This window comes from Rhodococcus sp. NyZ502, from assembly GCF_041464245.1.
Lineage (GTDB): Bacteria > Actinomycetota > Actinomycetes > Mycobacteriales > Mycobacteriaceae > Rhodococcus_F > Rhodococcus_F qingshengii.
Genome location: NZ_CP167155.1, coordinates 2,363,203 through 2,478,545 on the forward strand (window position 1 = coordinate 2,363,203; position 115,343 = coordinate 2,478,545).

A 115,343-nucleotide genomic window follows, 5' to 3' on the forward strand; every position below is an offset into this window, starting at 1 on the left:
TTCTCCGTCAAGCCCAATGCGGCGCAGAAGGAGAGCACGTACATCGAACGAAACATCGAAGCGACCCGTCAGGCGTACGGGATCACGGAAGAAAACGTCGACTACGTCGACTATCCGGGAATTGGCACCAAGCAGCCCCAGGACGTTCCGGCAGACCGGACCACGATCGCGAACACACGCCTGTTGGATCCGACCATTCTGTCGCCGACGTTCACCGCTCAGCGTCAGCTCAAGAACTTCTACGGGTTCCCGCAGACGCTCAACGTCGATCGTTACGAACAAGACGGCCAGTTGCGCGACTTCGTTGTCGCCGCGCGTGAGCTGTCGCCGAACAACCTTTCCGGCAACCAGACGGACTGGATCAACAAGCACACGGTCTACACGCACGGCAACGGTTTCGTCGCCGCCCAGGCCAACGAAGTCACGGCCGTGCAGGGCGACAGTCAGAACAACACCGGTGGCTACCCGATCTACTCGGTGAGCGACCTGACGACCACGCCCGAGAACGAGAATCTCAAGGTGGACAATCCTCGTTCGTACTACGGCGAGGTGATCAGTCAGTCGGACGCCGATTACTCGATCGTCGGTTCTGTCGACGGCGAGGGACCTCGTGAGTACGACACCGACACCTCGAAGTACACCTACACAGGTTCGGGTGGCGTTTCGATCGGCAACTGGTTCAACCGTCTTGCATTCGCGGCGAAGTACACCGAGCGCAACATCCTGTTCTCGAGTGCAATCGGCTCGAACTCCAAGATCATCTTCAAGCGTGATCCGAAGGAAAGAGTCGAGGAGGTCGCGCCTTGGCTGACGACCGACGGCGCTGCTTACCCCGCAGTGGTCGACGGCAAGATGCAGTGGATCATCGACGGCTACACCACCGCCCAGGACTACCCGTACGCGCAGCGCAGTTCGCTCGACGGGTTGGTCGAGGACAGTATCGACCAGACGACCGGGCGCCTCATTCCGCGCCAGGAGTTCTCGTACATCCGTAACTCAGTGAAGGCCACGGTCGATGCCTACGACGGCACTGTCACGCTGTACCAGGTCGACGAGCAGGATCCGGTTCTGAAGGCGTGGATGGGGGTCTTCCCGAACACGGTGAAGCCGAAGAGCGAAATCTCGGACGACTTGCAGGCACACTTCCGCTACCCGGAAGACATGTTCAAGGTTCAGCGAGAGATGCTGGCGAAGTACCACGTCGACGATCCGAGTGAGTTCTTCACCAACAACGCGTTCTGGTCGGTTCCGAGCGATCCGACGATCGACACGTCGGCCAACCAGCCGCCGTACTACGTGCTGGTGGGCGACAAGGACACCGCGAAGGCGGATTTCCGTCTGACCAGTCCGATGGTCGGGTTCAGTCGTGAGTTGCTGTCGGCCTACATCTCGGTGGCGAACGACAAGGAGAACTACGGCAAGTTCACGGTGCTGCAGTTGCCGACCGATACGCAGACTCAGGGTCCACAGCAGGCTCAGTCTGCGATGACGTCGGATTCGCGTGTTGCTTCGGAAGTGTCACTGCTCAAGCAGTCGAACAAGATTCAGTACGGAAACTTGCTGACTCTGCCGATTGCCGAGGGCGGAATCCTCTATGTCGAGCCTTTGTACTCGCAGCGAAACTCGCAGAACGCGTTCCCTCAGTTGGCGCGTGTATTGGTGAGCTTCAGCGACACCAACGGCATTCGGATCGGTTATGCACCGACCGTCTCCGAGGCGATCAGTCAGATTTGGCCGGGCGCAGGTTCGGCAGCGACGGTCACCCAGCCGGCACCCGATCCGGATACCGGAGCGCAACCGGAAACGCCGACAACTCCGACGGCACCGGCCCCGCCGGCTTCTTCGGATGACGTCACGAAGGCGCTGGCCGAGGTCAATTCGGCAATGGCGGCATTGAAGTCGGCGCAACAGAGCGGTGACTTCACCAGCTACGGTGCTGCGCTCGACCGCCTGCAGAAGGCTGTTGACGCGTACCAGGCGCTGCCGAGGTAAGCGGCGTCAGTTCATGAATAGCAGAAGGCCCACCATCCGATCGGATGGTGGGCCTTCTTGTGTGCTCAGGTGAAGCTGTACGAGCTGAATCAGCGCAGTGCTGCAACGATCGGTGCGTTGGCATCGGAGAGCTGCTGGAACTGTGCGGCGAAGCCGTACTGGCCGGCGAGGTCACGAGCGGTGTCGTAAGCCTGCTGTGCGGCGGGCTTGAGCTCGGCCGGGATCTCGATGGCGGGAGCAACTGCGGGTGCCTCGGCGACGGGAGCCGGCGCTGCGGCGGGAGCTTCTTCGACTGCAGGCTCGCTCGCGACGGTCAGACGCTGGCCGCAGACGGGCCATGCGCCGGGGCCCTGGCTCTGCAGGGTGTTCTCGGCGACGCGGATCTGCTCTTCCTTGGAAGCGTTGGCGGGCGAGCCGGTGCCACCGTTGGCGGTCCAGGTGCTCTGCGAGAACTGCAGGCCGCCGTAGTAGCCGTTTCCGGTGTTAATGTTCCAGTCGCCACCGCTCTCGCACTGTGCGACGCCGTCCCAGTTGTGGGTGGCTGCGGAAGCGGTGCCGGTGCTCATGGTGAGGGGCACTGCGACAAGTGCGCCGGCTACTGCCAATGTGCCGAATGCACGCTTGCTGATGCTGGTGTACGTCATGTCGGGGTAAATCCTCTCCGCGCTTGCTGACATCGGCGGGCCTGCGGGTCGGCGATGATGCTGACTTTCCCGGGCGCTTGTCTCTCCGTGTCTCTGCCCCTCGAAGGTTTCGGGGGTTCCGATCCCGCGGGGCAGAGTGGAGCAGCGGCGGGTCGGCGTTCGCCCGGTTGATTCGGGCCGGGACCGACCGTACGGGAGCGTCGAACGAGGGTCGATTCGCAATTTTCCGGACTGTCTGGTCTGCTCTCGACCCAAAATTTTAGCGTTTGTGCTGGTAGAGCCTTTCCGATGCCGTTTCGACGTACGTTCGTTACATGCTTGTTATGTGTTGATGCTCACGGGCATTTTGTGAACCCAGTCACCCGATTCTTCGACTTTCAGGCGTGTATTTCGCTCCAGCGCAGGCGATTTGCGTTCCGTTCACCTGCTCGTGTAACTTTGTCCATGCATCGCGGGGTGGAGCAGCTCGGTAGCTCGCTGGGCTCATAACCCAGAGGTCGCAGGTTCAAATCCTGTCCCCGCTACTAGAAAAGGACCGCCGCACTGGATTCCAGTGCGGCGGTCCTTTTTTGTGCGCAGCCGTCGTAGGGTGGCGACGTGCGACTCTCGAAGATTCTCTTGGCGATGGCTGTGACTACTTCGCTGGTGACCACCGCTCTGGCGTTCTCGGCAGGAAGCGCTGCCGCCGGTAGGCGGATCACCGATGCGAAGCGCGTGGTCTTCATCGTTCCGGGGCAGCAGCTCTACAACTCGGGAGAAACGCACCAGGCGACCTACCGCGCCCTCGACAAGGCACTGAGCGCTGCGGGCTACGAGACACACTTCGTCGACGCACCCGGCAAGATGATTGCGGCCGACGCCGAGCTGATTGCCGATTCGATTCGCTCCTACGCTGCCGGCGCTGACTCCGTCGGGATGATCGCGCACAGTGCGGGTGGACTGAGCTCCCGGTACTACGCGAAGTTCCTCGGTGGCTCCGAAGTAGTGGATTCATTCGTCGCCATCGGTGCGCCGCAGTACGGTAGCCCCGGTGGCTGCGTACAAGGCCCTGCCGACGGCTACGACACCTGCATGTTCTCCGAAGTTCTCACCAAGCTCAATGTCGGTGAGGACACTCCTGGATCTGCCTACTATTCGGTGGTGCAGAGTTCGGGCGAGTGGGCGGACGGTCGGTTGGACGGGGGCCAGTGCCGGGTGTACGTCGATGGCGTTCCCGGGGCCGGAACCGGAGGAGACCATCTCACCGAGCTCGAGCATCCAGAGGTCATCTCGGGAGCGATCAGCGCTTTGGAGCGAGACTGTGTCGGTACGTTCGTGGACGAGAACGACGGCGACATCACCTGGCCTGACACGCTGTTTCCGTCATTTCGGTAAAGCTTCAGGTCCGGGTTGTTCGGACGAGTAGCCCGGCTACGTGTGCGCTCGCGGCAGTCCTCGCCCCCAAGGCGTCACCCGATTCGATGGCCGCGACTATACGTGCGTGCTCGGTGACAGCGATCCGCCGATTGAGCTCGAGGCTCCACATGTCCGAACGGTAGAGATGTGACTGTCCGTCCAGACGATGTAGGGCTTCGCTGAGCGGGTGATTGCATGCAGTCTCACGAATCAAGGTGTGGAACTCGAGGTCGAGCTTCGAATCCCGACGCTGATCCGGCGGGCTCTCGAGAAGTTCGCGTTGCACCTGCACCATCTTGTTCAGCTGTGACACGGTTTCGTGCGTGGCATTGGCCGTCGCGTTGAACGCCGCGAGACCGTCGAGTACCTCACGCACCTCGAAGACCGCGCGCAGAGACTCCGCGTCCAGCGAATCGACTTTTGCACCCGCATTCCGTGTGTGGACGGCGATGCCCTCGTAGATCAACTGCTGCACGGCCTCGCGGACCGGCGTTCGACTGACATTGAGCTTGCTCGCCAGCGCGGGAACACTCAGTGGTGTCCCCGGCGCCAGCTCGCCCGAAAAGATCAGTTCGCGAAGCGTCTCGTGCACGGACTCGGTGAGTAAAGCTCGTTCGGTGGTGGTCATCTTGTCCTCACTTCGATCCTGCACGATGTCGACGGTACCCGGGAGCGCTATCCAGCGGCGCGCACCCGGTCAGCGCTGCGACTGTCGACCTCGGGCGCCGTCGCGCCTTTCAGTCCGGCCACTTTGGCCGCGATGTTCTCAGCGATCGTGATCGGCGGGTATCCCACTTCGCCCGGTGTGAGAGTCCCTGGCAGTGCTTCGATGACGGCGTCGTAGTTCCCGTCGAAAAAGAATGCGGCAGAGCGACGTCGGATGATCTGACCATCGACGATAGGTGGGTCGACTCGGTGCACTGTCGAGCGCCATCGGTCGTTCGTCCAGCGTGCCATCGCGTCGCCGAGGTTGATCAAGAGTGCGCCGTCGGCAGGTTGGACGTCGTGCCATACGCCGTCGGCACTCAGAACTTGAAGGCCCGGAACTTGATCTGCCCACAGGATGGTCAAGATTCCGAAGTCGGTGTGAGCGCCCATTCCCGTCATGTCGCCGGAGATGCGGATCTCGCCCTCGGGCAGTGCGTAGTTGTTCATCTTCATCGCGTCGATCGAATGGTCGAGCATCGAATCGAAGTACCCGGGCTGCAATCCGAGAGCGTCGGTAAAGGCGCACATCAGGATTCGTGCCAAGCCCTGGGCATGACGGAAATACTCTTCGATTGCCGGTCGGAATCCGGGCGCGGCCACGGGCCAGGTGTTGGCGGCGTAGCTGGACTCGGGTAGGTCGACGCCCGGATAGTCGCTCACCTCTGTGCCCACGACTATTGCTTCGTAGAAATCGTTCATCTGGTTCGCAGCGGCGACGCCCAGGCTCATGCTGAGTGATTCCGATTTCGGTGGTGAGTAGCCGCGGTTCTCGGACGAGGGACGGCGATAGTTGTTCTTCACCGTCAGTGGGAGAGCAAAGAACTCGTCGAGAGCGTCGGCCAGTCTTTCGGTCGCCGATCGTGGAATGCTGTGTCCGACAATCTGTATGAATCCGACCTCCCGGCACGCGCGATCGAGTTGAGCTGCCACTTCCGCACAGGCAGTGCTGTTGGTGGCGTTTGCAACCGCTGCCTCGCCGCGGAGGTACGGGCTGATATCGATCGTAGGGATCTCGAAGACAGGAGTTTCGTGGGTCATTTAAAGTCCTTGCGGCCGGACGTGTGCCACTTACCGACGAGCACACGTGAGAGGAATCCAAAGGCAGAGAAGACGAGGACACCGAACACCGACGCGATCACGATCGCGGCGATCAGATCCTCGGACTGAAGGCGGCTTCGGTAGACGTCGAGCAGCGTTCCGATCCCGGGTTGTCCTTTGGCGAAGAACATGTCGCCGATGATGGCACCGACGACAACAAGGCCGGAGGCGGTGCGGATGCCGGTGAGAATAGCCGGCATTGCCGCTCGCAGTTCGAGTTTCACCAATCGATCCCAACGGGACGCGCGGCCGAGGGTGAACAGTTCGTGCAGTCCGCGATCGACCGATTGCAATCCGAAGTGTGTGTTGGTGATGATCGGGAAGGCTGCGATGAGAACACACACCAGGGTACGCGCGGTCATACCGTAGCCGAACCAGAGCCCGATGAGGGGGACGATGGCGAGGATGGGAATGACCTGCAGCACAACGGCATAGGGATAGACGATCCGCTCGATCCACTTGGCCTGGCTCATCAGCACGCCGGTTCCGACGCCGACTGCCACCGCGACCACGAAGCCGACCAGTGCTACCTGTGCCGTCACTGCGAGGGCTTCGAGCATGGGAGAGAGGTGTTTCCAGTCGAGTAGCGACTTTGTCAGTACTTGACTCGGCGGCGGAAGGAGAAATCGACGTTCCGGGGAGAGAACGAGGTAGCTGACGATCGACCACGCTGCGACCGCGCCGGCAAGTGAGAGCAGCGGATAGAGAAGGAAGGTGCCGAGCGCTCTCATTCGCGAGGGCCGTCCGGGCTGTGACTGTGCTCGCGCGGCGGTCGCAGAATCAGTGCGAACGGCGGAATTGCGTGCGGTGGTGCCCTGTTGCACTGCAAGGACTTCGGTCATCGTGAGCTCCCATGGAGACTGGCCGAGATCTCGGCGACGTGTTCGGTGTATCGGGCGTCGTAGCGCAGTTCCGGGCTACGCGGGTACGGGAAATCGATGTCCACGACCGAATGGATTCGTCCGGGCCGGGCGGTCATGACGACCACCTTGTTTGCGAGGTACACGGCCTCGGATACCGAGTGCGTGATGAACATCGAGGTGAACCCCTTGTCGGTGTAGAGCCTTTGCAGCTCTACCTGCATCTCCAGTCGTGTCATCTCGTCGAGAGCACCGAAAGGTTCGTCGAGCAGCATCACAGCAGGTGCGAGGGTGAGCGCACGCGCCAACGAGACGCGCATCTTCATTCCGCCCGACAACGCGTTGGGCAGTTGTTTCGCGAAGTCCGCCAGTCCCACTGCGCGAATTGCCTCGTCGGCGCGCAATTTTCGGGCTGCTTTGTCGCCGCCACCGAGTTCGGCGGACAATTCGACGTTGGCCTGCACGGTTCGCCAGGGGAGGAGAGTCGGCTCCTGGAAGATGAAGCCAACTGATTCGGTGTCGAGGGCAACCGCGCCGCTGGTCGGTCGCTCGAGGCCGGCCGCCATGCGCAACAAAGTCGACTTGCCGCAGCCGGAGGGTCCGACCACGGCGACGAAGTCTCCTCGCTCCACGTTCAGATCGATGCCGTCCAGCGCGACAGTGCCGGTATCGAACTTCTTGACGACATCGGAAAAGACCATCTGCATCGGTGCGGTGAGCTTGCGAGCGTCGGCATCCTGCATCGTGTTCGCGAGTTCCATCTGAGCCTCCGGTTCGATAATGCATGCAAAAGTTCTTCAAGATGTATGAACCATCTTGAATTGCATGTATGTCGCCTAGATTGCTGAATGTAAATGTGAGGTGACATTGCAGGTGAAGCGAGAATCCGGGCGCGCGTTACCTGATGGAAACAACTAGTCGATTGCATGTAATCCATGTGCTGCAGAGTGTGCACATCGGATCATCCTTCCTGGTTCGCCCACATCCCAATTGTTTTCACGAAGGAGACGCTGTGTATTCAAATCGCAAGGTGCATTCCAATCGCAGAAGTGTGGGAGCGGCCGGCGCGGCACTGGCCATGTGTGCAGCCATCGGATTGACTGCGTGCAGCTCCAGTGAGGCTGAGACGGCCAAGGCTGAATCTCTCGAACCAGCTGCCGAGGCTCAGAACCTAGCGGGTCTCTGTCCGGAAAACGTTGTGGTTCAACTCCAATGGCAGCCGCAGTCGGATATGGGAGCGCTCTTCGAGATGCTTGGTCCCGGCTATTCGGTCGACACCGACGACAAGTCCGTCAGCGGGACTCTTGTCGCCGGAGGGAAGGACACCGGAGTCGACTTGACCTTGCGGGCCGGGGGACCGGCAATCGGGTTCCAATCCGTCAGCTCCCAGATGTACGTCGACGATTCGATCACTCTCGGCTTGGTGCACGGCGATCAGGTGATCGCGGCAGCGGCAAGTCAGCCCGTTGTGGCCGTCACGCCATTGCTCAAGTACAGCCCGGCAATCCTCATGTGGGACAAAGAGTCTCATCCGGAATGGGCGAGTGTTGCCGATATCGGCAAGTCCGACGCGAGTGTCGTCGTTTCCAAGGAGCAACTGTTTCCGCAGTGGCTCGTGGCGAAAGGCCTACTGAAGCAGTCTCAGCTCGACACGAGCTACGACGGAGCTCCCTCGCGATTTGTCGGTGACCCGACCATCGCTCAGCAAGGATTCGCGAATTCGGAACCGTACACGTACGAGAAGGAGACGCCGGCGTGGGACAAGCCGGTTTCCTATGACCTGCTGAAAGATTCGGGTTTCGACATCTACGCGTCCAATGTTTCCGTTCGTGCCGACAAGGTCGAGACACTCTCCCCGTGTTTGAGCAAGCTGGTTCCGATCATTCAGCAGGCCACCGCGGACTACATCACTGCGCCGGATACGGCGAATGCTGCCATTGTCGACGTCGTCTCGCAGGACGTGTCGTTCTCTCCCTACACCGAGGGTGAAGCAGCGTTCAGTGCCCAACTCTTGAAAGAGAAGGGCCTGATCGCGAACGAGGCGGACGGATCCGTCGGCACGTTCGACATGACGCGAGTCGCTCACACCGTCGAAGAACTGAAGCCCATCCTGAACGCCGGGGGTGCGGCGATACCGCAGTCATTGACTGCAGAAGAGATCTACACCGACAAGTTCACCGATCGGTCCATCGGAATCCGCTGAAGGAGCTGACAGCAAATGACGTACGACATGACAGAACTCAACCGCGAGACCCGCATGGGTGGCCTGGGCACGGAGACCACCGACCGCGAGGTCCGAAGAATCGATCTCTCGGATTTCGAGAACCGGCGCAGCGAGATCGCCGAGGAGTTGTGGTCGGCAGCGACCGACATCGGATTCTTCCAAATCGTCAATCACGGGATCGATCTGGACCAGGTCCGCGAGGCTTTCGCGGCGGCCGAGCGATTCTTTGCACTGCCCACCGAGGTCAAAGCGCAGTATCCGCTCAAGAAGGGTTTCAACTCCGGCTGGGAGAGCATGACGCAGGTGCGTCCGTCCATCGGAACACCTGATCAGAAAGAGTCCTATCAGGTGACCCGCCCGCATATGGGTGATCTGTGGCCCACTGCAGACGAATTGGGCGGATTCCGCGAAACGATCCTGGACTTCGAAGCCAAGTGCTGGGGCATTGCGATGGACCTGTTGTCGTGCTTCGCCGAGAAGCTGGGATTCGAACGAGACTTCTTCACCAGGGCACATGACCCGTCGGTGGACACCTACCAGAGCACGCTGCGACTACTCCACTACTTCCCCCTTGCCGCCGACGCAGATGTCGAAGGGATGTGGCGTGCCGGAGCACACACCGATTTCGATTGCCTGACATTGCTTTTCCAGCGTGACGGTCAGGGCGGCTTGCAACTGTGCCCGGGCAAGGAGATGGACACCCAGGAATGGACGTCGGTGGTGCCGGCTGAGGAAGCAATCACCTGCAACATCGGCGACATGCTGATGAGATGGAGTGATGACGTCCTGCCGTCGAATTTTCATCGAGTCAAGAGTCCCGGAGTCACCGACTATCGGGGAGCCCGCTACAGCCTCGCGTTCTTCGCTCAGGCGAACCGCGACGTGACCATCGAGGGGCCGGCGGGCAAGTACCCGCCGATCACTGCCGAGGACTACATCGACCAGCGAGTACGCGCGAACTTCGCGCGTTGATCCGTATCCGTTCCGTCACACACTTTCAGGAGAACTGGCGATGACTACCGCGCCCAAGAACATGACCGACGCGATCATCCGGGACGTGACGTTGTACAGCGGCGGGCAATGGCTGACCGGCCACGACGTCGTCGTCTCGAATGGGGTGGTCGAATCGATCGAGAAGTCGACCGGCACCGCCACACCTGGAAGTGTGGACGGATCGGGGGCGTATCTGATCCCTGGGTTCGTCAACACCCATACGCACCTTCAGCAGTCACTGATGCGTGGGATCGCCGAAGGGACACCGCTTCTCGAATGGCTACTCGCGGTCGCAGAAGAGTCGGTTCAGATCACGCCGGAGCGCGCATACACGGCCACTGTCGCAGCCTCGCTGGAGGCATTGCGCAGCGGTACGACCACCCTGGTCGAACACATGTGGCCGCACCCGTCCAGCGAGGTTCACGACGCTGTGATCCGGGCGTTGCACGACACCGGGATTCGTGCCGTACTGGGACGCGGAACCGCAGACCGGGCGGACAAGACGAGGAAGTGGGGCTTCGATCCGCGGCTCATGCAACCACTCGGAGACGTTCTCGCACATACGGATCAGATGATGCGCGACGTCGCAGGTTCCCGCGTCGACGTGGCAGTCGCGGTACCGAACCCGCGTTCGCTGACCCCGGAGGGGATGTCGGAAGTGCGTGAGTTCGCGCAGGCTCGCGACCTGACGGTCTCGATTCACCTGCTCGAGACGCAGACCGACAACACGATGTGTACCGAACACGCGGGCATGAACGCGGTCGACTACCTGGATTCCCATGGGTTCTTGTGGGACCGGGTGCTGGCGGTCCACTGCGTCGAACTCGACGACCGTGGTCAGAAGGTGCTGGCGGAGCGCGGCGTCGGAGTGTCGTACAACCCCGTCAGCAACATGCGGCTCGGTAGCGGAATCGCGCCCGTCCCGAGTTTCCTCGACGCGGGGATCGCGGTGGGGTTGGGTGTGGACGGCGCAGCCAGCAACGATACTCAGGACATGCTCGAGACGCTGCGCACCGGCGCCTACGTGCAGCGAGCCGCGCGCGGCCGCGCCGACCTGCTCGGCTTCGAAGCCATGATCGACATCGCATCCGGCGGTGCAAACGCAGCACTCGGTCTGCCGGCCAGGTCCGGCGGGATCTCCGTGGGTGATCCCGCCGACCTCACCATGATTCGGTTCGAACGCGACTTCGGTTGCCTCCCGGTACGAGATCCGGGCGCGTCCATTCTCACGACGGGCAGTCGTCAGATAGTGGACACGGTGTTGGTTGCGGGCGAGGTCGTACTCCGCGACGGGCACTCCACTCGCGTCGACGAGGCGGAATTGATCCGCACGCTCAGCGCTTTGTGACTGTGCTCAGTCTTCGCTGATCTCCATCTCGATCAGGACGCGGCGCAACAGCTTTCCGGTGGCGTTGCGGGGAAGTTCGTCGATGAAGACGATCTCGCGGGGAACCTTGTAGCGCGCGAGATTCGACCGGACGTGATCCTTCAGCTCGTCGGAGTTCTGGTCGGCGCCGTGGGCGACGACGACAAACGCTCGCAGGCGGTGCCCGAAGTCGGCGTCCTCGACTCCGATGACTGCCGCTTCCAAGACGTCCTCGCGATCGGCGAGCAGGTTCTCGACTTCGAGCGGGTAGACGTTCTCGCCACCGGAGACGATCATGTCGTCGTCGCGGCCGTCGACGAAGAGGAGGCCGTTGGCGTCGAAGTGTCCGACGTCGCCGGTCGAGAGAAGTCCGTCGATACGTTCCTTGTCGCGCCCGTCGGTGTATCCCTCGAAGCTCAGCCCGCTGGCGACGAAGATCCTGCCGATCGTGTGTGGGGTGGTGATCTTCCTGTTGTTCTCGTCGAACAGTTCGACGTGACAGGTCACCGGAGCGCGGCCCGCGGTTCCCGGCGCAATGGTCAGATCCTCGGGAGTCGCGACCGTGGCCACTGCGACCTCGGTGGATCCGTACAGGTTGTAGAGGACGTACCCGAACGAGGCCGTGACTCGCTTGCACAGGTCGGGTGAGAGTGACGAACCTGCCGAGAAGATGATCTTCAGGTTCGACGTGTCGTACTTGGACAGCACGTCGGGACCGAGGTCGATGATGCGAGTGAGCATCGTCGGGACCACGACCAGACTGTCGCACTTGTACTGGGCGACAAGCTTGATCGTGTTCTCCGGATCGAACTTTCGATGCATGACGACGGTCTGGCCGAGCGCCAACGCGAGAGCGAACTGCGAGACGCCGGTTCCGTGGAAGGCGGGGGCCGCCATCATCATGGTCTGTCCGCGGCGCAACGGCACGCGGTCGAGGAACTGCGCCGACGCGAGAGGGGAGGTGTGGCCACGCGGCGCACCCTTGGGAGTTCCCGTTGTGCCGCTGGTGAGGAGGACGAAGCCACCGTTCTTCTCGGGTGCCGGCACCGACGACGTGGTGCGTCCGGCGATGGCCTCGTCGAGAGTAGCTGCCGTGGAACCGTCAGCGGCCGTGCCCTCTGGCCAGGAACGATAGACGACGACGTCGTCCGGCAAGGCATCGGCGATGTCCGCGAACTCGTCGTCGTAGACGAAGGCGACCACCTTCTCCCGCGCGGCGACGTCCACGAGTTGGGGCCGAGCGAAGCCCGTGTTCATGAGAACGAGCTTCGTTCCGTTTTTCGCTGCCGCCAGCATGGTCAGGACCAAGCCTCGATGGTTACGGCACATCGCACCCATGACGGAGTCGGAGGTGATGCCGTCGGCCTGCCACGCCCGGACCAACGCGTTGCTCTGACGCTCGAGCTCGGCATAGGTGATGGGTCCGCGCTCGTCGATGACCGCCACCGCATCGTAGCCGTTCTCGGCGTGTGCATGGACCGGCCCGGCAAAGGGTCCGTACTTGTCCACGGCTGCAATGGATTTGAGCCCGCGATCGAGGCGAGGGAACGGGACGAGTCCGGCTCGGAACATGACCCCCGCCGCGCCGATGGTGTCAGTGACCTTGGTGACCAATCCGGGCATACGTGAACCTCTTCCGAGCGTCGTTGTAGGACTGATTACACACTAATGCGCAATCAGGTTTCGGTGGTGAAGTTTCACGATGGCGACCGAGCACTCCGCCCCGCCACCTCGAAAGGTGGCGGGGCGGAGTGTTTCGGGATCTGGTCCGTGCGACCGTCACTTCAGTTCGGCGGACGACTTTCCGAGCAGGCGGCGTGCGACGATCAGCTGCTGGATCTGCTGGGTGCCCTCGAAGATGTCGAGAATCTTCGAGTCGCGGCCCCACTTCTCGAGCAACGGGCGCTGCGAGTAGCCGTAAGTGCCGGCCAACTCGACTGCCTTGAGCGTCACGTCGGTGCCGGTGCGGCCGGCCTTCGCCTTGGACATGGACGCTTCGAGCGAGTTCGGCTTCTTGTTGTCGGCCATCCACGCCGCGCGCAGAGACAGCAGGTACGCGGCCTCCCAGTCGGCTTCCAAACGGATGAACTCGGCTGCAGCTGCATGCTGGTTGTAGACCGGTGTGTCGTAGGAGATCTCGACACCGGCTTCGGTCAGGATGCCGCGCAGTTCTTCGAGAGCTGCGCGTCCGACGCCGACGGCCATGGCTGCAACGAGGGGCCGGGTGTTGTCGAACGTCTGCATGACGCCGGCAAAGCCCTGCTCCACGTTGACCTCCGGGCTGCCGAGGATGTTGTCCGCGGGAATGCGGCAATCCTGGAGCAGGAGTACTGCGGTGTCGGAGGCCTTGATGCCCAGCTTGTGCTCGAGGCGGGCAACGCTCAGGCCCGGTGCGTCACGCGGAACGACGAACGATTTAATGGCCGCTCGGCCCTTCGACTTGTCGACCGACGCCCACACGACGATGTGCGTCGAACGCTCACCGGCGGTGACGAAGATCTTCTCGCCGTTGAGAACCCACTCGTCGCCGTCGAGAACGGCGGTGGTGGTCACTGCGGCGGAGTCGGAACCGAAACTCGGTTCGGTGATGGCCATCGAGGCCCACACCTTACCGAAACGTTCGAGCTGTTCGTCGGTTGACACTGCGGCGATCGCGGCGTTGCCGAGCCCCTGGTAGGGGATCGAGAGCATGAGTCCGACGTCGCCCCAAGACGTTTCGAGCGAGTTGAGGAGCGCAGACATGTTGCCGCCGTTGGCGTTGCCACCCTTGGCGCTCGCGTCGGACCGTCCGCCGCTGGCACCGCCGATGTCTCCACCGGAATCGGAGAGGCCTTCGACCATGGCGGCCATGGTGTCGAGCTCGACGGGATACTCGTGCTCAGCGAGATCGTACTTACGTGAAATGGGTCGGAAGATCTGCGCCGCGACCTGATGTGCCTGGTTCGCTGATGCTTTGAGCTTCTTGGGAAGTTCGAGGTTGATCATCGTGGTTCTCCTGGAAGTTCAGCGGCGTCAGATGAGGACGATGCCCTCGGCAACGCCGATGGCACGGAGGTCGCGGTACCAGCGCTCGACCGGGTGTTCCTTGGTGAACCCGTGTCCACCGAGGAGTTGCACACCGTCGAGGCCGATCTGCATGCCCTTCTCGGAAGCCAGCTTCCGGGCCAGAGCGGATTCGCGAGCGAAGGACAAGCCCTGCTCGGCGCGTGAAGCGCCCCGAAGCGTGACCAGGCGCAGTCCGTCGAGTTCGATGCCGATGTTGGCGACCATGAAGGCAACCGCCTGGCGGTGGCTGATCGGCTCGCCGAACGCTTCGCGCTCGTTGACGTACGGAATCACGTAGTCGAGAACTGCCTGGCTGGTGCCGACGGCCATGGACGCCCAACCGAGTCGAGCCAGGCGAATCGCGTCGGCGTATTCGGCCTTACGCTGCTCGGCGTCACCGTCGCCGAGCAGTGCGGACTCTGACACAGCGACGTCGGTGAGGATCAGGCGACCCAGACCGGCGGCGCGCAGACCCATGCTGGGATCTGCTTCGACGACGAGTCCCTTGGTGTCGGATTCGACGATGAAGAAGGACGGCTTGCCGTCGAGTTCTGCGGCGATGACGAAGAGTTCGGACGTAGCGGCGGCGGGCACCAAGCTCTTGACGCCGTTGAGCTTGTAGCCGCTGGGGGAGCGAACTGCCTTGGTCTGCAGGGCAAACGGATCGAACAGTGCGCGTGGTTCGTTGACCACCACTGCTGCGCCGGGGACCTGCTCGCCGGTGAAGGCCGGAAGGTAGGTCTTCTGCTGCGCGTCGGTGCCCCACTGCGTCAGTGCGACTGCAACGCCGCTGGGTGCGAGGATCGGAAGTGCAAGCCCCATGTCTCCGTGCGCAAGTGCCTCGGCAACAAGAGAATTGGTGACTGCGCCGCGATCGGCAGCTGCTCCGTCGAGTTCTTCGGGAACATTGATCAGCGTGATGCCGAGCTCGGCTGCGCGCTTGGAGAGATCGGCGGGTGCCTGCGCTGCGCCGTCGGCGTCGTGCGCTGCGGGACGCAGGATCTCGGCCGCGAACTCGCGCACGGTCTCGACGATCATCTTCTGGTCGTCGTCGGGGGTCAGATCGAAGTAGTCGGCGTTCTTGCTCGGGTTGTCGGGCAGGCGCTTGGGTGCGCCGTTGCCCGAGACCTTCTGGAATCCTCGAGTGGCGGCACCCAGGGTTTTGAAGCCCGTCTTGGTGCCCTCGTAGGTCACGCGATCGATGGTCTGACGCAGATTGAACTTCTCGGCCAGTTCCGAACCGGTGATCTTGGTAAGCACACGCATGGCTGCGCCCATGGCGTCGCGTTTGATCGGGTTCAGGCCGACGGCGGACGTGTCGCGGGGCGCACCCTTGGCGCCGCCGCGCTGCGCGCCCGATTCGCTGCGCTGAGCGCTCTTGTCGGGGGCAACACTGTCTTGCTTGGTCATGATCACCAGCTGTTTCTCGGTGTTGGGGCGTTGGACGATCCTTATCTTACTCATCAGTAAGGTCTGTTGTCGAGAAACCGCGAAATGATGCGCGTCATAGGCTCGAGGGGTGAACCGGACAGAGGTGCCAGATCGGATACAGCGGTACGTGCGCTACACGCCGTTGGTGGTGGTCCCGTGCCTGCTGATCGCCAGCACGTATCCGGGGGAGTATCGAGTTCCCCTCACCTACTGGATTCTGTCGATGCTGTCGGCGCTCGCCTTCGCCGTCGGCCGTCGATGGCCGGTCTTCGCGTCCCTGGTCATCTCGGCGCTCGCCGTTCCGATGTTCGTCGCCGACGCCTGGGGGCTGTCCGAGCTTGTTCCGTATCTCGGGGCGGTCGCCGTCGTCGACGTCACGATGCGGGCCGAGCGTAGAGAAATGGTTGCCGTATCGGCAGCAGGATGGTGCGGTTCGGTGCTCGCGGGTATCTGGTTCGAATCTCACGAAGCGTTCTGGTCTGTCACGACGGCTGTGAAAGTGCTTGCGTACGTGGGGTTGCCACTGCTGCTCGGGCTGTATCTACGCTCGCAGCGTGAATTGGCCGCGAACAATCTTGCGCAGACCCGCGCTGCGGAGCGCAGTGCGCTCGCCCGCGAACTGCACGACCTGGTTGCGCACCACATGGCATCGATCGTCCTGAGAATCGGCGTGGCTCAACATGTCTTGGCGCCCCAGGACGAGGCCGTGCGTGAGGTCCTCGCGGATGTGCGTGGGACTGCGTCCGATGCGCTGGCCGATATCCGTCGTCTCCTGGTCGCACTTCGTGATCCTTCGCTCGGTGAGGTCGCTTTGGTCGAGCCGGATGCCGTCGAGGCGGAAATCGAGGCGGCGATAGATCGTGTGCGTGCGGCGGGTTTCGAGGTGCAGGCAGTCTTCGATGCCCAGGAGAATGTCGAGTCAGGCGCAGCCGATCTCGACGCGATCGGGAGGCTGACGTTGTTGCGGGTGATTCAGGAATCACTGACCAACGTCATGAAGCACGGCGACAAGAAGGGGCTGGTATCGGTCTCGGTCGGTCGCGAAGACAACCGGGTGCATGTCAGGGTTGTCAACCACGTCGAGGGATCGCCTCGGAGTGCAGGTCATGGCCTGGTGGGAATGCAGGAGCGTGCGGAGTTGGTCGGCGGCGAGATGACCGCCGGCACCAACAGTGACGGGAAATGGGAAGTGCACGTGAGTATTCCACTCGTTGTCTCGGGCGATGTCTCGTGATCAGCGTGCTGATCGTCGACGACCAGCGACTTGTGCGCGCCGGTTTGCGGATGCTGTGCGCGGCAGCCGAGGACATGACCGTGGCCGGTGAGGCGTCGAACGGCGTCGAGGCGGTAGCGCTCGCTGCAGAATTGGATCCCGACGTGATTCTGATGGACTTGAGAATGCCCGGACTGGACGGGATCGGCGCCACGCAGCAGATCGTCAAGGCCGGTCGTCGAGCGCGCATCCTCGTGCTGACCACCTTCGACGACGACGATCATCTGTATCCCGCACTCGCCGCGGGGGCTTCGGGATTCTTCGTCAAGGACACCGAACCCGCCGAGTTGCTCGGTGCCATTCGGCGGATCGCCGAGGGCGAGATGGTGTTCACTACGGAACTTCTCCGCCGCGTTGTGGATCGAGCGGTGATCGGTGGTATCGCAGACACTGCTGTGACGGGCAAGGTTCCGTTGACCGATCGCGAATCGCAGGTCCTCGCACTGGTGGCAGAAGGGAAGAGCAATCAGGAGATCGCGGACACGCTGCATCTCGGTGTGACCACGGTGAAGACGCACGTGGCGAACCTGATGTCGAAGACCGGTTGCGACAATCGGGTTCGCCTCGCCGTGTACCACTTGCAGAACTTTCAGTGACCGGAGTGCGAACCAGGCATCGGCATGTCCATCGGCATGTCCATCTGCATCGGAGCCGCCTTCTGCCCCGGTTCGAGGACGAGGAATTGGCCCATCATCCCTTGGTCCTCGTGCATCAGCAGGTGGCAGTGGAACATATACGGGAACGTGGGATCGGTGTACTCGGACCACTGCAGCGCGACGCGAATCCTACTGCCCGGTGGTGTGTAAACAGTGTCCTTGAGTCCTCGTAAGTGAGGCGGAGGAGTGCGACCGTCGACGTCGAGGATCTGGAACTGTACGTCGTGGACATGGAAATTGTGTGGCCAGTTGTCCTTGTTGGTGATCGTCCACACCTCGGTCGCGCCGACCTCGGCCTCGAAGTCGATGCGGTTCATGTCCATTCGTTGCCCGTTGATCATGTACCACTGCAGATCGAAGGTTCGGGAAACGCTTGCCTTCGACGGATCCAGACGCGGCAGTACGGCCAACTGCGCCGGGAGAGTCGACCGTGACGCGCGGCTGGCAACGCCCCGCAGTTCGAGGATGTCGAAGCGGTCGTTCATGCCGAAGTTCTCGGCGTCGGAGGAACTCACGCCACCGCCGTCCTCGATCGGGAACGACACCAGTGTGGTCGTCGCACCGGGGTCGACGCGAACCACGATCTCGGCTCGTTCGCCGGGGCTGAGCTGAATCCGCTCGATCGCAATAGGTGATTCGAGCAGTCCGCCGTCGGTGGCAATCAGATCGAACGTGCGGTCGTCGGGGAACCCCAGGTTGTAGAGACGGCCGGAAGAGCCGTTCAGAATGCGTAACCGGACGACCCCGGTGGTGACGTCGAGGTAGGCGTCGGAGATGCCGTTGGTGACGATCGTGTCGCCGAGCAGGCCTATGTCGGTCGGATCCGATTCGTCGAAGCTGCCGTCGGCGAGGAATCGACGATCCTGGATGATCAGCGGAACATCGTCGACACCATAGGTTTTGGGGATGTCCAACGCCCGCGTGTCGGCGTCGTCGATCAGGAACAGTCCGGCGAGACCGCGCTGCACGTGCCGTTCGGTGGATCCGTGCGGGTGTGGGTGATACCAGAGCGTCGACGCCGACTGGCCGATCGTCCACGCCGGTTCCCAGCGTCCGCCGGCTTCGATGGTCTGGTGCGGGCCGCCGTCGTATCGGGCGGGCAGATGCATGCCGTGCCAATGGACGGTCGTGGGCTCTGCCAGTGTGTTGTCGATCGTGAATGCGACAGATTCTCCGCGTTCGGCGCGGACGGTCGGCCCCAGAATGGATCCGTTGAAACCCCAAGTGTCGGTGAGTTTTCCCGCGACGATCTCGGTGGTCCCGGCACCGGCACGAAGTGTGAAGTGGCGAACACCGGCGTCGTCGACGGTGGATTCGGCAAGCGGCGGAATCGGTAGCGGACGCGAAGTTCCGGCCACCGCCAACGTGGCGCTCTTCGCTGCCGGGTCGGCGCCGCAGCCCACCGCGAGCCCGAGGGGCGCTGCGGCCAGACCGAACAGAATCGTGCGCCTGGAAATCCGGTTCATCGTTCTCCTGGAAGTAGTGCGTGATCAACTACTTCCAGTCAACGGGCCGAGATGTCGTGCCGAATCCTGCCGGCGGGCCTGTCGGAACTCCTCCCTCGGACCCTTGCGGCGGGTGGGATGTTCTGGTACTCGGGTGTTACCGCAGGCGGGCCAGAACGTCTTCGTGCAGCAGTCCGTTGGTGGCGACCGCGCTGCCGCCGTGCGGACCTGCGCCGCCGTCCAGATCGGTGAACGCGCCGCCGGCCTCACGGACCAATACGTCGAGCGCTGCCAGATCCCACAGGGAAACCTCGGGTTCGGCAGCAATGTCGACGGCGCCTTCGGCCACGAGGCAGTAGGAGAAGAAGTCCCCGTAACCGCGCACGCGCCAGACGTGGTCGGTGAGTTCGACGAACTGATCGCGAATTCCGCGGTCCTTCCACCCCGAGAGGCTCGAGAAGCTCAGGCTCGCTGACTCGCTGCGATCGACGGCGGATACCTGGATCGCCCGCGCATCACTGTCCCCGAAGGAAGTATGTGCACCCAAACCTGTTGCAGCCCACCATCGCCGATTCAGTGCAGGTGCGCTCACGACGCCGATGACCGGGACGCCGTCCTCGAGCAAGCTGATCAGCGTGGCCCACACCGGTACGTTGCGGACGAAGTTCTTGGTCCCGTCGATGGGGTCGACCACCCACTGTCTGCCCTCGAAGACTGCGTCGCCGCCGAATTCCTCGCCGAGTACGGAATCCGCAGGACGATGCTCACCGAGCGTCGCGCGCACTGCTCGCTCGACAGCCAGATCGGCGTCGGAGACGGGGGTGAGGTCCGGCTTGTCGTCCACTCGAAGGTCGAGGGCGCCGAAGCGGGCGCGAGTGATCGCGTCAGCCTCGTCGGCGATACGGAGGGCGAGTGCGAGGTCGGATGCGCGATCGGTCACGGGTACACAACCTACCGGCTCAATCGGGGAGGACCTCGTTCAGCTTTCCGGTTGCGACGTCGAAGACGAATCCGCGTAGGGAGGTCGTCGCGGTGACGAACGGACTGTTCTCGATGCGCTTCAACGACTGACGGACGTCCTCGTCGATGTCGGGAAACGATTCGGCAGCCCAATTTGGTTTGATGCCGATCTCGTCCTGGATGGATCGCTTGAAGTCGTCGTCGGTGAACGTCAGCATTCCGCAGTCGGTGTGGTGGATGAGGATGATCTCGGTAGTTCCCAGCAGACGCTGGCTGATGGCCAGGGATCGGATCTCGTCGTCGGTGACGACTCCACCCGCATTGCGGATGACGTGCGATTCACCTTCCTTGATTCCGAGCACCCGATAGACGTCGATGCGGGCGTCCATGCAGGCGAGTACGGCGACGTGTTTGCTGGGTGGGAGGGGGAGCGGTCCGGTGAACTGCTCGGCGTAGGCGGCGTTGTTCTGCAGGTATTCGTCGGTGACAGTCATCGTTCCAGTAGGTTCCCTCGGAGCGACGTTGGCAAGGCTTCCAGTCCCGGTGATCCCAATACGTGACGGGCGGCAGGGCCGAGGTCGGCACCCGGTAGCCTTGAGAACCGTGCATCCCGACGTAATTGCAGACCTGAACGCCCTCGACACCACCCTTCGCACCTGCGAATCGGTTGTGGACGTCGAGGAGCTGCGCCGACGCATCGACGAGCTCGAGCACCAGGCAGCCGACCCGGGTCTGTGGAACGACCAGGAACACGCCCAGCAGGTCACGAGCCAGCTCTCCCACGCGCAGGCCGAGCTGCGCCGGATCGTGGCACTACGCGAGCGACTCGACGAGATGCCGATCCTCTACGAACTGGCAGAAGACGAAGGCCCCGACGCGGTGGCCGACGCCGACGCCGAGCGCGCGAGCCTGCGAGACGACATCGCGGCGATGGAAGTCAAGACCATGCTCTCGGGCGAGTACGACGAGCGCGACGCGCTCATCAACATCCGCTCCGGTGCCGGCGGTATCGACGCTGCAGACTGGGCCGAGATGCTCATGCGTATGTACATCCGCTGGGCGGAGAAGCACGACTACGGCGTCGAGGTCTACGACACGTCGTACGCCGAAGAAGCCGGACTCAAGAGCGCGACGTTCGCGATCAAAGGCCCGTACACGTACGGCACGTTGTCCGTCGAGATGGGCACTCACCGGCTCGTTCGCATCAGCCCCTTCGACAACCAGGGTCGTCGTCAGACGTCGTTCGCCGAGGTCGAGGTACTGCCGGTCGTCGAGACGACCGACCACATCGAGATCAACGAGAACGACATCCGCGTCGACGTCTACCGCTCGTCCGGTCCCGGCGGCCAGTCGGTCAACACGACGGACTCCGCCGTTCGACTCACGCACATCCCGACGGGAATCGTCGTCACCTGTCAGAACGAAAAGTCGCAGCTCCAGAACAAGGTGTCGGCGATGCGCGTCCTGCAGGCAAAGCTGCTCGCGGTCAAGCGTCAGGAAGAGCGCGCCGAGATGGATGCGCTCAAGGGCGACAGCGGCAGCTCGTGGGGCAACCAGATGCGCTCCTATGTTCTGCATCCGTACCAGATGGTCAAGGACCTGCGTACCGAGTACGAGGTCAACAACCCGTCGGCAGTGCTCGACGGCGACATCGACGGGTTCCTCGAGGCCGGCATCCGCTGGCGCATGAGCGAGAACCAGTCCGCATAGCGTTCGGATACCGAAAGGCACGATGACTTTACTTCGACCTGGGCAGAACCTGCTCGATTGGCTTCAAACCACCGGTTTGTCCGTCCTCATGACCGTGCTCGGGGCGATGATTCTCGCCCGGTTGGTCAGTTGGGGAGGCAACAAGGTCACCGACCAGATCGACTCCAACTATCAGTTGGGCGATGCGCTGGTTCGTTCCGAGGCGACCAAGCATCGTCACTCGGTCGCGCAGGTCATCACCTGGGTGGTCATCACGTTCATCTACGTGATCGCGACGCTGAAGGTTCTCGACCAACTGAACCTGCCGATCGGAAGTCTCGTCGCGCCGGCGACCGTTCTCGGTGCGGCGCTCGGTTTCGGTGCACAGCGCGTCGTGCAGGACATTCTTGCCGGTTTCTTCATCATCACCGAACGTCAGTACGGCTTCGGTGACACCGTGCGACTTGCGATCACCGGCTCCTCCGACGACGCCGAGGGTGTCATCGAGGACGTGACCCTGCGCGTGACGCGAATGCGGAACTCCGACGGCGAGGTCATCACCGTTCCCAACGGGCAGATCGTGAAAGCGACCAACCTGTCCAAGGATTGGGCACGCGCCGTCATCGACGTTCCGGTTCCGGCGACCGCCGATCTCACCCGGGTCAACGAGGTGCTTCGCCAGGTCGGAGTCGACGCGATGGCCGACCGCGGACTCAAGAAACTGCTGCTCGACGAGCCCACGGTCATGGGCGTCGAAAGCCTGGAGGTCGATCAGGTCAACGTGCGGATGGTCGCGCGCACACTCCCTGGCAAACAGTTCCAGGTCGGACGCGCTCTTCGCGTCCGCGTCGCCGCAGCACTGCGACGTCAGGGGATCACGGTGTCACCGGATCTGCACACCGTACGGACCGAGGAGGCGAGCGAATGACCGATCAGGAACCGCGCCGCGGACTCGACCGACTGTTTCACCTGGACTGGCTCCCGTCCCGGATTTTCGGCGGCCGGATGCGAACCTCTACCTTCATTCTCATCGTGGCGTGGATATTGACGTATCTGTTGCATACGTATCTCAATCCTGAGGACCCGACCGCAGTGACACCACCGCCCAGCGTGGACACGTCGCAGACCGAGCCTTACGTCGCGCCCTCGGTCAAACCGTCGACGACGACCCCCGTGCCGTCCTCGACCGAGCCGACGACTACGTCCGAGACCCAGTCTCCGGAATCGAGCACGGGCAGCTCAGGTTCTCCGACTCCGACTTCGGGTCCCGCGCCTGCGCCGGGCAACGCCGAACAGTCCGCGACCACGGTGCCGACGACTCCGGCGACGACGACCGTTCCCCAACCTGGCGCGGCGATGCAGGCACCGACGTCTGTGCCGCAGTCACCCGCGACCACCGGTACCGGATAAGGACGAGGGTGCTCGCGCGTGGCGCCAAGGTCACCGTTAGATAACGGCTAGACTGGCTAGTTGTGATCAGCATGAAGAATGTGTCGAAGTCCTACAAGGCCTCCACCAGGCCGGCGCTCGACAAGGTCAGTGTGGAGGTGGAGAAGGGGGAGTTCGTCTTCCTCATCGGCCCCTCCGGCTCCGGCAAGTCGACGTTCATGCGGTTGCTGCTCAAGATGGAGTCGCCCACGTCCGGCGACATCGAGGTCGCGGATTTCCACGTCAACAAGTTGGCGGCCCGCCGCGTGCCGAAGCTTCGCCAGAGCATGGGCTGTGTGTTCCAGGACTTCCGCTTGCTTCAGCAGAAGACGGTCTCCGAGAACGTGGCCTTTGCGTTGGAAGTCATCGGCAAGCCCCGCAACGTCATCGCGCGCACTGTGCCCGAGGTTCTCGACATGGTCGGTCTGGCCGGCAAAGCCGATCGACTGCCCACCGAACTTTCCGGCGGTGAGCAGCAGCGCGTCGCCATCGCCCGCGCATTCGTGAACCGCCCTCTCGTGCTGCTCGCCGACGAGCCCACCGGCAACCTGGACCCCGAAACGAGCCAGGACATCATGCTGCTGCTCGAGCGGATCAACCGCACCGGCACCACCGTCGTGATGGCGACCCACGATCACCACATCGTCGACTCCATGCGTCGACGCGTCATCGAACTCGATCTCGGCAAGGTGACCAGAGACGAAGCGCGGGGTGTGTACGGCGTCGGCAGGTAGCGCCGACTACGACCACACGTCCCGTACGCCCACCGGTTGTCGTGAAACAACCGGCCTCTCGAAAAGGAATCGGATTCCCCGATGCGCGCCAGCTTTATTTTCAGCGAAGTCCTGACCGGCCTACGCCGCAACATCACGATGACCATCGCCATGATCTTGACGACGGCGATCTCCCTCGGACTCTTCGGCGGTGGTCTGCTGGTCGTGCAGATGGCAGGCAAGACCCAGCAGATCTTCCTCGAACGAGTCGAGGTGCAGATCTTCCTGACCGACGACATCTCTTCGGCCGATCCCGGTTGCGAGCAGGAGATCTGCAGTTCGTTGCGCAAGGAACTCGAGCAGACTCCGTCCGTCGTCGCGGTTCAGTACCTCAACCGCGAAGACGCCGTGAAGGACGCCACCGAGCGCGTGTTCAAGGACCAGCCCGAACTGGCAGCCCTGGTGAGCCCGGACAGCTTCCCGGCGTCGTTCAAGGTCAAGCTCAGTGACCCGGAGCGGTTCGGCGTCATCAACGACACCTTCGGTTCGAGGCCCGGCGTCGAGAGTGTGCTCAATCAGCGCGAGTTGGTGGACCGACTGTTCAGCGTGCTCGGTGGAGTGCGCAACGCAGCGTTCGCGATCGCGATCGTCCAGGCGATAGCGGCCATCCTGCTCATCGCCAACATGGTCCAGATCGCCGCGTTCACGCGTCGTACCGAGGTCAACATCATGCGGTTGGTCGGCGCGACGCGTTGGTACACCCAGCTTCCGTTCCTCCTCGAAGCCGTCGTGGCGGCCTTGATCGGTGCGGTGCTCGCCATTGCCGGACTGTTCACGGCGAAGAACGTCTTCATCGACGGGGTCCTGTCCGACGTCTACGAAGCGAACATCGTGGCGCGGATATCCAACAGTGACGTGCTGTTCGTCTCGCCGATCCTCGTACTTGCCGGTGTCGGAATGGCCGCGGTGACGGCGTACGTGACGCTGCGTCTGTACGTCCGCGAATAATCGGTTTGCACGAGCTTCTATGCTGGAACAGCAAGAACCATTCGACGGCAAGACAGCGGACTGAGAGGCCCGGACAGTGAAGGAAAAGGGCCGCAAGGTCATTGCGACCAATCGCAAAGCACGCCACAACTACACGATCATCGACACCTACGAGGCCGGCATCGCTCTCGTCGGGACCGAGGTCAAGAGTCTGCGTGAAGGCAAGGCGTCGCTCGTCGACGCGTTCGCCACGGTGGACAACGGCGAAGTGTGGTTGCGCTCGTTGCACATTCCGGAGTACACGCAAGGCACGTGGAACAACCATTCGCCACGGCGTACCCGAAAGCTCCTGCTGCACAAGCGTGAGATCGAGCACCTCGTCGGTAAGACCCGCGAGGGAAACCAGACGCTGGTCCCGCTGTCGATGTACTTCAACGACGGCAAGGTCAAGGTCGAACTCGCACTGGCAAAGGGTAAGCAGGACTACGACAAGCGCCAGGACATGGCCAAGCGCACCGCCGAGCGCGAGGTGACCCGCGAGCTCGGTCGTCGTATCAAGGGCATGCGCTGACCTCCATCCTGCTTGCCCTCGTGGCGGCAGTTGCCTACGGAGTCAGCGACTTCGTCGGGGGAGTTGCGTCACGACGAGTTGCCGCACTGCGTGTGGTGATCGTCTCGTATCCACTCTCGCTCGTCATCGTTCTGATCGCAGCACCTTTCGTATCCGGGACGCTGACGCCGAACGGTCTGATCTGGGGTGCGATCGCGGGCGTCACGAGTGGTCTGGCGGTCTGGTGGTTCTATCTCGCGCTGGCAACCGGCCCCATGTCGGTGGTCTCGCCGCTGACAGCTGTTCTGGTGGCGGGCATTCCGGTGCTCGTCGGCTTCGCTTTCGGTGAGCGGCCGGGGTTGATCGCGTACCTGGGTATTGCCGTCGCGCTGGTCGCCGTCGTCCTGGTCAGCCGCGAGTCGCCTGACGACACCGCGGGTGAGGTTGCCGGCGGAATCGCCCTCCGCTTCACCAGACAAGTGGCTCTTCTGACCGTCGGAAGCGGTGGCGCATTTGCACTCTCGTTCATCGCACTTCACCAGATCGGCGAGGGCAGCGGGCTGTGGGCGTTGGCCGTATCTCGAGGTGCCGCGACCGTCGTGGTGTGGTTGGTCGCGCTGGCGGCCGGTCACTTCGTTCTCCCACGAGGCGAGCCACTCAAGCTCGCGGTGTACGTCAGCGTCCTCGACGTCGTCGCGAACGGGACGATGATCTACGCGTTCCAAGGCGGAATGCTCTCACTGGTCAGCGTGATCGGTTCGCTGTATCCGGCTGCGACGGTTCTGCTCGCCATGGTGATGCTGGGCGAGCGGGTAAGCCGCGTGCAACAAGCGGGAATGCTGTTGGCGCTGGCGGCAGTCGGCATGATTGCCGTCGCGGGCGCCTAGATTTTTTCGAGTTCCAGCGTTTTCAGTCCTAGCGTTTCAGCCGCGTCTGTCGGCCGGCGCTGCGCGTAGGTGAACCCGTTCGCCTTGTTTTCCGAAGAGGCTGATCGCCTCGGCCGGCCGTCCGTCGGCAGCACTGATGCGGTGCGGGATGTGCGTGTCGAACTCGGCGGCCTCGCCTGCCCCCATGATGAAATCCCGGTCGCCGAGTTGGAGTCGGATGCGCCCGGACAGAACGTAGACCCACTCGTAGCCCTCGTGGGATCCCGGTTCGCGATCGTCGTCGGTGGGCGAGATGATCATCTTGTAGGCCTGCAGATTGCCGGGTTGACTGGTCAGCGGAATGACCGTCATACATCCGACCGTTCGAGGTTCTTCTCGAACGCGGGGGTCCTTGATCTTGCTGTTCACCAGGTCGTCCAACGGGACGCCGTGTGCCTTGGCAATCGGCAGCAGAAGCTCCAAGTTGGCTCGGCGAGTACCGGATTCGAGTCTCGACAGTGTGCTGACGCTGATGTCGGTGGCCTCCGACAAATCGGCCAGGGTCATCCCGGGCTGTTGGCGCAACGCACGTAGGCGAGGGCCGATGCCGGCTAGTACGGCTTCGAACGATGGTTCGGTCATGCACTCATTTTGCCAAAGTGGCAACAGTGTTTGTCAAGACTGCGTTCTCTTGTCATTCTGGATTCATGACGCAGAACTCATTCGACGTAGCAGTAATCGGAGCCGGTGCGGCAGGCCTCAACGCCGCACTCATTCTCGGTCAGGCACGCAGGTCCGTGATCGTCTTCGACAACGGATCGCCACGGAACGCGGCCGCCGACCACATGAACGGATTCCTCTCCCGTGACGGCATGAACCCGGCAGAATTGTTGACCATCGGCCGAGGTGAGGTCCGCAAATTCGGCGGCGAGTTCCATGACGGCACCGTTGTCTCCGTGACACGGGACGGCGAGAAATTCTCGGTAGAACTGGCTGGCGGCAGCAAGATTCAGGTGCGCAAGGTGCTTGTTTCGACGGGTCTGACGGACCGCCTACCGGTAGAACTCGATGTCTTCGGCGAGCGTTGGGGCCGCGATGTGTTGCACTGCCCGTACTGCCACGGGTACGGCGTGCGTGATCAGCCGCTCGGCGTGATCGCCAAGAGCGCGGAATTTGCGATGCACCAGGCGCTCATGGTTCGCCAGTGGTCCGATGACGTGGTTCTCTTCCTTCATCGCATCACCGAACTGAGTTCCGAAGATCGGGAAAAGCTTGCGGCTCGCGGTATTTCGATCGTCGAGGGTGAGGTTGCCGGTCCCGTCGTCGAGGATGATCGGTTGGTGGGCGTGCGGTTGGCCGACGGCAGTGTGGTCGCGCGTTCGGCGGTCTTTGTCGGTGGCGCCCTCACGATGGACCCCAACGATGCGATCTTGCGCGCATTCGGTGCGCAGCGCGCCGAGACGATGATGGGCGATTTTGTCACAGTCGACATGATGGGGGCCACAAGCGTGCCCGGCGTGTTCGCCGCGGGCAATGTCGTGGACCCGGGTGCCCAGGTCATCATGGCCGCAGCCGCCGGGGCGAAGGCCGGAGCGGGGATCAACATGATGTTGACCAACGACGACCTCGAGGTTGCACTCGCGCTTCGCAGTTGAATTGTGCGTAGCGTGGGGTGATGGACGCAGTGAGAGTGTTGATCACGGGTGCGACCGGATACATCGGCGGACGTCTTGCCCCTCGCCTGGTCGAAGAGGGTCATCGAGTTCGAGTGGTGGTGCGCAGCCCGGAGAAACTACGCGATGTTCCCTGGCACGATTCGGTGGAGATCAAGCGCGGGGATCTGACCGACAGTGCCACCCTCTCAGGTGTTTTCGACGATATCGACGTGGTCTACTACCTCGTTCACGCCATGGGTGGGGGAGGGTCGTTCTCGGATATCGACAAGCGAAGCGCGGAGAACGTCGCCGCCGCTGCCCGCGATGCGGGGGTGCGACGGATCGTCTACCTGGGCGGGCTTCATCCCTCCGACCGAGAGTTGTCGACTCACTTGCAGTCCCGGCTCGAAGTCGGTCGGATCCTGCTCGACTCCGAGGTTCCGGCGGTTGTGTTCCAAGCTGGAGTGGTGATCGGATCGGGTTCGGCGTCCTTCGAAATGGTGCGCCACTTGACCAATCGGCTTCCGGTGATGACCACACCCAAGTGGGTGCACAACAACATTCAGCCGATCGCGGTGCGTGACGTACTCCACTATTTGATTGCAGCCGCGGCGACGACGCCGGAGGTCAACCGCGCCTTCGACATCGGTGGGCCGGATGTCATGCAGTACGGCGAAATGATGAACACCTACGCCGACGTCGCTGGATTGGTACGCCGACGCATCCTCGTCCTGCCCGTCCTCACCCCGCGTCTGGCAGGTCACTGGGTGGGATTGGTCACGCCGATCCCACGAGGTTTGGCGATGCCCCTGATCGAATCCCTGCAGAACGACGCGGTGATGCACAATCACGACATCGACGGCTTCATCCCGCCTCCCGCCGAGGGCCTCACGCCGTATCGAGAAGCGGTGCGACTGGCACTTCGAAAGATCGACACCGGTGAGGTGGAGACGGCGTGGTCCGGTGCAACGATCGCGGGCGCTCCATCCGATCCTCTTCCATCCGACCCGGATTGGGCCGGCGAAGCGGTCTACGTCGATCATCGCGAACGTGACTGCGCGGCGGATCCGAAAACCCTCTGGTCGGTGGTCGAGTCGATCGGCGGCGAGAACGGTTGGTATTCATTCCCTTTGGCGTGGGCCATTCGGGGGTGGATGGACCGCGCGGTCGGTGGTGTCGGACTGCGCCGGGGCAGGCGGGATCCACGCCGGCTCAACACGGGCGAAGCCCTGGACTTTTGGAGGGTCGAAGAAATCGATCGAGGCAAGTTGCTCCGATTGCGCGCCGAGATGAAGGTCCCGGGCGGAGCATGGTTGGAGTTGCGAGTATCAGAAGGCCCAGCCGGTGCCGACGGACGGCCGGTGGGTTCCCACCTCGATCAACGCGCGGTCTTCTTCCCTCGCGGGCTCGCGGGTCGGGCGTACTGGTATTCGATCCTGCCTTTCCACGGAGTCGTCTTCCAGGGGATGATCACCAACATCACCGGTGCCGCCGAGCGTGAGATGGCTGCAGTGCAGGAAACGGGTGCAGTGCAGGAAGCGGGTGCAGTGCAGGAAGCGGGTGCAGTGCAGGAAACGGCTGGGGCGAAGGACACGGAAAGTGCCGCCGATTAATTGGTATGACTTCCGAACTTCGGCGCGTTATAGTGAATAGCCCCACGAAAGACGCGGGGCACACACGGGGCTGAACGGTTTCGACTGCGTGTGTTGAGTTAGGGGAAGCGTGTCGGTGCAGGCAAGAGACCACCGTAAGCGTCGCTGCAAACCTATAAGCGCCGATTCCAATCAGCGCGACTACGCTCTCGCTGCCTAAGTAGCGAAGCGTGTCTGTCAGCCCGGGGTTGCCCTCGACCCGGTTCCTGGCATCAGCTAGAGGGCTTTACTGTTCGGCTCGGTCACGGAGTCGGATGGGACATCAAACAGTGACTGGGATCGTCATCCTGGCTTGTTCGCGAGACTGGGAGATCCAAGTAGAGACTTAGCGAACTGCACACGGAGAAGCCCTAGCGATTCAACGTAGGACCCGGGTTCAATTCCCGGCAGCTCCACAACAGGTCGGGCCGGAGAGCACACGCTCTCCGGCCCGACCTTTTTGCTGCCTTTTTGCTGCTGTCTTGCTGCGGCACTCTGCTGTGTGGCCCGGGCCTTCTTGCGATCAGGAGCCGAAGAATCCCAGGTCGACCGAGCCGACGAAGCCGGGAGCTTCCTTGGCCAGCGGCTTGCCGTCCAGATCGGCAGGCAATGCAACGCCCAGGCTCTTGAGGATTGTCGGGGTGATGTCGGCGATCGTGTACGAGTCTGTGTTCTTACCGGCCGCGTATCCCGCGCCGCGTGCTATGACGAATGTCGTTGCTTCAGCGGGTGTCTGACCGCCGTGCCCACCGGCGGGCTTGTGCCCGTGATCCGCAGTGACCAGTACAGTCCACTTCTCGCCGGTCTTTGCTGCGCGCTGATCGACGGCATCGACAATCTTGCCCACCTGAGCATCGACCGAGGCGATGGACTCTTCGTACGCAGCGCCGTTGGTGCCGCCGCTATGTCCCGCGCCGTCCACCTGATCGAGTTGGGTGAAGATCAGGTCAGGTCCCTTGTCTGTGATGTCGCGGGCGACGGCGTCTGCCGTCGCAGCGTCGGTGGCCGCTCCGGAACCTGCATCGGCCGTGGTGACGACAACGTCGGCTTTCGGTGTCCCACTGGAGGCGATGTTGTCGATGCCGCCCCAGGTGGAGATCGATTCGGTGAGGAGGGAGGGCTTTGCTGTTTCCAGCCGGGTGAAGACGCTCGGGTAGAGGTCGAAGCGGGCGCCCGCGTACGTGTTGTCCTTGACTCCGTGCTTGGTATCCCAGACTCCGGTCAGGATGGTCGACCACGACGGTCCGGAGATGGTGGTGTGGCCGAGGATGGAAGATTCTCCGCTGGTTCCTTCGGCGATCAGCTTCTGGAGGCGGGGAGCGTCGGCGGTCTTGATGTGGCTGAGCATGGTGCCGTCGAGGCCGATGACAACTGTCTTCTCGGCGGCCGACGGATTGAGGTCGGATGATCCGGGAATTGCTGCAGCGGTTGCAGTTCCGGCTGCTACCGCGCCGGCGAGGAGGAGTGTGATGGCGGCTGAGGTGCGTGCGATTTTCTTGGTCACGCTAAGCATCTTGCGATAGGACTAGACCAATTGCACTACCTGGATGTGAGGGTTGTCCTGTTGTTCACGGCAGATTCAGATTGGACTAGACCAATGTTTCCTCAGGCGGCCCAACCGTCGAGGATGACGCTGACCGCGTGATCGAGGTGAAGGGGCTCGCCGTCCCATCTTGGGATGATCGCGTCGTCGGGTATGTCTCCGCGCAGTAGGCCATCAGCGAATCCCTCGGTCGGTGGTGCTGGGTCGATGACGTCACCATTGGCGTAAAGGAACTCGAACTTCTGCTCGCCGAGAGCAGTGATCGTGAACTGGCCGTCATGCAGCGCGCGGTGGCAGGTGCCGCACAGCATGATCAGATTGTCCAAGTCCGTATTTCCGCCGCGTCCCCAGAATTTCACGTGATGTGCGTGTAAGAAGCGAGTCCGCCCGCAACCCGGTGTGCGGCAACATTCGTCGCGGTAATTCAATGCCAGCATTTGTTTGGCGCTGACGACGCGGGTCCTTCGGCCCAGATTCAAAACGCATCCCTCCTTTGTCGTTCCCAGGCGAAGTTTCGCGTTGCAGAGCACTTCCTCGGCGGCACTTTGGGGGAGCGCGGGTCCACTTGGTACGCGGACGGTGTTCGCTTCGTGGAAGAACACAACTTCGTTCGCGGCGGCCTTGGACGTGCGGTCTGTGACTGCGGCGGTGGCGAGCTCTGCCATCGCGACGAGTCCTGGTCCGATATTTCCGGCCGGGTTCTTTGTAGCCTTCTCGTCGACAGGGCGGATGGCAGCGGTTCGGGTGCGTTCACGTTCCGCCACCGCCAATGCTGCGAGGATTCGGGCGCCGTCCTGTGCGGGCAGGCGTCCTTTGATGACAAACTCGCCCGTATCCGAGTCCCAATGCCAGCGGACCTGAAGATGTTCGGGCGCTTTGCTTTTGCCGGATTCATTGTCGGTTGCTTTACGCAGACCTGCGGCGAGACGATCGATCTGGGCTGCGGGCGCCTCGCATCCGAACCGAACCATCTGCTTTTCGTTTGACGGCGTCGTGACCCGGGTGAGTGCGCGAACCTTCGAGTAGGACAGCCGGCCTTGCTCGAAGGCCTTCCGCATCTCGGGCAAAGGTCGGAGCGCTTTGGCGACGCGAACATATTCCCTGCCGGTGTGCAGGCTCATTCCACATTTCCACGACAGCCAGTGGGCGCATGAATGCAGTCCAGGGCCGGTCCAGCCGCGATCTTCGTCGAATTTTGACAGGAGGGTAAGGAATCGAGCCGTGGCCGCCGCGATCTGGCCGGCGAGAGCGCAGATTTCGGAGCCGAGTTGCTCTACGTCGCTTCGGGTGGAATCCGGCGTTTCTTCATTGATCGGTGCCGCGGTATCGGTCAGTTCTGCGGTATCGGTCAGTGCTGCGTTCATCGTTGCCCCCGGCGCGTGTCCGACAATGTTTCGAATGTACGTTCGATAATAGATGCCAGTACCGACACACATCCGTGGATGAGGACGGAAAGCGTCCCCGCGGGGACGTCTAACCGCTGCCGATCGAGTACTCGGCGTAGGTACCGACATCCTCGAAGCCGACGTTTCGATAGAGCTGTGCGCCGTCGCTGGACGCTTGAAGTACAGCGGTTCGGGCACCTCGCTCGCGGGCGATGTCGAGTGCGGCAAGGGTGACCGCCGAGCCGAATCCGCGTCGGCGCGCCGTTTCGAGTGTGACGACCCCATACAGTCCGGCGACGTCGGCGGCAAAATGGACCTCGGCTCCGGCGACAGGCTGGGAGTTCGCGTATCCCACGACAAACGAACTCCGCGAGCGCTCATCGAGGATGTCATCGGCGGTGTCTTCGAAGAAACCTATTACTGCGGTTGAGGGCGGCGACCAATTGGCGGCCATCACGGCGGCGTAGTCGGCGAGCTGCGAACGAGTCGTCACTCGCTGAACGCACAGTTCTGCGACAGGCGTTGGGCGTGGGACGACGTCCAAGTCTGCCGTCATTGCTCTTTCTTCCTCGGAGCGCACGCAGCCGAGGGCTGACAAGCGAGCGCCGAGGTCAGAGGGCTTGTCGCGCGGACCCGTCCACCAGGAGAACGGACGACCGGTTGCTCGAAGCCACGCGAGTACGTCGAGTAGTCGTCGGTCTTCTTCCGGGCCTTCAGCAGCAGGTACAGCGAAGCGCGCACCAGCGATGATGTTGAAAGTGTCGTCGGTGAGGCCGCTGTCTGCGACGACAACATCTGCAGAGACCGTGACCGATCCCGTCGGCAAGTGTTCATGCAGGTGGCAGGCATGGGATACCAAGTTGGCGTCCATGGCGTCGAGGACATCGCCGACGAGTGCTTCACGATTCACAAAAGAAATTCTACGAACCCCATCCAAATGGTTTTCGGCTCCGAATGCCGTGTATGACGCCCAACCGACGGCAACAGCAGGACGGTGACCAGCACCTGGTGGTGCTAGTGCTGCCTGGAGGAAAGGTATCGAGCCATCGCCCGGCTCGCGCCTGGCATCTGTCCAACCTTCGGATGTGCCCGTTCACCGCTCAGCTTCGCCTCTCCGGTGTGAAAGCGGTGCAGGCTCGCTATCGAGTTCGAGGTTGGAACGGTGCCGAGCGCAGTCCGGTCGCCGACGCCCGCGCCGCACTCGACGCGATAACGAAACGTAATTCACAAGCTCAGGTGATCCTGCTGGGGCACTCGATGGGCGGACGGGTCGCCGCCGAACTGTGTGGCGATCCGGCGGTGGTCGGTGTGGTCGCGCTGGCGCCGTGGTGGCCCGATGGAACGTCGGTGAATCTGCGTTCGGACACACCACTGTCAGTCCTTCACGGCACGGCTGACTCCTGGACCGATCCGGAGGTGTCGCGGCGAAAGGTCGACGAACTGCAGGCGTCGGGTAAGAGCGCTGAATGGATCGGCATCGACGGCGCAGGCCACTTCATGCTCCGTCGGGCGGCGACTTGGCATCGCCTCGTCGCGGATGCAATCGCAGGAATGAGTCGCGGGGTAGCCGCAACAAAGATGGGAGAACGACGATGAGTTCCGACAAGCGCAAGGTGGCCGTCGTCGGTAGTGGTGTCGCAGGTCTGACAGCGGCGTGGGTGCTCAGTAAGGACAGTGACGTCACCCTCTACGAAGCGGATTCACGGCTCGGCGGGCACGCGGACACCCATTCGGTCACCGACCCGGAAGGGCGAAGCCTCGCCATCGACACGGGGTTCATCGTCCACAACGATCGCACCTATCCGACATTGTTGCGATTGTTCGCAGAACTCGATGTGCCTACGCAGGAATCCGACATGAGCATGTCGGTCAGGTGTGGGGGGTGCGGGCTCGAGTACTCGGGAGGCCAAGGTTTGCGCGGCGTTCTCCCGACGCCGGGGCTGCTGGTGAACGGCAGTTTTCTGTCGATGCTGATGGAGGTCAAGCGCTTCCATCGCCGTGCCCGCGCATTGCTCGACAACACGGATCCGTCGGCACCTGACCAGACGCTGGGAGTGTTTCTGCGCAGCGGCCGGTTCTCCGACTACTTCACCGCTCACTTCATGACTCCGCTCGTGTCGGCAGTCTGGTCGTGTGATCCCGGCTCGGCCCTGAAATATCCCGCGCGGTACCTGTTCTCGTTCCTCGATCACCACGGAATGCTGAGCGTCACTGGATCGCCCACCTGGCGAACAGTCACCGGTGGATCGGGCGAATACGTTCGTCTCGTCGCCAAAAGTATCGGGGATATCCGCCTGAACACGCCGGTTCGCGCCGTCCACCGGTTCGACGATCGCGTCGACATTCGTGACGGCGACGACCAGATCCAGACCTTCGACGCAGCCGTGGTCGCAACGCATCCGCAGCAAGCGCTGAAGATTTTGGCGGATCCGACGCCTGTCGAATCCCAGGTCCTCGGTGCAATGCCGTACTCCGTCAACCACACCCAACTTCACACGGACGAAAATGTGCTGCCCGGCAACACCAATGCGCGCGCGTCGTGGAACTACTACATCCCTGAATGCAACGCGAAGCCGGATCACGTTCTGGTCAGCTACGACATGACGAGGTTGCAGCGGCTGCCGGAGACCGGCCGGCGCTACCTGGTGACGTTGGGGGGAGACGAAATGGTGGCCCCGGACTCGGTGATCGATCAGATGACCTACGAGCATCCGCAGTACACACCCACCTCCGTCGCCGCTCAAGCGCGGCTTCCCGAGTTGGACTCGGACGTGCTCGCGTTTGCCGGTGCGTACCACGGATGGGGCTTCCACGAGGACGGTGCACTCTCTGGCCTGCGCGCCGCCGAACGCGTCGGAGGTCGGTGGCCGTGACCGCACCCATCACGCCGTCCATCGTTCATACGAGCATTCGGCACGTACGAACGGAGCCGTTGCACAACGAGTTCGAGTACCGAAGCTACAGTTGGCTCGTCGACGTCGACGATTTGCCCGAGCTCCCGAAGGCTTTGCGGCCCTTGGCGAAGTTCGACGCCGGGGATCACCTCGGCGACCCCACTCGATCGATTCGTGCCAACGTCGAGACTTTTCTGGCAACCAACGGATTGGAGTTCGCCGGCGGTCGCATCCTCATGCTTGCGAACGCGCGTGTGTTCGGCCATGTGTTCAACCCGCTGAGTGTGTTCTGGTGTCTGAACGACGACGGCAGTCAGCGGTGCGTCGTTGCCGAGGTTCACAACACCTACGGCGAGCGGCACTGCTACCTGCTCGAAACCGACGAACGTGGCGCGGTTCGCACGTCCAAAGAGTTCTACGTATCTCCGTTCAACGATCTGGACGGCGAGTACCGGATGCGACTTCCGCTACCCGACACCGCGCTCGCGCTCTCGATAGTTCTGGCCCGTGACGGCAAGGCGCCCTTCGTGGCCACGGTGTCCGGTCGTTGTGTGCCGGCGACGACGCGCGAGATCGTGCGCAGTGCGCTCGCCATCCCGCTGGCTCCGCTCCGAGTCGCCGCGCAGATCAGATTTCAAGGAATCCGGCTGTGGGCCAGGCACTTACCCATCGTTCCCCGACCGCAACATCACCCGCAGGAGGCAGTGCAATGACCACAACCACTCTCGGCACCGAACCTTCCGCTCACACGATCGAAACCGAGCGGTGGCCGGGCGTCGCCACCGTGCCGAGCGGGCTCAAAGTGCGGGTTGCATCACCGGTTGCCCGCGCCCTGTTCCACAAGGCGGTCGCACGTTTGCCGCTGCGTGTCCAGATGCCCAACGGTGAGTTCTCCGGTGGCGGTAGCCCCGATTCGCCGTTGATGGTCATTCACCGCCCAGACGACTTCGCTGCTCGTGTGGGTGACAGTGGTTTGATCGGATTCGGCGAGTCGTACATGGCGGGCGATTGGGAAGCGTCCGACCTCACTGCGGTCCTGGAAGTCTTCGCCTCCCGCGTGGCGACGCTCATTCCCGACTTCCTGCAGCGGCTACGAGGCCTCTACATTCCGAAGCAGCCTCGCAGTGAACGGAATTCGACGCAGAACACGCGCTCGAACATCTCCCGGCACTACGACCTCTCGAACGAGATGTTCGAACTGTTCCTCGACGACACCATGACGTATTCCAGTGCACTCTTCGAGGATCTGTCGGTAGGGGCGACCCCGTCGTGGGACGTGCTCGCAGCGGCGCAGCATCGGAAGATCGATCGACTGCTGGATGGCGCAGGTGTCGGACCCGGTTCGCGAGTGCTCGAAATCGGCACAGGCTGGGGAGAATTGGCGATCCGAGCTGCCCAACGGGGAGCGACGGTGCGCTCGGTGACACTTTCGGTCGAACAGCAGGAATTGGCAGCGAAGCGGATAAGCGCTGCGGGATTGGCAGATCGCGTTCAGGTCGACCTTCTCGACTATCGGCAGGTACAGGGGGAGTACGACGCCGTTGTGTCGGTCGAGATGATCGAGGCCGTCGGCCACCAGTACTGGGGAAGCTACTTCCAGACGATCGACGCCCTGCTGGCGCCGGGTGGGCGCGCGGCGATCCAAGCCATCACGATGCCGCACGATCGAATGCTCGCGACCCGCAACACCTACACCTGGGTGCACAAGTACATCTTCCCCGGCGGATTTCTCCCGTCGGTGCGGGCGATCGAGGACGTCACCGAGCGCATGACAACCCTGCGGGTGCGTGAGCGGATGTCGATGGGCGATCACTACGCGCAGACGTTGCGACTGTGGGACGAGCGATTCAGCGCTCGCACCGACGAGGCGTCCGCGCTCGGGTTCGACGCAGTGTTCGCGCGCATGTGGCATTTCTATCTCTGCTACTCCGAGGCGGGGTTTCGGTCGGGGTATCTCGACGTCCAGCAAATTGTTCTCGATCGGAGGAACCAGCGATGACCGCCACGATGGATCGAACGGCACAAGGTACCGGCGTTGCGGGTCGTCTCTCGGACATCCTCAGTCCACTTGTCGGCGGCGAACTTCCGGTGCGGTTGACTGCATGGGACGGCAGCACAGCAGGTCCGGAAGATGCTCCGAAGGTGACGCTTTACAGCCCGAACGTTTTGCGACGCTTGCTCTGGAATCCCGGCGAGTTGGGGGCTGCGCAGGCGTATGTTCTCGGTGAACTCGACGTCGAGGGCGATCTAGGCGATGCACTCACACACGTGTGGAAGGTGTCTGCCGAGCGGGGGCTCGGGTCGATTACCCCGACACCGTCGCTCGTCTTGGCCGCGGTCAAGGCTGCGCGATCCTTCGGTGCTTTCGGGAGACCTTTGGCTCCGCCGGCGTCGCAGGCTCAGGTGAAGGGGCGCCTGCACAGCCTCGCCCGCGACCGCGAGGCGATCGGGCACCACTACGATTTGTCGAACGATTTCTACCAATTGATCCTCGATGAGAACATGGCGTACTCCTCGGGCTATTGGACTTCCGATGCACCGGACTACACGCTCGAAGACTCACAGACAGACAAGCTGGACCTGGTGTGCCGCAAGGTCGGTCTCGATCGAGCGCGAGGCTTGCGGTTTCTCGATGTCGGCTGTGGTTGGGGCTCGCTCAGCCTGCATGCAGCGCGGGAGTACGGCGCCAGGGTTGTCGGAATCACGATCTCGGCGGAGCAGAAGGCTTTTGTCGACGCGAAGGTCCGCGCGCTCGGTTTGGAAGACTGGGTCGAGATTCGCCTCCAAGATTATCGAGAGATTCCAGACGGTCCCTTCGATGCGGTCGCTTCCATCGAGATGGGTGAGCATGTCGGTGAGGACAACTATCCGACCTACGTGAAAGCGCTCCACGACAATGTTATTGCCGGTGGCCGTGTGCTGATTCAGCAGATGTCCCGCACTGGCCCGCACCCCGGGGGAGGTCCGTTCATCGAGTCGTTCATCGCGCCGGACATGTACATGCGGCCCGTCGGTCGCACTGTTGCGATGATCGAGGAAGGTGGACTCGAAGTGCGGGACGTCCACGCCCTGCGTGAGCACTACGTGCGGACCGTCGACGCGTGGATCGAGACCTTCGAATCGAACTGGGATCGCGTCGTGGAACTCGTAGGTGTCGAAGTCGCCCGGGTGTGGCGTCTCTACCTCGTCGGCGGAGGAATGGCATTTCGGGACGGCAGGATGGGCGTTGATCAGATTCTGTCGGTCCGGCCGCACGGTGATGGTCGATCGGGTATGGAACCGGTACGGCCGCAGTGGGTGTCGCGGCGATGAACGGATTCGACTGGGGCGCGTTCGGAGTGGTCACACTCACGAGTCTGCTGGCGATCGCCGTCGGAATGGCGGTGACAGCCACGATCGGTGTACGGATCGGGCGCCACAACGTTGTCGACGTGTCGTGGGGCGCCGGCTTCGTTCTGATCGCGCTCGTGTCCGCGATAGTGGGAACCGGCGACCTCTGGCGCCGGTTGCTGATGCTTGCGCTCGTGGCGATCTGGGGTCTGCGGTTGGCGACGCACATGGCGATTCGATCGCGTGGCAAAGGTGAAGACCCGCGGTACGAAGAAATGCTCGGACGAGCGACGGGTAATCGAACGCTGTATGCGATCCGCAAGATCTATCTCACGCAGGGGATTTCGTTGTGGTTCGTCTCCCTGCCGATCCAGGTCGCAGCAGTGTCGAACGGCAGCTTCGGACTTCTTGTCGTACTCGGAATCGCGCTGTGGATTGTCGGCGTCACGTTCGAGACGGTCGGCGACCGACAGATGGAGGAGTTCAAATCCGATCCGGGCAGCCGTGGCCACATCATGGATCAAGGTTTGTGGGCATGGACGCGGCATCCCAACTATTTCGGCGACGCGTGTGTCTGGTGGGGGATCTTCCTCGTCTCGGCGTCCGTGTGGCCGGGGGTGTTGACCGTCCTCTCACCGATCGCCATGACGTACTTCCTGGTCTTCGCCACCGGAGCGCGGTTGCTCGAGCGACACATGGAACAGCGTCCGGGCTATCGCGAGTATCAGCAGCGGACAAGTTACTTCATTCCTCGCCCGCCGAAAGCCCGCTCCGGGACGTAGGCTCTTTCGGGTGAGGCCAGAGCATGGGTGATCTGAAACTGCCGGCTGCGGTATGCGCGGTTGCCGTCGGCGGAGGGTTGGGCGCGCTCAGCCGCTACGGTCTGGGGGAGCTCTTTCCCCACATCTGGACGACTCTGGTCATCAACGTCGTTGGCTCGTTCGTTCTCGGTGTTCTCGCGGCCCTGCTCGTGCACAACAAGGTTGGGTACCTCTTTCTCGGCACGGGCTTCTGCGGCGGCTTCACCACCTTCTCGTCCTTCGCGGTTCACGCCGTGACGGAGAGTCCGTGGCGATCGATTCTCTATGTTCTCGGGACGTTGATTCCCGCGATCCTCGCTGCAGCACTGGGCAAAGGGCTCGGTGAACGCTGGATCCGCGCGCGGGACGGAGCGTCGGCATGACAGTTCTCCTGGTGGCGCTCGGCGGCGGCGCTGGTGCGAGTGGCCGGTACCTGTTGGCGCGGTATGTGCCCGCGTACAAGGGATTTCCGGCTGCGACGTTCGCCGCGAACGTGATCGGCTGCTTCCTCCTTGGATTGTTCACCGGGGCAGCTCTTTCCACCGAGATGGCCGCACTTCTGGCGACCGGCTTCTGCGGCGGCTTGTCCACCTATTCGACCTTCGCGACCGAGAACGTCGGGATGATCGAGAGGCGCCAGACGGCGCTTTCTCTGATCTATATCGTCCTCAGTCTGATCGTGGGACTGTCCGCTGCGTGGTTGGGAATCCAGATCACGGATTGACGGATCCGGCGCCGAGCGTGCACGCCACGCGGCCAGGGTAGACAATTGTCCACAGTCGCGTCGACACAGTGGTCGACCACCGGGCCGAGGGGGATTCGTGGCGCACGAACGAGCAGGACAAGTGGCTCTGCCAGAGGATCTGATCAATGTTCCTCATCTGGTCACCGCGTATTACACGCGCACTCCGGATCCCGAGAACCCGATGCAGCAGGTACTTTTCGGCACTTCAGGACATCGCGGTTCCAGTCTCGACTCGGCGTTCAACGAAGCTCATATCCTGGCGACAACCCAGGCGATCGTCGAGTACCGCGCTTCGCAGGGAATCGACGGCCCGCTGTTCATCGGCCGGGACACACATGCGCTCTCGGAGCCTGCCTGGCTGTCGGCCTTGGAGGTCCTGGTCGCCAACGACGTCGTCGTCCTCGTCGATTCACGCGACGCCTACACTCCCACCCCGGCTGTCAGTCACGCGATCTTGCGATACAACTCGACGGGTCCGGAGGCCAAAGCCGACGGCATCGTCGTGACACCGTCACACAATCCGCCTCGTGACGGTGGCTTCAAATACAACCCGCCGCACGGCGGGCCCGCGGACACGGATGCGACGTCGGTTATCGCCGATCGAGCGAACGAGCTACTGCGCAAGGGGCTTTCCGGGGTACGGCGTGTGACGGCGGCACAAGCGCTGGACCGCGTCGAACGCTACGACTTCCTCCGCTACTACGTCGAAGACCTCCCCAGTGTCCTCGACCTCGACGCGATCCGCGATGCCGGAATCACGATCGGTGCAGACCCCCTCGGCGGGGCAAGCGTCGACTACTGGGGCGCGATTGCCGAAACTCACCGACTCGACCTCGAAGTGGTGAATCCTCTCGTCGATCCGACCTGGCGGTTCATGACGCTCGATACGGACGGCAAGATCCGCATGGACTGCTCGTCGCCCGACGCGATGGCGTCGCTGATCGGGATTCGGGATCGCTACGACATCGCGACCGGAAACGATGCGGACTCCGACCGCCACGGCATCGTCACTCCCGACGGCGGTTTGATGAACCCGAATCACTATCTGGCCGTTGCCATCGAGTACCTGTTTGCGAACCGGCCAGGTTGGGGCGCAGATACCAAGGTCGGCAAGACCCTCGTGAGTTCCTCGATGATCGACCGTGTCGTGAGCAGCCTGGGCCGCGAATTGCTCGAGGTTCCGGTCGGGTTCAAGTGGTTCGTTCCCGGATTGCTCGACGGGTCTGTGGGATTCGGCGGCGAGGAAAGCGCCGGCGCGTCCTTCCTCCGACACGACGGTTCCGTCTGGACGACGGACAAGGACGGCATCATCCTTGCGTTGCTCGCGTCGGAAATCACCGCGGTGACGGGAAAGTCTCCGTCAGCGCACTACGCCGCGTTGGCCGAAAAGTTCGGGAGCCCGGTGTACGCACGGATCGATGCGCCCGCGACACGCGCACAGAAGGCAGTCTTGGCAAAATTGTCTCCCGACCAGGTGAGTGCGACCGAGCTGGCGGGTGAACCGATCACCGCGACACTGACTGCCGCGCCCGGAAACGGCGCGGCGATCGGTGGTCTCAAGGTGGCGACGGAGAACGCGTGGTTTGCAGCGAGGCCGTCCGGCACGGAGGACGTGTACAAGATCTATGCCGAGTCGATGAAGGGCGCCGATCATCTGGCTCAGGTTCAGGCAGCGGCCAAGGACTTGGTGTCCGGCGTCTTGAAGGCGAACTAGCCCGCGGACCGCTCAGGTCGCCCGGCTAGAATTCCGGGCGACATGAAAACTCGTGCAGCCAAGCTGCCACAGGAAATTTGGGTACTGGTCGCCGCCAGCTTCGTCATCGCCCTCGGATTCGGGTTGGTCGCCCCGGCACTACCTCAGTTCGCGCGCAGCTTCGACGTATCGGTCACCGCCGCCACGATCGTGATCTCGTCTTTCGCTTTCATGCGGTTGGTGTTCGCGCCGATGAGCGGCACTTTGGTACAGAAACTCGGTGAGCGGCCGGTCTACATCGTCGGCCTTCTCATCGTCGCGGTCTCGACCGGTGCGTGCGCTTTCGCGGGGGAGTACTGGCAACTTCTGCTGTTCCGGTCGTTGGGCGGCATCGGGTCGACCATGTTCACGGTGTCGGCCCTCGGGCTGATCATTCGCATGTCACCGTCGGACAGTCGCGGCCGCGTGTCGGGTCTGTACGCGACAAGCTTTCTCATGGGATCGATCGGCGGCCCGCTGGTCGGCGGAGCGCTGTTGCAGTTCGGTCTGCGGATGCCGTTCATCATCTACGCAATTGCGTTGGTGATCGCCGCGCTCGTTGTCTTCGTGAGCCTGCGTGGATCTCATTTGGCGTCACCGGACAAGGCTGTCGATGTGAAGTCGATGACTCTCACAGAAGGCCTCCAGTCTCCGGTGTACCGGGCAGCGCTCGGATCGAACCTCGCCTTCGGTGGCGTGATCTTCGGAGTTCGCGTTGCCATGGTTCCCCTGTTCGTCGTCGAGTTCCTCGGCCGAGACCCCTCGATTGCGGCCTACGCCCTGACGATCTTCGCCGTCGGCAATGCGTTGGTGTTGATCGTCTCCGGACGACTCTCGGACCGCTTCGGACGCAAGCCCTTTGTCGTGAGCGGCCTACTCATATGCGGTCTGGGAACCATCGCAATGGGATTCACCGACAACCTCGTGGTGTTCTTCGCCATTGCCGCAGTGACTGGTGTCGGCTCCGGCCTCATGAGTCCGGCCCAGCAGGCCGCGGTTGCCGATGTTGTCGGATCGACGGCCCGAGGCGGACCCGTTCTGGCGGTATTCCAGATGATGTCCGACATCGGTGGGGTAGTGGCGCCGATTTGTGCCGGACTGATCGCCCAGCATGTGTCGTACTCGGCGGCCTTCGCGGTGATGGGAGCCGTAGTAGTCGTGTCGGCGACGGGGTGGTTGTTCGTTCCGTCGCGAACGAAGCCCGTCGAATCCGTCGTCGAAGATCTGACTGATGTGACGGTGCTAACGGATACTCCTGCGCGGACAAACCTGGACTGACCGGGCATTCTGTACTCTCGATCGGGTGGCAATTCGCATCGTGAGTCTTGTGGCCCGATTGGGTTTGGCGGCCGTCTGGCTGATTTCCGGGGGACTCAAGTTCTTTGATCCCGTTCAGACGAAGATCGCGGTGCGCGCCTATCAACTATTGCCCGAGTCACTGGTGGGTCCGGTGGCGACGGCTCTTCCCCTGGTCGAAATAGTCCTGGGCCTGCTGATCCTCGTCGGGTTGGCGGTGCGAGCATCCGCTGCAGTCTCGGTGGTCATCCTCACGGTTCTCATTGCGGTGATCATTTCGGTGTGGGCCAGGGGATTGTCCATCGACTGCGGATGTTTCGGCGGCGGAGGTGCAGCCGACGTCGGCGCTTGGGACTATTCGAAGGAGATTCTCCGCGACCTGGGCTTCTTGGCACTTGCCGTCTGGCTGCTCGTGTTCCCGCGTTCGCCACTCGCATTGGGGCCCGGATCACGCGCGGCGTTCTCAGTGGATACTCAGTCTTCAGTGGCAAGGTAAGCAATCGGTAAATCGTATCGACGCACGAAGGACTGCATCAGCGTGAGCACCAAGAGCAGCAAGAACAAATACTCGCCGGAACCGGTCTCGAGCCGCTCCACCTACATCATCGGTGGCCTCGCGGTGCTCGTGATCGCGGCCCTCGTCATCGGCGGTGTCTTGTGGACGAACAGCAAGAACAAGCCCCAGAACGACGGCTACGGCTCCGTGCAGAGTTCCGAAGTTGCCGTCACGGTGCAGGACAACGGAGTGGTGCTGCTCGGCAAGCCCTCCGCCGCGACAACCATTGATCTCTTCGAGGATCCGCTGTGCCCGGCCTGTGCTGCTCTCGAACACCTCAGTGGCCAGGCTCTCGCGGCCGCCGTCGACAACGGTGACGTCGCCGTGCGGTACCACATGCTGAACTTCCTCAACCGGGCGTCGGGCAGCGGTGACTACTCCACACGGGCCGGCGCCGCTCTGCTCTGCGTCGCTCAGGGTGGTGACGCGATTGCGTACTCCGCATTCCACAACAAGCTTTTCGCGACCGACACGCAGCCGGCCGAGGGCGGCAGCAGCGACCACACCAACGACGACCTCGCCCAGATCGCTCGTGATGCGGGCGCATCCGAGGACGTGGCAACCTGCATCTCTTCCGGTACCAACGTCGAAGCCGCCGCGGCCAATGCCGCAGCCGCCAGCCAGGCGCTCAAGGATGTCGGGTCGAACGGGACGCCCACGGTTGTGGCGAACGGCAAGATCGTTGACACAGGCAGCAGCGACTGGGTTTCCAAGCTCTCCTCTTGAGCTGGAGCGGCCGCTTCGCTCTGACCAGGCGATTTGTTGCCCACGAGTCAAGTGGTGTAACTTTCTTCCAGCAAGCGGAAAGCAGAACAGCCGCTGCGAGTTCGACTGTTAGAGCGAACTGAATACGGGGCTATGGCGCAGCTGGTAGCGCACCACACTGGCAGTGTGGGGGTCAGGGGTTCGAGTCCCCTTAGCTCCACCCGAACAAATGCTCTGCACCAATCGGTGCAGAGCATTTGTTGTTTTCGAGCCAGTGTTGTGTTGTCGACCCTGTGTTTTTCGAGTCTCTATTGCATGCAGCACAGTTCTGCCTAGATGTGTCGACCGCCATAACGCCAGGGCGTCAATGTTCAATAACGTCCGCGATGAGGCCTGATCATCCCGTGCATTCTCAGCATGGGGACCGTTGGCGGAACGGAGAACCATGAGTGCACACGTGGTGATAATCGGGGCAGGATATGCGGGCGTCATGGCAGCGAAGCGACTGCAGAGAACTCGGTCGGACATCACGGTGACCGTCGTGAATCCGCGCCCACACTTCGTGCAAAGAATCAGGCTCCATCAGATGATCGCGGCTGGCTACGACGCGACGGTCTCGTTCGACAGGGCCCTACCGCGTGCGGCACACCGAGTCTTCGGAGAGGTGACGACGATCGAGGCGGCGCTCGGCAGGCTCACCCTCGACGACGGCAGCGTGCTCGACTACGACTACTTGGTCTACGCAGTCGGAAGTGGGCAGTTACCCAGCACTATCGGCGGGGCGGCGGAGCACGGGTTCAGCGTCTCCGAATTCGAGGACGCGGTTCGCCTCGAATCCAGAATGGCGACACTCGACGGGAAGGCTACGGTCTGCGTTGTTGGCGGCGGTCTCACCGGAATCGAGACTGCCGCAGAATTGGCTGAGCAGCGAAGCAGCCGAATCACTTTGGTGACCGGAGGAATCGTGGCCCCGGATCTGTCAGAGCGTGCGCGATCTGCAATTCTCAGAACATTGACCGATCTTGGGGTCGACATCGTCACCGAATCCCGGGTTACACGGATTGACGGTTCGTCCTGCGAGCTTGCGGGAGGCGCACGGGTGGAGGCAGATTGCACGATTCTCGCGACAGAATTCGGGGTCCCCGAGCTGGCGCGCCGAAGTGGCCTTCCCGTCGACGGTCTCGGTCGTCTGAAGGTCGACGACCGTCTCGAATGCTCGTCCCACCCCAACATCGTCGGTGCGGGTGATGCGGTCGCAGTCGGTGATCTTTTACTGAGGATGAGTTGTCAGGCCGCGATTCCCTTGGGAGTCCATGCGGCCGAGACGATCCTGCATCGACTCGAAGGTTCCGCGCCGCGCCCGGTGGCTCCGAAGTTCGCAGGCCGGTGCATCAGTCTCGGGAGGCGGCGAGGTGTGTTCCAGCGGACCACTCGTGTCGACGACGCAGCGGGCATGTTCATCGCAGGCAGGGCGGGTGCGTTCGTCAAGGAACGAGTGTGTTCGTCGACGACCGACTGGGCACTCACTCCCCGCCGCTCTTTCTTCTACAGCTGGACATGAGCAGCGCTGGTCACGCTCGATCACAGACTCGATCGATGATCGCCGCAGTCTTGCGGACGTACGGTTGGCGGACGACGTCTTCGTGGCACGCGTCGACGTCGTCGAAATCCAGTGAGCCTGTGGCAATGAGTGACCAGATCTCGCGTCCACGGTTGTTGGTGGCTCCACGGATCACGGTGACGGGCGCGGCGCATGCTCGTATCCGATGCTTCCGGAGCGCCTGGCCTCCGATGTAGAGGAACACGGTCCACTGGGTGGCCGGCGGGTACTGCAGAATGCCGGCGAACAGCGTGCGGATCCACATGGCCGCGACGGTGCGTCTGGTCGGCTTCCAGCGGGCATTGGAGGATGGTTGTGGTGCAAGGTCGACGATCGACGGATCCAAAGTGATGCCCGCTCGACCAGCCAGTCGTGCGGCAGCCTCGGTGGAGATTCTGGTGTCGAGAACGGTGACGTGTTCGACAGTGTCACCTGACTCGGACAGCTGTGTCGCCATTTCCAGCGCCACGTAGCCGCCGTACGAGTATCCGGCGAGGAGGTATGGCCCGGTGGGCTGAATCTTCTTGATTTCGAAAATGAAACGGCGGGCGCTTGCTTTCACCGACCGGTCGGGTAGTCCGCGAGATTCGAAGCCGTGTGGCTGAAGTGCGTAAACCGGCCGATCGGTGTGAAGCGCTTTCGACAAGGTGGACAGCGTCGTCGATGGGCACCCCGCTCCGTTCATGATGAACAGCGGTCGCCCGGAGCCTTCGAGCTTCAGTGGCACCATCGTGTTGTGACAGACGCGATCATCGGGATCGATTCTGCGCCGATCCACCAGCGCTGCAAGGTCTTTGACGGTACTGGCGGCCGCGAACTCCGCCGCCGTGATCCGGATCCGGAACATGTCGTGAATCTTTGCCACCACTTCGGTTGAAGCAAGCGAATCGCCGCCGAGTTCGAAGAAGTCGTCCTCACGGTCGATGGAGTCGATACCGAGAATCGACTCCCAGATAGAGGACAACCACAATTCGGCGGGCCCGGCGAGAGTCGGTGGAGTGGACCGCACCTCGACGGAGGGCAGCGCTGTTCGATCGACCTTTCCTCTTTCGTTGCGGGGCAACGCCGGCATCAGAACAAAATGTCGGGGGAGCATCCAGGCCGGCAGATATGTCGCCAATTCGCGCCGCATCTCGGCGCCCGACCGTGCCATCACGGCTTTGGTCAGGACCACGTAGGCGACGATCTCCGGTCGATCGTTCTCGAGGACGACGGCCACGAAAACATCGGCGACGCCGGGAATTCGACGAATATGCGCCTCGACTTCCATCGGTTCCACCAGATAGCCCCGAATCTTGACGGCGTCGTCGACGCGTCCCCGCAGTTGCAGTTCTCCGCGTTCGTCGATGCGGCCCCGGTCACCGGTCCGGTAGATGCTCACTCCGTCGCCCAGGCGCGTGAATCGTGTTGCAGTTCGATCCGGGTCGCCGTGGTATCCGTCGGCAAGATCACTGGAGACAACCTGAATCTCTCCGATCTCTCCGTCGGGGAGAGGCACGCCGTTCACATCGACGATCTGTACGTCCTTGCCGTCGCGAGCACGTCCGGCCGGTACCACTCCGACGGGTAGTTCGGAATGTGGTGGGAACACGTTGTACGCGACGACACCGGTCTCGGTGGTGGCCAGCCAGTTGACGTACGTGACGCGAGCGAAGCCGTGACTGCGATGGCGCGCGTAGTCCTCGCCGTGAACTGCTTCCCCGTACGTTACGACGACGCGTAGGGAACCGATCGAATCATCATTTGCTGCACCGCAATCGAGATCTGACCACGCCCGCAGAAAAGACGGCGCACAGTGCGTGGTCGTGATCGAATTCTCGATCAGCCAGTCGTCGATTCCCGAGACGCCGTCGATACGTGGATCCCAGCAGTAGACCGTGACTCCGTTCATAAGCCCCATGATCAGGGCCGTGATTCCGGCTCCGAAACTGACGGGCAACAGGTTCCCGATGTGATCGTCGGGTCGCAGGTCGATTGCTGCGGCGAGTTCGTCGGCCTTGTTCAGGCACATGGAGTGGCTCAACACGACTCCCTTGGGCGCCCCGCTGGTGCCTGACGTGAACGCGATCATTGCAGGGTCGGAACTCGATGGTTCCAACGCGCTGTCGAATCTGAAGCCCGTCGCAGCAGACTCGTCGAGTATCGACTGCAGCGGGACTGCACCCGAGGTGCTCATGATGTGCGCTCGGCGGGCCTCGGGGAGTTGTGGGTCGATCATGACCAAGGGCCGACCGGAAATCAGAGTGGCGAGGATGGCGGGCACCGACTCGGCCGTTGGTTCGAGATCGACCGCAACCGGGCGTGCCCCGTGTGACCCACGTAGGCGAAGTTCGCGGACCAATGCGTCGGTCCGGAGTTCGAGTTCGGCGAAAGTGATCCGGTCGCGCGGAGTCACGACGGCAACGGCGTCGTGCTGCATAGAGGTGACTCGGCGCCACCTCGACTCGATCGTCTCGTCGATGACTGCATAGCGAGTGCGTTCTAGACCTAAGTCGACAACCTTCATCACAGTAGCTCCGTCCGACTTTCAGCTATCTTTTAGCAAAGACTACATAAGGTTTGTGAAGTAGGTCCATAACAAACCAAAAGTAGTTTTACATACCGCCCCATCCTCCAGTCAGTCAGCTCCGAATGCCTTGAGGAACCAATGCCGATCGAGCGTTGTACAGACGAGGAGCAGTGACATGAAGTGGTCGGGGCGAAGTGCGATTGCGATTGCGGGAGTGTGCGCCGCAGCGACGATGTTTTCGGGAACCGCGCAGGCGAGCCCACTCTGGGAACCCTTGCAGCCGGTGGCGAACCTGGACGTCGCGCGCTACGTAGGGGAATGGAACCAGGTGGCGGCGATTCCTCAGCCCTTCAGCCTCGCGTGCGCGAAGGACACCCGGGCGAGTTACGGGATCGTCGATTCGTCGAACGTGAGCGTGAAGAACACGTGTACGACGTGGACCGGTCAAGTCAACGAGATCGTCGGGAATGCCCGAGTTACCGATCCAGCAACGGGTGCCCAGTTGCACGTGAGCTTCCCCGGGGTGCCCTCACAGGAAAGCTTGGACGGCCCACCCAACTACATCGTCACCTACATTGCCGACGACTATTCGTGGGCACTGGTGGGCGATCCGCTCAGGCTTTCCGGGTTCGTGCTCTCACGGTCGGCGGTCGTCGACGCGGCAGGCTGGAGTGAGATCCGCCGGGTCGCCGAATCCCGTGGATACAACGCATGCACGATCCTGACGTCACCGACCACCGAGGGCACGTCGGACATCCGTCCGCTCTGCACGGTGTGAGTCTGCTGTCAGCGTGAACCTTCCGGAGCCACACTCCACTACGATCACTGATCGGTACGTGTGGTTTCGGAAGGTTGTGTGGTGGCGAAGAAGCAGATTCCCGTAATAGTCGTCGCAGGCTTTCTCGGTTCGGGCAAGACGACGCTGCTCAACCATCTTCTGCGTAACAGCGACGGTGTACGCATCGGCGTGATCGTCAACGACTTCGGCTCCGTCAACATCGACTCGATGATGGTCGCCGGTCAGGTCGATTCGATGGTCTCCCTCAGCAACGGCTGTTTGTGCTGCGCTGTCGACGTCTCGGACATGGACGAGATGCTGAACAAGTTGGCGCACCGGCAGTCCGGGATCGACGTGATCGTCATCGAGGCCAGCGGGCTTGCCGAGCCGCGGAACATGATTCGACTCGTCCTCGGAAGCGAGAACCCGTCTGTCGTCTACGGCGGCCTGGTGGTCCTGGTCGACGGAGCCAATTTCTCCACCGTTCGCCGCGAACATCCCGAGCTCGATCAACATGTCCGCCTGGCAGACCTGGTGGTAGTCAACAAGATCGACAGCGTTCCGGTCGCCGAACGCGAGCGATTCACGGCCGAAATTCGTAAGTTGAATCCGCGAGCGCCGATGGTGGAAACCTCGCACTCGCGGATAGACCCCGCTCTGTTGTTCGATACCGGCGAGGTGACCCCTCCGGCTCCGGGCGATCAACTGAGCCTCGACGAACTCCTGCGCGACGGGCACGACGACGATCACGAGGACGGCTCGTGTCACCACGATCACCTGCACCACCGCTACGAATCGGTTGATTTCGCATCGGAGACGCCTCTCGATGCCAGGGCTCTGACGCACTTTCTCGAGAATCAGCCGTCGGGTGTTTACCGCATCAAGGGCTTCGTGAACTTCGAGATTCCGGGCTACACAGGAAAATTCGAGATCCAATCGGTGGGTGATCATGTCCGGATCACGCCGCTGCGATGGAAGTCGGGCGAACCTCGAACCACGCAACTGGTCGTGATCGGCACCGGGATGGATTCGGGGGCGGTCGGCAGCGCGCTCCGCGCCTGCATGCGCGAAGAAACGGTCGAACCGCACCCCGACGCCATGCTGGGATTGCACCGCTATACCGTCGGGGCGTGAGTGAATCAGCTGTATCCGTGTACGAAGCGATTCGGCGACGCCGAGACGTTCGCGCCGAGTTCTCGGGAGAGATCGTCCCCGACGAAACTCTGATGCGCATTCTCGACGCCGCCCATCGCGCGCCGAGCGTGGGAAACACGCAACCGTGGGATTTTGTCGTCGTTCGTAATCCGGAGACGCTCGACACCTTCGCGGCACACGTCGCCGATGCCCGGGTGAAATTCGCGCAGTCTTTGCCCGAGGATCGCCGCTCGACGTTCGACCCCATCAAGATCGAGGGAATCGCCGAGAGCGGTACCGGCATCGTCGTCACTTACGACCCGTCGCGCGGTGGTCCGAACATCCTCGGCCGTCATACCGTCGACGACACCGGACTGTTCTCGGCGGTACTGGCAATTCAGAATTTGTGGCTCGCCGCGGTAGCCGAGGAGATCGGCATCGGCTGGGTTTCGTTCTACGACGAGAAGTACCTCACCGAACTCATGGGCATTCCGTCACCCGTTCGCCCCATTGCGTGGCTGTGCGTCGGGAAGGTGACCGAGTTTCAACAGGTTCCGGATCTCGAACGCTTCGGATGGCGACAGCGCCGGCCATTGGCCGACGCTGTCCACTACGAAACCTATTGAGTTGTACCGGGGGCCTAGCGTGCGGGACGGCCACCGGTGGAGCCTGCGGTGCGAGCGCCGCCGCCGGTGCGGGGACGGCGAGCGCCACCACCGGCATGTTCCTGACGGGCAGCTCCGCCGGTGCGAGCACCGCGTGACTGACCGCCCTGTCCGGAGCGAGCCTGACCCGAACGTGCTGCGCCGCCGCGTCCACCCTGGCCGGCGGGACGCTGTCCGCGTCCGCCGTTGGGCTGGGCAGGAGCCTTCGGAGACGGCGTGACGTGCGGTGCGATGTCGCCGACCAACTTGACGACGTGCTCGGAGTTGGCAGTCGAACGGACCGGGGTCACCTTGATGGCTGCCTTGCGCATGAGGATCGCAAGATCCTTACGCTGCTCGGGCAGAACCACGGTGACCACGTCGCCGGCGCTGCCTGCGCGAGCGGTGCGACCACTGCGGTGCAGGTAAGCCTTGTGCTCGGCCGGCGGATCGACGTGGACGACCAACTCGACGTCGTCGACGTGGACGCCACGCGCTGCGACGTCGGTGGCGACGAGGACGCGCGCTTCACCGGCGGAGAATGCCGCCAGGTTACGGTCGCGAGCAGCCTGCGAGAGGTTGCCGTGAAGGTCAACGGACGGGATGCCCGACTCGGTGAGCTGGCGAGCCAACTTGCGAGCCTGGTGCTTGGTGCGCATGAACAGGATGCGACGACCGGTACCGGAAGCGAGCTTCTCGACCAGAGCCTTCTTGGCTTCGACGCCGTCGACGTCGAACACGTGGTGCGTCATTGCGGCGACGGGGGAGTTGGCCTCGTCGACCGAATGCATGACCTCGTTCTTGAGGAAACGCTTGACGAGCTTGTCGACGCCGTTGTCCAGCGTTGCCGAGAACAGTAGACGCTGCCCGTCCTGCGGGGTGGACGAGAGGATGCGGGTGACGACGGGCAGGAAGCCGAGGTCGGCCATGTGGTCGGCCTCGTCGAGCACGGTGATCTCGACGGCGTCGAGACTGACGAACTTCTGCTTCATGAGGTCTTCGAGGCGACCGGGGCAGGCGACGACGATGTCGACTCCGGCCTTGAGAGCCTGAACCTGGCGGTGCTGCGAGACACCACCGAAGATCGTGGTCACGCGCAAGTCGTATGCGGCGGCCAACGGTTCGAGGGTTGCGGTGATCTGGGTGGCGAGCTCACGCGTGGGTGCGAGCACCAGGCCGAGCGGTCGACCCGGACGACGCTTTCCTCCGGACAGTTCGCCGGCGAGGCGGGAGACCATGGGGATGGAGAACGCGAGGGTCTTGCCGCTTCCGGTCTTTCCGCGGCCCAGTACGTCGCGCCCCGAGAGAGTGTCGGGGAGGGTGTCGATCTGGATCGGGAACGGAGAAGTGATTCCGCCGTCTTCGAGAGCTTTCACCAGCGGTGCGCGCACACCGAGGGCTGCGAAGGTGGTAGCGGGCGTAGAGATGTCAGACAAGTGTGTTCAGAGCCTTTCGGGCACGTGTTCGTGCCCGGATGCCGACACGGGAATTAACCGGTCGAACAATCAAGCACAGTGGTGGCGGCGCTGCCGGTCGGCAGGCTTCTTCGCCGTAAGAAGAGCGGGTGCATTGAGCACTCAGCAAGAAAATTTGCGTTCTACGACGCTGGATGCCCGATTTCAGGCACCTAGTGATCGCAACTCTACCTTCCCGGAGCGTTCGACCTACAACCCGACCCATTCGGAGACGCCGTTCGCGAAGTGTTGCCGCTTCCAGATCGGTACCTCGTGCTTGATGCGCTCCACCAGTTCGGCGCACGCGGCAAACGCCTCCGCTCGATGCGGCGCGGCGACGGCGGCGACCAGTGCGAGGTCGCCGATCTCGAGGTGACCGACGCGATGGATCGCGGCAACCGGCAGGCCGGTCGAGGCCGCAACCTCTTGGCAGCACGTCTGGAGGAAGCGTTCGGCATCCGGATGCGCTTGGTACTCCAACGCCGAAACCGCTTGACCTCCATCGTGATTGCGCACCGTTCCCGTGAACACCACAACAGCGCCGTTCTTCGGACCGGCAACGGCGGCGTCGACGGTGTCTGCGTGAATCGGTTGCTCGGAGATCCGAGCCAATAGCTCACTCATCGTGCGCTCCTCCGCCTGCGACCTGCGCGAGCAGGTGATCGATGATGGGTCCGAGGACGGCGAGACCGTCCTTCACTCCACCGGGAGAACCCGGAAGATTGACGACGACCGTCGTACCTGTGAGACCTGCCACACCACGGCTCAGCGACGCGTGTGGTGTCTTCTCGAGGCCCTTGGTCCGGATCGCTTCTGCGACGCCGGGCAACTCACGGGTCAAGACTGCCCGGGTAGCTTCCGGGGTGGCATCCGTGGGGGAAGCCCCGGTGCCGCCGGTACTGATGACGAGTGACGGGGAGCCCTCCTTGGCGTCAGCGATGCCCGCCGCGATGTCTGCGTCGGCGTACACAAGCGGTCCACGTACCTCGAAGTCCCGTTCACGTAGCCAGGTCGCGATCGTGGGTCCGGTGGTGTCGGGTCTGGTGCCGTTCGCACCGCCGGTGGAAGCCACGAGGACGGTCGCGGACCGTGCCGAGGTGAAGGTGTGCGCCGGAGCTGTCTGTGCGTTCTGAGTGTCGCGGGTCCAATGTCCGCGCTTACCACCGTCTTTGGTGAGCAGACGAACACCGTTCATGGTAGCTCCGGGGTCCACCGCTTTGACCATGTCGTGCAAGGTCAGGCCGGCTACCGCGACGGCGGTGAGTGCTTCCATCTCGACGCCGGTCTGTCCGCGAGTCTTCGCCGTCGCCTCGACGGTGATCGATGTTTCGGTGAACCCGAATTCCACCTTGACCGACGAGAGCGCGAGTTGATGACACAGCGGGATCAGTTCGGAGGTCTTCTTCGCACCGGCGATTCCGGCGATGCGCGCGGTGGTGAGGACATCAGCCTTGGGCATGCCGTCGGCGCGGACGAGGCGAACTACCTCGGCGGTCGTGACGAGTTCGCCGGCAGCGACGGCGATACGCGTCGTCTCGGCCTTGGCGCTGACGTCGACCATGCGCGCTCGGCCCTCGCTGTCGACGTGTGTCAATTCGGTCATCAGTGTCCTTTGAATCAGATCGAGTGAATCAGATCGAGGAAGTCGAGAGCGGGACGACGTCGACGAGATCGCCCGCGCCGAGCTCGGTCACGGCGGCGGGGATGTCGATCAGGACGTCGGCCCACGCCATGGCTGCAACAAGGTGCGATCCGGGTCCGGCAACGAGTTCGATTCCGTCCGCAGTTCTGCGTGCCCGCAGGAACTGCCGCTTGCCGTCCACCGAACGCAGCGGTGCAGTCAACGGGAGTCGCTCGCGCGGGATCTCGGGCAGGCCCGCGGCCCGGCGCAGTTCGCCCCGTGCGAAGACCTCGAAGGAGACCATCGTGCTCACCGGGTTGCCCGGGAAGCTCAGTACCGGCACTTCGTTCACCACTGCAGTGCCTTGCGGACCGCCCGGCTGCATTGCGACGTGGCCGAAGTGTGCTCCCAGAGGCGTGAGAGTTTCCTTCACCACCTCGAAGTCGCCCATGGACACTCCGCCGGAGGTGAACACCAGATCAGCGACCGAGGTTGCGTACGAGAGCAATTCGCGGAACTCGGCGGGGTCGTCGCTGCTTCGGGCGACGGATACGACATCGGCGCCGTTGGCTTCGGCCAATGTTGCCAAAGCTGGACCGTTGGAATCGTAGATCTCACCGGGTTCGAGAGTTGTTCCGGCACTTTTCAGTTCGGCGCCCGTCGTAATTATCGCGACCCGTGGCTTCGTGTAGGTGTCGAGCGAGGCCAGGCCCACAGCACTCAGCGCGGCGATATGGCGAGGTTCCAAGTGCGTTCCGGCCGTGACCAGTAGCATTCCGGCGGTGATGTCGCTGCCACGTTCGCGTACGAATTCGCCTACCGACCTGCCCCGTTCGATCGTGACGACGTGCTCGGTGACACCCGTTGTGTCCTCGACCGGAACAACGGCGTCGGCACCCTCGGGGAGCGGAGCACCGGTCATGATGCGAAATGCCGATCCTGGAAGGTGTTTCGGTGGTTTTCCGCTTCCAGCGGCGATCACGCCTCGAACCGTCAGTGTGGTCGGAACCGAGGCCACAGAAGCAGCATCGACGGCATACCCGTCCATCTGCGAGTTGCGGAAGAGTGGCAGGTCTACCGGCGATGCGATATCCGAGCAAGTTATGCGCCCCAACGCTTCTGCCGTCGGAACTGCCGTCGGAGAGAGGGTGTGCAGGCCGGTGAGCAATCCGGAGATGTGCGACGCGTGTTCCTCGACCGAACGCGCGCTCATGACAGTAACCTCGACAACCTCGACATGTTTTGATCCTAGGCGGTGTGGTCCGTCCGACACACGGAGTACGGCTTTCGGTCATACTGGAGCAATACGGAAGTTGGTGAAGTGATGACAGTGGTCTCGATGGGAATTCCCACCGTGCGGTTCGACGCTGCCTCCCTCGCCGGTCGTCCCGAGACGGATCTCCTGGTCGACAGGTTCGGGCGTGTTGCCAGAGATCTGCGAGTCTCGATCACCGAGAAGTGTTCACTTCGTTGCACGTATTGCATGCCGGAGGAAGGCTTGCCGGCCATCGCTGCGGAAGATCTTCTGAGTGCCGACGAGATCATTCGAGTAGTCGGAATCGGCGTCGAACGAGTCGGTATTCGCGAGGTGAGATTCACCGGCGGCGAACCGCTGATGCGTAGTGACCTCGAAAAGATCATCGGGGGGTGCGCCGCGCGCGTGCCAGGAATTCCACTTTCCATGACTACCAACGCCGTTGGGCTCGAACATCGTGCCGCAAAGCTGGCTGCAGCTGGTTTGACTCGCGTGAATGTTTCCCTGGATTCGGTTGATCGCGCCCATTTCGCTGAATTGACGCGTCGAGACAGGTTGCCGTCCGTTCTCGCGGGAATTCGAGCGGCAGCTGCGGCCGGGCTCGCGCCACTGAAGATCAATGCGGTGCTGATGCGTGAAACGCTCCACGGCGCGGCGGATCTTTTGCAGTGGTGCCTCGAAGCCGGCGTCGAATTGCGCTTTATCGAGCAAATGCCTCTGGACGCAGACCATGCATGGGCACGCGAGAACATGGTGACCGCGGCTGAATTATTGTCCGTTTTGGGAAGCCGTTTCGAATTGGAAGCAATCGGCCGTGAAGATCCGTCGGCTCCTGCCGAAGAATGGCGTGTCGACGGGACCACGATGACGGTAGGGATCATCGCTTCCGTGACCCGCTCGTTCTGCAGTGAATGCGATCGGACGCGAATGACCGCAGAGGGAACAATTCGGTCATGTCTGTTCAGTGACCGTGAAGTTGATCTGCGTGCCGCGCTCAGGGCCGGAGCAAGTGACGACGAACTAGCGGATTTGTGGCGCGGTGCGATGTGGAACAAGTGGGCTGGGCACGGCATCGACGCCGCGGACTTCGTTCCGCCGGAAAGAAGTATGGGAGCGATTGGTGGCTGATCCGCATTCGATCTCGGTTCGTTACTTTGCTGCTGCAGCGGATGTATCCGGTTGCCGTAGCGAGGTAGTCGCCATCTCGCCTGACAACACACTTGCCGAGTTGGTGGCGGTGCTGGTCGGGCGATACGGACCGGAGATGGAGCGAGTGCTGTCGGTCTCGGCTTTCCTCGTCGGTGACGAGTTGACCCGTGACGTCTCTCGAGCCTCCGGTAGCGCTGTCGATATTCTTCCGCCTTTCGCTGGAGGCTAGTCCAAGAATTGCCGGCGTAGCTATTTGTGGGCTGCCGACGTATTATCCTTTTTCGGTTTGCCGGTCCAAATATTCATATCTTGATCACTCCAGCTCAGGTGGCATCTATCTCCGTTTTCTCCATTGTTGGTCAATTGTCCAGCATTGGTCGTTTTGTTTAGTTTCTCCTACTTTTGGGGGAGCGAATGCACTTCGAATTGCCAAGGTGAATTGTCATCTGTTTGGATGACAAAAGAAATACCTTCGCTGTTGGTAATTGTCGACATGTGTTAATTTTGGCGCAATTCCACTCGGGATATGTGAAAGGTATTTCAATGTCGATTAATTCCACGCGCCGTGTCGGAGTCGTCGTAGCACTCCTCGGGGCAGCTGCACTCACCGCTCCGGCAATTGCTACTGCGCTTCCGTCCACCGGTTCTCTCGGCTCTTCTGCGCCGGAAGCCTCCTGCTCGACCCTGTCCACCGAAGCGACGCCGAACGGTTGGGGCATCCCGTTCACCGACGAGAAGGATCAGACCGCGTCGTACTCGGCCGACAACGTTCTCGACAAGGACGGTTCACTGAAGCTGGCCGTCGACGGTACCGGCGATCGTTCGGTTTCCTACCATTCGGCCGGCGGTATCAAGTTGTCCGACGCAGTCGGCAAGGCGATCGGCTTTGCCGAGCGCGCCGCCACGCCGACTGCGGCGTTCCAGCTCCGCCTCACCGGAACGACCGGCGGAAAGTTCGAGAACGGATTCACCACCCTGGTGTGGGTCCCGGGACCCGACGCCACGCCGACGGCTGACGGCGGCGTTCACGCGGATCTCCAGAAGGGCGTGTGGTGGAGCACTCAAAACATCGAGGGCGCCAAGGACCGCGTGTCAGTGCCTTTGGCTGACATCGTCGCCGCGAACCCGAACGCGGTAGTCGACCACTACGGCGTCAGTGTGGGCACCGGTTCCGCTGCCACGTCGACGCTGGTCGATGCAGTGCAGTTCAACGGATGCACCACCAACTTCGCGAAGAAGGATCCGGCTTCGGGAACGGGTTCGCTGGGCGACGTCTTCGGCAGCCTGTTCGGTAGCTAGTCGCTGGTAAGAGCTCTGGTAGGAGTTACTTCCACCAGTCATCGAGGGGTGTGACCGGCACCGTGCGCTTGTGACGAGTGTTGGTGAACATCTTCTCGAGCTTCTCGGCTACCTCGGAGGAAACGTCCTTTCCTTCGAGGTAGTCGTCTATCTGTGAGTACGTGACGCCGAGGGCAACTTCGTCGGGTAGCGCGGGTCGGTCGTCCTCGAGGTCGGCGGTCGGCACCTTGCGCCACGTGCTCTCGGGTGCGCCCAATTCCTGCAGCAATGCAGCGCCCTGGCGTTTGCTCAAGCCGGTGAGCGGCGTGATGTCGACACCGCCGTCACCGAATTTCGTGAAGAAGCCGGTAATCGCTTCTGCGGCGTGGTCGGTACCGATCACGAGGTAGCCGAGCTGACCGGCAATCGCATACTGGATGACCATTCGTTCGCGCGCCTTGATGTTGCCGCGGACGAAGTCGCGTAGTTCGCCGTTTCCCAGCGCCTCGGAGGCCTCACGGGCCGTCGCGTCGGCGCCAGGCTTGACGTTGACCGTGAGAGAGCGGTCCGGCTTGATGAAGCCGAGCGCGATCTGAGCGTCGGATTCGTCGGCCTGAGCGCCATAGGGGAGTCGAACGGCGACGAACTCGGCCTCGTGGCCTTCTTCGCGAAGTTCCGTGACCGCGCGTTGGGCGAGGGCTCCGGCGAGCGTGCTGTCCTGACCGCCGCTGATTCCCAGAACGAACCCTTTGGCGGGGGTCGAGCGCACATAGTCCTTCAGGAACTGGACTCGCGCGCGAACCTCCGCTGCGGCGTCGATTGTCGGCTTTGTGCCGAGTTCTTCGATGATGCTTTCACGCAGTGTGGCCATGAATGGACTCTAGCGATGTGAGCAGGCGCGTGCAGTGCCACCGTATCCGGGGCGGTACGGTCGCGCACATGAGTGCGAACAACGTTCTGGTGGTCAGTGCGACGAAGTCGGAAGCGGCATACGTGCCGCAAGGATGCGAACTGCTGATCACGGGGATTGGAAAGGTCAGTGCTGCAACAGCAGTCGCCTCTGCTCTCGCGCGGTACGAGCGGGATGATCTGCCGCTGGTCGTCAACATCGGGACAGCCGGTGCGCTGCACGCGCACCACGGCGGCCTCTATGTTCCCGGCGTCGTCATCAATCACGACATCAGCAGCACCGCGATCCGAGCGCTGGGGCACGACGTCGCGGACCGTTTGGTGCTCGCCGGCGGTGACGACTCGGTGTTGGCGACCGGCGACGCATTCATCGCCGACGCTGCAACCCGGGACGCCCTTGCACAGCGAGCCGATCTGGTCGACATGGAGGGGTTTGCCATCGCATTCGCCGCGCAGGCTGCGGGTGCTACCTGCCGACTCGTCAAACACGTCAGCGATCACGCGGACGACTCGGCCTTGGACTGGCCCGCGATGATCGATGCCAGCGCCCGCGAGTTGGGGCGCTGGCTGCTCGACAACGTCTGATCGAGCCTGCAGCGTCTGGTCAAGCCTGCGCAGTCAGTATCAATCCGGTGTCGTCGGGCTTGCGCAGGGTCAGCGTGTCGGCGTCGACGGTGTAGCTCACTTCGCCGTCGAGCACCGCCAGGATCTGGCGCTCGATGTCCATGTTCTCCTCGGGGCAAGCCATACGCGTGGTTGCCATCGGCGTGAACGTGACTGTGGTGTCGGACGTCTGGGCGCTTCCGGTCATGCGATTGCATCCGGTGCTCCCGCTGACCGAACCGTCTGCGGCAATCGTCAGTTCGGTAGCTGACGTCTCCAGAGCCAGGCTCGTACTGATCGCATCGGGACTGATGAGGGACGTGACAGTCCACGTCGTGCCCTGCAGCGGTCGATCCGGCGTGACGATTTTCTTGTCCTGCAGGGTGACTGTGGCGTCCTTCGATGTCAGGACGAGGGTGTCGCCGTCGAGGCTCCACGCCGGCGCAGCGGTCAGCAATGTTGTTGTCCAGGAGTCGGATTCGGCGATGCCGGGAGGGCAGCCCATCATGGTCGACGCCATGGTGCCGGTGGTCAGCTTGCCGTCGGTGAACTCGACCGAACCGTTTGCCGTGTTGCATCCGGCGCTCGCGGACACTCGACCGGCCTGGCTGAAGTCGAGAGTCAGCGGGCCGCCGCCGGGAATTTGTGCTCCATCCACGGAGGTCGAGATGAACACACGACCGGAGGGATCCGTCTTGTCTTCGGGGGAGTCGGACGAAGCGGAGCAACCGCTTACCGCGGCGATGGTCAGGAAGCCGATGACGGCAGCAGCGATGCGCATGGGCTCACATTAAGTGGTGGGACGGATCTGGGGAGTCAACATCGAGTAACGCGCCGGGCAAGGTCTTCCCAGCCGGCCGCCAGGCGCTCGGTGGTCATCCCGAGATCGCGCACCTGATGAAGGACGAGCGACGCTTCGAGCGGTGCCAACAGTGCTGAAGCGAGCAGATCGAGGTCGCCCTCGACGCCGGCTCCTCGAAGAAGCCCGATGACGTGAGCGATGCCGAGAGCCCGGGCCGGACCGCCGAAGCGGTATTCAGGAGCGTTTTCCGCCGCTCGGAGGACTTCGCCCTGTACTTCCACCATGGCAATCCGGGCTCGTCCGAACGCGATGAGGCGCTCGATCGGCGGCGCGCCCGGACCCAACGGTGGGGGGCCGAACATGAATGCCTGCTGCAGTTCTCGCTCGGTGTGATCGAGCAGTGCCTGCATCAGTCCCGATCGATTGCCGAAGCGCCGAAAAACTGTGCCCTTGCCCACACCGGCCCGGCACGCGACAGCATCCATCGTCACCGCGTCGACACCTCGCTCGGCAACGAGGAGGGCTGCGGCGTCGAGCAGAAGTACGCGGTTACGTGCTGCGTCACCGCGCTCGACCGGCGCGGCGCCGATCTGGGGGAGGGGGATTGCGCTCACGGGATCAGATTACAGGGCCGGGGAATGTAAGTGGACCGCGGTCCGTTTAGTTGATATAACTTTCAACCGGAGCCACCAACCGCACCACTCTCGAAGGAAACTCGCTATGTCACAGACCAATGTTCTCGTTCTCGTCGGCAGCCTGCGCGCCGGATCCGTCAACCGCCAGCTTGCCGAGACGGCTGTGTCCGCCGCACCCGAGGGTGCCACGCTGACGGTCTTCGAAGGCCTCGCCGACGTCCCCTTCTACAACGAAGACATCGACGTCGAGGGTGCTTCCATCCCCGCTGTCGACGCACTGCGCTCTGCTGCGAGCGACGCGGACGCGTTCCTGCTCGTCACCCCCGAGTACAACGGCACCATTCCCGCAGTTCTGAAGAACGCCATCGACTGGATCTCGCGTCCGTACGGTGTCGGTGCAGTCAAGGACAAGGCTGTCGCAGTCATCAGCGCTTCGCCCAGCGGCAACGGCGCCAAGTGGGCACACGAAGACACCACCAAGGCGGTCCGTATCGCCGGCGGCAAGGTCGTCGAGGACACTGCACTGAGCATCGGTGGAACCGGCGCACTGTTCGGTGAGCTGCACCCGCGTGAGAACGCAGAGGTGCTCGCTCAGGTCTCCAAGGTCGTCTCCGACCTCGTCGACGCCGGCAAGCAGCTCGTCAACGCGTAATTCGTTTCACGAATGAGGGCCATGCCGGAAGGTGTGGTCCTCACTCGTATGCGCGCTAGAGCCCTTCGCGTTCCATCGCGTCGTCGACCGCGTCGCGAACCGACTCGAAATCCTTGCCGGCCATCATCGCTTCGCCCATCGCAGCATCGATACGGTCGGCGACGGCGGCGTACCGACGCTCCCAGTTCTCCTTGTCCTCCCGCCAGTAACCCATCACGTGCATGCGGGTTGCCGGGATTTCCCATGTTCGACGCAGGTGAGTGCGGATGCGTCTGGCGGCCGCGGCCTCGACTGCACACCAGATGTAGCCCTCGCCGGGGGGCAGGGGAGCGCCGGCCAATTCGGCGAGCAGCGAGTCCGATTCCTCGATCCATCGGTAGTGAGCGTCGGCGCGCGTCGTGAACGTCTGCTGTTCACTCGGCGCGGGTACCTGCGCGATGACGTGGATCGGTAGACCGTCGGGTGCTTCTTCGAGAATTCGCCCGATCGCGGGCAGAGCGGCGTGATCGGCGACCATCAGCAGCCAGTCGCAACCTGCCGGCGGCGTGAACCACCCGCTCGCCGTCGAGAGGTGAACGGTCTCGCCCGGTTGCGCAGTCGCGGCCCAGAGTGCCGCGCCGCCGTGGCCGTGGAGAACGAAGTCGATCTCCAGTTCGTTCTTCGACGGCTGCCAGCGCCGGACGGTGTAACTACGGGCGTGAGGGGGATCGAGGGGGAATCTGACGAGCACCCGTTCGTCGGGGCTCCCGCTCGTCTCGAAGTCGCTCAGGCCCTCCCCACCGAAGGTGATTCTGCGCATCAACGGTGTCACCTGCTGTGTTCTCGTCACGGTTGCCTCGTGGCGTGGAGCCTCGTCCTTCGGGGGTGTTTCCACGACGCTCATGGTAGGTCCGTGGCGCGGCTCCGAGAGGCTGGCGAGCACAAAAGAAACTGTGACGCGCGACACGCCGACGCGCCGGGAAATGAAGGCGCTGAACTGGGGCGACCTGGGAATTCCAACGATGTGACTCACAACATCTCGCGTTATGTGTTTCTGTCGGCCACTAGGTGTAGTGTCTTGAGCACTGAGAGACCACAACGCGGAACGCCTCGAGCGAGACTCCGGCAATCGGTCGTATCGGTGCTGAACATCACTACATCGGCCTTTGTTGGCTAAGCGAAAGAGGGACTCTCATGAGCATCACCGTCTACACCAAGCCCGCTTGCGTTCAGTGCAATGCCACCTACCGCGCCCTGGACAAGGCCGGTCTCGAATACAACGTCATCGACATCACCGAGGATGCCGAAGCCCGCGACTACGTCATGGCTCTCGGGTACCTCCAGGCACCCATCGTGGTTGCCGGTGAAGATCACTGGTCGGGCTTCCGTCCCGATCGCATCAAGACCCTGACCGTCGCTGCTTGAAGCGCCGCAGTGTCGGCGGTGGACACCTCCGCCGACACATCTGAGTAGTTCCGGGCACCGTACAAGAAAATGGTGACAACCGATGACTTCGCTGGTCTATTTTTCCAGCGTGTCGGAGAACACCCACCGATTCGTTCAACGTCTCGGCCTGCCTGCGACACGTATACCTATCCATGACCGTGACGGCTCATTTCGTGTAGACGAGCCCTATGTGCTGATTCTGCCCACCTATGGTGGCGGGGTCACCGTGACAGGGCGCGACACCAGTTATGTACCGAAGCCGGTCATTCGTTTTTTGAACAATCCACACAACAGGTCGTTGATCAGAGCAGTGATCGCGGCGGGAAACACCAATTTCGGTGAGTCCTTTTGCTATGCAGGAAACATCATTTCCCAGAAATGCCACGTTCCTTTTCTGTACCGGTTCGAACTCATGGGCACTGCCGAGGACGTCGACCGGGTACGAGAAGGCTTGGGGGAGTTCTGGAATCATCTCGAAACAGAGAAGGAGCACGGGCAGTGGCGCCAACCATCACTGACACGATCGCGGCAGGAAGCGTAGAGCGTGATGCGCGCGGCGGCGATTCCACCAACGGTCTCGACTACCACGCACTCAACGCCATGCTCAACCTGTACGGCGCCAACGGTGAGATCCAGTTCGAGATGGATGTCGCTGCAGCCCGTCAGTACTTCTTGCAGCACGTCAACCAGAACACCGTGTTCTTCCACAACCTCGACGAGAAGCTGGACTACCTCGTCGAGGAAAACTATTACGAGCCCGAGGTTCTCGATCAGTACTCACGTACTTTCGTGAAGTTCCTGATCGATCACGCGTACGCCAAGAAGTTCCGCTTCCCGACGTTCCTGGGTGCATTCAAGTACTACACCTCCTACACGCTCAAGACCTTCGACGGTAAGCGCTACCTCGAGCGTTTCGAAGATCGTGTCTGCATGGTTGCGCTCACCCTGGCCGCAGGCAACGAAGACCTGGCCGTCGAACTCGTCGACGAGATCATCGCCGGACGCTTCCAGCCCGCCACCCCGACGTTCCTGAACTCGGGCAAGAAGCAGCGCGGTGAGCCCGTGTCCTGCTTCCTGCTTCGTATCGAAGACAACATGGAGTCCATCGGTCGCTCCATCAACTCGGCACTGCAGCTGTCCAAGCGCGGTGGCGGAGTTGCCTTGCTGCTCACCAACGTTCGTGAGCACGGCGCCCCGATCAAGAAGATCGAGAACCAGAGTTCGGGTGTCATCCCGATCATGAAGCTTCTCGAGGACTCGTTCTCCTACGCCAACCAGTTGGGTGCGCGTCAGGGCGCCGGTGCTGTGTACCTGCATGCGCACCACCCCGACATCTACCGGTTCCTCGACACCAAGCGTGAGAACGCCGACGAGAAGATCCGTATCAAGACGCTCTCACTCGGCGTCGTGATCCCGGACATCACGTTCGAACTGGCGAAGAAGAACGAGGACATGTACCTGTTCTCGCCGTACGACGTCGAGCGCATCTACGGAGTTCCGTTCTCCGACATCAACGTCTCCGAGAAGTACTACGAGATGGTCGACGACAAGCGAATTCGCAAGTCCAAGATCAAAGCTCGCGAGTTCTTCCAGACCGTCGCCGAATTGCAGTTCGAATCGGGCTACCCCTACATCATGTTCGAGGACACGGTGAACCGGGCGAACCCGATCGAGGGCAAGATCACGCACTCGAACCTGTGCTCGGAGATCCTGCAGGTTTCGACGCCTTCACTGTTCAACGACGACCTGTCCTACTCGAAGGTCGGCAAGGACATCTCCTGCAACCTGGGTTCTCTGAACATCGCGAAGACCATGGACTCGCCCGACTTCGCCAAGACCATCGAAGTGTCGATCCGCGGATTGACGGCGGTGTCCGACCAGACGCACATCTACTCGGTGCCGTCGATCGAGCAGGGCAACAACGACTCTCACGCCATCGGCCTCGGTCAGATGAACCTGCACGGATACCTCGCTCGTGAGCGGATCTTCTACGGCAGCGAAGAAGGCATCGACTTCACGAACATCTACTTCTACACCGTGCTGTTCCACGCACTGCGTGCGTCGAACAAGATCGCCATCGAGCGCGGCTCGTACTTCAAGGGTTTCCCGGAGTCGAAGTACGCCTCGGGTGAATTCTTCGACAAGTACACCGACCAGGCTTGGGAGCCTGCAACCGACAAGGTTCGCGGACTCTTCGCCGATGCGAAGCTGCACATCCCCACCCAGGACGACTGGCGTGAGCTGAAGGCTTCGGTTCAGAAGCACGGTATCTACAACCAGAACCTTCAGGCCGTCCCGCCGACCGGCTCGATCTCGTACATCAACTACTCCACCAGCTCCATCCACCCGGTGGCGTCGAAGATCGAGATCCGCAAGGAAGGCAAGATCGGCCGCGTCTACTACCCGGCGCCCTACCTGACCAACGACAACCTGGAGTACTACCAGGATGCCTACGAAATCGGGTACGAGAAGATCGTCGACACCTATGCTGCCGCAACGCAACACGTCGACCAGGGCCTGTCGCTGACGCTGTTCTTCAAGGACACCGCAACCACCCGCGACATCAACAAGGCGCAGATCTACGCGTGGCGTAAGGGCATCAAGACGCTGTACTACATCCGTCTGCGTCAGATGGCACTCGAAGGCACCGAGGTCGAGGGCTGCGTTTCCTGCATGCTGTAGAGGGCTCCGCCCCCGTGCGCCTTTTCGGTAGTGGTTACTACCGAAAAGGCGCACAACCGAACGAAGTGAGGAACTAATGGTCAAGCTGGTCAGTCGCGTTTCCGCCATCAACTGGAATCGCGTCCAGGACGAGAAGGACGCCGAGGTATGGGATCGCCTCGTCAGCAACTTCTGGCTGCCCGAAAAGGTGCCGGTCTCCAACGACATCCCGTCCTGGGGAACGCTGACCGCGCAGGAGCAGCAGCTCACCATGCGCGTCTTCACGGGCCTGACGCTGCTCGACACCATCCAGGGAACGGTCGGCGCCGTCAGCCTCATCCCGGACGCGATCACTCCCCACGAAGAAGCGGTGTACACCAACATCGCCTTCATGGAATCGGTGCACGCGAAGAGTTACAGCTCGATCTTCTCGACGCTGTGCTCCACCCCGGACATCGACGACGCGTTCCGCTGGTCGGAGGAGAACCCCAACCTGCAGCGCAAGGCGCAGATCGTTCTCGACTACTACAACGGCGAGTCGCCGCTCAAGCGCAAGGTCGCATCGACGCTCCTCGAGAGCTTCCTCTTCTACTCCGGCTTCTACCTGCCGATGTACTGGTCCTCGCGAGCCAAGCTCACCAACACTGCAGACCTCATCCGCCTCATCATCCGCGACGAGGCCGTGCACGGGTACTACATCGGCTACAAGTACCAGAAGGGCCTCGAACAGCTCACCGAGGCCGAGCGTGAAGAGCTCAAGAACTACACGTTCGAGTTGCTCTTCGAGCTCTACGAGAACGAGGTCGACTACACCCAGGACCTCTACGACGGCGTCGGTCTGACCGAGGATGTCAAGAAGTTCCTGCGCTACAACGCCAACAAGGCGCTCAACAATCTCGGCTACGAAGGCCTCTTCCCGAAGGATGAGACGGACGTCAATCCGGCTATCCTGTCGGCACTTTCACCGAATGCGGACGAGAATCACGACTTCTTCTCGGGTTCAGGAAGCTCTTACGTCATCGGCAAGGCAGTCAACACCGAAGACGACGACTGGGATTTCTGACCTGCAATCCCGGAAAATGACTCTGGGGTGAGCACGCCAATGCTCACCCCAGTGAGGATCACTTACGCAATCCGCCTAACAACGTGAGCGTAGCGGTCCTCTCGATCGCATCGCAACCTCCATTGCTGAGGTCGATGCGCCATCTTGGGAAACCTTCCTCGATGGGAGACAAGCCTCACTCAGAAGGGTGCAGGCGAGACCGAGAAAGGGCGGCCCCTGTGCCTTCCATCACTGCTCATTTCGGAATCGACGATCCAGTTCCCTTTGTCGATGTTGATGTTTCCATTGACAACCGGCTCTTCGTGGATCCGCGCGCGATCCGCTTGCAAGGGCCTACGAATCCCATCGCGTCGCACGCGAATCGATGTACCGAATCATTCTTTGCTACGACAGCGCGGAATGTACTTTCGTCGAACCCTGCGGACCACCGGACGGGACGACGACTTCTCCAGAAGTTCGAGGAACCTTGGGAGACTCGCCTCGGACTTGCTGCGAACGGGTTCAGCGGCCATGGCGGAGCTGACGACGTGGGAGTCCGAATCTGGGACACGCTCTCGAACGATGTCGAGGCACTACTCCGGGTTGGTTTGCTGCGAGAAGTTGAGGATCTGCCGCTCTTTGTCGAGGGTATCGACCGAGATATTATGTCCGACATTACAACTCGAATCATATTCCAACCTCTTGCGGATTTCACAGCGGATATTATGGCGTCGTATCCACAGTTCACGTCACGCGGGCGTCGAGTAGGGAACTTTCAGCGTCAGGTGTGGGATCCGTCCACAAATGACTGGGGAACGGCGACAGTTCAACTTCCAGTAGTGAACAGTCGTCCGCTGCTCTTGGTGCCCGCGTCATGGGTTTCGGCGAACTTGTTGATGTCCGCGGGTAGGTACTACGAAACGAGTGTTCTCTCGTACGCCCAACTGGAGCAGGCGGTTTACTCACGAAGTGGGCGATTACTGACGACACCCAAGCGTTTGCTGAAGAAACAGCCCGGGCTGGGACGTGGGCGCGCTACGAATTTACGGGTGACTCAGCGAGCAGTCGATGGAGATGCCGATCTGCTTGCGTCGTTCAAGTCGTTCGTCGATGCACGATGGCTTCAACGTCAACGTGAACTGGCGAGTTCTGAGGTCGCATAGACGAGACTGCTAGCCGAGGCGTACCATACCATGAATTACGCCTCGGCTTCGGTCGTCGATAGGGGAGTTGGTCAGCGCTGAAACCACGCTTCCGGCTTGTCCAGCAACGCTTTTGCGAGGCGCAGACGCGAGGTTTCCGTCATGTCCGAAGGCAATCCGCTCGGCGCGAACCACGCGACCTCGAGGTTTTCGTCGTCCGCCACGTGTGCAGCTCCGCCGGTCCACCTGGCCAGGAAACACACGTCGAGGTACTGAGTCACGTCGCCGTTGGGGTACGTAATGGGCTCTGTGACATCGACACTCGTGATCCGAACCAATTCGGCGTCGACGCCGGTTTCTTCCTTCGCCTCGCGCACCGCCGCCGCCGACGGTTCCTCCCCAGGCTCGAGAACGCCGGACACGACGGCCCACTGACCGTTGTCGGCGCGGCGGGTGAGCAGGACCCGACCGTCGTCGTCGCGGATCACGACGCTCACTCCGGACAGCCAGAGCGGCGCATGACCGACCTTCTCGCGCAGTGCAACAATGAATTCGGGGATCGGCATGATCAGAACCCGAACTTCACAGCTGGGGCGAACCGCTTCGAATGTCGGAGTTGTGGTTCGTTCCAGTCAGCTCGCATATCCGTTCAAGGTTCCCTTCAAGTCCGCCAATACGGCACGGGCAGCAGTCATCCCGTTTCCGCTCCAGATGTCGTCTTCCGCTACGAACACACGTCGGTCGGTGGCAGCGGCGAGGTCCTGCCACTGGTCGCTCTTCATGACCTCGGTGCCGTAGCTACGACCGTTCGGCCCGTCGAAGAGGACGTAGATCAAGTCCCCTTCGGCGGCGCTGAGATCGTCGGCCGGAATCGGTGCCGTGGTCGCATCGGTCAATCGCTGCGCCGGTGGGCGCCGGACGCCGACGTCGCTGAGGATCTGTCCGGCGAAGGATGCGGGGCCCTCGATCTGCAGGTCCTTCGAACCGAACCGAACCACTGATGCCTGCGTCTGCGATGCATTCAATGCGTCGCCGAGCTGCACGACGTCCTGCTGGTAGCGGTCGAGCTCCGTCGCAGCCGCGGACGAACGGCCCAGTGCCTGGCCGGCGAGGGCGAACTGCGCTTTCCAGTACACAGGATCCGAGCCCGCGAACACGGTGGGGGCGATGGCGTCGAGTTGCCCGTACAAGCCGTCGGACGCCGGACTGGACCCGAGGATCAAGTCCGGCGCGGCGGCCTTCACGGCGTTGACGTCAGGTGTGCTCACGGGGCCGACACTCGGAATCTCCGAGATGCCGAAACCCAGGTACGACGGTTGAGGTGAGTCGACACCGGTCGCGGCGCCCACTACCCGCTCCCACAGGCCGAGGGCGCACACGGCGTCCATCGAGACGCTGTCGAGGACCACGATCCGTTGGGGATCGGAAGGAACCTCGGTTTCACCCGCAGTGTGTACGACTCGACGCTTCACCCCGGGGCCCGCTCCCGGGTCGGCTTGCGTCGGCGTCGGGCACGCGGTGGCGGTGTCGCGTTCGATACCCATCACGCCGGCACCGGCGATCGACGTAGTGGTCCGGACGATGGTGCTCGCGGGATCGTCCGACGAGTCGGACGAGCAACCACCGAGGACGAGCATCGTGGCGGCGATCCCCAGGATCGAGACACGACGAACGGACGTGCGGGCGGTCGTGCGTGAGAGAACAGACGTGCGTGAGAGAACAGACAAGTCGACGGCTTCCTGTGTGAGCGGGCGCCGTTCAGGTTAGCTGTTCGACTCAGCTGTTCTGCTTGTCCACCTCGAACGTGTCCGAGAGGTCGTCGAGGATCATGTGGGCGCCCTGGATGCTGACCGGCGACATCCAACGTGAATCGTCCACGTCGACCTTGCGTCCTCGAAGGGTCTGCCACAGCGGGCTCTCGAGGAACGGCTTCGCAGCTTCGGCGCTCTTGCCCTCGGCGTCCTGCCAGGTGCTGATGAAGATGACGTCCGCGTCGGCTTCGTTGATCAGCTCGGGGCTGATCTTCATCATGATGTTGCCGGCATCGGCGGGGTCAGGTCCCTGGTTGTCCGGGCGCTTCAATCCGGCGTCCTGAAGAACGATGCCGCTGAACGAGGTGGTGCGGTAGAGACGTGCGGTCGGTTCACCGGCGAACCGGACTACCGAGATGACCGGGTTGTTCGCCTTCTCGTTGATTTCCTTGCCGACGGCAGCCGCGCGTGTTTCGTATTCGGTGATCTTCGCCTCGGCCAGCGATTCCTTGCCCAGCGCTTCACCGACTACGCGGATGTTGTCCTTCCACGTCGGACCGGTCGTCTGGGTGAAGACGGTGGGCGCGATTGCGGAGAGCTGCTCGTAGTTCTTCCCGTCGCGGACCTCGGCGGAGATGATGAGGTCCGGCTGCAGTGCGGCGATCTTCTCGAGGCTTGCACTGCTGACCGTGCCGACCGAGACGGCGTCCGCGGCGAATTCCTCCCGCGAGGATCCGAGGTAGTCGGGCAGACCGGGCTCGCGGTAGTCGACGTAGCCGACGAGCGGGGATTCGAGGAGAAGGACGGCGTCGGTGAAGCTGTTGTCGAGCGCGACGATCCGCTGGGGTGCTGCCGGGATTTCGGTGCTTCCACGGAAGTGTTCGATCGTGCGGGGGAATGCGCCCGACTCGGTCGAGGTGGTGGTTGCAGCGGGCTCGTCGTTACTCGAGCAGGCTGGAACGACCAAGGCGATCGAGGCTGCGACGGCTACCAGCGCGGCGCGGCGGGGAAAGAATTTCACTGAATACTCCTGAGGTGAGTTAGGCGAGGGTGACCTTATCAGTGGAGGAGATGGCCGAAAACGGACACCGACCGAATTCTTCGACGCGCACGACACGCCGATTCGGAAGTGGGTTCGGACTCCCGGGGGAACATAAACCGCAGGTCGTTCGTTCGGTGCCGTGAAAAACGGAGGCTCGAGTACGACGCAGAGTAGGACCGGGTCGCGGTGCCTCGGAGTCACGGTCTACGATTCGATGAGCGCAAGCCAGAAGCCGTTGTCCGCAGCCCGGGCGACGGACCCTGCGGGCGCAACCAAGGGCTCTTTGACGGAGTCTGCGGAGCGACCAAAGGCACATTCAGGAGGATCAGTGACTGCCGTAGCGCCCCAGCCAGTCCCCACGATAGCGCCGGCCAGGCCTTACCCGCCGCGGCAGGGACCCAAGGGCTCATTCATTTTCAAGATGATCACGACCACCGATCCCAAGGTGCTCGGAATCATGTACTTGGCGACTTCCATCGCCTTCTTCCTCATCGGTGGCCTCATGGCACTGATGATGCGTGCCGAACTTGCTGTACCCGGCATGCAGTTCCTTTCCAACGAACAGTTCAACCAGCTGTTCACCATGCACGGCACGATCATGCTGCTGCTGTACGCGACCCCGATCGTCTTCGGCTTCGCGAACTACATTCTTCCGCTCCAGATCGGTGCACCCGACGTCGCGTTCCCGCGCCTGAACGCGTTCAGCTACTGGCTGTACCTGTTCGGTGCGATCATCACGACGGCCGGATTCGTCACGCCCGGTGGCGCAGCAGACTTCGGTTGGACGGCATACACGCCGCTGACCAGCGCGCTGCACAGCCCCGGCGTCGGCGCCGACCTGTGGGTCCTGGGTCTGGCCGTCGCCGGCCTCGGCACCATCCTCGGTGGCGTCAACATGGTCACCACCGTGATCTGCCTGCGCGCACCCGGTATGACCATGTTCCGCATGCCGATCTTCACCTGGAACATCTTCATCACCAGCATCCTGATCCTGCTGGCGTTCCCGCTGCTGACCGCTGCATTCATGGGCTTGTTCGTCGACCGCCATCTCGGTGGGCACATCTTCGACCCGGCAACGGGCGGTGTGCTCCTGTGGCAGCACCTGTTCTGGTTCTTCGGTCACCCCGAGGTGTACATCATCGCGCTGCCGTTCTTCGGCATCGTCTCGGAGATCTTCCCGGTCTTCAGCCGTAAGCCGATCTTCGGCTACAGCGGCCTGGTGTACGCAACATTGGCCATCGCCGCTCTGTCGATCGCAGTGTGGGCCCACCACATGTACGCAACCGGCGCTGTTCTCCTGCCGTACTTCTCGTTCATGACGTTCCTGATCGCCGTGCCGACAGGTGTGAAGATCTTCAACTGGATCGGCACGATGTGGAAGGGGCAGTTGACCTTCGAATCGCCGATGCTGTTCTCGATCGGCTTCCTGATCACCTTCCTCTTCGGTGGTCTGTCGGGTGTCATCCTCGCGAGCCCGCCGCTCGACTTCCACGTCACGGACAGCTACTTCGTCGTCGCCCACTTCCACTACGTGGTCTTCGGTACGGTCGTGTTCGCCACGTACGCCGGTATCTACTTCTGGTTCCCGAAGATGACCGGTCGCATGATGGACGAGCGCCTCGGCAAGTGGCACTTCTGGACCACGTTCGTCGGTTTCCACGGCACGTTCCTCGTTCAGCACTGGCTCGGTGCCGAAGGTATGCCGCGTCGTTACGCCGACTACCTGCCCTCGGACGGGTTCACGGTTCTGAACTCGGTGTCCACGATCTTTGCCTTCGTACTCGGTGCCTCGACGCTTCCGTTCATCTGGAACGTCTTCAAGAGCTACCGCTACGGCGAGGTGGTCACCGTCGACGATCCGTGGGGTTACGGAAACTCGCTGGAGTGGGCAACCACCTGCCCGCCGCCGCGTCACAACTTCACCGAGTTGCCGCGCATCCGCAGCGAGCGTCCGGCGTTCGAGCTGCACTACCCGCACATGGTGGAGCGGATGCGCGCGGAAGCGCACGTCGGCCCCGGCCACGGCGGGAAGAACGCCAGCACCGTGCTCGAAGATGCTCGTCACGAGCCGCTCACGGTCGGGGACGAAGGCGACCCCGGAACCGACAGCCGCTCCTGAGCGAAGTAACACACTGAAGTAATCAGCGAAGGCCCCGCCCGAGTAACGGGTGGGGCCTTTCGCTTGGCACAATAGTGACGATCAAGACGCGAACGAAGAAACGATCGGAGTTTTCGGTGGGTGCCTCTGACACCACTGTTCTGGTGACTGTGACCGGGCCGGACCGCCCTGGCGTCACCTCGGTACTGTTCGCGGCGCTGTCGCGGCACGATGTGCGTCTACTCGACGTGGAGCAGGTGGTGATTCGAGGTCGACTGACACTCGGGGTCATGGTTGCCTGCCCGAACGATCCCGAGGCGCTTCAGGAAGAACTCGAACAGGCGATGGCGACGGTCGGAATGAACGTCGACATCGAAATCGGTGCCGATCCCGGACGGCCCGCGGTGTCCACCCACGCGGTCGTTGTTCTCGGTAGCCCGGTCAATGCTCGCGCAATGCGATCGGTTGCACGCGAACTCGCGAAGCAGGGCGCAAACATCGATTCCATCCGTGGTGTCGCCGACTATCCGGTCACCGGTCTGGAACTCAGCGTCAGCGCGGCCGATACGGCCGACGGCGACGCGAAGCTGCGCACCGGACTCGCCGAGGTCGCCGCACTCGAAAACGTCGACATTGCGGTCGAGCGCGCAGGTCTCGCTCGCCGGGCCAAGCGTCTGATCGTGTTCGACGTGGACTCGACGCTCGTCCAGGGCGAGGTCATCGAGATGCTCGCCGCGAAGGCCGGCGTCGAGGACGAGGTCCGCGCCGTCACCGAAGCTGCGATGCGCGGCGAGATCGACTTCACCGAATCACTGCACCAGCGTGTGGCGACACTCGCCGGTCTCGACGCCTCCGTCATCGACGAGGTGGCAGAGAGCATCGAACTGACGCCGGGTGCGCGAACCACGATTCGCACCCTGCGCCGTCTCGGATTCCACTGCGGCGTAGTGTCGGGTGGCTTCCGGCAGGTCATCGAAGGTCTCGCACACGAACTCGAACTGGACTTCGTGCACGCCAACACCCTCGAAATCGTCGACGGCAAGCTGACCGGACGTGTGATCGGTGAAATCGTCGACCGCGCCGCGAAGGCCGTTGCGCTGCGCAAGTTCGCCGATCAGGTCGGTGTGCCGATGGAACAGACCGTCGCCGTCGGCGACGGTGCCAACGACATCGACATGCTCAACGCCGCGGGCCTGGGCGTGGCGTTCAACGCCAAGCCTGCGTTGCGGGAGGTCGCGGACGCTGCTTTGTCGCATCCCTTCCTCGACGCTGTGCTGTTCATTCTCGGTGTGACCCGCGACGAGGTCGAGGCTGCGGACGCCGTCGACGGTGGCGTGCGACGCGTACCGATTCCATGAGTTCCGATCCAGCATTCAGTTCCGATCCAGCTGTGATGTCCGGCCCCGATTCGCGCTGGCGCGAGCGCTACGCGGTGCTGGCTGCTGGGTACGGAGGGCGAGACGATCCCGCGGATCCGGCGCTGGTGTTGGCGATGCCGATCGTTCTGCACATTCCGAAGGCAGACCCGCCCAAGCGCACCGCACTGCTCGAGGCTGCGGCAACGGCGGCTGTGGCGCTGTGTCTGGACGAACGCGTCGGGTTCACCGAAGACGGGGAACCCGGCCCCTGGCACGAGGACTATTCGGCGTGGGTGGGTGCCCGGATTCGGAAGGTGTCTCGTCGAGCGCGAGGAGCGCAGTGGCTCGCCGCGCAGGAGGTACCGGGAATCACCGTCGATGTGGATGGCGCGCAGGCGCGGACTCTGGTTCCCGGGCCGGTCGGAGAACTGGACCCGCGAATCAAGAAGTTGCAGATCGGTGGGACCGATCTCGAGCACGACGAGCCTGGCCCGCCGGAGCCTGGTCTTCCGGTGCTGTGGATCGACTCGGCGCTCGAGATGACGGTTGGCAAGGCGTCGGCACAGGTCGGGCATGCCTCGATGTTGTTGGCGGCGGCCATGTCCGAGAAACAGTGCTGGGCCTGGGCGCAGAACGACTTTCGCTGCTCAGTGCGCGACGCGAGCCCGGAACAGTGGGCCGAAGCAGTAGTTCGGCTGAAGAAGTCGGAGGCCGTCGCGGTTCGTGACGCTGGTTTCACGGAAGTGGCACCAGGCTCCATGACAGTCATCGCGGTTCCGTAGAGACGTAACCGACCAGTCCAGTATCGGTAACTTGGCTATGGATGAACAGTCCAGTGGCCTTCAAGATGGTCGAGTGTTGATACGGAGATTCGCCTCGCTGTTCGTCGGTCTGTGGTTGTACGGCTTCTCGATGGCCATGATGATCACGGCCGGTCTTGGTTTGGATCCCTGGGACGTGTTTCATCAGGGTGTGGCCGAGCATGTTTCGCTCAGTTTCGGCGTGATCACTGCGATTACCGGTGCGGTGGTACTGCTGCTCTGGATTCCGATCCGTCAGCGGCCGGGATTCGGAACGGTCGCCAATGTCGTTGTAATTGCCATCTCGGTGGATACCTCACTGGCCTTCTTGCCGGTCTTTGATTCCATGCCAGTTCGAGCCGTGATCATGGTCGCGGGAATCCTCCTCAACGGACTGGCCAGCGTTCTCTACATCGGCGCGGGCATGGGGCCGGGCCCCCGCGACGGATTGATGACCGGACTGGTCGCTCGCACAGGTCTGTCGGTCAGGCTCGTGCGTACCAGCATCGAGATCGCGGTCCTCACGACCGGATGGCTCCTCGGTGGAACCGTCGGCGTCGGAACAGTGTTGTACGCCTTCGGGATCGGACCGACCATTCAATTCCTCATCAAGGTGCTGCCGGATTCCATGACAGCAGCGGTGACCGGAGGACGTGTCACGGAACGTAAGGCCAAGACCGTGGGGCCGGTCAGCGAAATCTCGGTGCCGACGGGAACTTCGGCCGTGGAGGCAGGTTCTCCGGTGGGTGAAGCCGAATCGAACGATGCAGTCAAGGTGCCGTCGAACCATTCCGGAGTGCCGACGGTGACCTGAACCGGTCCACCGGAATGCAGGATCAGGAGCCAACTGTCGTCACCGAGTGGGCGCCCGGTTCGAGTGTGAGACCGAACGTCGGCTCCGTCGATCCAGGCCTGCAGCGTTCGGTGACTCTCGTCGTACCATGCGGTGTCGTCGAACTCGACGCCGGCAGCGTCGAACCAGACGAGGTCCGGGTGCTCCAGTCTTCTTCTGCCTTCAAAGAATTCGGGCTGACGCAACGCCGGTGCCGCTCGGCGTAATCCGAACGCTCGGGAGACGAACTGCACCAACGACTGATCGGCCGCCGTCCAGTCCAGGGCCCACGAATCGGCTGGGGAGGCAAGTGTGGGAACACAATACGCGTTGTTGTTTCCGCCGAGACTGTGGCCGAACTCGTCTCCGGCGGTGAGCATCGGTGTGCCTGTCGACAGCACGAGCGTGGCCAGTAGCGCCCGTACATGACGTGCCCTGGCGTCCTGAATCTCGGGATCGGTGCTCGGGCCTTCGATTCCGTGGTTGAACGAATCGTTGTGATCGGCGCCGTCACGATTATCTTCACCGTTGGCTTCGTTGTGCTTGTGGTTGTACGCGACCAGATCGGCGGCGGTGAACCCGTCGTGCGCTGTGACGAAGTTGATCGACGCCCAGGGGCGACGGCCGCTGCCGGCAAAGATGTCCTCGGAACCGGCGAGGCGCGACGCGACCTTCCGGACGCTGGATCCGCCGTTCCAGAACTGGCGAATGGTGCTGCGGTACTTGTCGTTCCATTCGGACCACTGGAGTCCGAAGTTTCCGACCTGGTAACCGTCGGCCGTCGCATCCCACGGTTCGGCGATGAGCTTGCACCGAGTCAGTACCGGATCGGAGGAGATGGCGGACAGGATGGACGCCCGCTGGTCGAAGCCTCCGCCGCGCGGCCTACCCAACGCGCTCGCAAGATCGAATCGGAAGCCGTCGACACCCATTTCGGTGGCCCAGTAACGGAGGCTGTCGGTGATCATGCGGACGGCGATGGGGGAGCAGGCGTCGACCGTGTTGCCGCACCCGGTCAGGTCGATGTCGCGGCCGTCGCCGTCGAGAAGGTAATAGCCGGGGCCGTCCAAACCTCGCCAGCTGACACTGATTCCGTCGACACTCTGCTCGCAGGTGTGGTTGTAGACGACGTCGAGGACGACCTCGATGCCTGCCGCGTGTAGTGCGTCGACCATGATCCGGAACTCGGTGACTTCGCCGCCCGGAGTTGCCGCGTATCCGGGATGCGGGGCGAAGTACGACGCCGTCGAGTATCCCCAGTGGTTGCGCATCCCTCGCTCGCGGACGCTCTGTTCGGTCAGAAACGCCTGTACGGGAAGCAGTTCCACGGCAGTGACGCCGAGTGAGACGAGGTGATCGATCACGGCCGGTGCCGTCAGGCCGAGGTACGTTCCGCGGTGGGCGGCGGGTACTCCTGGATGACTGGCGGTGTACGCGCCCACATGCAGTTCGTAGATGACGCTTTCCTCCCACGGCGTCTCGAGGCGGGCTCCGGCGGGCGCGAGGCCGGGAGTCACCACGGACAGCGGCACGTGGCCGAGCGAGTCGACCGTCGACGGGTCGCCGAAGGGATCGTCGGCGTACGACAGGAGGGCACGGTGATCACCGAGATCCCCCTCGATGCGGCGCGCCCACGGATCGACGAGCAGCTTGTGTGGATTAAGTCTCAGCCCGGCGCGCGGATTCCACGGGCCGGACGCCCGAATTCCGTAACGCTGCCCCGCACCGATCCCGGAGATGATTCCGTGCCAGATTCCGTACGTGTGTTGCCGAAGTTCGACGCGATCTTCGTTTCCGTCCTGGTCGATCAGGCAGATCTGGACGCTCGACGCAGCTGGGGCGTGGACCGCGAACTGGGTTCCGGAGTCCACGATGTGGGCGCCGAGTGGGAACGGAGACCCGGGCGTCGGGGTGTGAGTTTCGATGAGAGGCGACACGCAAGATGATCCTGCCGTGAACGGCCGGAGAATGTGCGGGAAGATGTTCGGGTGCCGCTACCTGATCCAGATCTGCTCATCGATTTCGACAACGTACTCATCCGTCGGGGAGGGTCCACTCTCGTGGGGCCCGTCACCTGGAAAGTGGAGCTGGACGAGCGATGGGTGGTGCTCGGACCCAACGGTGCCGGCAAGACCTCGCTGCTGCGTATCGCGGCCGGTGAGACTTTCCCGACCAGTGGTTCTGCCCACCTCCTTGGCGAAGTTCTCGGCAAGGTCGACGTCAACGAGTTGCGCCCGCGAATCGGTTTGTCCTCGTCGTCGTTGGCGAACCGCGTGCCCGGCGACGAGAAGGTCAGCGACCTCGTCGTGTCGGCGGGCTATGCCGTTCTCGGTCGGTGGCGCGAGGAGTACGAATCCATGGACACCTCGCGCGCTGTGGAGATGCTCGAAAGCCTCGGCGCCGAGCACCTGGCGGATCGGACGTACGGGACGCTTTCCGAAGGCGAGCGCAAGCGCGTCCTCATCGCGCGAGCCTTGATGACCGATCCCGAACTTCTTCTCCTGGACGAGCCCGCCGCCGGGCTCGATCTCGGTGGACGTGAGGAACTTGTGGCTAGACTCGCCGAACTGGCTGCCGATCCGGACGCCCCGGCTACCGTTCTGATCACCCATCACGTCGAGGAAATCCCGCCGGGATTCACCCACGCACTCCTTCTCAAGGAAGGGGAGGTCGTCTCTCAGGGCCTTCTGGACGACGTCATCACCGCCGAAAATCTGAGCGCGGCATTCAGCCAGTCCATCAGCCTCGACAAGGCGGACGGCCGATACTTCGCGCGCCGTGCGAGGCCGTCCGGAGCTCATCGCGCGTGAGCTTCAGTGGGACCTGAAATGCGGCCCAGATCACAGATCGCGTAGGTTCGCGAAGCATGGCTAACGAGAATGCAAACGCTGTCCCCGAGCCCAAGGATGCGTCGACCGTCATCTTGGTGCGCGATGCCGAATCCGGGATCGAGATCTTCCTTCTTCAACGAGTACAGGGGATGGCGTTTGCCGGGGGCATGACGGTATTCCCCGGCGGCGGCGTCGACAAGTCCGATGCGACGGCCGAGGTCGAGTGGGCCGGACCGTCGGTCGAGTGGTGGGCCGAGCGGTTCAGCACGGATGTTGCTCGGGCGAAGGCTCTCGTCTTGGCTGCGGTGCGGGAAACTTTCGAGGAGTGCGGTGTCCTGCTGGCCGGCCCCACGGCTGACACGGTCGTCGCGGACACGGCCGGCTATGCACAGGACCGCGTTGCTCTCGAAAAGCACGAGCTGTCGTTCAGCGATTTCCTGAAGAAGGAGAACCTGGTCCTGCGCACGGATCTGCTGCGGCCGTGGGCGAACTGGATCACGCCGGTGGGCGAGACCCGCCGCTACGACACGCGCTTCTTCGTCGCAGCGTCACCGACCGGACAGATCGCGGACGGCGTCACCTCCGAGGCCGCCGAGGTTCGCTGGCAGAGCCCGCAGGACGCGCTGGCGCACTGGCGGGAGGGTGGCAGCATCCTGTTGCCGCCGACGTGGAGTCAGCTGACCGAATTGGCCAAGTTCAGTTCGGTGGCGGAGATACTCGCAGCCGAGCCGGTGATTCCCGTCATCCTGCCTACGTTGATCACCGACGAGGAAACGCTGCGCGTCGAGTTCCCGAACCAGGACGGTTACTACGTCGCCGGGCCGCATCCGTGGTCGGTCAAGGCGGCAAAGTAACCTCTCGACCATGGCTGAATTTGTGACTCTCGAGGTTTCCGAAGGCATCGGCACCATCCGTCTGGCGCGTCCGCCCATGAACGCTCTGAACCGTCAGGTTCAGGACGAGTTGGCTGCTGCCGCACACGCTGCGACCGTCGACAAGGCAGTCAAGGCCGTCATCGTCTACGGCGGCGAGAAAGTCTTCGCAGCCGGTGCCGACGTCAAGGAAATGGCCGAGATGGATTACGGCCAGATCCGTGACGCGATCGGTGGCATGCAGGCCGGGCTCGGCGCCGTGGCGTCCATCCCGAAGCCGACCGTTGCCGCGATCACCGGATACGCACTCGGCGGTGGACTCGAAGTTGCACTCTCGGCCGATCGCCGGATCGTCGGAGACAATGCCAAGCTCGGAGTTCCGGAGATTCTGCTCGGAATCATTCCCGGTGGCGGCGGAACGCAGCGTCTGGCTCGTCTGATCGGTCCGGCCAAGGCCAAGGATCTGGTCTTCACCGGCCGTTTCGTCGGGGCTGACGAGGCGTTGGCCATCGGTTTGGTCGACGAGGTCGTCGCTCCCGACGACGTGTACACCGCGGCCCGGACATGGGCCTCGCAGTTCGTCGGGGGAGCGTCACGTGCGTTGGCTGCTGCCAAGGCGGCCATCGACGAGGGTCTGAACACCGACCTGGAATCCGGGCTCAAGATCGAGCAGCATCTGTTCGCCGGATTGTTCGCGACCAAGGATCAGGCGATCGGCATGGAGTCGTTCATCGCGAACGGTCCGGGCAAGGCCGAGTTCACGGGCGAGTAGGCTCCCCTAAACTAGAACTTGTTCATCTCTTACCAGCGAGTAGGATAGCCGCCATGACAGCCAGCCCGAATGACGACGCAACCGTCACGCCGCCCGCCGCTACCGACACCTCGGTAGTCGACCCCGCGCCGCGGCCGCACGCCACGGCCGAAGAGGTCGAGGCCGCTCGTAAGGACACCAAGCTCGCCCAGGTGCTCTACCACGACTGGGAAGCCGAAACCTACGACGACAAGTGGTCCATCTCGTACGACGAGCGCTGCATCGACTACGCACGTGGTCGTTTCGACGCCGTCGCGGGCGATCAGCCGCTCCCGTACGAGCGCGCGCTCGAACTCGGTTGCGGCACCGGATTCTTCCTCCTGAACCTGATGCAGGGTGGAGTCGCCAAGACCGGTTCGGTCACCGACCTCTCGCCCGGCATGGTCAAGGTCGCACTGCGCAATGCCGAAAGCCTCGGCCTTCCGGTCGACGGCCGTGTTGCCGATGCCGAGACCATTCCGTACGAGGACAACACCTTCGACCTGGTGGTCGGCCACGCCGTGCTGCACCACATTCCGGACGTCGAGAAGTCGCTGCGTGAGGTCCTTCGTGTCCTCAAGCCCGGCGGACGTTTCGTCTTCGCCGGTGAGCCCACCACTGTCGGCAACTTCTACGCTCGCTGGCTCGGCCGCGCGACGTGGGAAGCAACCACGCGCGTGACCAAGCTGCCGTTCCTCGCAGACTGGCGTCGCCCGCAAGAGGAACTCGACGAGTCTTCTCGTGCAGCAGCTCTCGAGGCTGTCGTCGACATCCACACGTTCGACCCCACCGACCTCGAGAACATGGCGAAGTCTGCGGGCGCCGATCAGGTCCACGCTGCCACCGAGGAATTCGCCGCGGCGCTTCTCGGCTGGCCTGTCCGTACTTTCGAAGCGGCTGTTCCGCCGGAGAAGCTCGGTTGGGGCTGGGGGCGTTTCGCTTTCGGTGGTTGGAAGACACTCAGCTGGGTCGACGAGAAGGTGCTCCGCCACGTCGTTCCTCGCGGATTCTTCTACAACGTCATGATCACCGGCGTGAAGCCCGGCAACTGAATTGGGTTATGACTTCACCCTCGGCGACGTCGACTATCTCGGAAGTGATTCCGGCGTAGCTGCCTTGGCCGAGGTGGATCAGCTCGAACTGTCCACGCGTACGCGTCTGGCCGACATCGGCCGGGCGCGTACGCGTTTCGGTGATCACATGCCTGCGCTCGTGGACACCGTCCTGCTTCGACGAAAGGCCGCTACGAAACTGCCCGGCAGTGAGCAATGGTTGTTCACGGACGACGCGATGCAACAAGCCACTCCCGGCGTTGTCGCGGCCCACCGCGCGCAGCGTCTGATCGGGCGCGACGTCCACGACGTGACGTGCTCCATCGGCGCCGAACTGCATGCCTTGACCGGAGTTGCGCATCGCGTGATCGGCAGCGACATCGATTCCGTTCGCCTGGCGATGGCGCAGCGCAATGTGCCGAGCGCAGCGTTGCTGCGGGCCGACGCGCTCCGCCCGACGACACGCGACACCGTCGTACTGGCAGACCCCGCACGGCGATCGGGCGGTCGCCGCACTCACGATCCGGCAGCGTTGATGCCACCGTTGCCGGACCTCATCGAGGCGTACTCCGGCCGTGATCTCGCGGTGAAGTGCGCTCCGGGACTCGATTTCGACAAGCTGGGCTGGGACGGGGAAGTCGAGGTCGTCTCGCTCGACGGCGGCGTCAAGGAAGCCTGCCTGTGGTCGACGGGGCTGGCCGAGTCCGGCGTCACGCGTCGAGCTTCGGTGCTTCGCTCCGACGGGAGCGGGTGGGCGATCACCGACGCCGAGGACGACGTGATTCCGGAGCAAGCGCCGGGGGAGTGGATCATCGACCCGGACGGAGCGGTAGTGCGCGCGGGCCTCGTGCGCCACTACGCGGCCAGACATGGCCTCTGGCAGCTCGATCCACGCATCGCTTATCTGACCGGTGACAGCGTCCCTGAGGGAGTTCGCGGATTCCGGATCCTCGAGCAGATCAAGTACTCCGAGAAACTGCTCAAACAGACACTGTCCAAGCGGGACTGCGGTGTGGCCGAAATCCTGGTGCGAGGAGTCGACGTGGACCCGGCAGTGCTGCGTCCACGGCTCAAGCTCAAGGGCTCGCTTGCGCTGAGCGTCGTGATCGTACGAATCGGGCGATCGGCGTCGGCCTTCATCTGTGAGGCATCCCGCTAGCTCACTTGAAGACGAACAGCTCACCGATTGCGCTGGGCGTCAACACTTCGCCCTTGGGGCCGATCGAGGTGCCGACGGTGAAGCCGACTGCTCCCGGCAACGTGTCCTGATCCACCGTCTCACCGGTTTCGGTGTCGAAGGTGATCAGGCTCAGTCCGTTCTCACCCTCGCGTACGACGGTGTATCCGGTGTTGCCGGCGGTCTGCGCCGGAACGCCCAGTTGCAGAAGGTCTTTACGTTCCCAGGCCAGTTCGGCATGATCTCCCTCGTCGCGCACGGCAAGGAGATGCCCCTTGTCGCCGCCGGCGGGAATGATCAAACCGTCGTCGGACGTCGAGGCACTACCGGCCGAGTTGAAGCCGATGTCGTAACTCCACCTGGTGTCACCGGTTTCGGCGTTCACTGCCCAGAGAGATCCGTTGTTGTCGGTGGCGTAGACGGTCTTGCCGTCCTTCGACAGGTCCGGGCTCGACGCCGTTCCACCGGGAAGCGCGTCGGTGGACCACTCGCGGGTGATGGACGGATTGTCGCCGCCCGTGTACTTCATGGCGACCAGATCGGCTGCCCGAGAACTGGGTCCGTAGAAGGTGAAGTAGAACTTGCCGGTGCCCAGGTCCACTGCCGGGGTATTGGCCACCGGGCAGCCGGACGTGCCGAGGAAGCACTCGCTCAAACCCTTGTTGTCGGGAATGAGTTCTGCATTCGCGCCCTGGTCGATCGACGGCGGCGGGATCAGGTCGAACGACGGAACCACTTTTGCGCCGGTCTGCGGGTTGAGCACGTTGATCTGACCCAATTGGGTGATGAACAACAGGTTTCCGTCGCCGGTGAACTGTGACGAGAGAGGAGTGCCCACAACGAGCGTGCGCCAACGCAATTGACCAGTCTCGGTGAAGGACATCATCGCGCCGCTCTCGCCGACGTAGACATTGGTGGCAGTGTCGACGATGGGCGTCGAGGCGACTACTCCGTCGTTGAGTCGAGCGCACCACTTCTTGCGACCCGAATCCATCTGGAACGAGAAGAGATTGCAGCCGTTCTCGGTGCGGGCGGTGACGAAGCTCTGGCCGTTCGCGGCCACCGAGGCGTACGCGGCAACCGGACCGCCGAGAGGGCGTGACCATGCGAACTCGACATTGCGTGATCCGGTGACCGGGCTCGTGTCGCTGTTGCGGGCGTCGGCATGCATGGCCGGCCAACCCGCCGACGCGTACCGGTCCACCCGTCCGTCGTCGCTGCCGCAACCGGCGATCAGGGCCGCAGCGATCGCCGTCGACACCATCACGGACGACCGTAGGACCCGCCGCATCACAATCTCCCTGCCTTCACTTGATCAAGAGCCCTCGGTAACTGCACAAGCCCGGACCAGAGACTATCCCGACCGGGGCAACGTGACGGGGCACACCCCGAGGGTCGGTGAGTCGGCCCCACGTAGGCTGAACACTCATGACGAGCATGTGGGGCGCACCGTTGCGCACTCGATGGCGGGGATCACGCCGAGGCGACAGCGATCAGGCCAAGTTCTTGACGGTCGATTCCCTCAAATGGGTTCTGGCGAACAAGGCGTACACACCCTGGTATCTGGTGCGGTACTACCGTCTCGCCAAGTTCAAGATGGCCAACCCGCACGTGATCCTGCGCGGCATGGTGTTCCTCGGCAAGAACGTCGAAATCCATTCCACCCCCGACCTGTCCCGCCTCGAGATCGGGCGCTGGGTGCACATCGGTGACGGCAACGCGATCCGCTGCCACGAAGGCTCGCTGCGCATCGGCGACAAGGTCGTCTTCGGCAAGGACAACGTCGTCAACACGTACCTCGACATCGAAATCGGTGCGTCGACGCTCGTAGCCGACTGGTGCTACATCTGCGACTTCGACCACCGCATGGACGACATCAACACACCGATCAAGGACCAGGGCATCGTCAAGGGCCCCGTCCGTATCGGCCCGGACACGTGGGTGGCAGCGAAGGTCACCGTGCTGCGAAATACCCGCGTCGGACGCGGTTGTGTCCTCGGTGCGCACGCCGTCGTCAAAGGCGACATCCCGGACTACCGCATCGCGGTCGGCTCGCCCGCGAAGGCGGTCAAGAACCGCAAGTCCGATTGGGAAGCCGGCGCTGCCGATCGTGCAAAGTACATCGCGGCGCTCGAGGACATCGCACGCAAGAAGGCTGCTGCGGACGCTGCCGACGCGTCGTCGACGTCGTAGCTCACTTTTTGGCAGAACCAGCGATTACTTTCGGCGCCGCCACCGGTCTGTATCGGTATCGGCGCCGAAAGCCTGCGCCGGTGAAAGGAGTGCCGACATGAGCGAACAGACACCCGAATGGGTCGTGGCGCAGCGCCGCGAACTGGTGGGATTTCTCGAAGGCCTGAGCACGGAGCAGTGGAACGCGCCGACCCTGTGCGAGGGGTGGCGGGTCCGCGAAGTGATCGCGCACATCACCATGCCCTACCGATACTCGGCGCCGCGATTCGTCGTGGAAATGGTCAAGTCACGCGGAAACTTCAACAAGATGTCGAATCGGCGAGCGCTCGCCGACGCGTCGGAAGTCGGTGAGCGACAACTGCTTGCCTCGCTTCGCGACAACGTCGCACACCCGTGGAAGCCGCCAGGCGGCGGCTTCGAGGGTGCGCTCTCGCACGACGTGATCCACGGTCAGGACATTCGCGTGGCACTCGGCGACGATTACGTGGTGCCCGAAGACCGGCTCACTCGTGTGCTCAGCGGACTCTCGCCCAAAACCGTGAAGTATTTCGGAACTGACCTCGACGGCGCTCGGCTGCGCGCCGACGACCGAGACTGGACGTACGGTGCCGGCGCCGAGGTTCACGGGGCGGCGCAGGATCTCCTGCTCGTGCTGTGCGGCCGGATGCTGCCACCAGGCCATCTGCTCGGGGATGCGAGTTCTCGTTTCACCGCGCCACTCCCGACCCCCTGAGATCAGCACAAAGCGAGCTCAGCGACCGGGCAGCGGACGCTCGGGGATCTGCGGACGGGCCAACGGCTGTCGCACCCGACGCTTCGCGCCCGCGTAGACGTGAGCAGTCTCCTCGGCGACCTGATGCCAGTCGAAGTCCGATGTCAGGCGTGCGCGGGCGGCCACTGCCCGTTCCTGTGCCCCGGCGGGATCGTCGAGTACCTCGCGGACAGCCGAGGTGAGCCCGGCGACGTCGCCTGGTTGGAAGGACATCCCCGTCACCCCGTCGACGACGGCTTCGCCCAGTCCGCCTGCGGTGGACGTGATCAGCGGAGTGCCGGCCGCCGCCGCTTCGAGGGCGATGATCCCGAACGGCTCGTAGCGCGACGGCAGGACGATGGCGTCTGCTCCGTGCAGCCAGCTGAGCAGTTCCGTGTGATCGAGGTTGCCGAGAAAGTCCACCGCCCGCGCGACGCGATGCGTGCGTGCCTGTTGGTAGAGCCAGGTGAACTGGGTGCCTTCGCCCGCGATCGCGAGGGTCGTGCCGGGGTGGCTACGACGGATTCGGGGGAGTGCTGCGATGGCGTCCTGCACGCCCTTCTCGTATTCCAGGCGGCCGACGAAGAGGAGTTTCGGCGGTCCGGATCGCGGTCCACGTTCGCGAAAGTTCCACGTGGTCACGTCGATTCCGTTGCGGATGACGGTGATCGGCGGCAGCGTCGGGCCGTAGAGCTCGGTCACTTCTTCCTGCATGGACGCCGAACAGGTTATGAGAGAGTCGGATTCGTTTGCCAGCCACCACTCGACGGAGTGGACCTGGCGGTTGATGCGTCCGGAGATCCAGCCGCTGTGGCGACCCGCCTCGGTGGCGTGAAGTGTGGAAACCAGTGGGACATCATAGAATTCGGCCAGGGCGATCGCCGGATGCGCGACCAGCCAGTCGTGCGCGTGCACGACGTCGGGCTGCCAGCCCTCGCCCACTCCTGGCTTGTGCAGCGCCATCCCGGCCCGGACCATCGCGTGACCCATCGCGAGGGTCCACGCGAGCATGTCCTCGCCGAAGACGAAGTGCGCGGGGTCCTCGGCCACTGCGACGACAAGGACGCCCTCGGAAATGTGCGTGATCGTCGGGTGCGTCGACGCATCCGTGCCGGAGGGGCGGCGTGAGAGCACCACGACCTCGTGGCCCGCCGCTGCCAATTCGGTGGCGAGATGGTGGACGTGTCGACCGAGCCCGCCGACGACGACCGGTGGGTACTCCCACGAGACGATGAGAATTTTCACGACGGACTCAGTTCTGTGTCAGGTAGACGGCGAGCATCCAGTCCCGGGAACAACCCGTCGGCGCGATTCCAGCCTTCGGCGAGTCGCACGGCGACGGCATCGCGGCCGGAAACCAGCGCTTCGGAGATTTCCCTGGTCGCATGGGCGTGCTTGTGTGCGCGTTCGCGGGCGTACCCCGCGGCCGAATCCTTGCTCACCATGAATGCCCAATCGCTCGAAACCGTCATCAGTGTCTCGCGAAGTACCTGATCGTTGACCCGGTTTCGCAGTTCCGGTCGTCCGGGTGCGTTGTCGCGTCCGCGAGACTTGTCCACGGTGCCGAGCGCGGTCTCCACCACTTCGGAGTTCAGTTGCACCAGGTCGGACACCTGATCGCCAGCCCAGACACGCCAGTCCTTACCCGATCCCCAGGACGAATCCTCGAGTTGAACGGGTTCGCCGACGTATCCCGATGCCTTGGCGTCGGCGAGGGTGCCGACGCGAATTCCGGCCTCGGGAAGCGCGCGCAGGAGTTTTTCGAGCCACTGCGGACCCTCGTGCCACCAGTGCCCGAACAGTTCGGTGTCGAAAGCTGCGACCACCAGGGCGTCGCGGCCGATGCGGGTGGATTCACTGCGCAGACGCGCCCGAACGGTTTCGACGAAGTCGGCGACATGCTTGTCGACGGCGGCCGCAGCGAGTTCGGGGTCGTACGGCAACTTGTCGGCGGAGTCGACGGTCCGTCCGGTGACTCGCGACGGCTTGAGACCCGTCTCGTGGTCGTAGGTGTGGAAGTCGCGGTAGGCGGCGTGACCCGGATATCCGGACTTGGGGGACCAGACCCGGTAGCTGACCTGCAGGTCGCGGCCGAATGCAACCACGTCGGATTCTCGAACCGGGCGGCCGAGGGACGTGTCGCCGCGCAAGGCGGGGCCGTCGACCATGAAGTGGGTGACGCCCGCTTCGGCGTACCCGCGCTCCATGCCCGGGGTGTACCCGCACTCAGGTCCCCAGATCCCGGTCGGAGTGTGATTCCACCGGGCATGCGCGTCGGCGAGACCTTCGCGGAGGGAGAACGCCCGCAAGCGAGGATCGAGCAGCGGTTGGAACGGGTGGGCCAGCGGCCCGCCGAGAAGCTCGAAGGCCTCGCGATCGATGAGGTCGCGGAACACCGGTGAGGCGCCGTGCTGCCAGTGAGTCTCGAAATCTGCGAGAGCGGCAGCTGACGCCCGGTGTTCGCGCGCGCCGAGTTCGCGGTGCGCCGCGTCCGGCATGCCGGCAGCCTCGTGGGCGCGGATTTGCCAGTTGCCGAGCCAGTGATGCATCCCGGCGAGGCAGTGGGGATCGTCCAACTGGGCCGCGAGTACGGGCGTGATTCCCAGCGTCAGCAGGTGCGATCGGCCCTCGTCGGCCAGGCGTCGTAGCGCGGCGGCGAGCGGAATGTACGACGCAGCCCAGGACTGGTAGATCCATTCCTCGCCGACTGGCCATCTGCCGTGGTTGGCGAGCCACGGCAGATGGGAGTGCAGAACCAGGGCGAACATCCCCGGTTCGGTGACGGGTGTTGCGTTACTCACTCGCCGGTTTCCTTCACGGCAATAGCGACGAGGTCGAGGCTGTCGTCGATGTCGGGTTCGCTGATGCTGAAGTCGTCGACGGTGATGCCCTCGACGTCGCGGGTGAGATCTTCCGGCCAGGGCTCGCCGGCCAACGCGCGGTCGATCTGCGCATTGATGAACGATCCGCCGTGCTTGGCGTCGAGTTCCTTCAGACGTGAACCGTGGTGGACGCCGGTCATCAACTGAACGCGGAATCCGGCGTCTTCGAGCAATTCGGTCATTTCGGAGGCGTTGAGCTCACGAGTGTGGAAAGGGTTGAGCGGCGTGTCGCGGCCGGGGGAGAAGGTGATCCGGTTGGGGGTGCTGATGAGAAGTTCACCGCCGGGAGCGAGAACTCGGAAGCATTCGCGTAGGAACTGACCCTGATCCCACAGGTGCTCGATCACCTGGAAATTGACGACGACGTCAACCGAGTTGTCGGCCAGTGGAAGCTCGGCGAGGTTGCCGTGGAGCATCTCGACGCGGGGGTAGCGGGCACGGACGTGCTCGACCGCGGAGATGTCGTAGTCGAGGCCGGTAACCTTTGTTGCGACGTCCGCAATCATGTTGGCGCCGTAGCCTTCTCCGGAACCGGCCTCGAGGACTCGGCGGTCCGTGCAGCGCTCCAGAAGTGCGCGGTACACCACTTCGTGGCGTCGGAACCAGTAGTTCTCCTCGGGGATTCCTGGCACGGTTCGTTCGCCCGTCAAGGGCAGGGGTGCGTCCTCGTGGTTGCTGACACTCGTTTCACTCACCCGTGCGAGATTAGTGCCATCCGAGTAGAACGTGTTCGCCGTGGTCCAGATCACTGCTGTCAATTCCTGTTCGTGCCGTTATGGTGGACGAGGTTCCACGTTAAGTTACCCACCGGTAACTTAACGTGGGGTAATCTAACGCACAGCCGACGTGAACCGAGAAATTCGCCCGTAGGGAGACCTGTCGGACTCTCTTTTCGGACGCTCGGACTGCGCGAGCACCACAGACGATTTATCAGGTGAATTACACACAGGAGGTCGACGAAGACCCATGACGAATATCGTTGTTTTGATCAAGCAGGTCCCCGACACATGGTCCGAGCGCAAGCTGACCGACGGCGACTACACGCTTGACCGTGAAGCCGCCGACGCAGTCCTCGACGAGATCAACGAGCGCTCCGTCGAAGAAGCACTCCTCATCAAGGAAGCTCAGGGCGGTGAGGTAACGGTGCTGTCCGCAGGTCCCGACCGCGCCACCGACGCTATCCGCAAGGCTCTCTCGATGGGCGCCGACAAGGCCGTCCACATCAACGACCCGGCACTGCACGGCTCCGACGCGATCCAGACCGCATGGACGCTCGCTGCTGCTCTCGGACAGATCACCTTCGAGAACGACGAGCCTGCCGACCTGATCATCGCCGGCAACGAGGCCACCGACGGCCGCGTCGGCGCTGTTCCGGCCATCATCGCCGAGTACCTGGGCATCCCGCAGCTCACGCAGCTGCGCAAGGTCGTCGTCGCCGACGGCAAGATCACCGGTGAGCGCGAGACCGACGAGGGCGTCTTCGGCCTCGAGGCTTCGCTGCCCGCGATCGTCTCGGTCACCGAGAAGATCAACGAGCCGCGCTTCCCGTCCTTCAAGGGCATCATGGCCGCGAAGAAGAAGGAAGTTCTCGTCTACACGCTGGCCGACCTCGGAGTCGACCCGGAGACCGTCGGAGTTGCCAACGCCGGCACCACCGTGACGTCCTCCACCCCCAAGCCCCCCCGTACCGCTGGTGAGCGCATCGTCGACGAGGGAGACGGTGGCACCAAGATTGCCGCTTACCTCGTCAGCAACAAGGTCATCTGATCGCGCCCTTCTAGACATCCAGCAGAAGAACTCAGGGAGAGTTAAGTCATGGCAGAAGTACTTGTGCTCGTAGAGCACGCAGAGGGTGCGCTGAAGAAGGTCAGCACCGAACTCATCACCGCTGCACGCGCACTCGGTGAGCCGTCGGCAGTTGTCGCCGGCCCCGCGGGCACCGCAGCAAAGCTCGCCGACGCTCTGGCAGCAGCCGGCGCCGAGAAGATCTACGTCGCCGAGTCCGACGACATCGACGGCTACCTCGTCACGCCCAAGGTCGACGTTCTCGCCGCTCTGGTCGAGTCCACCAGCCCGGCAGCAGTCATCACCGCAGCCGGCACCGAGGGCAAAGAGGTTGCCGGTCGTCTGGCCGCACGTCTGGGCTCCGGATTGCTGACCGACGTCATCGAGATCAAGGCTGACGGCACCGGCGTCCACTCCATCTTCGGTGGCGCGTTCACCGTCGAGGCCAAGGCCAACGGCGACGTTCCGGTCTACTCGGTTCGTCCGGGCGCAGTCGAGGCTGCTCCGCAGGCCGGCGCAGGCGAGCAGATCACCGTCGAGGTTCCGGCTCAGGACGAGAGTGCCGTCAAGGTCACCTCGCGTGAGCCCATCGTCGGCGGCGACCGCCCGGAGCTCACCGAGGCGTCGGTTGTCGTCTCCGGTGGACGTGGTGTCGGCAGCGCGGACAAGTTCTCCGTCGTCGAAGAGTTGGCCGACTCCCTCGGCGCTGCAGTCGGTGCTTCGCGTGCCGCTGTGGACTCGGGTTACTACCCCGGACAGTTCCAGGTCGGTCAGACCGGTAAGACGGTCTCGCCGCAGCTGTACATCGCGCTCGGCATTTCCGGTGCCATCCAGCACCGTGCCGGCATGCAGACGTCCAAGACCATCGTCGCGGTCAACAAGGACGAAGAGGCACCCATCTTCGAGATCGCCGACTTCGGCATCGTGGGCGACCTGTTCAATGTCGCACCGCAGCTCACCGAAGCTGTGAAGTCCCACAAGGGCTGAAAAGCACAAACTGCTGTGCGCCTTTATCAACCCCCCGCGGTTGATAAAGGCGCACAGTGCTTTATTCACCCGGCCTGCATCGGCATGTCACTTCGTCGATACCGAGACGCCGTTCGCGCTCGATAAACCTTGCGCATGACAATTACGTCAGTCCTTCGCTCCGCGAGTGACAATCTCGGCCGTGAGGTCGCCCAGCCGAGATATTCCCTGATCGTCTCCTCCGACCGCGAGCATCGTGTCGCAGCGCAGCGCCTTCGATACCGAGTGTTCGCCTCCGAGCCAGGCTTCTCCCTCCCGGCCTCGGCCGGGGTCTTCGAACTCGACGCCGACGGCTTCGACGAATTCTGTGACCATCTACTCGTTCGTGACAACATCACCGAGGAGTACGTCGGCTGCTACCGAATGCTGCCGCCGGATTCCGCTGCGGCGGCGGGTGGGTATTACACCGCAACCGAATTCGACATCTCCGCGCTCGATCCGGTGTCGAACAGGATTGTGGAAATGGGTCGCGCGTGCGTCGATCCCGCTCACCGCACCGGATCCGTCCTGAGCCTGATGTGGTCGGGCATCCTGCACTATCTCGAATTGACCGGATACGAGTGGGTGATGGGCTGCGTCTCCGTGCCCGTCTTGCCGAGCCCCGATTCAATCGCCGGCGCCGATGTCCGCGGCGTCCGTGACTTCGTGATGAACAAGCACGCCAGTCCGGGGTCGCGGCGGGTGATCCCACGAAACCCGGTGGTCCTCGGGGGTCTGACGCTCGACGAGATCGCCGCACCGGAACGCGTGACGATGCCGCCGTTGCTCCGTGGTTACTTGCGGATGGGCGCGATGATCTGCGGGGAGCCCGCCCACGATCCCGAGTTCGGCGTGGCCGATTTTGTTGCACTGCAAGGCCTTCACTCGGCCAACAAGCGTTACCTCGAACGGCTGCGATCGGCGGCCGCCGCACACGAGTCGGGGATCGGCTGATGACCGCGGCGGTGCCGTACTGGGTGCCGACGAGCCCCTGCGGCGACGGGTGCCTACCCGCGGACGCACCCGGTGTGTCGAGTATCACCGTGATGGCCCGCGGGGTCATGGTCGGTGCCGCACTGGTGACTGCGCCTGTGCTTTCGGCCGGCTGGCTGCTCCCGCGGACCTGGCGTACTGAGATGCAACGCGGATACTCGCGCGCGTTGCTTCGTTGTCTGGGGATGAAGCTGACGGTCGACGATCAGCGGTTGGGGCGCGCGGAACCTGACGGGGTCATGGTTGTCGCCGGTCACGTGTCCTGGACCGATGTCCTCGTCGCGAGCGCCGTTGCTCCGGCCAACTTCGTCGCCCGCGCCGACCTGCTCGACTGGGCAGTGCTCGGCGGTCTCGCGCGCCGGATGCGCGTCGTCCCCATCGACCGCGCTCGCCTGCGTGAACTCCCCGGAACCGTCGACGTCGTTCGCGAACGCCTGCAGCGAGGTGTCCGGGTGATGGTGTTCCCCGAGGGAACGACCTGGTGCGGGCGGGCGTACGGCGGTTTTCGTCCGGCGATGTTCCAAGCAGCCGTCGACGCCGAATGCCCGGTTCAGCCGATGGCGATCCGCTACGAGAACGCCGACGGTTCCCTGTGCACCGGACCTTGCTTTGTCGGCACCGAAACGATCGGTCAGTCCATCCGTCGGATCCTGCGTCAGAAGAACGTCGAGGTGAAGGTCAGGCTGGCTCCGCTCGAGGAGGCAGGGGAGTGTCGAGCCGATCTCGCGCAGCGATGCGAGAGAGCCGTACGCGGCGTCGACATCATCGATCTGGCAGCTCACGACATCTTCGACCCCGCACCGGAACTCGTGACACAAGCCGTGGGACAAATCGATCCTTCCCCGGCGATGAGCGCTTAGCCTGCTGAGTGAGGCTGGTCGAACTCTCGTGCTGGGCTATCCTTGTCAAGCCATGACTCTGCCTGCACACAGTGCCCACGCCGGATTTCCGGTGTACCTCGATCATGCCGCCACGACTCCGATGTCGGCAGCCGCTATCGAGGCGATGACCGATACCTTCAAAACCGTGGGCAACGCGTCCTCGCTGCACGGCTCCGGCCGTGCGGCCCGGCGCCGCGTCGAGGAATCGCGGGAATCGATCGCCGCCAGCCTGGGTGCGCGGCCGTCGGAGGTCATCTTCACCTCCGGAGGCACCGAGAGCGACAATCTCGCGGTCAAGGGCATCTACTGGGCTCGCCGTGACGCAGACCCGCGACGCACTCGCATCCTGGCCAGCTCCGTCGAGCATCATGCGGTGCTCGACGCCGTCGAGTGGCTCGAGCAGCACGAGGGCGCGCGCGTGACGTGGTTGCCGGTCGACGAGAACGGTGTCGTCGACCCGCAGACCTTGCGCGACGAGCTTTCCGTCCACGCCGACGAGGTAGCACTCGTGACGGTGATGTGGGCCAACAACGAGGTCGGCTCCATCATGCCGATCGTGGAGTTGGCGGAGATTTCGGCTGAGTTCGAGATTCCGATGCACAGCGACGCGGTTCAGGCCGTTGCGCAATTGCCGGTCGATTTCGCGGCGAGCAAGTTGTCCGCGCTGAGCATCGCGGCACACAAGTTCGGTGGTCCGCACGGCGTCGGCGCACTGCTGCTCGGACGCCAGGTTCCGTGTGTGCCGCTCCTCCACGGCGGCGGACACGAACGTGATCTGCGTTCGGGCACTCCGGATACTGCGGGCGTTGTCGGGATGGCTGCGGCGCTGCGCGCAAACGTCGAGAACTTCGATTCCAGCACAAGGGAATTGGCGCAGTTGCGTGACCGTTTGATCGACGGAGTCCTGGAGATTCTTCCCGAGTCGGTGCTCAACGGCCCGACCGGATCCGATCGGCTTCCCGGTAACGCGCACTTCACCTTCCCCGGCTGCGAGGGCGATTCGTTGCTGATGCTGCTCGACGCCGCCGGTATCGAATGTTCCACCGGTTCGGCCTGCACCGCCGGTGTGGCCAGAGCCAGCCATGTCTTGATCGCGATGGGCGTCGAATCGCCCGTCGCGCGTGGCTCACTGAGATTTTCGCTCGGACATACGTCGAGTGTCACCGATGTGGACGCGCTCATCGCTGCGCTTCCACAAGTAGTAGAGCGCGCTCGGGCCGCCGGTCTTGCCGGTGCCGGTTCGCGTGGAGGGGATCGCTGATGCGAGTACTCGCAGCCATGAGCGGAGGTGTCGACTCCGCTGTCGCCGCCGCCCGCGCTGTCGCCGCCGGACACGACGTCGTCGGCGTTCATCTTGCTTTGTCCACGGCGCCGGGCGCATTGCGGACGGGTTCGCGTGGATGCTGCTCGAAGGAAGATGCCGGCGACGCCAGGCGCGCCGCCGACGTTCTCGGAATACCCTTCTACGTCTGGGATTTCGCCGATCGCTTCAAGGAAGACGTGATCGACGACTTCGTGGCGTCGTACGCAGCGGGTGAGACCCCCAATCCGTGCCTGCGCTGCAACGAGAAGATCAAGTTCACCGCACTCGCCGACCGTGCAGTCGCTCTCGGCTTCGACGCCGTGGCGACCGGTCACTACGCGCGCCTCGAAGACGGCGTCCTGCGCCGGGCGGTCGACGCTGACAAGGACCAGTCGTACGTCCTCGGTGTGCTGACGGCTGAGCAGCTTTCGCGAGCGATGTTCCCGATCGGTGACACACCGAAAGAACAGATCCGCGAGGAAGCCGCCGAGCGCGGTCTGGCTGTGGCGAACAAGCCTGACAGCCATGACATCTGCTTCATCCCGACCGGCGATACCCGAGCATTCCTGGGTGCGCGCATCGGCGTTCGTCCGGGAAGCGTCGTCGACGCCGATTCGGGTGAAGTCCTCGCTGCGCACGACGGCGTACACGGCTTCACGATCGGACAGCGCAAGGGTCTCGGCGTCGAAGGTCCGGCGGGTGACGGCCGTCCGCGGTACGTGACCGCGATCGAGCCCGAAACCGGAACGGTCCGAGTGGGTTCGGCCAAGAATCTCGACGTCTGGGCCATCTCGGCGCAGCGTGCGATCTGGACCTCGGGCCAGGCGCCGGAGGGCCCCGTCGAATGCATGGTGCAGGTTCGTGCGCACGGTGGACTGGCGCAGGCCGTTGCGGAGGCCGTCGACGACGGTACTTCAAGCGGCGGTATCTCGATCTCGTTGCGCGAACCACTGACCGGCGTCGCAAAGGGACAGGCCGTCGTGTTGTATCGCCCCGACCGCGAACTGGGTGACCAGGTCCTCGGCAGTGGCACCATCTCGGGTACCGAATCCGAGCCGAACACACTGTGACGCAGCAGGTTTCCATCGGTGGTCTCGTCACTGGAATCGGGTCCTGGCCGGGCGCGGATGCCCGCGAAAGTGCCGCAACCATCCTCGGCGAGCTGGGTGGTTTCCCGCATCTGGTGGAGTTGCCGAGCCGCGGACTCGGCGCTGACATGGTCGGCCGGGCGGGGGCAATTCTGGTCGATATCAACCTCGACGCCTCGACCCGTGCCTATCGAGTCGTGCCTCGGAGGGGCAATGTCGCGAAGCGAGCCGAGGACTTTCTGAATCAGGATCTCGACGCGCTCGAGGAAGCCTGGGAGTCAGCGCGCTTGGTCGGCGAAGACCACGTCGTCAAGCTCCAAGTCGCCGGCCCGCTGACACTCGGCGCCGAGATCGAAGTCGCAAACGGTTCGCGAGTTCTCGTCGACCGCGGTGCGCTCCGCGACGTCGCAGAATCACTCGCTGAGGGTCTCGCGCGTCATGCGGCCGAGGTCACTCGCCGCACCGGCGCCGCAGTGGTGATTCAGTTGGACGAGCCGCAGATCGCGGCAGTTCTGGCCGGTTCGCTGCCTGGGCGCACCAAGATGGAGAGCGTTCCGGCACTGCCGGAACCCGAGGCACTCGCCGTACTCGACTCGACGATCAGCGGTTGCGGACTGCCCACAATCGTCCACAGTTGCGGCACAGACATGCCGTGGGATCTACTGAGGCGAAGCCAGGCGTTCGGCGTGAGCTTCGACATGTCGCTCATCGGCTCACGCGATCTCGACGGTATCGGCCAGTTGTTCGACGCCGGCAAGGAATTGGCGCTCGGTCTGGTTCCGTCCGTGGAGCCGGAAAAGCCGGTGACGTGGAAAGAGTGTGCGATGCCCGCCGTCACACTGGTAGATCGTCTCGGCTTCTCTCGTGAACTCCTGCAGACCCAGGTCGCGGTCACTCCGCGTTGCGGTCTTTCGGGTGCGAACCTCGACTGGGCTCGTGCCGCCCTTCGGCTGTGTACAGACGTCGGCAAGGCATTGGTGGACGATCCGTCGGCGTTCTAGTGTGTGCGTTCCGATGTGGAGTCGTGTGGTGTGTCGGTGTGAACCGATAATCTTCTAGCTGTGACTGAAACCGCGGATGCAATGCAGCCAGCGCCCAACGAGGCGCGCGAGCAGTGGACGGAGCTGGCCGAAGAGGTACGCCAGCATCAGTTCCGCTACTACGTTCGTGATGCGCCCGTCATTTCGGACGGTGCATTCGACACATTGCTCGGGCAGCTCAATGCTCTCGAAGAGCAGTACCCGGATCTGCGAACTCCCGACTCTCCGACGCAACTCGTCGGTGGCGGATTCGCGACGGACTTCACGTCCGTCGACCACCTCGAGCGGATGCTCAGCCTCGACAACGTCTTCGACGAGTCGGAGCTCCGAGCATGGATCGCCAAGGTAGAGCAGGAAACCGGGCCGGAACTGCACTATCTCTGTGAAGTGAAAATCGATGGTGTCGCCCTCAATCTCGTCTACGAGAACGGCAAACTCGTTCGTGCCGCAACCCGCGGTGACGGTCGTACGGGCGAGCTGGTCACGCTCAACGCTCTGACGATCAACGACATCCCGGAGCGCCTTACCGCCACGGACGAGTACCCGATTCCGAGCCTGCTCGAGGTGCGTGGCGAGGTGTTCTTCCGCCTCGAGGACTTCGCAGCACTCAATGCCTCCCTGGTGGAGGAGGGGAAGGCGCCGTTCGCCAATCCGCGCAACTCCGCGGCGGGCTCCCTGCGTCAGAAGAATCCTGCCGTCACCGCGCGTCGCCGCCTCGGAATGATCTGCCACGGGTTCGGGCGCATGGAAGGTTTCGAGCCGGCCTCGCAGTACGACGCCTACGTGGCCCTCGCCGCCTGGGGTCTGCCGGTGTCCACGCACACCTCACGGGTGGTCGGCGCCGACGCCGTGGTCGAGAAGATGAAGTACTGGGGAGAACACCGCCACGACGTCGAGCACGAGATCGACGGGTTGGTGGTCAAGGTCGACGAGATGTCGTTACATCGACGTCTGGGCACCACGTCGCGCGCACCACGGTGGGCTATCGCGTACAAGTACCCGCCGGAAGAGGTCACGACCAAGCTCCTCGACATCCGGGTCAGTGTCGGACGTACGGGTCGTGTGACGCCGTTCGCGTACATGGAACCCGTCACGGTGGCGGGTTCCACTGTGTCCTTGGCCACGCTGCACAACGGCTCGGAGGTCAAGCGCAAGGGTGTGCTGATCGGCGACACCGTGGTGTTGCGCAAGGCCGGAGACGTCATCCCCGAGGTTCTCGGTCCCGTGGCAGACGTTCGTGACGGTACCGAGCGCGAGTTCGTCATGCCGACACATTGTCCCGAGTGCGGCACGTTGTTGGCACCCGCGAAAGAGGGCGACGTCGACGTGCGATGCCCCAATCAGCAGTACTGCCCGGCGCAGTTGCGCGAGCGCGTGTTCCACGTCTCGGGGCGCGGTGCATTCGACATCGAGGTGCTCGGTTACGAGGCCGCGACCGGGCTGTTGGAGGCGAAGGTCATCGGCGACGAGGGCGATCTCTTCTCACTCGACGCCGAGAAACTGATCGAAGTTCCGATCTTCCGCACCAATGCGGGATCCCTGTCCGCCAACGGAAAACGCTTGCTGGCCAACCTGGATTCGGCCAAGGACAAGCCGCTGTGGAGAGTGCTTGTGGCACTGTCGATTCGGCACGTCGGCCCCACTGCCGCGAGGGCGTTGGCCGGCGAATTCGGCTCGCTGCAACGCATTCGGGAAGCCTCGGTCGACGAGTTGGCTGCAGTGGACGGCGTCGGATCGACTATCGCCGCCGCCGTCGTGGAGTGGTTCTCCGTCGACTGGCATCAGCAGATCGTCGACAAGTGGGCGTCGGCCGGAGTACGCATGGAGGACGAACGCGACAATTCGATTCCGCGCAATCTCGAGGGCCTCTCGATCGTCGTCACCGGTTCGCTCGAGACCTACTCACGTGATCAGGCGAAGGAAGCGATTCTGGTGCGCGGCGGCAAGGCGGCAGGGTCGGTCTCGAAGAAGACTGCGTTTGTCGTCGTCGGTGAAGCACCCGGTTCCAAGCACGACAAGGCGGTCGAATTGGGTGTGCCGGTGCTCGACGAAGACGGCTTTCGGCGGTTGCTCGAAGATGGCCCGGATGCGGTCGCTCCCACCGATTTGGACGAACCAGAGTGACTTTGTCCGATTTCTGAGATTGGTGTGCTGGGTGCGATAGTGACGCCATGATCGAGATTCGTGAAGTTCTACCGGCTGAGTTCGAGACCGTCGGGGAGCTGACTGTGCAGTCGTACGTGGGTGGCGGATTTGTCGCCGGCGGATCGCCGTACGCGGAGCGCCTGCGAGACACCGCAACTCGGGTGGAGCAGGGCCGGGTGCTGGTTGCGGTTCTCGGTGACGAAGTCGTGGGCTCGTTGACGATCGCAGAACCCGGCACGCCCTTCGCGGATGTTGCGCAGAAGGGCGAACTCGAGTTCCGCATGCTCGCAGTCTCGCCGCAAGCTCGGGGATCGGGCGCCGGAACCGCATTGGTTCGCGCAGTGATCGCCGAAGCCTACGACCGCGGCGATCACTCGGTGGTCATCTCGACGCAGCCCGAGATGGTCGATGCCCGTCGTATCTACGACCGCAACGGTTTCGTCCCCGATCCCGAGCGGGCGTGGGAGCCGATTCGCGGTATGGAACTGACCGTCATGGTGCGCGGCCTGGCCTGATCAGCCAGCCTGGTCAACTCAGTACCGTCGCCACGATTCCTGCGAGGTAGCCGAGGCGGGCTATCTCCGAAGGGCGGAATTCGGGCCCACCGGGACGACCGAGCATGAGGACTCGATTGCCGGAGCCGAGAGGTGCGGCAGCGAGGCTGGTGTTCATGTCGCGCCATACGTCCGGAACCCAGTCGGCCTCGCCGTCGAGGGCGGTGGGCTTGTCCAGTGGCATCCACGGAATGTCGGTGGCGTGGGTTTCCGGCGCGCCGGCGCTACCGACGACGCGGTACGCACCGTGCTTGCCGATGTCCGCGACGACGCACCAGCCGACTCGCAGTACACGCGGCGCGCCGTCGACGAGGACCTGTAGTCGATCGTTTCGGGCCGTCGCAACGGAATCTATGAGTTCGAGCTCACGGTGAGTGTCGAGAATCCCGGCGTAGGGGCGGATCGAATCGACCAGCACGTCCGGTAGATGCTCGGCAGCGGTGATCAAGGTGTCGGGCAGCGCGCCCGGTTCGACGTCGACCACGAGGTCGTCGATGGCAAAACCGTCACCTCGTTCCACGACGTCGAGGGAGAGGATGTCTGCGCCCACGGATCCGAGAGCTACGGCGAGCGCGCCGAGGCTGCCTGGTCGATCGGGCAGTTGGATGCGAAGCAGGTACGACACGTGCGTGCCTTTCGCTGATCGGTTCTCGCCCGGATCACGTCGACCCGGGCCTGACTCATCTTTGCACCTGCCCAACCTGCGATGGTGGGCGCCGCGGCGGCGTCACGCCGGATGCACATGCTTGTCACACGAGCGAAACACACCGCGGGCATCCGGCGTGGCGATCGACACAGTGAGCGTGCTCGTCGTTCGATACAGCAGGCGTGCTTACAGGTCTGTCGCGGCGAGCAACTAGGCTGGACCGGCAATGTTCACGTCCTCTTCCGAAAGGGGCCCCGCGGTGCCTGCCATCTCCCGTGACGAGGTCGCGCACCTCGCGCGGCTGTCCAGACTCGCCCTGTCCGATGCCGAACTCGACGAGTTCGCCGGTCAGTTGGATTCGATTCTCAACCACGTCAAGGTGGTCACCGAGGTTGCGGCCGACGACGTCCCGCCCATGGCGAATCCCAATGCCGTCACCAACGTGACGCGCCCCGACGTGATCGTGCCCGGGTTGACCCCCGAGCAGGCATTGTCCGGAGCACCCGCAGTCGAACAGGATCGCTTTGCGGTTCCGCAGATCCTTGGAGAGGGCGAATGACCGATCTGACCACGCTGGACGCCGCTGAGCTGGCCGGCAAGATCCACTCGCGTGAGGTGTCCTCGGTAGAGGTCACGCAGGCGCATCTCGACCGCATCGCGGCCGTCGACACCGAGTACCACGCCTTCCTGCACGTTGCAGGCGAACAGGCTCTCGAAGCCGCCGCAGCAGTGGACAACTCGCTCGCGGGCGGAAACGAACCCGCTTCGGCACTCGCCGGCGTTCCGATCGCGCTGAAGGACATCTTCACCACGACGGACATGCCGACCACCTGTGCGTCGAAAATTCTCGAAGGCTGGGTCGCGCCGTACGACGCGACTCTGACCTCCAAGCTGCGCGCTGCCGGCATCCCGATCCTCGGCAAGACGAACCTCGACGAGTTCGCGATGGGCTCTTCGACCGAGAACTCGGCCTTCGGCCCGACGCGTAACCCGTGGGACGTCACCCGCATCCCCGGTGGCTCGGGCGGCGGTAGCGCAGCGGCGCTCGCGTCCCGTCAGGCCCCGCTGGCCATCGGCACTGACACCGGCGGTTCGATCCGTCAGCCCGCTGCGGTCACCGCGACGGTCGGAACCAAGCCGACGTACGGAACTGTCTCACGCTTCGGACTCGTCGCGTGCGCGTCCTCGCTCGATCAGGGCGGTCCCTGTGGCCGCACCGTGCTCGACACCGCTCTGCTGCACGAGGTCATCGCCGGGCACGATCCGCGTGACTCCACGTCCATCGACGCCCCCGTGCGTCCGGTGGTCGCTGCGGCACGTGAAGGTGCAGCCGGCGACCTGCGCGGCGTCAAAGTCGGTGTGGTCAAGGAACTTCACTCCGACAGCTACCAGCCCGGCGTCATCGCTTCCTTCGACGCTGCTGTCGAGCAACTCAAGGCTTTGGGCGCCGAAGTTGTCGAGGTTTCGTGCCCGAGCTTCGAGCATGCGCTCGCGTCGTACTACCTGGTGCTGCCCAGTGAGGTCTCGTCCAACCTGGCTCGCTTCGACGCCATGCGCTACGGACTGCGTGTCGACGACGGCAACATGAGTGCCGACCAGGTCATGGCGGCAACCCGCGCCGCCGGTTTCGGTCCGGAGGTCAAGCGCCGCATCATGATCGGTACCTACGCACTGTCCTCGGGATACTACGACGCCTACTACGGTTCGGCGCTCAAGGTTCGTACGCTCATCGCGCGCGATTTCGACAAGGCCTACGAGAAGGTGGACGTACTGGTCTCGCCGACCAGCCCATTCACGCCGTGGAAGTTGGGGGAGAAGGTCGGCGATCCGTTGGCCATGTACCTCTCCGACCTGTGCACGCTGCCGACCAACCTGGCCGGACACTGCGCGATGTCGGTGCCCTCGGGCCTGTCCGCGGACGACAACCTGCCGGTGGGCTTGCAGATCATGGCGCCCGCCATGGCTGACGAGCGCCTCTACCGTGTCGGTGCCGCCTACGAAGCTGCACGCGGCCCGATTGCAACTGCAGTCTGACCTGTTTGCTGTGCGCCTTTATCAACCCCCCGCGGTTAATAAAGGCGCACAGCAGTTTCAGGAGCAAGTCCTCAGGGCCGTCCCCTGATCGGTTCCGTAGCGATGGCCGTGACCGGCGGGGACACCGAGCGAACCGAGCATGTCGACGGTGGTCTGCAAGAACGTGACACCCGGGATCCACTGCGGGATCGGTGCATCTTGCACGGCACGGCTCAGATCCGGTTTCTGTGTCGCGAGGGCAGGCGACCACCACACCACCGGGTCGGACGTGTTCGCTAGGACGGTTGCGCCGTCCGTCCGTGTCGCGCCGGCCGGGGGACCTGCCCACAACACGTCGCACGGGACGATGGGACTGCCCTCGGACAGTGCGGCGCTGCCGCCGACGGCGCCGAGGCTCTGTCCGTAGAGGAACAGGTCCGGTCGATCCTCGGCGGGCATAGCGGCAATGTGGCTGCCGACGGCGGTGAACAGAGCGGTTGCCGATTCTTCGGCGTCGTCGCGGCTGAACAGGAATGTCGCCCAACTGGGTGCGTCGGAGTATTGCTGCCCGACTATTGCGACGTCGCCGCCGAACCGTTGCTCGATACCGTCGACTGCATGCGTGTCGATCCACCCCGATCCGGTCGGAACGGCCACTACGACGCTGTTGCGGGCAAAGCCGCCGACGCGATCGAGTTCGCTCACCGCGAGAGCGGCACGTGATGCAGTGTCGGGTGCCGAATCCAAACCGGCGTAGACGCGCACCGAGTCTTCGCCTGCTGCGACGAACTTGCGTCCCTCGGCACCCATCGAGGTCCACGAGATGAGCGATTCGGAGCTGCCTGTCGCGGAGGCCGAAAGTGGCTGTGTCAGAGCGGTGTCGATGTACGCGTTGGACTTGTCGAACGAATCGGAAAGACCGTTCCACACGGCGGGACCGACTACCAACTGCACTCCGAGAACACCCATGACCAGTGCGCCAACACTCCGCGCGAAACCCATCCACCGCAGCGCCTTCGAAAGTCCGACCCCGATGCCCCAGAGACCAAGTGCGGTCAGTGCTGCAATGCAACCCGCCTCCGCCCAGTGGAGAAGTCCGGCAGACGTTGCGCCCATCGCCGCTCGCAACGAGTTCTGCCAACCGGCGGCGGCGAACATCGCAACTGCGGTGCCTGCAGTCGACAACCCGAACGCGGTGATGCGCCAATGACGTTCGTCGAATCGGGCCTTGACCCGGTCGGGGACGAGCCGACGGGCTACCGCGGAGAACGCCCACATCGCCAGTAGTCCGGCCGCGACGAGCAGACCGCTGAACACCCCTTGTAGTACGGCTGATCGCGGCAGGAGTCCGGGAGCCAGCGAGATGGCGGACATCGCTGCCACGGCGACGCTCGTGGACACGCGGGGGAGTGCGAGCGCCCCGACTCGGGCGAGGACGGGGGTCCGTGACGCATTCAGAACGCTCATGCTGCAATCGCTTTCGGGGAGTAGGAGAACTCGTTCGACGGGTCGAGGCGCCGCGATCGCATCAGGGTGAAGCCGAAGGCGGAGACTGCCAGAACACCGGCCGTGCCGTAACCGAATCCCGATTCCGCGACCGGCGTCAGATAGCTTTGGCGCCAGGAGTTTCCGTTCACAGCCGTGACGGCTACATCGGCCATCGCGAAGCAATACCCTCGTGAGAGAAAGGACGTGCGGTCTTCACACGCGGCATGCATTCGCTGGTCGAGCTGACCGTCGAGGACCTGACGTGCCCACGGCCCCAGTTCCGTTCCGTGCGAATGCGCGTAGCGGAGTAGGTCGTAGCCGAGATCGTGCGCTTTGCAGGCCGAGTCGAATTCGTCGGGAAGTGGGACCGGCGACGAGCAGTCGCCGTGGGGATTGGCGAGGTATCCGTCGACGACGGCGGGGGTGTAACCGGCGAATGCCGCAAAGTCCGCCGGGATGGTGGTCGCAGCGTCAGCGGCATCCGCAGTAGTCACGGTGGCGATCGCCCTGGATGCGTTCGAATTCTCGGTGCGCGGCGACTGGGCTCCGCTCGCTCCGGCAGTGACCGTGATCGCTGCCGTTGCAGCCAGCGCCAGGGCAGCCCAGGTGCCGGCGCTTCGAGAGATGTCTTTCACCCGTGTGATCCGCATGCCGTTCACGCTATGAACGGACAATCCTGACGGTCATCGCTCTGTGGAGGGGTTCTCCGACGCGCATTCGGGTGAGAATTCCCTCCCCTGTGATACCTCGGAGGTAGGGGGATCTCACTCTGCAGTATGAGGACTTTCGGGGTTCGCCTTCATAGGCTTGACGAGTGATCAAGGTCCGTAGGAAGAACAAGGGTGCACCGGATGTGCCCACGCCGACATACGCCACCGCCGGGTCGATGCTGTCCGGCCTCGACGGGGCGGTCGTTCATTCGGAGAAAGTGCGCCGGGCAACCAGTTTCGTGGCCCGCGGTCAGTTCTGGAACATCGTCATCGTAGCGATCACTCTGATCCTCTATTCGATTGCCTGGCCGACACTGCAACTGACGCATCATGTTTCGCCGCCGATCATGCCCTTCGTCGCCGCGTTGGCTGCATTTCCGTTCGTCCTGATCCGGATCAACGCTCCGTTGGGGTGGGCGGTGTCGGCGGTCTCGGCGTTGATCATCCCGTTGGTGTTCGACAACACTCCCGGTTACGACTACCCGTGGCAGGTCGTCCACATCATCGTGCTGATGTCGTTGCTGGCCGCAGTGAGTCTGCGGGCGCCCATTCAGGTTGTCGGTGTCGCCTGGATCGCCACGGTGCTGCTCTTCCTCGGCAACGCCCCGGGAAGCGACGGCGCCGGTTGGGCTGTCGGGCTGAGTGCACTGGTCGTCTTCTGCCTGTTGATCCGCTGGTTGGTCCTCTCGCGCCGCCAGTTGGCCAAGCAGGAGGAAGTCAGTGAACTCGAACGCACTCGACGCACGATCCTCGAGGAGAAGGCGCGGATCGCCCGCGACTTGCACGACATCGTGGCCCACCACATGTCGATGGTGGTCGTGCAAGCTCAGAGTGCGCCGTACAGACTCGATGCAGTCACTCCGGAGATCCGAACCGAATTCGAATCGATAAGTGAGACAGGGCGAGCAGCGCTCAACGAGATCCGCGGCCTCCTCGGAGTCCTGCGCAGCGACGGGGACACCGTGGTGACGGCTCCACAACCGGGCGTCGACCAGTTGGACGAACTGTTGCTCGGCAGTACCCGTGCCGGTTTGCCGGTATCGTGGCGAGTCGACGGCGATCGAGCGTCGGTCTCGGAATCCACGGGCCTTGCGCTCTACCGGATCATTCAGGAGTCGATCACCAACGCGGCCAGGCATTCGCCAGGCGGACCCATCGAGGTCGCCGTGGCCTTCGGTCCGCAATCGGTGAGCGCGCTCGTGAACAACGGACCTTCGCCATTGGGTGGCAATCAGCACTCGGCGTCGGAAACCACGGGTGGCAACGGAATCCGCGGAATGCGTGAGCGGGCTTCGGCGGTGGGCGGCATGCTGTTGGCAAACCGGCGCGAGGACGGAGGGTTCGAGGTCCGGGCCGAGTTGCCGTCGATGCCCGCCTAGGCTGTCCGAGTGCCCATCACAGTATTCATCGCAGACGACCAGGCGATGGTTCGACAAGGGTTCGGAGCCCTACTCTCCGCCCAGCCCGACATCAGCGTGATCGGCGATGCGCCGGACGGCAAGATCGCCGTCGCCGAGGTCGCGCGATTGCGTCCGGATGTGGTCTTGATGGATGTTCGCATGCCCGAGATGAACGGACTCGACGCTGCCCGCCAGATTCTGTCCGCCGGATGGGAACCGCCGGTGCGAGTCCTCATGCTCACCACTTTCGACATCGACGACTACGTCTACGAGGCCCTGAGCGTCGGAGCGAGCGGGTTCATGCTCAAGGACGCACCGGCTGAGGAACTGATTCGGGCGGTACGCGTCGTTGCCGAAGGGCAGGCCTTGCTGGCGCCGACGGTGACTCGGCGTCTGATTGCCGATGTGACCAGCCGGCGGGCGGCCCCGCGCGCACGGCCCGCAGCGCTGGACGCCCTGACCCCGCGTGAGCGCGAGGTCCTCGAACTGATCGCCCGCGGATTGTCCAACGTCGAGATCGCCGAGCGGCTGTTCGTCGCCGAGCAGACCGTCAAGACCCATGTCGGGAAGGTGCTGTCGAAGCTCGATCTGCGCGATCGCGCCCAGGCAGTCGTGTTGGCGTACGAAAGCGGGCTCGTCACGCCGGGTTAGGGGTCCCGTGCGGCGCGGCGTTGCGGCTCGGCAACGCCGCTATCCTGCGGCAATACCGTGACTGGGGGAAGATGGACACCAAGATCCACAATCCGGTCACGAGAGGTGCTGCACTATGCGAATCGGAATCCTCACGGGCGGCGGCGACTGCCCGGGCTTGAACGCGGTCATCCGCGCCGTCGTACGTACGTCGGCCGGTCGTTACGGCAGTACCGTGGTCGGATTCCGGGACGGCTGGCGAGGATTGCTCGAGGACCGCAAGGTCCCGCTCGACTCCGATGACCGCATCAACCGCATCCTCACCCGCGGCGGCACGATCCTCGGCACCGCTCGCGTGAACCCCGACAAACTCCGTGCGGGCCTCGATCAGATCAAGCAGACTCTCGACGACAACGGGATCGACGTCCTGATCCCGATCGGCGGCGAAGGCACTCTCACCGCGGCCAGTTGGCTTTCCGAGAGTGGCGTACCCGTGATCGGTGTGCCCAAGACGATCGACAACGACATCGACTGCACTGACGTGACTTTCGGTTTCGACACCGCCTTGGCTGTCGCCACCGACGCCATTGACAGGCTCCACACCACGGCCGAATCGCACCAGCGCGTCATGCTCGTCGAGGTCATGGGCCGGCATGCGGGCTGGATCGCGCTGCAGGCCGGACTGGCGTCGGGGGCACACCTGACTCTGGTTCCGGAACAGCCGTTCGACGTCGACGAGGTGTGCGCGATGGTCAAGAAGCGCTTCCAGCGTGGCGACTCCCACTTCATCTGCGTCGTGGCTGAAGGTGCGATGCCCGATCCCGCGTCGATGACCCTGCGCGAAGGTGGCATAGACGAGTTCGGCCACAAGATCTTCACCGGTGTCGCGCAGCAGCTCGGAAACGAGATCGAGCGCCGGATCGGCAAGGAAGTTCGCACCACCGTCCTCGGGCACATTCAGCGCGGTGGCACCCCGACGCCGCACGACCGCATCCTCGCCACTCGCTTCGGCGTTCATGCCACCGACGCAGCTCACCGCGGAGATTTCGGTCAGATGGTCGCGTTGCACGGAACGTGCATCGACCTCGTTCCGCTCGCCGAGGCGACCCGCAAACTCAAGACGGTGCCCAAGGAGCGCTACGAGGAGGCAGCCGCATTCTTCGGCTGAGCCGCAGACGCATAAACTGATCACCATGACTGCTGTCGATGCGCCCGACATCCTCGATTACGACGAAGTACTGACCAAGTACGAGCCTGTGATGGGTATGGAGGTGCACGTAGAACTCGGCACCGCGACCAAGATGTTCTGCCCGTGCCCCACCGAGTTCGGTGCCGAACCCAATACCCAGGTGTGCCCGGTCTGTCTGGGCATGCCCGGTTCGTTGCCGGTGGTGAACGCAGCCGCTGTCGAGTCCGCGATCCGGATCGGCCTTGCGCTCAACTGCTCCATCACGCCGTGGGGCCGATTCGCACGCAAGAACTACTTCTACCCGGATCAGCCGAAGAACTACCAGATCTCCCAGTACGACGAGCCGATCGCAACCGAGGGTTACCTCGACGTGATCCTCGACGACGGCACGACGTGGCGCGTCGAGATCGAGCGCGCCCACATGGAGGAGGACACCGGTAAGTCCCTCCACGTGGGTGGCGCTACCGGTCGTATCCACGGTGCCAGCCATTCGCTGCTCGACTACAACCGTGCGGGCGTTCCCTTGGTGGAGATCGTCACCAAGACCATCCACGGTGCCGGTGAGCGCGCCCCCGAGGTTGCTCGCGCGTACGTCACGGCGCTTCGTGATCTGCTGAAGTCCCTCGACGTCTCCGACGTCCGCATGGATCAGGGATCGATGCGCTGCGACGCCAACATCTCCCTCATGCCGATCGGTTCCACCGAACTGGGGACCCGCACCGAGACCAAGAACGTCAACTCCCTCAAGAGCGTCGAGGTCGCAGTTCGCTACGAAATGCGCCGTCAGGCAGCAGTTCTCGACGCCGGCGGTGAGGTCATCCAGGAGACCCGCCATTTCCAGGAAGGCGACGGCACCACCGCAGCGGGACGCCGGAAGGAAACGGCCGAGGACTACCGCTACTTCCCGGAACCGGATCTCGAGCCCGTCGCTCCGAGCGCCGAGTGGGTCGAAGAACTGCGCGGTACCTTGCCGGAGCTTCCCTGGATTCGCCGTGCGCGGATCCAGAAGGACTGGGGAATCTCCGACGAGGTCATGCGCGACCTCGTCAACGCCGGTGCCATCGATCTGGTGATCGCGACCACCGAGGCCGGTGCTTCGCCCGAGGCAGCGCGCTCCTGGTGGCTGTCCTACCTGTCACAGCAGGCGAACACCCGTGGCGTCGAACTCGGCGCTCTGCCGATCACCCCGGCGCAGGTTGCCCAGGTCGTAGCTCTCATCGACAGCGGCAAGCTCAACAACAAAGTGGCTCGCCAGGTCGTCGATCACGTCCTCGACGGCGAGGGTGACCCGGAGCAGGTTGTCGCGGCCCACCCGGAGTTGGTCGTCGAACGTGACGAAACCAAGCTCAAGGCAGCCGTCGACGAAGCGCTCGCAGCGAACCCCGACATCGCGGACAAGATTCGCAGTGGCAAGGTGCAGGCCGCCGGAAAGATCGTCGGCGACGTCATGAAGGCCACTCGTGGACAGGCAGACGCGGCTCGTGTGAAGGAACTTGTCATCGAGGCGTGCAGCTAGCGCACACTGAATTTCTGACACTGATGCCCGGCCGAATCGAATTCGGCCGGGCATCAGTGTTTTTCGCTGTCGTTTTGCCGCTGTCGGTCTACAGACCAGGGACCACAACCGCGCGGCCGCTGAGCGTTCCGGCGGCCAGTCGTCGATACGCTTCGGCGCCGTTGTCGAGACTGAAGGTCTCCACCGCGATGTCGAAGATGCCGGCGTGCGCCAGGTCGATCAATTCGATCAGCTCGTTGCGGGCACCCCAGTACGGAACTGTCACAGAAGCCTCGTAAGGACTTTGGAAGAACCCGACTTTGGCATGGGCCTGCCCGTCGCCGATCCCGACGATAGTGACGTCCGATCCGACGCCGGCGACAGCCATCGCGGTGTCGATGGTGGGCTGATAGCCGACGAAGTCGAGAACCAGTGCGGCGCCCTGACTTCCGGTGATACTGCGGACGTTCTCGGCCGCGTCCTTGTCGGACAGAACCACTTCGTGAGCGCCTACCTTGGTTGCCAGTTCGAGCTTGTCCGCGCTCACGTCGAGTGCGATGACGGTTGCTGCCGAGAGGTGGCGGAGGAGTTGGATGGCGACATGGCCGAGACCGCCGGTACCGATGACGACGGCGTACGAGCCACCGCGAAGTTTCGGCAGTGAACGCTTGATCGCGTGATACGGAGTCAGACCGGCGTCGGTCAGCGGCACCGTCTTGACCGGATCGAGGTCGCCGATCGGGACGAGGTGGCGAGGTGAATCGACGATCATGAATTCGGCCAACGCGCCGGGTGCACCGAGACCAGGAGGATTGATGCCGAGTTCTTTTGCTCGAGAACAGTAGTTTTCGAGTCCTTGCGAGCAGTGCCAACAGTTGCCACAGCCCCAGGGTCCGTAGACGACGACATTGGTTCCGATGTCGAGCCCTTCGACGCCCTCGCCGACGGCGGCGACCCGGCCGGCGCCCTCGTGGCCGAGCGTGAGAGGAAGGCCGTAGGTGTACTGCTCCTCGGGCAGGCTCATGATGAAGTCGTCCGAGTGGCAGACGCCGGCAGCGGTGACTTCCAGGAGCACTTCACCTGGACCGGGCTCGGGTTTGGGAATCTCCGTGAGTTCGGGTTCTGCGCCGATTCTCGTGTACTGGATTGCCTTCATACCGACTCCTTTGTCGTGGTTGGGCCAACCGGTCCTGGCAAATGCGTGGTGTTTAGCCCCGCTAACAAAAGAGTACGCATCTGTGCATGTTCGGTCACGGGATCCGTGACCGAACAGACATGGCGGCTCAGTCGATCCCGCCGCTGCCACTCGGCATCGGGATCTTGACCACCTTGTCGTCGTTCGGACCCGGCTCGCCCGCGGTTTTGTTTATCGTGCTCGCCCACATCAAACCGTCGGATCCGAGTGCCAAACCGCCCAGCTGGCCGTACGTGTCTTTCGCCACTGCCGACGGCGCGGTCGTGACGGCACCTGTTCCTGGATCTACGGCCAGCGCCGAGATCGCTTTGCCGGCCCCCAGCGCGACAGCTACCACTCCCTGCGCCGCGATGCACCCGCCGACTCCGGGTCGGTCGGGCCACGTCCACGCGGGGGATGTCACCGTGCCGTCGGCGCCGACGCGTTGGAGGCGATCCTCGAGAGTGGTTCGGTCCGTGACCCACGTCGCGATTCCCGGATCGACGCACACGCCGCCGCCGTTTCCGATTCCGGACAGAACAACTTCCGGGCGAGGCGGCGCAGCGTTGGGTGTCAGCGATCGGACCCGCAAGAGTTTCCCCGCCAACGAGGCGGGATCCTGAGCAACCGCGGGGTTTCCGGTATCGCCTGTCAGAACCATGAGCTGGTCCGGGGCCGCGAACTCCAGTGACCCGCCGTTGCCGCTCGCGCCGCGCGGGATTCCACCGAGGACCTCCTTGGCGGTGTCACCCGGAGCGATGCGGACCACCCGGTTGTCCGTTCCGGTGGTGACGTAGGCATAGATCAGGTTGTCTTCGACAAACGTGGGGGAGAGTGCGATGTCGAGCAGGCCGCCGTCACCGCTGCCGTCGACGTCGATCTTGGCTACCTCGACCGGTGTTGTGTTGGGAGCTACCTGCATGATCCGGCCGGTCCGCCGTTCGGCAACCAGTCCGGAGTTCCCGTCCGGGAGTGTGACGAGCCCACCCGTGGTGTCGAGACAGGTTGCGATCACGGCGGTGTCGGCATCCTGACACGGTCCGAGGGGGCCGGTCCGCGGCGCCGGCGGCGTGGTCGACGGCGGCGGGTTCTCCGGCTGCACTTCCGCGCTGGCCTGGTTGGTCGGTTCGGGTGTGAACGGCGAGGCAGTCGATTCGTCGAAGTCGGCGCAACCTGCGAGCAACGATGTCCCGAGCACCAGCGCCAGTGCGCCCAGCGCTGCATGCCTACCCGTAGTCATGCCCAAGACGTTACGTAATGCACGGCAGATGCCGCCACGCCGGACCAAGGTTCCCCGTCGAGTTCGTGAATCGGTCATAGGCTCACCTACGTGACTGACGAGCGAAAAGATCCCAGCGAGTTGTCGGATGCGGACAAGCCGACGGGCAATGTGTCCAGTCCGTATGATTCGCCCACCGAACAATTTCCGACGGTGAGCGCCAAGAATCCGTTGCCGCGGACCGACGACGATCTCGATTTCGGTTCCACGAACGCCAACTCCCTGACCGAACAGATACCGACATACCGAGCACCTGGCGCGGATCAGCCGACCGTGGCTCTCGAGCGTGAGACGGCGTACGACGCTCCGATCGCCGCCGTCCCCACCGCCGAAGCCGTGGCAGGTACAACTGAGTCTCCGCGGGGCCGAGGCACTCTCGACCTCGGGTTGCTTGCACTGCGATTGGCCGTCGGTGGAACTGCGTTGGTGCACGGTCTGCAGAAGTTGACCGGTATCTGGAACGGGCCGGGGCTGAACGGGTTCGAGTCGATGCTGGCGGACGCCGGGTTCCAGCAGGCGAAGTGGATGGCGATACTCGGCGCCGTCGGTGAAGTCGCAGGTGGCGCCCTCCTGATCCTCGGGTTGCTGACTCCCGTTGCGGCAGCGTCGGTTCTGGCGGTGATGATCAATGCGTGGGCGCTGCGTCAGGCGAGCGCACCCGGCCTGGAGTACTTCGCCCCGGCCGGGACCGAGTACGAGATGCTGCTCGGAATCTGTGCGGGCGTCATCATTTTGACGGGACCAGGTCGTATTGCGCTCGACGGTCGTCGTGGCTGGGCAACTCGTCCGTTTATCGGATCGCTCGTGGTTTTGATCCTCGGTATCGCTGCCGGCGTCTGCACCTGGATCTTCCTGAACGGTGCCAATCCGCTCATCTGATACTCGCGCCGTCGAACAAAACGAACCGCCGCTCTCCGAATCGGAGAGCGGCGGTTCGTTTATGAAGGATCAGTCCTTGACGAGTACCGGGTCGGCGTTCGCGGACGGGATGGCGGTTCCGTCCTTGAGTTTGCGACCGAGGACCGACTTGCGGTGACCGTAGGCGAAGTACACGAGCACACCGATGGCCATCCAGACGAGGAACCGGATCCAGGTCTCGACCGAGAGGTTGAGCATCAGCCAACCGCAGGCGAGCACGGCGACGATCGGAACGAACGGCACCAGCGGGACGCGGAATCCGCGCGGCAGGTCGGGGCGGGTGCGGCGAAGGACGATGACACCGACACAAACCAGGACGAAGGCGAACAGCGTTCCGATGTTGACCATCTCTTCGAGCGTGCCCATCGGGAAGAAGGCTGCCAGGACGGCGACGATGCCACCGACGATCAACGTGATGCGCATCGGGATGCCCTTGGCGTTGGTCTTGGCCAGGCTGCGCGGCATGAGGCCGTCACGGGACATGGCGAAGAGGACGCGGGTCTGGCCGAGCATCATGACCATGACAACTGTCGTGAGGCCGGCCAGGCCACCGAAGTTGATGGCGGTTTGTGCCCAACCGATTCCGTTGGCCTCGAATGCGGTTGCGAGGGTGGCGCTGGAATCGCCGACCAGCGGACTGCCGTCCTTGAGTTCGGTGTACTTGACCATGCCGGTCAGTACGAGCGTGACGGCAACGTAGAGAACCGTGACGATGGCGAGCGAGCCGAAGATTCCTCGCGGCAACGACTTCTGCGGGTTCTTGGTTTCCTCGGCGGTGGTGGCGACGACGTCGAAACCGATGAAGGCAAAGAACACGAGGCTGGCTGCGGCGAGCAATCCGTAAGCGCCGTAGCTACTTCCGCCTGCGCCGGTCAGCCAGGAGAACAGGGTCTGATGGATTCCGCTTGCAGAACTCTCGGTTCCTTCGGACGGCGGGATGAAGGGGGAGTAGTTCTCCTTCTTGATGTAGAACGCGCCCACGACGATGACGAGCAGGACTACTGCGATCTTGATCGCGGTGATGATCGCGGAGACTCGCGAGGAAACCTTGGTGCCGATCGCGAGGATCAGCGTGATCGCGCCGATGATGAGCAGAGCGCCCCAGTCGAAGCTGATCGAACCGATGTGGGCGGTGGTGCTTCCGCTGGCCCCGATGACGTTGCCGAGGTACAGCGACCAGCCCTTGCCGACGACGGCGGAGGCGAGAGCGAACTCGAGAATGAGGTCCCAGCCGATGATCCAGGCGGCGAACTCCCCGAACGTGGCGTAGGAGAACGTGTATGCGCTGCCTGCGACGGGGACGGTGGAGGCGAACTCCGCGTAACACAGCGCGGCGAGGCCACAGGCGATGGCAGCGAGAACGAATGCCAGTGAAATGGAGGGTCCTGCGACATTGCCTGCGGTTCGAGCAGTCAGCGTGAAGATGCCTGCGCCGATGACGACGGCGACTCCGAATACCGTGAGGTCCTTCGCGTTCAGTTCCTTCTTGAGCTTTGTCTCAGGCTCGTCGGTGTCCGCGATCGATTGCTCGACGGATTTGGTGCGCCATATGCCGACTCCGGGCATGTATTGCTCCTTGGTTGTTTCCCGTCGACCTTGTGGGTGACGGGCGGTGGCTGACTGTCGTCGTTGTGATGTGCGTCTCAGCGACCTGATGAGGGAACCACTGGTGAGCGCCGTGTGCAAGTCGGCTCGCTCGAACTGACCGAAATGATCACCTGACTGAAAGTCATCCCCCCTCATGTATCTGAATTGATCAGCTGGTGTCTGAAACCCTACGTCCAAGTGAATTCGCTCACGAGCCGGACGCGCGATTCGGTCTGAAATGTCTGATAGCTCATATCGTTCCGTTGGTGCTCCGCGTGTCGCCCGGTTATTCGGTACCTGTCGGTCGGTCTTGCTGTCGATGAGTTGCACTGTCGCTGTACCAGCACGTCCCATTTCACCCGTATCGGGGCGACAAACGAGAGGACCACCGCGTACCTGGATCCGGTCGAGCGTCCATCACGCGTCGTGGCAGAGTGTGTCGGCAACGGGATGATCGGATTGGGTTGTGGTTCAAGCTCATACAACACCGGAGGAAGTATGGCGTGTTCGGACGCAGTCGGTCCCGCGTTCTTCTCCGAGGTGACATGAACCCGACTCTGTCGACCCTCTGTCGTGGCCCGTTGGCGAGCATTCTCGTGGAGCTGAGTTGGTTGCCGCACGTGCGGCTGCCCGAAAACCTTGTGTGACTGTCACATCGGCTACGGGCGTCTCGAGCCGCACGAGCGCTGACAGAAAAAATCCCCGGCCGAAAAGCGGCCGGGGATTTTTTCGATTCGTGGCAGAACTTACGGAACGTAGCGAACCGCGCCCTTGTCGGCGGACGTCGCCAGAGCGGCGTAGGCGCGCAGTGCTGTCGTCACGGTGCGCTGACGATCGACCGGCTGCCACGGGCGCTCCGAGGCCTCCATCTTCGCGCGTCGCTCGGCGAGGACGTCGTCGTCGACCAGGATCTCGAGCGTGCGCGAGGCGACGTCGATGCGAACCTGATCGCCGTTCTGGACGAGACCGATGATTCCGCCTGCGGCAGCCTCGGGGGAGATGTGACCGATGGACAGCCCGGAGGTTCCGCCCGAGAAACGACCGTCGGTGATCAGCGCGCATTCCTTACCGAGGCCTGCGCCCTTGAGGAAGGCAGTGGGGTGCAGCATTTCCTGCATGCCGGGGCCACCCTTGGGGCCTTCGTAGCGCACGACGAGAACGTCGCCGGCCTTGATCTTCTTCTGCAAGATGACCGAGACGGCTTCTTCTTGGGATTCGACGACGAGCGCCGGGCCCTGGAAGGAGAACAGTTCCTCGTCGATGCCGGCCGTTTTGAGTATTGCGCCGTCGAGTGCGATGTTGCCACGCAGGACAACCAAGCCGCCTTCGACGGTGTAGGCGTTCTCGACGTCGCGGATACAGCCGCCGGCCGCATCGGTGTCGAGGGCAGACCAACGGTTGTCCGTGGAGAACGGTTCGATGGTGCGCACGCCGCCGGGAGCCGCGTGGAAGAGTTCGATTGCCTCGTCGGTTGCCTTGCCGGAGCGGATGTCCCAGTCGTCGAGCCACTGGTCGAAGCTCTTGGTGTGCACGGTGGACACGTCGGTTTCGAGGAGTCCGCCGCGGCGAAGCTCACCGAGCAGGGCGGGGATTCCGCCGGCGCGGTGGACGTCTTCCATGTGGTAGTCCGAGTTGGGAGAGACCTTGGACAGGCACGGAACCTTTCGGCTGATCGCGTCGATGGTGTCGAGGTCGAAGTCGAC

The 115,343-nt window shown here is 63.1% G+C and carries 106 protein-coding genes, 2 tRNA genes, 1 other RNA gene and 1 pseudogene (2 of these 110 only partly in view); 71 read left to right on the plus strand and 39 right to left on the minus strand.

Annotation, left to right across the window (positions count from 1 at the left end):
• Positions 1–1,992 carry the 3' portion of a UPF0182 family protein gene (locus ACBG85_RS11045; RefSeq protein ID WP_372027842.1) on the plus strand. The gene continues 924 nt to the left of window position 1, outside the view, so only the last 1,992 of its 2,916 coding nucleotides appear in the window; its start codon lies beyond the left edge, outside the window; its stop codon occupies positions 1,990–1,992.
• A gap of 89 nt (positions 1,993–2,081) precedes the next feature.
• Here ACBG85_RS11045 and ACBG85_RS11050 read toward each other — a convergent pair whose 3' ends face one another.
• Positions 2,082–2,636 carry a transglycosylase family protein gene (locus ACBG85_RS11050; protein ID WP_003942299.1) on the minus strand — a complete coding sequence of 185 codons (555 nt, stop codon included), beginning with the start codon at positions 2,634–2,636 and terminating at the stop codon, positions 2,082–2,084.
• A gap of 450 nt (positions 2,637–3,086) precedes the next feature.
• Between ACBG85_RS11050 and ACBG85_RS11055 the strand changes: the two genes are divergently transcribed.
• Together ACBG85_RS11055 and ACBG85_RS11060 are read left to right on the plus strand one after the other, a co-directional pair.
• Positions 3,087–3,160, plus strand: a tRNA-Met gene (locus ACBG85_RS11055).
• A gap of 73 nt (positions 3,161–3,233) precedes the next feature.
• The gene (locus ACBG85_RS11060) at positions 3,234–4,010 is read left to right on the plus strand and encodes an esterase/lipase family protein (protein ID WP_372027481.1); all 777 of its coding nucleotides are present in this window, start codon (positions 3,234–3,236) and stop codon (positions 4,008–4,010) included.
• 4 nt (positions 4,011–4,014) lie between these two features.
• Here ACBG85_RS11060 and ACBG85_RS11065 read toward each other — a convergent pair whose 3' ends face one another.
• The 4 genes from ACBG85_RS11065 to ACBG85_RS11080 are packed head-to-tail and all read right to left on the minus strand — an operon-like array spanning position 4,015 to position 7,458.
• On the minus strand, positions 4,015–4,659 hold the full coding sequence (locus ACBG85_RS11065; protein ID WP_007731273.1) for a GntR family transcriptional regulator: 645 nt from the start codon (positions 4,657–4,659) through the stop codon (positions 4,015–4,017).
• A 47-nt stretch (positions 4,660–4,706) separates the two neighbouring features.
• A complete protein-coding gene (locus ACBG85_RS11070; protein WP_372027483.1) occupies positions 4,707–5,777 on the minus strand; it encodes an isopenicillin N synthase family dioxygenase in 1,071 nt (356 codons plus the stop codon).
• On the minus strand, positions 5,774–6,679 hold the full coding sequence (locus ACBG85_RS11075) for an ABC transporter permease (RefSeq protein WP_007731277.1): 906 nt from the start codon (positions 6,677–6,679) through the stop codon (positions 5,774–5,776). The genes ACBG85_RS11070 and ACBG85_RS11075 overlap by 4 nt, the downstream gene beginning before the upstream one ends.
• A complete protein-coding gene (locus ACBG85_RS11080; RefSeq protein WP_003942349.1) occupies positions 6,676–7,458 on the minus strand; it encodes an ABC transporter ATP-binding protein in 783 nt (260 codons plus the stop codon). Before ACBG85_RS11080 ends, ACBG85_RS11075 begins: the two co-directional genes overlap by 4 nt.
• Positions 7,459–7,709: 251 nt before the next feature.
• Between ACBG85_RS11080 and ACBG85_RS11085 the strand changes: the two genes are divergently transcribed.
• From ACBG85_RS11085 to ACBG85_RS11095, 3 genes are read left to right on the plus strand one after another with little or no spacing between them, the layout of a single operon-like run.
• Positions 7,710–8,900 carry a hypothetical protein gene (locus tag ACBG85_RS11085; protein WP_007731279.1) on the plus strand — a complete coding sequence of 397 codons (1,191 nt, stop codon included), beginning with the start codon at positions 7,710–7,712 and terminating at the stop codon, positions 8,898–8,900.
• 15 nt (positions 8,901–8,915) lie between these two features.
• Positions 8,916–9,893 (plus strand): isopenicillin N synthase family oxygenase, encoded by a 978-nt coding sequence (locus ACBG85_RS11090; RefSeq protein WP_003942293.1) that lies wholly within the window; start codon positions 8,916–8,918, stop codon positions 9,891–9,893.
• A gap of 40 nt (positions 9,894–9,933) precedes the next feature.
• Positions 9,934–11,262: an amidohydrolase family protein gene (locus ACBG85_RS11095; RefSeq protein WP_058039108.1), complete on the plus strand. Its 1,329-nt coding sequence runs from the start codon at positions 9,934–9,936 to the stop codon at positions 11,260–11,262.
• A 6-nt stretch (positions 11,263–11,268) separates the two neighbouring features.
• On the opposite strand, the gene ACBG85_RS11100 is transcribed toward ACBG85_RS11095, so the two are convergent.
• The 3 genes from ACBG85_RS11100 to ACBG85_RS11110 all read right to left on the minus strand — a co-directional run bounded on the left by ACBG85_RS11100 (position 11,269) and on the right by ACBG85_RS11110 (position 15,741).
• Positions 11,269–12,903: an acyl-CoA synthetase gene (locus tag ACBG85_RS11100; RefSeq protein ID WP_063316616.1), complete on the minus strand. Its 1,635-nt coding sequence runs from the start codon at positions 12,901–12,903 to the stop codon at positions 11,269–11,271.
• A 156-nt stretch (positions 12,904–13,059) separates the two neighbouring features.
• The gene (locus tag ACBG85_RS11105) at positions 13,060–14,265 is read right to left on the minus strand and encodes an acyl-CoA dehydrogenase family protein (RefSeq protein WP_003942363.1); all 1,206 of its coding nucleotides are present in this window, start codon (positions 14,263–14,265) and stop codon (positions 13,060–13,062) included.
• 27 nt (positions 14,266–14,292) lie between these two features.
• Positions 14,293–15,741: an acyl-CoA dehydrogenase family protein gene (locus ACBG85_RS11110; RefSeq protein ID WP_003942317.1), complete on the minus strand. Its 1,449-nt coding sequence runs from the start codon at positions 15,739–15,741 to the stop codon at positions 14,293–14,295.
• 103 nt (positions 15,742–15,844) lie between these two features.
• On the opposite strand from ACBG85_RS11110, the gene ACBG85_RS11115 reads away from it, so the two are divergent.
• Positions 15,845–16,990, plus strand: coding sequence for a sensor histidine kinase (locus ACBG85_RS11115; protein WP_256261657.1), 1,146 nt, complete (start codon positions 15,845–15,847; stop codon positions 16,988–16,990).
• Positions 16,987–17,625, plus strand: a complete 639-nt coding sequence (locus ACBG85_RS11120) for a response regulator (protein ID WP_372027487.1) — start codon at positions 16,987–16,989, stop codon at positions 17,623–17,625. Before ACBG85_RS11115 ends, ACBG85_RS11120 begins: the two co-directional genes overlap by 4 nt.
• Here the strand turns inward: ACBG85_RS11120 and ACBG85_RS11125 are convergent.
• From ACBG85_RS11125 to ACBG85_RS11135, 3 genes are all read right to left on the minus strand, one after another.
• On the minus strand, positions 17,619–19,151 hold the full coding sequence (locus ACBG85_RS11125; RefSeq protein ID WP_372027489.1) for a multicopper oxidase family protein: 1,533 nt from the start codon (positions 19,149–19,151) through the stop codon (positions 17,619–17,621). The two genes, ACBG85_RS11120 and ACBG85_RS11125, sit on opposite strands and share 7 nt — an antisense overlap.
• Positions 19,152–19,287: 136 nt before the next feature.
• Entirely contained in the window at positions 19,288–20,070 is a 783-nt protein-coding gene (gene hisN, locus ACBG85_RS11130) for a histidinol-phosphatase (RefSeq protein ID WP_007731284.1), read from the minus strand.
• 19 nt (positions 20,071–20,089) lie between these two features.
• Positions 20,090–20,584, minus strand: coding sequence for a carbonic anhydrase (locus tag ACBG85_RS11135; protein ID WP_007731285.1), 495 nt, complete (start codon positions 20,582–20,584; stop codon positions 20,090–20,092).
• Positions 20,585–20,693: 109 nt separating this feature from the next.
• Here ACBG85_RS11135 and prfB point away from each other — a divergent pair, with 109 nt between their 5' ends.
• The 7 genes from prfB (at position 20,694) to ACBG85_RS11170 (ending at position 26,344) form a co-directional block, all read left to right on the plus strand.
• The gene (gene prfB / locus ACBG85_RS11140) at positions 20,694–21,800 is read left to right on the plus strand and encodes a peptide chain release factor 2 (protein ID WP_003942364.1); all 1,107 of its coding nucleotides are present in this window, start codon (positions 20,694–20,696) and stop codon (positions 21,798–21,800) included.
• 22 nt (positions 21,801–21,822) lie between these two features.
• Positions 21,823–22,707, plus strand: a complete 885-nt coding sequence (locus ACBG85_RS11145; RefSeq protein ID WP_003942304.1) for a mechanosensitive ion channel family protein — start codon at positions 21,823–21,825, stop codon at positions 22,705–22,707.
• On the plus strand, positions 22,704–23,189 hold the full coding sequence (locus ACBG85_RS11150) for a hypothetical protein (protein WP_007731286.1): 486 nt from the start codon (positions 22,704–22,706) through the stop codon (positions 23,187–23,189). The genes ACBG85_RS11145 and ACBG85_RS11150 overlap by 4 nt, the downstream gene beginning before the upstream one ends.
• A 71-nt stretch (positions 23,190–23,260) precedes the next feature.
• Positions 23,261–23,941, plus strand: coding sequence for a cell division ATP-binding protein FtsE (gene ftsE / locus ACBG85_RS11155; protein ID WP_020969258.1), 681 nt, complete (start codon positions 23,261–23,263; stop codon positions 23,939–23,941).
• Positions 23,942–24,022: 81 nt separating this feature from the next.
• Positions 24,023–24,928, plus strand: coding sequence for a permease-like cell division protein FtsX (gene ftsX, locus ACBG85_RS11160; protein ID WP_003942367.1), 906 nt, complete (start codon positions 24,023–24,025; stop codon positions 24,926–24,928).
• A gap of 76 nt (positions 24,929–25,004) precedes the next feature.
• On the plus strand, positions 25,005–25,478 hold the full coding sequence (smpB, locus tag ACBG85_RS11165) for an SsrA-binding protein SmpB (RefSeq protein ID WP_003942330.1): 474 nt from the start codon (positions 25,005–25,007) through the stop codon (positions 25,476–25,478).
• 8 nt (positions 25,479–25,486) lie between these two features.
• Positions 25,487–26,344: a DMT family transporter gene (locus tag ACBG85_RS11170; protein WP_081557686.1), complete on the plus strand. Its 858-nt coding sequence runs from the start codon at positions 25,487–25,489 to the stop codon at positions 26,342–26,344.
• Between the two features lie 36 nt (positions 26,345–26,380).
• Here the strand turns inward: ACBG85_RS11170 and ACBG85_RS11175 are convergent, their stop codons facing one another.
• Entirely contained in the window at positions 26,381–26,965 is a 585-nt protein-coding gene (locus ACBG85_RS11175; RefSeq protein WP_372027491.1) for a helix-turn-helix domain-containing protein, read from the minus strand.
• Positions 26,966–27,030: 65 nt separating this feature from the next.
• On the opposite strand from ACBG85_RS11175, the gene ACBG85_RS11180 reads away from it, so the two are divergent.
• The 3 genes from ACBG85_RS11180 to ssrA all read left to right on the plus strand — a co-directional run bounded on the left by ACBG85_RS11180 (position 27,031) and on the right by ssrA (position 30,028).
• Positions 27,031–27,978, plus strand: a complete 948-nt coding sequence (locus tag ACBG85_RS11180; protein WP_064075179.1) for an NAD(P)/FAD-dependent oxidoreductase — start codon at positions 27,031–27,033, stop codon at positions 27,976–27,978.
• Between the two features lie 20 nt (positions 27,979–27,998).
• Positions 27,999–29,591: an SDR family oxidoreductase gene (locus tag ACBG85_RS11185; RefSeq protein ID WP_372027493.1), complete on the plus strand. Its 1,593-nt coding sequence runs from the start codon at positions 27,999–28,001 to the stop codon at positions 29,589–29,591.
• 66 nt (positions 29,592–29,657) lie between these two features.
• Positions 29,658–30,028, plus strand: a transfer-messenger RNA (tmRNA) gene (ssrA, locus tag ACBG85_RS11190).
• 104 nt (positions 30,029–30,132) lie between these two features.
• Here ssrA and ACBG85_RS11195 read toward each other — a convergent pair.
• The 3 genes from ACBG85_RS11195 to ACBG85_RS11205 form a co-directional block, all read right to left on the minus strand.
• Positions 30,133–31,113: an alkaline phosphatase family protein gene (locus ACBG85_RS11195; protein WP_003942284.1), complete on the minus strand. Its 981-nt coding sequence runs from the start codon at positions 31,111–31,113 to the stop codon at positions 30,133–30,135.
• 101 nt (positions 31,114–31,214) lie between these two features.
• On the minus strand, positions 31,215–32,516 hold the full coding sequence (locus ACBG85_RS11200; RefSeq protein ID WP_075832897.1) for an HNH endonuclease signature motif containing protein: 1,302 nt from the start codon (positions 32,514–32,516) through the stop codon (positions 31,215–31,217).
• A 109-nt stretch (positions 32,517–32,625) separates the two neighbouring features.
• Positions 32,626–33,447, minus strand: coding sequence for a GNAT family N-acetyltransferase (locus tag ACBG85_RS11205; protein ID WP_198174633.1), 822 nt, complete (start codon positions 33,445–33,447; stop codon positions 32,626–32,628).
• A gap of 53 nt (positions 33,448–33,500) precedes the next feature.
• On the opposite strand from ACBG85_RS11205, the gene ACBG85_RS11210 reads away from it, so the two are divergent.
• The 14 genes from ACBG85_RS11210 to ACBG85_RS11275 all read left to right on the plus strand — a co-directional run bounded on the left by ACBG85_RS11210 (position 33,501) and on the right by ACBG85_RS11275 (position 46,156).
• Positions 33,501–34,133 carry a dienelactone hydrolase family protein gene (locus tag ACBG85_RS11210; protein WP_063316608.1) on the plus strand — a complete coding sequence of 211 codons (633 nt, stop codon included), beginning with the start codon at positions 33,501–33,503 and terminating at the stop codon, positions 34,131–34,133.
• Positions 34,130–35,410, plus strand: a complete 1,281-nt coding sequence (locus ACBG85_RS11215) for an NAD(P)/FAD-dependent oxidoreductase (RefSeq protein WP_064075183.1) — start codon at positions 34,130–34,132, stop codon at positions 35,408–35,410. The genes ACBG85_RS11210 and ACBG85_RS11215 overlap by 4 nt, the downstream gene beginning before the upstream one ends.
• Positions 35,401–36,144: a DUF1365 domain-containing protein gene (locus ACBG85_RS11220; RefSeq protein WP_064688966.1), complete on the plus strand. Its 744-nt coding sequence runs from the start codon at positions 35,401–35,403 to the stop codon at positions 36,142–36,144. Before ACBG85_RS11215 ends, ACBG85_RS11220 begins: the two co-directional genes overlap by 10 nt.
• Positions 36,141–37,430: a cyclopropane-fatty-acyl-phospholipid synthase family protein gene (locus tag ACBG85_RS11225; RefSeq protein WP_003942339.1), complete on the plus strand. Its 1,290-nt coding sequence runs from the start codon at positions 36,141–36,143 to the stop codon at positions 37,428–37,430. Before ACBG85_RS11220 ends, ACBG85_RS11225 begins: the two co-directional genes overlap by 4 nt.
• Positions 37,427–38,743, plus strand: a complete 1,317-nt coding sequence (locus ACBG85_RS11230) for a class I SAM-dependent methyltransferase (RefSeq protein WP_054781425.1) — start codon at positions 37,427–37,429, stop codon at positions 38,741–38,743. The genes ACBG85_RS11225 and ACBG85_RS11230 overlap by 4 nt, the downstream gene beginning before the upstream one ends.
• Positions 38,740–39,543: a DUF1295 domain-containing protein gene (locus tag ACBG85_RS11235; RefSeq protein WP_037130102.1), complete on the plus strand. Its 804-nt coding sequence runs from the start codon at positions 38,740–38,742 to the stop codon at positions 39,541–39,543. Before ACBG85_RS11230 ends, ACBG85_RS11235 begins: the two co-directional genes overlap by 4 nt.
• A gap of 23 nt (positions 39,544–39,566) precedes the next feature.
• Positions 39,567–39,944, plus strand: coding sequence for a CrcB family protein (locus ACBG85_RS11240; protein WP_007731302.1), 378 nt, complete (start codon positions 39,567–39,569; stop codon positions 39,942–39,944).
• A complete protein-coding gene (gene crcB / locus ACBG85_RS11245; protein WP_003942344.1) occupies positions 39,941–40,285 on the plus strand; it encodes a fluoride efflux transporter CrcB in 345 nt (114 codons plus the stop codon). Before ACBG85_RS11240 ends, crcB begins: the two co-directional genes overlap by 4 nt.
• 97 nt (positions 40,286–40,382) lie before the next feature.
• Positions 40,383–42,020: a phosphoglucomutase (alpha-D-glucose-1,6-bisphosphate-dependent) gene (gene pgm / locus ACBG85_RS11250; protein WP_007731304.1), complete on the plus strand. Its 1,638-nt coding sequence runs from the start codon at positions 40,383–40,385 to the stop codon at positions 42,018–42,020.
• 42 nt (positions 42,021–42,062) lie between these two features.
• On the plus strand, positions 42,063–43,316 hold the full coding sequence (locus ACBG85_RS11255) for an MFS transporter (protein WP_003942326.1): 1,254 nt from the start codon (positions 42,063–42,065) through the stop codon (positions 43,314–43,316).
• Positions 43,317–43,341: 25 nt separating this feature from the next.
• A complete protein-coding gene (locus tag ACBG85_RS11260) occupies positions 43,342–43,830 on the plus strand; it encodes a MauE/DoxX family redox-associated membrane protein (protein WP_003942318.1) in 489 nt (162 codons plus the stop codon).
• A 42-nt stretch (positions 43,831–43,872) separates the two neighbouring features.
• Positions 43,873–44,616 carry a DsbA family protein gene (locus ACBG85_RS11265; protein ID WP_007731305.1) on the plus strand — a complete coding sequence of 248 codons (744 nt, stop codon included), beginning with the start codon at positions 43,873–43,875 and terminating at the stop codon, positions 44,614–44,616.
• A gap of 126 nt (positions 44,617–44,742) precedes the next feature.
• Positions 44,743–44,815: transfer RNA gene (locus ACBG85_RS11270), tRNA-Ala, on the plus strand.
• A gap of 225 nt (positions 44,816–45,040) precedes the next feature.
• Positions 45,041–46,156, plus strand: a complete 1,116-nt coding sequence (locus tag ACBG85_RS11275; protein WP_372027498.1) for an NAD(P)/FAD-dependent oxidoreductase — start codon at positions 45,041–45,043, stop codon at positions 46,154–46,156.
• Between the two features lie 10 nt (positions 46,157–46,166).
• Here the strand turns inward: ACBG85_RS11275 and ACBG85_RS11280 are convergent, their stop codons facing one another.
• Positions 46,167–48,701: an alpha/beta fold hydrolase gene (locus ACBG85_RS11280; RefSeq protein ID WP_372027500.1), complete on the minus strand. Its 2,535-nt coding sequence runs from the start codon at positions 48,699–48,701 to the stop codon at positions 46,167–46,169.
• Between the two features lie 178 nt (positions 48,702–48,879).
• Here ACBG85_RS11280 and ACBG85_RS11285 point away from each other — a divergent pair, with 178 nt between their 5' ends.
• The 3 genes from ACBG85_RS11285 to bluB all read left to right on the plus strand — a co-directional run bounded on the left by ACBG85_RS11285 (position 48,880) and on the right by bluB (position 51,242).
• On the plus strand, positions 48,880–49,482 hold the full coding sequence (locus tag ACBG85_RS11285; protein ID WP_372027501.1) for a lipocalin family protein: 603 nt from the start codon (positions 48,880–48,882) through the stop codon (positions 49,480–49,482).
• Positions 49,483–49,563: 81 nt separating this feature from the next.
• A complete protein-coding gene (locus ACBG85_RS11290; RefSeq protein WP_372027502.1) occupies positions 49,564–50,616 on the plus strand; it encodes a GTP-binding protein in 1,053 nt (350 codons plus the stop codon).
• The gene (gene bluB, locus ACBG85_RS11295) at positions 50,613–51,242 is read left to right on the plus strand and encodes a 5,6-dimethylbenzimidazole synthase (RefSeq protein ID WP_007731309.1); all 630 of its coding nucleotides are present in this window, start codon (positions 50,613–50,615) and stop codon (positions 51,240–51,242) included. Before ACBG85_RS11290 ends, bluB begins: the two co-directional genes overlap by 4 nt.
• A 14-nt stretch (positions 51,243–51,256) precedes the next feature.
• On the opposite strand, the gene ACBG85_RS11300 is transcribed toward bluB, so the two are convergent.
• From ACBG85_RS11300 to glp, 4 genes are all read right to left on the minus strand, one after another.
• Complete coding sequence (locus tag ACBG85_RS11300) at positions 51,257–52,696, minus strand: DEAD/DEAH box helicase (RefSeq protein ID WP_315873054.1); 1,440 nt, start codon at positions 52,694–52,696, stop codon at positions 51,257–51,259.
• 228 nt (positions 52,697–52,924) lie between these two features.
• A complete protein-coding gene (locus ACBG85_RS11305) occupies positions 52,925–53,338 on the minus strand; it encodes a molybdenum cofactor biosynthesis protein MoaE (RefSeq protein WP_007731311.1) in 414 nt (137 codons plus the stop codon).
• Complete coding sequence (gene moaCB, locus ACBG85_RS11310; protein WP_165638280.1) at positions 53,331–54,317, minus strand: bifunctional molybdenum cofactor biosynthesis protein MoaC/MoaB; 987 nt, start codon at positions 54,315–54,317, stop codon at positions 53,331–53,333. The genes ACBG85_RS11305 and moaCB overlap by 8 nt, the downstream gene beginning before the upstream one ends.
• A gap of 28 nt (positions 54,318–54,345) precedes the next feature.
• Positions 54,346–55,548 carry a gephyrin-like molybdotransferase Glp gene (gene glp, locus ACBG85_RS11315; RefSeq protein ID WP_003944714.1) on the minus strand — a complete coding sequence of 401 codons (1,203 nt, stop codon included), beginning with the start codon at positions 55,546–55,548 and terminating at the stop codon, positions 54,346–54,348.
• Between the two features lie 111 nt (positions 55,549–55,659).
• Here glp and moaA point away from each other — a divergent pair, with 111 nt between their 5' ends.
• From moaA to ACBG85_RS11330, 3 genes are all read left to right on the plus strand, one after another.
• Entirely contained in the window at positions 55,660–56,718 is a 1,059-nt protein-coding gene (gene moaA, locus ACBG85_RS11320) for a GTP 3',8-cyclase MoaA (protein WP_047271625.1), read from the plus strand.
• Positions 56,711–56,968, plus strand: coding sequence for a MoaD/ThiS family protein (locus tag ACBG85_RS11325; protein WP_003944706.1), 258 nt, complete (start codon positions 56,711–56,713; stop codon positions 56,966–56,968). The genes moaA and ACBG85_RS11325 overlap by 8 nt, the downstream gene beginning before the upstream one ends.
• Positions 56,969–57,282: 314 nt before the next feature.
• On the plus strand, positions 57,283–58,038 hold the full coding sequence (locus ACBG85_RS11330) for a hypothetical protein (RefSeq protein WP_165638281.1): 756 nt from the start codon (positions 57,283–57,285) through the stop codon (positions 58,036–58,038).
• 25 nt (positions 58,039–58,063) lie between these two features.
• Here the strand turns inward: ACBG85_RS11330 and nadE are convergent, their stop codons facing one another.
• The gene (nadE, locus tag ACBG85_RS11335) at positions 58,064–58,888 is read right to left on the minus strand and encodes an ammonia-dependent NAD(+) synthetase (protein ID WP_003944695.1); all 825 of its coding nucleotides are present in this window, start codon (positions 58,886–58,888) and stop codon (positions 58,064–58,066) included.
• Positions 58,889–58,956: 68 nt separating this feature from the next.
• Here nadE and ACBG85_RS11340 point away from each other — a divergent pair, with 68 nt between their 5' ends.
• Positions 58,957–59,511 (plus strand): nucleosidase, encoded by a 555-nt coding sequence (locus ACBG85_RS11340; protein ID WP_065352914.1) that lies wholly within the window; start codon positions 58,957–58,959, stop codon positions 59,509–59,511.
• Positions 59,512–59,530: 19 nt separating this feature from the next.
• Here the strand turns inward: ACBG85_RS11340 and ACBG85_RS11345 are convergent, their stop codons facing one another.
• Positions 59,531–60,310, minus strand: coding sequence for an META domain-containing protein (locus ACBG85_RS11345; protein ID WP_333830643.1), 780 nt, complete (start codon positions 60,308–60,310; stop codon positions 59,531–59,533).
• Between the two features lie 35 nt (positions 60,311–60,345).
• Positions 60,346–60,945, minus strand: coding sequence for a TetR/AcrR family transcriptional regulator (locus ACBG85_RS11350; RefSeq protein ID WP_003944690.1), 600 nt, complete (start codon positions 60,943–60,945; stop codon positions 60,346–60,348).
• A 106-nt stretch (positions 60,946–61,051) separates the two neighbouring features.
• On the opposite strand from ACBG85_RS11350, the gene ACBG85_RS11355 reads away from it, so the two are divergent.
• A complete protein-coding gene (locus ACBG85_RS11355; RefSeq protein ID WP_030534957.1) occupies positions 61,052–61,618 on the plus strand; it encodes an NAD(P)H-dependent oxidoreductase in 567 nt (188 codons plus the stop codon).
• Positions 61,619–61,673: 55 nt separating this feature from the next.
• Here ACBG85_RS11355 and ACBG85_RS11360 read toward each other — a convergent pair whose 3' ends face one another.
• Positions 61,674–62,501 carry a siderophore-interacting protein gene (locus ACBG85_RS11360; protein ID WP_209908307.1) on the minus strand — a complete coding sequence of 276 codons (828 nt, stop codon included), beginning with the start codon at positions 62,499–62,501 and terminating at the stop codon, positions 61,674–61,676.
• Positions 62,502–62,791: 290 nt separating this feature from the next.
• Between ACBG85_RS11360 and nrdH the strand changes: the two genes are divergently transcribed.
• The 4 genes from nrdH to nrdF all read left to right on the plus strand — a co-directional run bounded on the left by nrdH (position 62,792) and on the right by nrdF (position 66,767).
• Entirely contained in the window at positions 62,792–63,022 is a 231-nt protein-coding gene (nrdH, locus tag ACBG85_RS11365; RefSeq protein ID WP_003944717.1) for a glutaredoxin-like protein NrdH, read from the plus strand.
• A gap of 82 nt (positions 63,023–63,104) precedes the next feature.
• Positions 63,105–63,584 carry a class Ib ribonucleoside-diphosphate reductase assembly flavoprotein NrdI gene (gene nrdI / locus ACBG85_RS11370; RefSeq protein ID WP_003944767.1) on the plus strand — a complete coding sequence of 160 codons (480 nt, stop codon included), beginning with the start codon at positions 63,105–63,107 and terminating at the stop codon, positions 63,582–63,584.
• Positions 63,542–65,725 carry a class 1b ribonucleoside-diphosphate reductase subunit alpha gene (gene nrdE / locus ACBG85_RS11375; RefSeq protein WP_003944756.1) on the plus strand — a complete coding sequence of 728 codons (2,184 nt, stop codon included), beginning with the start codon at positions 63,542–63,544 and terminating at the stop codon, positions 65,723–65,725. The genes nrdI and nrdE overlap by 43 nt, the downstream gene beginning before the upstream one ends.
• A 76-nt stretch (positions 65,726–65,801) precedes the next feature.
• Positions 65,802–66,767: a class 1b ribonucleoside-diphosphate reductase subunit beta gene (gene nrdF / locus ACBG85_RS11380; protein ID WP_003944744.1), complete on the plus strand. Its 966-nt coding sequence runs from the start codon at positions 65,802–65,804 to the stop codon at positions 66,765–66,767.
• A 1,213-nt stretch (positions 66,768–67,980) separates the two neighbouring features.
• On the opposite strand, the gene ACBG85_RS11385 is transcribed toward nrdF, so the two are convergent.
• From ACBG85_RS11385 to ACBG85_RS11395, 3 genes are all read right to left on the minus strand, one after another.
• Positions 67,981–68,454, minus strand: coding sequence for an NUDIX domain-containing protein (locus ACBG85_RS11385; RefSeq protein WP_285184030.1), 474 nt, complete (start codon positions 68,452–68,454; stop codon positions 67,981–67,983).
• Between the two features lie 66 nt (positions 68,455–68,520).
• On the minus strand, positions 68,521–69,615 hold the full coding sequence (locus ACBG85_RS11390; protein WP_285184031.1) for an iron-siderophore ABC transporter substrate-binding protein: 1,095 nt from the start codon (positions 69,613–69,615) through the stop codon (positions 68,521–68,523).
• Positions 69,616–69,664: 49 nt separating this feature from the next.
• Positions 69,665–70,660 carry an ABC transporter substrate-binding protein gene (locus ACBG85_RS11395; protein WP_042450041.1) on the minus strand — a complete coding sequence of 332 codons (996 nt, stop codon included), beginning with the start codon at positions 70,658–70,660 and terminating at the stop codon, positions 69,665–69,667.
• Between the two features lie 349 nt (positions 70,661–71,009).
• On the opposite strand from ACBG85_RS11395, the gene ctaD reads away from it, so the two are divergent.
• From ctaD to ACBG85_RS11415, 4 genes are all read left to right on the plus strand, one after another.
• A complete protein-coding gene (gene ctaD, locus ACBG85_RS11400) occupies positions 71,010–72,800 on the plus strand; it encodes a cytochrome c oxidase subunit I (protein ID WP_020907234.1) in 1,791 nt (596 codons plus the stop codon).
• Positions 72,801–72,916: 116 nt separating this feature from the next.
• Positions 72,917–74,137, plus strand: a complete 1,221-nt coding sequence (serB, locus tag ACBG85_RS11405; protein WP_003944761.1) for a phosphoserine phosphatase SerB — start codon at positions 72,917–72,919, stop codon at positions 74,135–74,137.
• Positions 74,134–74,919 (plus strand): peptidyl-tRNA hydrolase, encoded by a 786-nt coding sequence (locus tag ACBG85_RS11410; protein WP_218695167.1) that lies wholly within the window; start codon positions 74,134–74,136, stop codon positions 74,917–74,919. The genes serB and ACBG85_RS11410 overlap by 4 nt, the downstream gene beginning before the upstream one ends.
• A gap of 37 nt (positions 74,920–74,956) precedes the next feature.
• Entirely contained in the window at positions 74,957–75,751 is a 795-nt protein-coding gene (locus tag ACBG85_RS11415; RefSeq protein WP_314732975.1) for a membrane protein, read from the plus strand.
• Here the strand turns inward: ACBG85_RS11415 and glgX are convergent.
• Positions 75,664–77,706 (minus strand): annotated as a pseudogene (gene glgX / locus ACBG85_RS11420) (glycogen debranching protein GlgX); the annotation flags it as partial. The gene ACBG85_RS11415 and the pseudogene glgX sit on opposite strands and share 88 nt — an antisense overlap.
• Before the next feature lie 51 nt (positions 77,707–77,757).
• Here glgX and ACBG85_RS11425 point away from each other — a divergent pair.
• From ACBG85_RS11425 to ACBG85_RS11445, 5 genes are read left to right on the plus strand one after another with little or no spacing between them, the layout of a single operon-like run.
• Positions 77,758–78,579 (plus strand): ABC transporter ATP-binding protein, encoded by an 822-nt coding sequence (locus ACBG85_RS11425; protein WP_003944728.1) that lies wholly within the window; start codon positions 77,758–77,760, stop codon positions 78,577–78,579.
• A 56-nt stretch (positions 78,580–78,635) separates the two neighbouring features.
• Entirely contained in the window at positions 78,636–79,454 is an 819-nt protein-coding gene (locus tag ACBG85_RS11430) for an NUDIX domain-containing protein (protein WP_065352360.1), read from the plus strand.
• A gap of 10 nt (positions 79,455–79,464) precedes the next feature.
• Entirely contained in the window at positions 79,465–80,244 is a 780-nt protein-coding gene (locus ACBG85_RS11435; protein ID WP_003944701.1) for an enoyl-CoA hydratase/isomerase family protein, read from the plus strand.
• A gap of 53 nt (positions 80,245–80,297) precedes the next feature.
• Positions 80,298–81,314, plus strand: coding sequence for a class I SAM-dependent methyltransferase (locus ACBG85_RS11440; RefSeq protein WP_003944733.1), 1,017 nt, complete (start codon positions 80,298–80,300; stop codon positions 81,312–81,314).
• Between the two features lies 1 nt (position 81,315).
• The gene (locus ACBG85_RS11445; RefSeq protein ID WP_372027511.1) at positions 81,316–82,473 is read left to right on the plus strand and encodes a class I SAM-dependent methyltransferase; all 1,158 of its coding nucleotides are present in this window, start codon (positions 81,316–81,318) and stop codon (positions 82,471–82,473) included.
• 1 nt (position 82,474) lies between these two features.
• Here the strand turns inward: ACBG85_RS11445 and ACBG85_RS11450 are convergent, their stop codons facing one another.
• On the minus strand, positions 82,475–83,782 hold the full coding sequence (locus ACBG85_RS11450; protein ID WP_161121275.1) for a PQQ-binding-like beta-propeller repeat protein: 1,308 nt from the start codon (positions 83,780–83,782) through the stop codon (positions 82,475–82,477).
• 137 nt (positions 83,783–83,919) lie between these two features.
• Here ACBG85_RS11450 and ACBG85_RS11455 point away from each other — a divergent pair, with 137 nt between their 5' ends.
• Positions 83,920–84,684 (plus strand): acyltransferase, encoded by a 765-nt coding sequence (locus ACBG85_RS11455; RefSeq protein WP_372027513.1) that lies wholly within the window; start codon positions 83,920–83,922, stop codon positions 84,682–84,684.
• 97 nt (positions 84,685–84,781) lie between these two features.
• Positions 84,782–85,417, plus strand: a complete 636-nt coding sequence (locus ACBG85_RS11460; RefSeq protein WP_003944749.1) for a maleylpyruvate isomerase family mycothiol-dependent enzyme — start codon at positions 84,782–84,784, stop codon at positions 85,415–85,417.
• Between the two features lie 18 nt (positions 85,418–85,435).
• Here the strand turns inward: ACBG85_RS11460 and ACBG85_RS11465 are convergent, their stop codons facing one another.
• The 3 genes from ACBG85_RS11465 to ACBG85_RS11475 are packed head-to-tail and all read right to left on the minus strand — an operon-like array spanning position 85,436 to position 89,012.
• Positions 85,436–86,680, minus strand: coding sequence for a glycosyltransferase family 4 protein (locus ACBG85_RS11465; RefSeq protein WP_047271258.1), 1,245 nt, complete (start codon positions 86,678–86,680; stop codon positions 85,436–85,438).
• Positions 86,677–88,203, minus strand: a complete 1,527-nt coding sequence (locus ACBG85_RS11470) for a glycoside hydrolase family 57 protein (RefSeq protein ID WP_054187795.1) — start codon at positions 88,201–88,203, stop codon at positions 86,677–86,679. The genes ACBG85_RS11465 and ACBG85_RS11470 overlap by 4 nt, the downstream gene beginning before the upstream one ends.
• 29 nt (positions 88,204–88,232) lie before the next feature.
• Complete coding sequence (locus ACBG85_RS11475) at positions 88,233–89,012, minus strand: bifunctional 2-polyprenyl-6-hydroxyphenol methylase/3-demethylubiquinol 3-O-methyltransferase UbiG (RefSeq protein ID WP_042451468.1); 780 nt, start codon at positions 89,010–89,012, stop codon at positions 88,233–88,235.
• Between the two features lie 271 nt (positions 89,013–89,283).
• Here ACBG85_RS11475 and ACBG85_RS11480 point away from each other — a divergent pair, with 271 nt between their 5' ends.
• The 9 genes from ACBG85_RS11480 (at position 89,284) to ACBG85_RS11520 (ending at position 99,072) form a co-directional block, all read left to right on the plus strand.
• Positions 89,284–90,084 carry an electron transfer flavoprotein subunit beta/FixA family protein gene (locus ACBG85_RS11480; RefSeq protein ID WP_003944754.1) on the plus strand — a complete coding sequence of 267 codons (801 nt, stop codon included), beginning with the start codon at positions 89,284–89,286 and terminating at the stop codon, positions 90,082–90,084.
• Between the two features lie 48 nt (positions 90,085–90,132).
• Positions 90,133–91,089 (plus strand): electron transfer flavoprotein subunit alpha/FixB family protein, encoded by a 957-nt coding sequence (locus ACBG85_RS11485; RefSeq protein WP_003944698.1) that lies wholly within the window; start codon positions 90,133–90,135, stop codon positions 91,087–91,089.
• Positions 91,090–91,224: 135 nt separating this feature from the next.
• Positions 91,225–92,061 (plus strand): GNAT family N-acetyltransferase, encoded by an 837-nt coding sequence (locus ACBG85_RS11490; RefSeq protein WP_050655130.1) that lies wholly within the window; start codon positions 91,225–91,227, stop codon positions 92,059–92,061.
• The gene (locus ACBG85_RS11495) at positions 92,061–92,960 is read left to right on the plus strand and encodes a 1-acyl-sn-glycerol-3-phosphate acyltransferase (RefSeq protein ID WP_003944726.1); all 900 of its coding nucleotides are present in this window, start codon (positions 92,061–92,063) and stop codon (positions 92,958–92,960) included. Before ACBG85_RS11490 ends, ACBG85_RS11495 begins: the two co-directional genes overlap by 1 nt.
• A 52-nt stretch (positions 92,961–93,012) precedes the next feature.
• Positions 93,013–94,242 (plus strand): cysteine desulfurase family protein, encoded by a 1,230-nt coding sequence (locus ACBG85_RS11500; protein WP_019747909.1) that lies wholly within the window; start codon positions 93,013–93,015, stop codon positions 94,240–94,242.
• A complete protein-coding gene (gene mnmA / locus ACBG85_RS11505) occupies positions 94,242–95,354 on the plus strand; it encodes a tRNA 2-thiouridine(34) synthase MnmA (protein ID WP_042447455.1) in 1,113 nt (370 codons plus the stop codon). Before ACBG85_RS11500 ends, mnmA begins: the two co-directional genes overlap by 1 nt.
• Positions 95,351–96,373, plus strand: a complete 1,023-nt coding sequence (locus tag ACBG85_RS11510; protein ID WP_372027516.1) for a methionine synthase — start codon at positions 95,351–95,353, stop codon at positions 96,371–96,373. The genes mnmA and ACBG85_RS11510 overlap by 4 nt, the downstream gene beginning before the upstream one ends.
• 81 nt (positions 96,374–96,454) lie before the next feature.
• The gene (ligA, locus tag ACBG85_RS11515; protein ID WP_372027845.1) at positions 96,455–98,536 is read left to right on the plus strand and encodes an NAD-dependent DNA ligase LigA; all 2,082 of its coding nucleotides are present in this window, start codon (positions 96,455–96,457) and stop codon (positions 98,534–98,536) included.
• Positions 98,537–98,583: 47 nt separating this feature from the next.
• Entirely contained in the window at positions 98,584–99,072 is a 489-nt protein-coding gene (locus ACBG85_RS11520) for a GNAT family N-acetyltransferase (RefSeq protein ID WP_003944764.1), read from the plus strand.
• Between the two features lie 13 nt (positions 99,073–99,085).
• On the opposite strand, the gene ACBG85_RS11525 is transcribed toward ACBG85_RS11520, so the two are convergent.
• On the minus strand, positions 99,086–99,736 hold the full coding sequence (locus tag ACBG85_RS11525) for an amino acid-binding protein (protein WP_372027519.1): 651 nt from the start codon (positions 99,734–99,736) through the stop codon (positions 99,086–99,088).
• 280 nt (positions 99,737–100,016) lie between these two features.
• Here ACBG85_RS11525 and gatC point away from each other — a divergent pair, with 280 nt between their 5' ends.
• A complete protein-coding gene (gene gatC / locus ACBG85_RS11530) occupies positions 100,017–100,316 on the plus strand; it encodes an Asp-tRNA(Asn)/Glu-tRNA(Gln) amidotransferase subunit GatC (protein WP_003944747.1) in 300 nt (99 codons plus the stop codon).
• Positions 100,313–101,791 (plus strand): Asp-tRNA(Asn)/Glu-tRNA(Gln) amidotransferase subunit GatA, encoded by a 1,479-nt coding sequence (gene gatA, locus ACBG85_RS11535; protein ID WP_007729384.1) that lies wholly within the window; start codon positions 100,313–100,315, stop codon positions 101,789–101,791. Before gatC ends, gatA begins: the two co-directional genes overlap by 4 nt.
• A 57-nt stretch (positions 101,792–101,848) precedes the next feature.
• On the opposite strand, the gene ACBG85_RS11540 is transcribed toward gatA, so the two are convergent.
• Both ACBG85_RS11540 and ACBG85_RS11545 read right to left on the minus strand, forming a co-directional pair.
• The gene (locus ACBG85_RS11540) at positions 101,849–103,237 is read right to left on the minus strand and encodes an alpha/beta-hydrolase family protein (protein ID WP_372027521.1); all 1,389 of its coding nucleotides are present in this window, start codon (positions 103,235–103,237) and stop codon (positions 101,849–101,851) included.
• Entirely contained in the window at positions 103,234–103,908 is a 675-nt protein-coding gene (locus ACBG85_RS11545; protein WP_039973090.1) for a membrane protein, read from the minus strand. The genes ACBG85_RS11540 and ACBG85_RS11545 overlap by 4 nt, the downstream gene beginning before the upstream one ends.
• 164 nt (positions 103,909–104,072) lie before the next feature.
• On the opposite strand from ACBG85_RS11545, the gene ACBG85_RS11550 reads away from it, so the two are divergent.
• The 4 genes from ACBG85_RS11550 (at position 104,073) to gatB (ending at position 108,703) form a co-directional block, all read left to right on the plus strand.
• A complete protein-coding gene (locus tag ACBG85_RS11550) occupies positions 104,073–105,347 on the plus strand; it encodes a sensor histidine kinase (protein WP_166502152.1) in 1,275 nt (424 codons plus the stop codon).
• A gap of 9 nt (positions 105,348–105,356) precedes the next feature.
• Positions 105,357–106,019, plus strand: a complete 663-nt coding sequence (locus ACBG85_RS11555; RefSeq protein WP_007729374.1) for a response regulator transcription factor — start codon at positions 105,357–105,359, stop codon at positions 106,017–106,019.
• 115 nt (positions 106,020–106,134) lie between these two features.
• Positions 106,135–107,166: an ATP-dependent 6-phosphofructokinase gene (locus ACBG85_RS11560; protein WP_075832935.1), complete on the plus strand. Its 1,032-nt coding sequence runs from the start codon at positions 106,135–106,137 to the stop codon at positions 107,164–107,166.
• Between the two features lie 25 nt (positions 107,167–107,191).
• Entirely contained in the window at positions 107,192–108,703 is a 1,512-nt protein-coding gene (gene gatB / locus ACBG85_RS11565) for an Asp-tRNA(Asn)/Glu-tRNA(Gln) amidotransferase subunit GatB (protein ID WP_007729370.1), read from the plus strand.
• 88 nt (positions 108,704–108,791) lie between these two features.
• On the opposite strand, the gene ACBG85_RS11570 is transcribed toward gatB, so the two are convergent.
• A complete protein-coding gene (locus ACBG85_RS11570) occupies positions 108,792–109,838 on the minus strand; it encodes an NAD(P)-dependent alcohol dehydrogenase (RefSeq protein ID WP_372027524.1) in 1,047 nt (348 codons plus the stop codon).
• 127 nt (positions 109,839–109,965) lie between these two features.
• On the minus strand, positions 109,966–111,096 hold the full coding sequence (locus tag ACBG85_RS11575; protein WP_372027526.1) for a sorbosone dehydrogenase family protein: 1,131 nt from the start codon (positions 111,094–111,096) through the stop codon (positions 109,966–109,968).
• A gap of 90 nt (positions 111,097–111,186) precedes the next feature.
• Here ACBG85_RS11575 and ACBG85_RS11580 point away from each other — a divergent pair, with 90 nt between their 5' ends.
• A complete protein-coding gene (locus ACBG85_RS11580) occupies positions 111,187–112,014 on the plus strand; it encodes a DoxX family protein (RefSeq protein ID WP_003944742.1) in 828 nt (275 codons plus the stop codon).
• Positions 112,015–112,083: 69 nt separating this feature from the next.
• Here ACBG85_RS11580 and ACBG85_RS11585 read toward each other — a convergent pair whose 3' ends face one another.
• Both ACBG85_RS11585 and ilvD read right to left on the minus strand, forming a co-directional pair.
• Positions 112,084–113,619: an amino acid permease gene (locus tag ACBG85_RS11585; protein WP_372027527.1), complete on the minus strand. Its 1,536-nt coding sequence runs from the start codon at positions 113,617–113,619 to the stop codon at positions 112,084–112,086.
• 767 nt (positions 113,620–114,386) lie between these two features.
• Positions 114,387–115,343, minus strand: partial view of a dihydroxy-acid dehydratase gene (ilvD, locus tag ACBG85_RS11590; protein WP_007729361.1) — the 3' portion only. It continues 885 nt past the right edge of the window; only the last 957 of its 1,842 coding nucleotides appear in the window; its start codon lies beyond the right edge, outside the window; the stop codon is at positions 114,387–114,389.

Bases quoted from the DNA above. Each gene is read 5' to 3' on its own strand.
- gatB (WP_007729370.1), top strand. From the start codon at position 107,192: ATGACTGCTGTCGATGCGCCCGACATCCTCGATTACGACGAAGTACTG.
- ACBG85_RS11440 (WP_003944733.1), top strand. From the start codon at position 80,298: ATGACAGCCAGCCCGAATGACGACGCAACCGTCACGCCGCCCGCCGCT.
- ACBG85_RS11100 (WP_063316616.1), bottom strand. From the start codon at position 12,903: ATGCCCGGATTGGTCACCAAGGTCACTGACACCATCGGCGCGGCGGGG.
- ACBG85_RS11135 (WP_007731285.1), bottom strand. From the start codon at position 20,584: ATGACTGTCACCGACGAATACCTGCAGAACAACGCCGCCTACGCCGAG.
- ACBG85_RS11255 (WP_003942326.1), top strand. From the start codon at position 42,063: ATGAAAACTCGTGCAGCCAAGCTGCCACAGGAAATTTGGGTACTGGTC.
- ACBG85_RS11090 (WP_003942293.1), top strand. From the start codon at position 8,916: ATGACGTACGACATGACAGAACTCAACCGCGAGACCCGCATGGGTGGC.
- ACBG85_RS11285 (WP_372027501.1), top strand. From the start codon at position 48,880: ATGAAGTGGTCGGGGCGAAGTGCGATTGCGATTGCGGGAGTGTGCGCC.
- ACBG85_RS11495 (WP_003944726.1), top strand. From the start codon at position 92,061: ATGACCGCGGCGGTGCCGTACTGGGTGCCGACGAGCCCCTGCGGCGAC.
- ftsX (WP_003942367.1), top strand. From the start codon at position 24,023: ATGCGCGCCAGCTTTATTTTCAGCGAAGTCCTGACCGGCCTACGCCGC.
- ACBG85_RS11280 (WP_372027500.1), bottom strand. From the start codon at position 48,701: ATGAAGGTTGTCGACTTAGGTCTAGAACGCACTCGCTATGCAGTCATC.
- ACBG85_RS11385 (WP_285184030.1), bottom strand. From the start codon at position 68,454: ATGCCGATCCCCGAATTCATTGTTGCACTGCGCGAGAAGGTCGGTCAT.
- ACBG85_RS11485 (WP_003944698.1), top strand. From the start codon at position 90,133: ATGGCAGAAGTACTTGTGCTCGTAGAGCACGCAGAGGGTGCGCTGAAG.
- nadE (WP_003944695.1), bottom strand. From the start codon at position 58,888: ATGGCCACACTGCGTGAAAGCATCATCGAAGAACTCGGCACAAAGCCG.
- ACBG85_RS11355 (WP_030534957.1), top strand. From the start codon at position 61,052: ATGTCACAGACCAATGTTCTCGTTCTCGTCGGCAGCCTGCGCGCCGGA.
- ACBG85_RS11450 (WP_161121275.1), bottom strand. From the start codon at position 83,782: ATGCGGCGGGTCCTACGGTCGTCCGTGATGGTGTCGACGGCGATCGCT.
- gatA (WP_007729384.1), top strand. From the start codon at position 100,313: ATGACCGATCTGACCACGCTGGACGCCGCTGAGCTGGCCGGCAAGATC.
- ACBG85_RS11095 (WP_058039108.1), top strand. From the start codon at position 9,934: ATGACTACCGCGCCCAAGAACATGACCGACGCGATCATCCGGGACGTG.
- ACBG85_RS11560 (WP_075832935.1), top strand. From the start codon at position 106,135: ATGCGAATCGGAATCCTCACGGGCGGCGGCGACTGCCCGGGCTTGAAC.
- ACBG85_RS11105 (WP_003942363.1), bottom strand. From the start codon at position 14,265: ATGATCAACCTCGAACTTCCCAAGAAGCTCAAAGCATCAGCGAACCAG.
- ACBG85_RS11490 (WP_050655130.1), top strand. From the start codon at position 91,225: ATGACAATTACGTCAGTCCTTCGCTCCGCGAGTGACAATCTCGGCCGT.
- ACBG85_RS11585 (WP_372027527.1), bottom strand. From the start codon at position 113,619: ATGCCCGGAGTCGGCATATGGCGCACCAAATCCGTCGAGCAATCGATC.
- ACBG85_RS11480 (WP_003944754.1), top strand. From the start codon at position 89,284: ATGACGAATATCGTTGTTTTGATCAAGCAGGTCCCCGACACATGGTCC.
- ACBG85_RS11545 (WP_039973090.1), bottom strand. From the start codon at position 103,908: ATGCGGATCACACGGGTGAAAGACATCTCTCGAAGCGCCGGCACCTGG.
- ACBG85_RS11500 (WP_019747909.1), top strand. From the start codon at position 93,013: ATGACTCTGCCTGCACACAGTGCCCACGCCGGATTTCCGGTGTACCTC.
- ACBG85_RS11330 (WP_165638281.1), top strand. From the start codon at position 57,283: ATGTCGATTAATTCCACGCGCCGTGTCGGAGTCGTCGTAGCACTCCTC.
- ACBG85_RS11340 (WP_065352914.1), top strand. From the start codon at position 58,957: ATGAGTGCGAACAACGTTCTGGTGGTCAGTGCGACGAAGTCGGAAGCG.
- nrdF (WP_003944744.1), top strand. From the start codon at position 65,802: ATGGTCAAGCTGGTCAGTCGCGTTTCCGCCATCAACTGGAATCGCGTC.
- ACBG85_RS11570 (WP_372027524.1), bottom strand. From the start codon at position 109,838: ATGAAGGCAATCCAGTACACGAGAATCGGCGCAGAACCCGAACTCACG.
- ACBG85_RS11145 (WP_003942304.1), top strand. From the start codon at position 21,823: ATGACTTTACTTCGACCTGGGCAGAACCTGCTCGATTGGCTTCAAACC.
- ACBG85_RS11575 (WP_372027526.1), bottom strand. From the start codon at position 111,096: ATGACTACGGGTAGGCATGCAGCGCTGGGCGCACTGGCGCTGGTGCTC.
- ACBG85_RS11050 (WP_003942299.1), bottom strand. From the start codon at position 2,636: ATGACGTACACCAGCATCAGCAAGCGTGCATTCGGCACATTGGCAGTA.
- ACBG85_RS11225 (WP_003942339.1), top strand. From the start codon at position 36,141: ATGACCACAACCACTCTCGGCACCGAACCTTCCGCTCACACGATCGAA.
- moaCB (WP_165638280.1), bottom strand. From the start codon at position 54,317: ATGACCGAATTGACACACGTCGACAGCGAGGGCCGAGCGCGCATGGTC.
- ACBG85_RS11215 (WP_064075183.1), top strand. From the start codon at position 34,130: ATGAGTTCCGACAAGCGCAAGGTGGCCGTCGTCGGTAGTGGTGTCGCA.
- ACBG85_RS11470 (WP_054187795.1), bottom strand. From the start codon at position 88,203: ATGTTCGCCCTGGTTCTGCACTCCCATCTGCCGTGGCTCGCCAACCAC.
- crcB (WP_003942344.1), top strand. From the start codon at position 39,941: ATGACAGTTCTCCTGGTGGCGCTCGGCGGCGGCGCTGGTGCGAGTGGC.
- ACBG85_RS11240 (WP_007731302.1), top strand. From the start codon at position 39,567: ATGGGTGATCTGAAACTGCCGGCTGCGGTATGCGCGGTTGCCGTCGGC.
- ACBG85_RS11200 (WP_075832897.1), bottom strand. From the start codon at position 32,516: ATGAACGCAGCACTGACCGATACCGCAGAACTGACCGATACCGCGGCA.
- moaA (WP_047271625.1), top strand. From the start codon at position 55,660: ATGACAGTGGTCTCGATGGGAATTCCCACCGTGCGGTTCGACGCTGCC.
- ACBG85_RS11345 (WP_333830643.1), bottom strand. From the start codon at position 60,310: ATGCGCATCGCTGCTGCCGTCATCGGCTTCCTGACCATCGCCGCGGTA.
- ACBG85_RS11435 (WP_003944701.1), top strand. From the start codon at position 79,465: ATGGCTGAATTTGTGACTCTCGAGGTTTCCGAAGGCATCGGCACCATC.
- ACBG85_RS11455 (WP_372027513.1), top strand. From the start codon at position 83,920: ATGACGAGCATGTGGGGCGCACCGTTGCGCACTCGATGGCGGGGATCA.
- ACBG85_RS11360 (WP_209908307.1), bottom strand. From the start codon at position 62,501: ATGAGCGTCGTGGAAACACCCCCGAAGGACGAGGCTCCACGCCACGAG.
- ligA (WP_372027845.1), top strand. From the start codon at position 96,455: ATGCAGCCAGCGCCCAACGAGGCGCGCGAGCAGTGGACGGAGCTGGCC.
- ACBG85_RS11230 (WP_054781425.1), top strand. From the start codon at position 37,427: ATGACCGCCACGATGGATCGAACGGCACAAGGTACCGGCGTTGCGGGT.
- ftsE (WP_020969258.1), top strand. From the start codon at position 23,261: ATGAAGAATGTGTCGAAGTCCTACAAGGCCTCCACCAGGCCGGCGCTC.
- ACBG85_RS11125 (WP_372027489.1), bottom strand. From the start codon at position 19,151: ATGAACCGGATTTCCAGGCGCACGATTCTGTTCGGTCTGGCCGCAGCG.
- ACBG85_RS11150 (WP_007731286.1), top strand. From the start codon at position 22,704: ATGACCGATCAGGAACCGCGCCGCGGACTCGACCGACTGTTTCACCTG.
- ACBG85_RS11235 (WP_037130102.1), top strand. From the start codon at position 38,740: ATGAACGGATTCGACTGGGGCGCGTTCGGAGTGGTCACACTCACGAGT.
- ACBG85_RS11210 (WP_063316608.1), top strand. From the start codon at position 33,501: ATGACGCCCAACCGACGGCAACAGCAGGACGGTGACCAGCACCTGGTG.
- ACBG85_RS11075 (WP_007731277.1), bottom strand. From the start codon at position 6,679: ATGACCGAAGTCCTTGCAGTGCAACAGGGCACCACCGCACGCAATTCC.
- ACBG85_RS11080 (WP_003942349.1), bottom strand. From the start codon at position 7,458: ATGGAACTCGCGAACACGATGCAGGATGCCGACGCTCGCAAGCTCACC.
- ACBG85_RS11540 (WP_372027521.1), bottom strand. From the start codon at position 103,237: ATGAGCGTTCTGAATGCGTCACGGACCCCCGTCCTCGCCCGAGTCGGG.
- nrdH (WP_003944717.1), top strand. From the start codon at position 62,792: ATGAGCATCACCGTCTACACCAAGCCCGCTTGCGTTCAGTGCAATGCC.
- ACBG85_RS11415 (WP_314732975.1), top strand. From the start codon at position 74,957: ATGGATGAACAGTCCAGTGGCCTTCAAGATGGTCGAGTGTTGATACGG.
- ACBG85_RS11430 (WP_065352360.1), top strand. From the start codon at position 78,636: ATGGCTAACGAGAATGCAAACGCTGTCCCCGAGCCCAAGGATGCGTCG.
- ACBG85_RS11410 (WP_218695167.1), top strand. From the start codon at position 74,134: ATGAGTTCCGATCCAGCATTCAGTTCCGATCCAGCTGTGATGTCCGGC.
- ACBG85_RS11275 (WP_372027498.1), top strand. From the start codon at position 45,041: ATGAGTGCACACGTGGTGATAATCGGGGCAGGATATGCGGGCGTCATG.
- ACBG85_RS11175 (WP_372027491.1), bottom strand. From the start codon at position 26,965: ATGACCGAACCATCGTTCGAAGCCGTACTAGCCGGCATCGGCCCTCGC.
- ACBG85_RS11180 (WP_064075179.1), top strand. From the start codon at position 27,031: ATGACGCAGAACTCATTCGACGTAGCAGTAATCGGAGCCGGTGCGGCA.
- mnmA (WP_042447455.1), top strand. From the start codon at position 94,242: ATGCGAGTACTCGCAGCCATGAGCGGAGGTGTCGACTCCGCTGTCGCC.
- ACBG85_RS11070 (WP_372027483.1), bottom strand. From the start codon at position 5,777: ATGACCCACGAAACTCCTGTCTTCGAGATCCCTACGATCGATATCAGC.
- ACBG85_RS11460 (WP_003944749.1), top strand. From the start codon at position 84,782: ATGAGCGAACAGACACCCGAATGGGTCGTGGCGCAGCGCCGCGAACTG.
- ACBG85_RS11185 (WP_372027493.1), top strand. From the start codon at position 27,999: ATGGACGCAGTGAGAGTGTTGATCACGGGTGCGACCGGATACATCGGC.
- ACBG85_RS11305 (WP_007731311.1), bottom strand. From the start codon at position 53,338: ATGAGTGAGCTATTGGCTCGGATCTCCGAGCAACCGATTCACGCAGAC.
- ACBG85_RS11065 (WP_007731273.1), bottom strand. From the start codon at position 4,659: ATGACCACCACCGAACGAGCTTTACTCACCGAGTCCGTGCACGAGACG.
- glp (WP_003944714.1), bottom strand. From the start codon at position 55,548: ATGAGCGCGCGTTCGGTCGAGGAACACGCGTCGCACATCTCCGGATTG.
- ACBG85_RS11520 (WP_003944764.1), top strand. From the start codon at position 98,584: ATGATCGAGATTCGTGAAGTTCTACCGGCTGAGTTCGAGACCGTCGGG.
- nrdI (WP_003944767.1), top strand. From the start codon at position 63,105: ATGACTTCGCTGGTCTATTTTTCCAGCGTGTCGGAGAACACCCACCGA.